Consider the following 114,184-nt stretch of genomic DNA (forward strand, 5'->3'; position numbering starts at 1 on the left):
TGTTATCCGCAGCCATTACAGCACCGCTACCCATGGTCATCGCTGCTGTCAGAAAGATCATTGCAAACTTATTCATCATTATGCTCCAGTAATTAATGGATAGTTGCCGTCTAACACCCGCTGGTGTTGAGTGACGAAAATAGCGTGCCGCGATGGAACAAAATCCACCTTATACGCTTCACTTAAAAATTTAATTTTGCAAACACATCATTCCTTAGTGCTTACATTTAAAAAGCTTAGTGCATGGATATATAAATGCAAATTTGAGATGTACATTTTAAGCGCGGTGCGTAATTTACACCCACCGCGCGAAGGGCTAAAGTGGGCGGGTTGCGCCCGACGGACGTTGGGCCAGAAATTTGAATGGAATTGTGTATGGATTACCAGAACGATGATTTACGCATCAGAGAGATCAAAGAGTTACTGCCTCCTGTTGCTTTGCTTGAAAAATTCCCCGCCACCGATAAAGCGGCTGCAACCGTAGCGCAGTCACGTCAGGCGATTCACCGCATTCTTCATGGCGAAGACGATCGTCTGCTGGTGGTGATCGGTCCGTGCTCAATTCACGATACCCAGGCTGCGCAAGAGTATGCGACGCGCCTGCTGGCACTGCGTGATGAGCTGAAAGACGATCTCGAAGTGGTGATGCGCGTTTACTTTGAAAAACCGCGCACCACGGTGGGCTGGAAAGGGCTGATCAACGACCCGTTTATGGATGGCAGCTTCCAGATCAATGACGGCCTGCGCCTGGCGCGCAAGCTGCTGGTGGATATCAACGATATCGGGTTGCCAGCCGCCGGTGAGTTCCTCGATATGATCACGCCACAATATATGGCCGACCTGATGAGCTGGGGCGCGATTGGCGCACGTACCACCGAATCGCAGGTGCATCGCGAACTCTCTTCCGGCCTCTCTTGCCCGGTGGGCTTCAAAAACGGTACCGACGGCACCATCAAAGTGGCGATTGACGCCATCGGTGCTGCCAGCGCGCCACACTGCTTCCTGTCAGTCACCAAATATGGTCACTCGGCGATTGTCGAAACCAGCGGTAACGAAGACTGCCACATCATCCTGCGCGGCGGCAAAGAGCCGAACTACAGCGCCGAACACGTGGCGGCCGTGAAAACCGGTCTGGAGAAAGCAGGCTTGCGTCCGCAAGTGATGATCGACTTCAGCCATGCTAATAGCAGCAAGCAGTTCCAACGTCAGATGGTGGTTGCCGACGACGTGGCACAGCAAATTGCCGGTGGTGAGCAGGCGATTACTGGCGTGATGATCGAGAGTCATCTGGTGGAAGGTAATCAGAGCCTCGAAAGCGGCAAACCGCTGGTGTACGGCCAGAGCGTGACCGATGCCTGTATCGGCTGGGAAGACACTGAGAAGGCGTTGCGTCAGCTGGCTCAGGCGGTCAAACAGCGCCGCAGCTAAGCCAATGCGGCAATAAAAAAGGCCAGACTTGCGTCTGGCCTTTTTGCGTTTCAGCGTTCGCTTACTTCGCTTTACCCTGGTTTGCTACGGCTGCGGCTTTCGCAGCAATCTCATCAGCATCACCCAGATAGTAACGTTTGAGTGGCTTGAAGTTCTCATCGAACTCATACACCAACGGCACGCCAGTTGGGATGTTCAGTTCGAGGATCTCGTCTTCGCTCAGGTTGTCGAGGTATTTAACCAGCGCACGCAGTGAGTTGCCGTGTGCAGCAACGATCACTTTCTCACCGCTCTTAATGCGCGGCAGAATGCTTTCGTTCCAGTAAGGAATCACGCGTTCGATGGTCAGCGCCAGGCTTTCGGTGGTTGGCAGCTGCGCGTCAGTCAGTGAAGCGTAACGCGGATCGTGGCCTGGGAAACGCTCATCAGCGCGATCCAGTTCTGGTGGCGTGATAGCAAAGCCACGACGCCACTGTTTCACTTGCTCGTCACCGTATTTAGCGGCGGTTTCTGCTTTATCCAGACCTTGCAGCGCACCGTAGTGACGCTCGTTCAGACGCCAGGTTTTTTCAACCGGCAGCCAAGCCTGATCCAACTCATCCAGCACATTCCACAGGGTGTGAATAGCGCGCTTCAGCACTGAGGTGTAAGCGAAATCAAACACGAAACCTTCTTTCTTCAGCAGCTGACCGGCTGCTTTGGCTTCAGTGCGACCTTTGTCAGACAGGTCAACGTCGTACCATCCGGTGAAGCGGTTTTCCTGGTTCCACTGGCTTTCGCCGTGTCGCACCAGTACCAGCTTAGTTACGGCCATAGCTTTACTCCTTAATGCTCGATTTACGATTAGTATTGAAACCGGCTGCGGCCACTGAGAAGCGGCTCACTAATAGCGCCATACCATAGCGGAAAACAACGCACGGCGTAAGCCTGTCGGCAGCGCAGTGCGCGTTTTTCATCCGGTGGCTCAGTGCGGCGTGAAGCGATAACGCGTCACGGACTGCCAGCTGTCGCCGGGTTGCAGCCAGCAATCGGGCTGCGGCCACTCTGCATGGTTAGGCGAATCCGGTAAAAATTCGCTCTCCAGAGCGATGCCCTGGAAAGCAGTATAGCTGTCCTGCTCACGGGCGCGTGTTCCCGCCAGATAGTTGCCGGTGTAGAACTGCAGCGCCGGAGCGGCAGTAAACACGCTCAGCTCCAGCTTGCCATCGGCAGACCATAAATGGGCGGCGGGCTGGCTGCTGTCGCCAGCGGTGTTAAGCAAAAAGGCGTGGTCATAGCCTTTCACCGCTTTTTGATCGTCATCGGCAAGGAACTCATCGGCGACGCGCTTCGGCTGGCGGAAATCAAAACTGTTTCCCGCCACCTCTTTCAGCGGCGCGTTAGGAATGCCTTCGCTGTCCACCGGCAGGTAACGATCGGCGTGCAGTTGTAAGCGATGCTGGCGCGCATCACCATGATGCGCATCAAGATTAAAGTAAGCATGGTTGGTGAGATTGACCGGGCAAGGCTTGTCGGTTTGCGCTTCATAGCGAATCGACAAGCAATTATCGTCATCAAGTTGATAGATGACATTGGCGATCACATTGCCGGGATAACCCTGATCGCCATCGGGCGAATCGAGGCGATAGTGCACCTCGCTTTCGCTCTGACTGAGAATCTGCCAGCGACGTTTATCGAAACCTTGCGGCCCGCCGTGCAGCTGATGTGCGCCCTGATTAGCCGCCAGCTGTAGATTGAGTTGCTTAAGTTCGGCCGAGGCGATGCGGTTCGCGTAGCGGCCAATCGTCGCGCCAAGATAAGCATCCTGATGCAGATAATCGGACGGCGTGGCACAGCCGAGCAGCGCTTCACGCACGCTGTGATCCAACATTGGCACGCGCGCTGACAGCCAGGTCGCGCCCCAATCCATAAAAGTAGCCACCATGCCGTTGCGATTGCGCAGCACAGTGATGCGCCACGGTTGCCCGTCTGGCGCGTGTGAATTCACATCACTTACCATTGGCCTGCTCCTGCGGAGGCTTTGCACACGTAGAAGGTCTCTTTGATGCCGGTTTGCGCTTCATACTTCTCAGCGACCACCGCTTTCACCGCATCGACCAGATCGGTTGGCATCAGCGCCACGATGCAGCCACCGAAACCGCCGCCGGTCATACGCACGCCGCCGCGCGGGCCGATTTCTGCTTTCACAATCTCAACCAGCTGATCGATTTGCGGCACGGTGATTTCGAAATCGTCACGCATTGAGGCGTGCGATTCGGCCATCAGTTCGCCCATGCGTTTCAGATCGCCCGCGCTTAACGCATCGGCGGCTTCCAGCGTGCGCGCATTTTCGCTAATCACGTGACGCACGCGTTTTGCCACCAACGCATCCAGCTCACCAGCAGAGGCTTCAAACTCTTCCAGCGTCACATCGCGCAGCGCCGGTTTATTGAAGAAGCGTGCGCCAGTTTCACACTGTTCACGACGCGTATTGTATTCGCTGCCCACCAGGCTACGACGGAAGTTGGAGTTGATGATCACCACCGCGACATCTTCCGGCATTGATACCGCGCGCGTGCCGAGCGTACGACAATCCAGCAGCATGGCGTGATCCGGCTGACCGAGCGCCGAGATCAGCTGATCCATGATGCCGCAGTTGCAGCCGACAAACTGGTTTTCCGCTTCCTGACCGTTCACCGCAATCGCTGCGCCATCGAGGTTTAATGCATACAGCTGCTGGAATACGGTACCGACCGCCACTTCCAGCGACGCCGAAGAACTCAGGCCCGCGCCTTGTGGCACGTTGCCGCTGATCACCATATCCACGCCGCCAAAGCTGGCATCGCGTTTTTGCAGATGTTTCACCACGCCGCGCACGTAGTTGGCCCACATTGGCTCTTTCAGCGGCTCAATCGGCGCATCCAGCGAGAAGCTGTCCTGCTGATTGTCGTAATCGACGGCAATCACACGCACCTGGCGATCGTCGCGTTTGGCGCAGGCAATCACGGTTTGATAATCGATGGCGCACGGCAGCACAAAGCCATCGTTGTAGTCGGTGTGTTCGCCAATCAGATTGACGCGGCCCGGTGCCTGAATGCTGTGTGTCGCCTGATAGCCGAAAGTGTCAGCGAAAACCTGTTGAGTAATGGATTTTAATGACATTTATTGCGCCTCGCGGAAATGGACATCGCTGACAGAACGCAGACGTTCAGCTGCCTGTTCCGCCGTTAAATCACGTTGGGTTTCGGCCAGCATTTCATAGCCAACCATAAATTTGCGTACCGTGGCTGAACGCAGCAGCGGCGGATAGAAGTGTGCGTGCAGCTGCCAGTGATCGTTGGCTTCGCCGTTGAACGGCGCGCCGTGCCAGCCCATCGAATAGGGGAAAGAGCACTGGAACAGGTTGTCGTAGCGGCTGGTGAGCTGCTTAAGCGCCAGCGCCAGATCGGTGCGCTGCGGCTCGGAGAGATCGGTGATGCGTTTCACATGGGCTTTCGGCAGCAGCAAGGTTTCAAACGGCCACGCCGCCCACCACGGCACCACGGCCAGCCAGTGTTCGGTTTCCACCACCGTACGGCTGCCATCGCTCAACTCGCGCGCAGCGTAATCGACCAGCAGCTGCGTGCCTTTCTCGGCAAAATAGTGACGTTGGTTGTCATCTTCTTTCTGCGCTTCGTTTGGCAGGAAGCTGTTGGCCCAAATCTGGCCATGCGGATGCGGGTTGGAGCAGCCCATCGCCGCACCTTTGTTTTCAAACACCTGTACCCACGGATAGTGCTGACCGAGATCGGCAGTCTGTTCCTGCCAGGTCCGCACGATATCTTCCAGCCCGCTCAGCGGCAGTTCCGGCAGCGTTTTGCTGTGATCCGGCGAGAAGCAGATCACCCGGCTGGTACCGCGTGCGCTTTCGCAGCGCATCAACAGATCGTCGCTTTGCGGTGCGTCTGGCGTGTTAGTCATCAGCGCGGCAAAGTCATTGGTGAACACGTAAGTGCTTTTATAGTTTGGGTTTTTGTCACCGGTAATGCGGGTGTTTCCGGCACAGAGGAAACAGTCAGGATCGTGCGCTGGCAGTTGCTCCAGTGCCGGGGTTTCCTGCGCACCTTGCCACGGGCGCTTAGCGCGATGGGGTGAGACCAGCACCCATTGATCGATCAATGGGTTATAACGGCGATGCGGGTGATCGACCGGGTTAAATTTTTCCATGATGAGTCCTGGTAAACGGCAAACAGATAAAAATGATTTTGATCAAAGTAGCACAAAGACCAGCGTGAAAGCGTGATCCAGTCTGGATAAATGGTATCGTTTACACAAGGTGACGATTCTCATTTTGTGGGGTTGTTGCGTGTGTTTGTTGAATTACCAGGCGATGAAATGGTAACGCTTACATTGCCTTCATACTCCGAACTGCTGCTGCTTGCCGCAGCTCGAATTATTTTGGCAATGGCGCTATGCACGTTAGATGTTTGTAGGATTGCCACTTATGGCAACCGCTATTTAACGCAGCGACTCTTGCAGGAAACCGTAACCCTGTTCCTGCGCGACAAAACTCAGGCGATGGGTGATGCACTGCGGCGCATCTTCGGCGTGGTGGGAGACAAACAGCAGTTGCGTACGGCCTTCGCCAATCAGCACATCAACAAAGCGGCGCACTAGCTGGCGGTTAATCGGATCAAGCCCTTGCAACGGTTCATCGAGAATGAGTAGCGTGGGATGTTTCACCAGCGCGCGCGCAATCAGCACCAGCCGCTGCTGGCCCCACGACAAACTGTGGAACGGCGCATCCGCCAGCTGATTATCCATACCGAGCAGCGCCAGCCACTGACGCGCCAGCGCTTTTTGCCGATCGGACACCGCCTGATACAGACCAATCGAATCGAAGAAGCCGGAGAGCACCACGGTGCGCACATTACAGCTGACGCGATAATCGAGGTGCAGGCTGCTGCTGACGTAACCGATGTGCTGCTTGATGTCCCAGATGGTTTCACCGCTGCCGCGTCGGATGCCAAACAGCGTCAAATCGTTGCTGTAACCCTGCGGATGATCGCCGGTTACCAAACTGAGCAGGGTGGATTTACCCGCGCCGTTCGGCCCCACAATCTGCCAGTGTTCACCGGGATTAACCTGCCAGTTCAGGCCATCAATCACCGCTTTGTCGTTGTACGACACCACGCCGTTGCGCAGTATCACGCGCGGCGCATCTTCGGCCAGCTGCGGCAGTTGATCGGGTTGATCCGCCTCCGGCAGCGCCATACCAGCAAGCTTCTCGCTATGCGCCAGCTGCGCCACCAGCGCTTCGGCCAGAATCGCGCGCCGTTCGCCCACGTGGGTTAACGTGCATTCGGCCAACACGCCGACCTTCCCGACAAAATCGGGAATATCATCAAAGCGATTGAGCACCAGCGCCACGCTATAGCCGCTTTGATGCAGATCGTTGAGGGTTTGCGCCAGGCTGGCGCGTGACGCCACATCCAGCCCATCGAAAGGTTCATCAAGGATCAGCAGATCCGGCTGCGCCATCAGCGCCTGGCACAACAGCGTTTTGCGCGTCTCGCCGGTGGAGAGATATTTGAAGCGACGATCGAGCAGATAAGTGATGCCAAACTGCTGCGCCAGCGCCTGACAGCGCGCCGCATCTTGCACTTCATCCTGAATGATCTGTGCGGCGGTGCGACCGGTATCGTCTTCGCCTTCACTTAGCAAATCGGTGTTGTTGCGTTCCCACTCATCGCTGACCAGTTTCTGTAGCTGCTCCAGCGACAGGCGCGTGCGGCGTTGAAAATCCTGCTGCACGCTGCCTTTACCGGGCTGCAACTCGCCGGAAAGGGCGCGCGCCAGCGATGACTTGCCGCTGCCGTTGGCGCCGACAAATGCCCAGCTTTCGCCGCTGTTGAGGGTTAAATCGTTAAGGGACAGTGCTCGGGTGTCGCTAAGGTGAAACGTGCCTTGCGAAATTTGCAATGAAGACATGATCTATTCCGTTTTATGCATCGTGTTGTCCAGTTTTAGCCAGCGATGCAGGCGAAGTCAAATCATGGCGTGGATTTCAGAGCAGTGTGGCGATGATGGCGTGTTCGGCATTAAAACTGGCGGTGACGCTGGCGCCAACCTGCAGATTCTGCTGTTTCACCGCCTCATTGGTGACGGTCGCGCACAGCGTTTCGCCACTCGGCAACGCCATCAATACTTCGCTAAGCTGATCGCCGGGCTCAATTGCGCTGATCTGCGCAGCCAGTTGATTGTCGCTGCTGGCGGCGGCGTGACTGACGTGAATCCACGGTGCTTTAATCAGCACCAGCACCTCTTTGCCGCTGTCGAGCTGCAAGCGTTCGGCACTGCGTGCGGTGATCGCCACCTGCAGGCGCGTTACGCCATCGGCGAGCAGCACCTCAAGGTGCTGCTGCACCTGCTGATGATCGCTGGCCAGCACCGTACCAAACAGCTGATTGCGCGCGCTGGTTTGCAGCGAGAAACGCGCAATCGCCGCCAGCAAACTGTCGAGCGGCAAGCTGTCGTTTTGCAGCACATCGAAAGCCTTTTGTTGGATCTGCTCCATCAACTGGAACAGCTGAATCAGCCGCTCGCCATAACGCGTCAGCTGCGCGCCGCCGCCGCCTTTACCGCCGGTGGCGCGATCCACCAGCGTTTTGTCGGCCAGCTGATTCATCTCATTGATCGCATCCCAGGCACTTTTGTAACTGATGCCCGCCAGTTTTGCGCCCTGGCTGATGGAGCCGGTTTGCTGCACGCGTTTCAGTAATTCGATGCGACGCGGATCGGCAAACAGCTTTTGCTGAAGACGAATATGGAGAGAAAGTTCTGCCTGCATGTCAGCTCCTTAGGTTAATCCGCTCAGTTTACTGCTTAAAAGTAAAAGCACGAAAAGGGCAGTGCGTTTTTTTCGCTAACCGTTACAATCACTTTTTTATTTTCTGCGTGAGGTTTCCATGCTGGAACTGTTAAAAAGCCTGGCTGTGGCTATCATCATGGTGCCGATTGTGATGGCGATTATGCTCGGTTTGATTTACGGCCTGGGTGAAGTTTTCAACGTCATCTCAAAATTTGGCCGCCGCGACGATCGTCCTGCCAACAGCTCACAACACTAATTTCTCAACGCCCGCTTCCTGCGGGCGTTTTGTTTCTGAACTTCCGTAAAACCCTGCCGATATAAATCTCATGACGCATTTGCGCGTACGTTGTATTATCAAATATATAACGTAACAAGGAGCAACAAATGCGAACCATCAAGTACCGTTGGGCTGCTGCAACCGTTTTAAGCGTTTCATTGGCCGGTCATGCCGCGGCCGCAGAGAAAATCACCGTGTTTGCAGCGGCATCGCTGACCAATGCGCTGCAGGACATTGCGACGCAGTACCAGAAGAAAAGCGGTGTAGAAGTGGTATCCTCTTTTGCCTCTTCTTCGGTGCTGGCGCGCCAGATTGATCAGGGCGCACCGGCTGATCTGTTCATCTCTGCCGATCAGCAGTGGATGGACGATGTGGTGGCAAAAAACAGCGTGGTGAGCAGCACGCGCTATACGCTGCTCGGCAATGATTTAGTGCTGATTGCACCGAAAAGCGACGCGGCTAAAGCGGTCACCCTTGATAGCAAAACCGACTGGAGAAGTCTGCTGAAAGGCGAGCGTCTGGCGGTGGGCGATCCGGATCACGTGCCGGCCGGCATTTATGCCAAAGAAGCATTACAAAAACTCGGCGCGTGGGACGCTTTATCCCCGCAGCTGGCGCCAGCCAACAATGTGCGCGCCGCGCTGGCATTGGTTGAGCGTAACGAAACGCCGTACGGCATCGTGTATGGTTCGGACGCGGTAGCCAGCCAGAAAGTGCAGGTCGTGGGACGATTCCCGGAAGATAGCCACAAGCCAGTGGAATATCCGATGGTGATTGTCAAAGAACATCAGAACGCAACGGTGAAAGCCTTCTACAACTATTTGCAGGGGCCGGATGCCGCTGCCGTGTTTAAACAGTATGGATTCACGCCGAAGAAATGATATTGAGCGATCCCGAATGGCAGGCCGTTTTTCTCAGCCTGAAAGTGTCCTGTGTAGCTGTGATATGCAGCTTGCCGTTTGGCATCCTGATGGCCTGGATTCTGGCGCGCTGCCGCTTTCCGGGCAAAACTCTGTTGGACAGCATCGTCCACCTGCCGCTGGTGCTGCCGCCGGTGGTGGTCGGCTATCTGCTGCTGATCGCCTTAGGCCGGCGCGGTTTTATTGGCGAATGGCTGTATGACTGGTTCGGCTTCACCTTTGCCTTTAGCTGGCGCGGCGCGGTAATCGCTTCGGCGATGATGGCGTTTCCGCTGATGGTGCGTGCAATTCGTCTTGCGTTGGAAGCGGTGGATACCAAACTGGAGCTGGCCGCACGCACGCTGGGTGCCGGGCGCTGGCGCGTATTTTTCACCATCACGCTTCCGCTCACCTTGCCGGGCATCATTGTCGGCACGGTACTGGCCTTTGCCCGTTCGCTGGGTGAATTTGGCGCCACCATCACGTTTGTCTCCAACATTCCCGGCGAGACGCGCACCATTCCGTCGGCGATGTTTACCCTGATTGAAACGCCGGGCGCGGAAGGCACCGCCGCGCGCTTGTGTGCGGTAGCGATTGCGCTGGCGCTGATGTCGTTAGTGGCATCGGAAATGCTGGCGCGCTGGGGCCGTAAACGGCTGGGAGCGGCATAATGCTCAATCTGCAACTTTCTCAGCAGTTGGGCGATCACCTGCTCGACGTTAACGTCAATATTCCCGCCAGCGGCATTACCGCCATTTTCGGCGTGTCGGGTGCGGGCAAAACCTCGTTGATTAATGCGATTGGCGGATTAACCCAGCCGCAGAGCGGACGTATTGAGTTAAACGGTCGCCTGCTGTTCGATTCGGCCACGCGCGTGAATTTGCCGCCGGAAAAGCGCCGTATCGGCTATGTGTTTCAGGACGCGCGGCTGTTTCCGCATTATCGCGTGCGCGGCAATCTGCAATACGGCATGGCGGCCTCAATGAAGCCGCAGTTCAACGCGCTGGTGGCGCTGCTGGGTTTAGAATCGCTGCTGACGCGTTTTCCTGCGTCGCTTTCGGGCGGTGAAAAACAGCGCGTGGCGATAGGCCGCGCGTTGCTGACGGCGCCCGATATTCTGCTGATGGATGAGCCGCTGGCGTCGCTTGATCTGCCGCGCAAACGTGAGCTGATGCCCTATCTGCAAAAGCTGGCGAAGCAGGTCGATATTCCCATTCTTTACGTATCGCACAGCCTCGATGAAATCCTGCAGCTGGCGGATAACGTGCTGGTGCTGGATGCCGGCCAGGTGAAAGCCTTTGGTCCGCTGGAAAAAGTGTGGAGCAGTTCGGCGATGCGTCCGTGGCTGCCGCTCGCCGAGCGCACCAGCGTGCTGCGCGTGCAGGTGCTGGAGCAGCATCCTGATTACCCAATGACCGCGCTGTCGCTTGGCGATCAGCATATTTGGGTGAGCCGGGTGAATCAGCCGCTGAAAACGCCGCTGCGTATTCGCATTGCCTCAGCCGATGTGTCGCTGGCATTGCAGCCGCCGCATAACACCTCGATCCGTAATATACTGCCGGCGCAGGTGGTTGAACTGCTGGAGATTGACGATCAGGTGGAAGTGAAGCTGCGCATTGGCATCAGCGAACTGTGGGCGCGCATTTCGCCGTGGGCGCGCGATGAGCTGGGCATCCGACCGGATCAGTGGCTGTATGCGCAGATCAAGAGCGTGTCGATAGCAGCGTAAATGGATTCATTGCGCGGTGTGAGAAAAATCCGCGCCATGAATTGCGCCGCTACATCTTACGGTTACAGAACCTCTTGATAGATCACTTCGGCGATGCCCGGCTCCAGATTGGTGCCAATCACCTTTTTGGCGCGCGCTTTGATGGCGTCATCGGCATTGCCCATCGCCACGCCTAATCCCACCTGTTCCAGCATGCTGAGATCGTTGTAGTTGTCGCCAAACGCTAGCACGTCTTGCATGCTAAAGCCCTGACTCTCAACCCACTGCGCCAGACGCTTGCCTTTGCTGTTGCCGCCTTTGGCGATATCCACCTGATCGTGCCACGACCATTCACACGCCAGACCAAGTTCGGCTTCGGTGCGTTCGGCAAACTGCTGCAGCGCGCGCGTGTCGGAATGCGACAGCGCGAATTTCCAGATCGAATCAGCCTCAATCGCCGCCTGCGCCAGGTTTGGCACCTGCAGGAACAGCGGACGCTGCGCTTCCGGCAACGATTGCGCCCAGTTAAGCGTACGCGTCACATGGCCGGTTGGCGTTTGGTACAGCATCGCATCATCGACATACAGCAGACCGTGAATGTTCTCTTCATCCAGCATCTCAATCACCCGAGCAGCTTTGCTTTTATCCAGCGGATCGGCGGCCAGCACCTGTTTCGCGGTATAATCATACAAATAGGTGCCATTACAGCAAATTGCGGGTGTATCCAGTTTAAGTGCCTGATAAAAAGGGTGGATAGCGCAGTGGTGGCGACCGGTGACGATCAACACTTTCACGCCCGCCTGTTGCGCGCGGGCCAGCGCTTCAATGGATTCAGGCAAGATGGTTTTGTTCGGGGTCAGCAGGGTGCCGTCGAGGTCAAGGGCGATTACGCGGTAGCTCATTACACTTTCCGTCCGGGAGTTGGCAAAGCATTGAGTCTACACCCGGCAACAGCCCTGAGACAAAAAACAGGGCACAAATGAATCCAGCGCGACAAAATGAAACGCGCTACAGTTATCCCTTTCATCAGGCAGCGAATAAGGAAAACGCATGAAACAAGTCGTGTATACCGCCAGTCCCGAGAGCCAGCAGATTCATGCCTGGCAGTTGCAGGAAGATGGCGCACTGACGTTATTGCAGGTAACGGATGTTGCCGGCCAGGTGCAGCCGATGGTGGTGAGCCCGAAGAAAGATTTTCTCTATGTCGGTGTGCGTCCGAATTTTCGCGTGCTGGCGTTTCGCATTGCGGCCGACGGCACGCTGAGCCTCGCCGGTGAAGCACCGCTGCCGGGCAGCCCAACCCACATCTCCACCGATCGTCAGGGCAATTATCTGTTCTGCGGTTCGTACAACGATGCCTGCGTCAGCATCAGCCCGATTGGCAGCGATGGTTTGCCGCAAGCGCCAGTTCAGGTGTTCAGCGGGTTAGACGGTTGCCACTCCGCCAATATCGATCTTAATAACCAAACGCTGTTTGTACCGGCACTGAAGCAGGACCGCATCTGCCTGTATCAGTTGAACGCAGACGGCACTCTGGCTCCGCGTGAACAAGCGCAGGTCACCACCGTTGAAGGTGCCGGTCCACGTCACATGGCCTTCCATCCGAACGGTGCGTATGGCTACGTGGTGAACGAGCTGGATAGCACCGTGGATGTCTGGGCGCTGAACAATGTGCACGGCCAGGTTGAGCGCGTGCAGAGCCTTGATATGATGCCGAAAGATTTCAGCGACACGCGCTGGGCGGCGGACATCCACATCACGCCGGATGGCCGTTTCCTCTATGCCTGCGACCGTACCAGCAGCACCATTACGGTATTCAGCATCAGTGAAGATGGCTCGGTGCTGGCGATTGAAGGCTACCAGCCAACTGAAACCCAGCCGCGCGGCTTCAATATTGATCACAGCGGTCAATATCTGGTAGCGGCGGGACAGAAATCGCACCACATCGAAGTGTATAAGATTCAGGAACGCGGCCTGCTTAATCCGCTGGCGCGTTACGCGGTAGGACAAGGCCCAATGTGGGTGGTTATCCACCCGTTGGGATAAATAAAATGCCTGCCTGATCAAACAGGCAGGCATATTTCCTAACAGCGCGATTCTGAGCTGTTACGCGTACTTCACCGTAATCGACGCACTGGCCAGCGCATGGAAATGCACATTAAAGCCAACCATCGCGCCGCTCGCGCCTTCATCCACGTCAATTTTATCCGTATCCAGCGCATGCACCGTAAAGATGTAGCGATGGGATTCGCCCTGCGGTGGCGCTGCGCCGCCGTAGCCGGTTTGGCCAAAATCGGTACGCGTCTGAATGGCGCTCTCCGGCAAGTCCGCCACGCCGGAACCGGCACCCTGCGGCAACACGGTAACGTCAGCCGGAATGTTCGCTACCACCCAATGCCACCAGCCGGAACCGGTAGGCGCGTCAGGATCGTAGCAGGTGACAACAAAGCTTTTTGTGCCTGCCGGTACATCATCCCACGCCAGATGCGGTGACAGATTGTCGCCCTGGTAACCCATGCCATTGAAAACGTGTCGCTCTGGCATCTTATCGCCGTCGTTAAAATCCTGGCTAACTACGCGCATGATCGCTCCTTTTATGGTTGTGCAGAACCCTCAATCATGGTGGAAATGCGCCGCAACATCCAGTGCCGCACCGACCGCTTGCGTTAGTTTCGTCAGTTCGGCGGCAGAAATCAGATAAGGTGGCATCAGGTACAGCAAGCGCCCAAATGGACGAATCCACACGCCGCGTTCAACGAAGAAGTGCTGCAGCGCCGCCATGTTCACGGCCTGATGGGTTTCGATCACGCCAATCGCACCCAGTACGCGCGCATCGGCCACTGCGTGATGACGGCGCAGCGGCAGCAGCTCGGTGCGCAGCTGCTGTTGGATGTGCGCCACCTGCGTTATCCAGCCGCCTTCACTGATCATCTTCAGACTTTCCACCGCCACCGCGCAGGCCAGCGGATTGCCCATAAAAGTAGGGCCGTGCATAAAGCAGCCCGCTGCGCTGCGGCTAATGGTGTCGGCGACTTCACGCGTGGTCAGCGTGGCGGAGAGCGTCATGGTGCCGCCGGTCAGCGCTTTGCCGAGGCAGAGAATGTCCGGCGTGATGCCCGCATGGTCGCAGGCAAACAGCTTGCCGCTGCGGCCAAATCCGGTGGCGATCTCATCGGCAATCAGCAGCAAACCGTAGCGATCGCACAGCTCGCGCACCTGCTGCAGATAGCGCGGATGGTAGAAACGCATCCCGCCAGCGCCTTGCACAATCGGCTCCAGAATCACCGCCGCAATCTCCCGATGGTGGATTTCCGCCAGCTGCGCAAAATTGGCAAAATCGGCCTCGTTCCACGCGTCATCGAAAGCGCACTGCGGCGCGTTGGCAAACAGATGTTCCGGCAGATAGCCGCGCCACAGGCTGTGCATCGAATTTTCCGGATCGCACACCGACATCGCGGCAAAAGTATCGCCGTGATAGCCGCGCTTCAGCGTAAGGAATTTCTGTCGCGTTTGGTTGCGTCCCAGCCAGTATTGCAGCGCCATTTTCATCGACACTTCGACGGCGATCGAACCCGAATCGGCGAGGAACACGCACTCCAGCGCGTCAGGCGTCATGGCAACCAGCTGGCGGCTCAGTTCCACCGCCGCCGGATGGGTGATGCCGCCAAACATCACATGCGACATCTGCGTCATTTGCTGCTGCAGCGCCTGATTAAGACGCGGATGGTTGTAGCCGTGGATTGCCGCCCACCACGACGACATGCCGTCCACCAGTTCACGTCCGTCGGCCAACTGCAGCTGGCAGCCGTGCGCCGCCACAACCGGATAACAGGGCAGGGGATCGCGCATCGACGTGTAGGGATGCCAGATATGCTGACGGTCAAAGTTGAGGTCATCCTGAGTGAACATGTGAGTTGTAAACCATTTTAAAAAGATTTAGTTTACAAGTATAACCACGTTAATCGTCGGGATGAACCCCCTTTTTCTGGAGTAAGCAATGGCAAACCGCTGGACACTGACACAAGCTCAGGCACTTTTCGATAAACCTTTCCTTGAGTTGATGTTTGAAGCGCAGCAAGTGCATCGTCAACATTTCGATCCACGCCAGGTGCAGGTCAGCACGCTGCTATCAATCAAAACCGGCGCCTGTCCGGAAGACTGTAAATACTGTCCGCAGAGCGCGCGTTACAAAACCGGGCTGGAATCGGAACGTCTGATGGAAGTGGATGCGGTGCTGGAATCGGCGCGCAAAGCCAAAGCGGCGGGATCGAGCCGTTTCTGCATGGGTGCCGCGTGGAAAAACCCGCACGAGCGCGACATGCCTTACCTTCAGCAGATGGTGCAGGGCGTGAAAGCGATGGGCATGGAAACCTGCATGACGCTTGGCACGCTGGATGGCGACCAGGCGCAGCGCCTCGCCGAAGCGGGACTGGATTTCTACAACCACAACCTCGACACCTCGCCAGAGTTTTACGGCAACATCATCACCACGCGCAGCTATCAGGAACGTCTGGATACGCTGGATAAAGTGCGCGGCGCGGGCATCAAGGTGTGTTCCGGCGGCATTGTGGGTCTGGGTGAAACAGTGAAAGATCGTGCGGGCTTGCTGGTGCAGCTGGCGAATCTGCCGACGCCGCCCGAAAGCGTACCAATCAACATGCTGGTAAAGGTCAAAGGCACGCCGCTGGCCGATAACGACGATGTTGAACCCTTCGACTTTATTCGCACCATCGCGGTGGCGCGCATCATGATGCCCTCGTCGCATGTGCGTCTTTCTGCCGGACGCGAGCAGATGAGCGAGCAAACGCAGGCGATGTGCTTTATGGCCGGCGCTAACTCGATTTTCTACGGCTGCAAACTGCTTACCACGCCAAATCCGGAAGAGGACAAAGATCTGATTCTGTTCCGCAAATTGGGCCTGAATCCGGAGCACACCGCGACAACGGCGGGTGACAATGAGCAGCAGCATCGGCTCAGCGAGCAGCTGCTGCACGCGGATACCGCGCAGTTCTACAACGCGGCGGTGTAAATGGGCTGGTCACAACGTATCGACGAGGCGCTGACGGCGCGGCGCGCCGCGCATGGCTGGCGTTTACGGCGTCGCGTTGAGCACAACAGCGTGCGGGAAATTATGCTGGAGGGGCAGCGTTACCGTCACTTCTCCAGCAACGACTATCTTGGTTTGAGCCAGCATCCGGCGGTGATTGCCGCGTGGCAGCAGGGCGCGGCCGAGACGGGTGCTGGCGCGGGCGCATCCGGGCATGTGACCGGCTACAGCCGCCACCATGCGCAGCTCGAAGCGGAGCTGGCTGACTGGCTGGGCTATTCGCGCGCGCTGCTGTTCATTTCGGGGTTTGCCGCCAATCAGGCGGTGATCCATCTGCTGGCGGAAAAGCAGGATCGCATCTTCGCCGATAAGCTGGCGCACGCTTCACTGCTGGATGCCGCCAGCCACAGCCCGGCGAGCCTGCGCCGTTTTGCCCACAATCAGCCGGAAAGCCTGGCGAAGCTGCTGGCAACGCCGTCGCAAGGCGGCACGCTGGTGGTGACCGAAGGCGTGTTCAGCATGGACGGCGACAGCGCTCCGCTAACACAGATCGCCGCAGAGACGCGGCGCGGCAACGGCTGGCTGCTGGTGGATGATGCGCATGGTATCGGCGTGACCGGCGCGCAAGGGCGCGGCAGCTGCTGGCAGCAGCAGGTCAAACCGGAACTGCTGATCGTTACCTTCGGCAAAGGGTTTGGCGTCAGCGGCGCGGCGCTGCTGTGCGATGACGCCACCGCTGATTACGTCGAGCAGTTTTCCCGCCATCTGATCTACTCCACCGCGATGCCACCGGCGCAGTGCTATGCGCTGCTGGCGGCACTGAGGCAGATTCAACAAGGTGATGCGCTGCGCGAAAAACTGCACAGCCACATTGCGCGTTTCCGCGCCGCTGCGGCGGATTTGCCGTGGCAGCTGGTCGATTCTGCGAGCGCCATCCAGCCGCTGATCGTTGGCGAAAACAGCGCGGCTATGGCGTTATCGCAGCGGCTGGCGCAGGTCGGCTGTTGGGTCAGTGCGATTCGGCCACCAACCGTGCCGCCGGGCACCGCGCGGCTACGCATCACGCTTACCGCTGCACATCACACCGATGACATTGATCGTCTGCTGGAGGCGCTGTATGACGCTGCAGGTTAACAAACAGGCCGTGGCGCAGGCTTTTGGTCGTGCGGCTGCGCATTACGAGCAGCACGCGCACTTACAGCGGCTGAGCGGCGATGCGCTGCTGGCGCTGGCGCCCGCTGGTTTTGGTCCGCATCTGCTGGATGCCGGGTGCGGTACCGGCTGGTATAGCCGCTACTGGCGCGATCGCGGGCGCACGCTGACGGCGCTCGATCTGTCGCCCAACATGCTGCAAACCGCGCGCGATCAGCAATCGGCGCAGCACTATCTGTTGGGCGATATCGATGCGGTGCCGCTGCCGGACGCCAGCGTTGACGGCGTGTGGAGCAATCTGGCGGTGCAGTGGAGCAGCGACTTGCATACTGCGCTGCAGCAGTTTTTGCGCGTCACGCGGCCGGGCGGCACGGTGCTGTTTTCCACGCTGCTCGACGGTTCGCTGCACGAAGTGCATCACGCGTGGGCGCAGCGGGATGGTCGCCGGCACGCCAACCGTTTCCTCAGCGCTGCCCAGTTTCATGCGGCCACCGCGACGCTACCGATCGCTGCGCAGCAGCAGGTTATCACGCTGCATTTTCCCAGCGCGCTCAGCGCTATGCGATCGCTGAAAGGCATTGGGGCCACGCACCTGCACGATGGTCGCGGCGCCAGCGTGCTAACGCGTTCCCAACTGGCACAGCTTGAGCAACGCTGGCCGCAAGACGAGTCCGGTTATCGCCTGAGTTATCACCTGATGTATGGAGTTTTAAGCAAATGACACGCTGGTTTATTACCGGAACCGATACCGAAGTGGGCAAAACCGTGGCCAGCGGCGCGCTGCTGCAGGCGGCAAGCGCCGCCGGTTTACGCACCGCAGGCTATAAGCCGGTGGCATCCGGCTGCGAAATCACGCCGCAAGGCATTCGCAACAGCGACGCGCTGGCGTTGCAGCGCTTCAGCACCTTGTCGTTAAGCTACGAGCAGGTGAACCCGCTGGCGTTTGTCGAGCCGACCTCGCCGCATATCATCAGCGCGGAAGAGGGCAGGCCGATTAGCTTTGCCACGCTGTCAGCGGGCTTGCGCGCGCTGGAGCAGCAGGCAGAATGGGTGTTAGTCGAAGGCGCAGGCGGGTGGTTTACGCCGCTGTCGGAGACGAAAACTTACGCCGATTGGGTGGAAGCCGAGCAGCTGCCGGTGATTCTGGTGGTGGGTGTGAAGTTAGGCTGCATCAATCATGCCATGCTCACCGCCGAAGCGATTAAAGCGCGCGGATTACGCCTTGCGGGCTGGATTGCCAATGATATTCAGCCGCCCGGCAAACGTCATCAGGAGTATATGGATACGCTGCGTCAGCGCATTGATGCGCCGTTCCTCGGTGAGATTCCGCACCTACGCGACCAGGCGCAGCAGGCCGAGTGCGGGCGTTATTTGACGTTGCCGCAATAAATAACCCAGGTCGCCATTCACGGCGACCTGGCTACATCTTCACCTTGCGGTCAGCCACTTATTCACCGTCAAATCATCCAGCTGCGCCACTTTGCCGTGCGCCACATTGCGTCCGCGATGCAGCAGCAGGAAATAATCGGCGACGCGGCGGACAAACGAGACGTGCTGCTCAAGCAGCAAAATGGTTAAACCATACTCACGGTTTAACCGACGAATCAGATTGCCCATCTCCTCTTCCAGCCACGGCGACATCCCCTCTGTCGGCTCATCCAGAATCACCAGCTTGGGTTGCAGCACCAGTGCACGCGCCAGGGCCAAATGTTGTTGCTGTTCCATTGGCAACTCGCCGCTGCGCTGATGGCGCAATGAATAGAGTGCCGGGAACAGGTCGAACACCATTTCCGGAATGGCACGGCTACGATCGTCCTGTGCCGCCATCAGGGCGATCAGCAGGTTATCCTCCACGCTCATTTGCGAGAAAATATGCCGTCCTTGCGGCACATAACCAATGCCGGTGCGCGCGCGCAGTTCGGCCGGTTGCAACAGTAAATCTTCCGGCGGCGCGCCATCTTCCTGCCAGGTCATTGAGCCACTGTTAATTGGCAGGCGGCCCATAATGCAGTTCACCAACGTGGTTTTGCCCATGCCGGGACTGCCCAGCACGCCGGTACAGGTGCCCGGCGGCAGATCGAGATCGACATCCCACAGAATGTGATTTTGACCGTAAAACTGATTCACCGAACGTAAACTCAGCATCTGACATACTCCTTCCAGATTATTAGCCTGAATGCTCCCGCTCTGTGTCGTCTGGCATACAGTCATGCACGATTGATGGACACCGCTGTCGTCGGCAAGCGCCGATATGGACTCGTCACTCCATAGTGCTAACACTGCAATTCCCAGGCCAGGTTAGGAATTCAGGCGCATCTACGGCGGAAACCTGCCAAATCAGCGGCTAAAAGTTGAGAAACGCTTAACAATTGCCAGCGGTGATAAACCGACTGCACTTTGACGGTGCTGACTGCTTAACGTTTCTGGTGCATTTGATCGTTCGTAAGGCAATAACCGGAGAAATAAATGGCCTTAACGCCTGACTTTTCGCCGGGCACGGGAAGGTAAAGCCGGAAAAAGGGGGGTAATGCGACACGCACGGCGGGAAAAATAAATGCGAAAAAATTTTTTTTCACGCTTAAGAATGGGCGGGAGAAAATTATACACAGCTGATGGGCTCGGGGCTGGATTCACTTATCCACCATTACTGTGGATAACCTTGTGCATTAGCGACTGAAAACCGTGTGGAAGCGAGTAAATTCGCGGCCTTCCTACATTATGATGAGAAACTGGGCTTTTGAGTCAAAGTGAATTAAAACAGCAGGTTAGTTAAAATCAAGCATGCGAATTATCTGCCTTGTCATCGGACTGCAATTTAATGACACTCTATTGACAAATGTTAAAAGCATCCTCCGCCTGGGGATAACATTGCGCAACAACAACTTGCCGCCTGCCGCTTAAATTGCACTGAAGAGAATCGCCGTCAGGTGCCATTATCGTGCAAGGTTACTGTGATTATGTCCAGTATTTTTTTCTGGCAAATTCGCCATAGCAGAGTAGAATTAGCAGCCTGCCCGCCGACTTCATCTGCTGGAACCGCTAAAACATGAGCAAAGTCTTTAAACTCAACTCCGCTTTCAAGCCTTCAGGGGATCAACCTGAGGCGATTCGCCGTCTCGAAGAGGGACTGGAAGATGGACTCGCGCATCAAACGCTGTTGGGCGTGACCGGCTCAGGTAAAACCTTTACCGTGGCGAATGTGATTGCCGACCTCAACCGCCCGACGATGGTGCTGGCGCCGAATAAAACTCTGGCGGCGCAGCTCTACGGTGAGATGAAGGAGTTCTTCCCGGATAACGCGGTGGAGTTTTTCGTCTCATATTACGATTACTATCAGCCTGAAGCCTATGTGCCGAGTTCTGACACCTTTATCGAGAAAGATGCCTCGGTGAATGAGCACATTGAGCAGATGCGTCTGTCGGCGACCAAAGCGCTGCTGGAGCGCCGTGATGTCATCGTCGTGGCCTCGGTTTCGGCGATCTACGGTTTGGGCGATCCCGATCTCTACCTGAAAATGATGCTGCATCTGACGCGCGGCATGATTATTGATCAGCGCAGCATTTTGCGTCGTCTGGCGGAGCTGCAGTACAGCCGCAATGATCAGGCCTTCCAGCGCGGCACCTTCCGCGTGCGCGGCGAAGTGATTGATGTGTTCCCGGCGGAATCGGACGACATTGCGCTGCGTATTGAGCTGTTTGATGAAGAAGTTGAGCGGCTGTCGCTGTTTGATCCGCTCACCGGGCAGATTGATTCGGTGATCCCGCGCTTTACCGTCTATCCGAAAACGCACTATGTGACGCCGCGTGAGCGCATTCTTAAGGCGATGGAAGAGATCAAAGATGAGCTGGTGGTGCGCCGCAAAGTGCTGCTGGAGAACAATAAGCTGCTGGAAGAGCAGCGTATTTCCCAGCGGACGCAGTTCGATCTCGAGATGATGAACGAGTTGGGTTACTGCTCCGGCATCGAAAACTACTCGCGCTATCTCTCCGGGCGCGGACCGGGCGAGCCGCCGCCGACCTTGTTCGACTATTTACCGGCGGATGGCTTGCTGGTGGTTGACGAATCGCATGTCACCATTCCGCAGATTGGCGGCATGTATCGTGGTGACCGCGCGCGTAAAGAGACGCTGGTGGAGTACGGTTTCCGCCTGCCGTCGGCGCTGGATAACCGTCCGATGAAGTTTGAAGAGTTTGAAGCAGCCGCTCCGCAAACCATTTACGTGTCGGCCACGCCGGGCAATTACGAGCTGGAAAAATCGGGTGGCGAAGTGATCGATCAGCTGGTGCGTCCAACCGGCCTGCTGGATCCGATTCTGGAAGTACGGCCGGTGGCGACGCAGGTTGACGATTTGCTGTCGGAAATCCGCAAGCGTGTTGAGATTAACGAGCGCGTACTGGTGACTGTGCTGACCAAGCGTATGGCGGAAGATCTTACCGAATACCTGGTGGAGCACGGCGAGAAGGTGCGCTATCTGCACTCGGATATCGATACTGTGGAACGTATGGAGATCATCCGCGATTTACGTCTTGGCGAATTTGATGTGCTGGTTGGCATCAACTTGCTGCGAGAAGGTCTGGATATGCCGGAAGTGTCGCTGGTGGCGATTCTCGATGCCGATAAAGAGGGCTTCCTGCGTTCGGAGCGTTCGCTGATACAGACCATTGGTCGCGCCGCGCGTAACATCAATGGCCGGGCGATTCTCTACGCCGATAAAATCACGCCGTCGATGGAGCGCGCGATGGGCGAAACCGAGCGTCGTCGTGAGAAGCAGCAGAAATACAACGAAGAGAATGGCATTACGCCGCAAGGGCTCAACAAGAAGATCACCGATATTCTTGAGCTCGGCAAAAACGTAGTGAAAACGCGTGGTAAAGGCAAAACCGCCTCACGCACCGCAGCAGAAGCGGAAGCCAACTATATGGCGCTTACGCCGCAGGCGATGCAGAAGAAGATTCACGAGCTGGAAGGGCAGATGCAGCAGCACGCGCAGAATCTGGAGTTTGAAGAGGCTGCCAGCGTGCGCGATCAGTTACATCAACTGCGCGAGCTGTTTATTGCGGCTTCCTGATTGTGGTATCCAGGTCGCCATGAATGACGACCCTACAGGAATCCAGCGTGGTTTTCGTAGGGTGCGCATTCATGCGCACCTGGAAATTAAACGGCCTGAATCGCGTGTTCCAGCGCGATGCGCAGCAGCTGGCGGTCATGGCGATATTTGATGTCGGCGGCCTCCAGCGGTTCGCGAATGATTAAACGCTCTTCCACGCCGCGAATATCGGCGGCCGGACTCACCACCACCGCATCAATCACCCGCTTGCCAATCGCTTTCTCCATGATCGCCAACTTGTCGGCCACATTCAGGCTAGCTGCCGCTGGGCTCAGTTCGCGGCCCAGATTGCCGATAAACACCATGGTGGCAGGCGTACGGCGCAGCGCGCGCGCCATCTCTTCCATCAGCAGAATCGGCATCAGGCTGGTGTAGAAGCTGCCGGGGCCAATCAGAATCAAATCCGCTTCGCCAATCGCCTCGATGGCTTCACGGGTTGGCAACACATTCGGATGTAACATCAACTCTTGGGGCGGCTGCTTCATCTCATCAATTGCCGTTTCGCCGTACACCATATTGCCTTCGCCATCCTGCGCCACCAGATCGACCGGCTGTTCCGACATCGGGATCAGAAACGCATCGACCTTGAGCAGATTGCGGATGATGTTGATGGCTTCCAGCGGGCGCACGCTGAGATGATCAAGCGCCTTCAGCATTAGGTTGCCGAGGTTGTGTCCGGCCAGCTCGCCATTACCGGTGAAGCGATACTCAAACATCGCGGTGGCGACGCTCGGTTCGGTGATCAACTGATTGATGCAGTTACGCATATCGCCCCACGCAATGCCGCCTTCCGAGCGGCGAATGCGGCCGGTGGATCCGCCGTTGTCGGTGGTGGTGACGATGCCGGTCAGGCGCGAACCTAACGGTGCCAGCGCCGACATCACGCGGCCCAAACCGTGTCCGCCACCTAATGCCACTACGCGATCCAAATCTGCCAGGGTTCGATTCATGTTTCTCCTTTGTCACTGACGTCCTCGCGTTGAGGCGTAGTTGAACTGATGTGCATCAATATCTGTGGTGCATTTTACCGTATCCTGTCGCGAAAATGCGGTGAAAAAACGTTATGCATCAAGATATATAGCGAAAATCACTCATGGATGCTAACCGTTAATCGCGCTACCATTCGTTTTAACCGTGTTGTCCATAATGACAACAAACTCCCAAGCCTGGTTTCCTAAGTCGTTATAGATATGGAAGGCAGGCCGCAGCCTTGAGCTGCCAGGGTGCAGAAAGAAATGACTGCATCTCCCGACTTTGGAAAGGTGTTCAGGTGCCACAATTTACAGATGCCTATGCGCGCAGCTTTTACTATCTGCGCCTGTCGGTCACGGATGTGTGTAACTTCCGTTGTACCTACTGTTTGCCGAACGGCTATAAGCCGAACGGTACGCACAATAAAAGTTTTCTCTCGCTGGATGAGATTCGTCGCGTGACGCGTGCCTTTGCGGCGGCGGGCACGGAAAAAGTGCGCCTGACGGGCGGCGAACCCTCCATGCGGCGTGATTTCACCGACATCATCGCTGCAGTGCGTGAAAACGCCGCCATTCGCCAGATCGCGATGACCACCAACGGTTATCGCATGGCGCGTGACGTACATGCCTGGCGCGCTGCCGGTCTCACCCATATCAACGTCAGCGTCGATAGCCTCGACGCACGCCAGTTTCACGCCATTACCGGCCAGGACAAATTTGCCGAGGTGATGGCGGGAATCGACGCCGCCTTTGATGCCGGTTTCGAGAAAGTGAAAGTCAACAGCGTGCTGATGCGCGATGTGAACAGCCACAGCCTCAGCACCTTCCTTGAGTGGCTGCGCCTGCGACCGATTCAACTCCGCTTTATCGAACTGATGGAAACCGGCGAAGGCAGCGATCTGTTCCGCCGTCATCACATCTCTGGTGAAGTGATCCGCGATCAGCTGATCCTGCAAGGCTGGCAACGCCAGCCGCGCGGCCGCAGCGACGGTCCGGCGCAGGTGTTCCGTCATCCCGATTATCAGGGCGAAGTCGGCCTGATCATGCCGTACGAGAAAGATTTCTGTGCCAGCTGCAATCGCCTGCGCGTCTCGGCGCTGGGCAATCTGCATCTGTGCCTGTTTGGTGACGGCGGCGTGTCGCTGCGCGATCTGCTGGCCTCTGACGATCAGCAAGATGAGTTGCAGGCGCGCATTGCGCACAGCCTTGGACAGAAAAAGCAGACGCATTTCCTGCATCAGGGCAACACCGGCATCACGCAAAATCTCTCCTTTATTGGTGGCTAAACACAGGAGTTACGGCCATGGGTAAACCTTCCGGCGAATTTGTCGCCTTAAATGTGGCGGTGATGACCGTCTCGGATAGCCGCGATGCCAGCAATGACACATCGGGCGATTATCTGCGTGAAGCGCTGGCGGAAGCCGGGCATCAGGTGGTTGATCGCGCGATTGTGCCAGATAACCGCTATCGCATTCGCGCCACGGTATCGCGCTGGATTGCCAGCGACGATGTGCAAGTGGTGATCGTTAACGGCGGCACCGGTTTCAATAGCAAAAACAGCACGCCAGAAGCGTTGCTGCCGCTACTGGACCGCGAAATCGAAGGCTTTGGCGAGCTGTTCCGCATGATCTCCTATGAAGAGATCGGCAGCTCAACGCTGCAGTCACGCGCGGTGGCTGGATTAGCCAATCAGACGCTGATTTTTGCCGTGCCGGGATCGACCAACGCCTGCCGCAGCGCCTGGGAGCGCATTATCGAAGATCAGCTGGATGCGCGTACGCGTCCGTGTAATTTCGTCTCACATTTGAAGAAGTTGTAAGCATGTCATCGTTAACTCATATCAATGCCGCTGGCGAAGCCCACATGGTGGATGTCTCTGGCAAAACCGAAACGGTGCGCGAAGCGCAGGCCGAAGCGCTGGTGCTGATGAGCGCCGAAACGCTGCAGATGATTATTGACGGCAGCCATCACAAAGGTGACGTGTTCGCCACCGCGCGCATCGCCGGTATTCAGGCGGCAAAACGCACCTGGGAACTGATTCCGCTCTGTCATCCGCTGATGCTGAGCAAAGTGGAGGTTACCTTGCTGGCGGAACCGCAGCACAATCGCGTGCGCGTCACCTCACTCTGTCGTCTCACCGGCAAAACCGGCGTTGAGATGGAAGCGTTGACGGCGGCATCCGTTGCAGCGCTCACCATCTATGACATGTGCAAAGCGGTGCAAAAAGACATCGTCATCGACCAGCTGCGTTTGCTGACTAAAAGCGGCGGCAAATCCGGCGACTTCAAGGCGGTGAGCCATGATTAAGGTGCTGTTTTTTGCTCAGGTGCGGGAATTAACCGGCACCGCTTCACTGGATTTGCAGCCTGACTACGCCGATGTCGCCACGCTGCGCGCGGCGTTAGCAGAGAAGGGCGATCGCTGGGCGCTGGCGCTGGAATCCGGCAAGCTGCTGGCGGCTGTAAATCAAACGCTGGTGCCGATGAGTCATCCGCTGCGTGCGGGTGATGAAGTGGCCTTTTTCCCGCCGGTCACTGGAGGCTGATGATGGAAACGCGGATTCGTGTGGGTTCAGAGCCGTTCAACGTCGGCGAAGAGTACGAAAAACTCGCCACCCATGACAGCGATGGCGCGGTCGTCACCTTCACCGGCAAAGTGCGCAATCACAATCTCGGTGCCAGCGTGGCGGCCTTGACGCTGGAGCACTATCCCGGCATGACGGAAAAAGCGCTGGGGGAGATCGTAGAAGACGCGCGTCAGCGCTGGGCGCTGCAGCAGGTTACGGTGATCCATCGCGTTGGCGAACTGTTTCCCGGCGATGAGATCGTGTTTGTTGGCGTCAGCAGCGCGCATCGCGGCAGCGCATTCGCCGCCACCGAGTTCATCATGGATTACCTGAAAACCCGCGCGCCGTTCTGGAAGCGTGAAGCCACCGCCGCAGGCGACCGCTGGGTTGATGCCCGAGATAGCGATCATCAGGCCGCTGAACGCTGGAGCTAGCGCGCAAAATCCTCCCGCTCCGATAGCGGCAGGCCACTGAAAACGTTAAGGTACGGTTTTTGTTGGCGTCAGGGAGCAGGATGAACACGAGCAAGATGATGAAAGGCGCAGCTTTGCTGGCTGCGCTGGTGCTGGCCGGTTGTAGCACGAAAAAAGAGCCGCAGGCGCCCGCGCGTCAGCCCGCTGATGTGAAAAGCCAAATCCAGCAGTTGTTGCCCAGCGACGTGAAGCAGAAATCCGCCTGGGCCGACGACATCTATACCGCGTTCCGCGTGCAGCAAATTGATGCCAGCGTCAGCAACCTCTGCGCGGTGATTGCCGTTACCGATCAGGAGTCTAACTTCAGCGCCGATGCGGTGGTGCCGGGCTTACCGAAAATCGCCTGGGGCGAGATTGATCGCCGCGCCGCCAAAGTGCATGTGCCGGCATTTCTGGTGCGCACCGCTCTGCTGATCAAATCACCAAATGGCGAAAGCTATGCTGCGCGTCTGGATAAGGTGCGCAGCGAGAAAGAGCTGAGCGCCATTTTTGATGATTTCATTGATATGGTGCCGATGGGGCAAAAGCTGTTTGGCAACCTCAACCCAATTCATACCGGCGGGCCGATGCAGGTCAGCATTGCGTTTGCGGAAGCGCACGCCAAAGGCTATCCGTATGCGGTTGACGGCTCGATTCGTCGGGAAGTCTTCACCCGTCGCGGTGGTATCTACTTCGGCACGCTGCATCTGCTTGGCTACCCGGCCGATTACAGCCAGCCGCTGTATCGCTTTGCCGACTTCAACGCCGGTTGGTACGCCAGCCGCAACGCCGCATTTCAGGCGGCCATTGCGCGCGCCAGCGGCATCAAGCTGGCACTGGATGGCGACCTGATCGTCTATGGCAGCGATCAGGCCGGTTCCACCGAACTGGCGGTGCGCAGCCTGAGCAAGCAGCTGGATATGAGCAATCGCGAAATCCGCCGCGATCTGGAGAAGGGCGACAGCGAAGATTTTGCTAACAGCACGCTGTGGAAGCAGACCTTTATCCTCGCCGATAAGATGGCCGGAAAACGTCTGCCGCGCGAAATGCTGCCGGGCATCAAGCTGGAGAGCCCGAAAATCACCCGCAATCTCACTACCGCGTGGTTTGCTCAGCGCGTAAATGGCCGCTATCAACAGTGCTTGACGCGCCGTTGACGCAAACGGGTGTACACTCCACACTTACAGAGTTTGTTAACGTAACCGCTAATGAGGCGCTTCATGGATCGATATCCACGTAATGATTCAATTGTGCAGCAGGCATCCACCTCGCTGCAGACCTACATGGCGCAGGTATATGGTTGGATGACCTGCGGCTTGCTGCTCACCGCGTTTGTTTCGTGGTTTGCTGCCCGCACACCTGCAGTAATGGAACTGGTGTTTGCTAACCGCATCACTTTCTTCGGCTTGATCATCGCGCAGTTAGCGCTGGTGTTTGTGTTGTCTGGCATGGTGCATCGCCTGAGCGGCGCGGTCGCCACCGCACTGTTTATGCTCTATTCGGCGCTAACCGGATTAACCATGGCGAGTATTTTCCTCGTTTACACCTACTCATCCATCGCCAGCACCTTCTTCGTGACGGCCGGGATGTTCGGTGCCATGAGCTTCTACGGTTACACCACTAAGCGCGACCTGAGCCGTTTTGGCAGCCTGCTGTTTATGGCGCTGATCGGTATTTTGCTGGCGTCACTGGTGAACTTCTGGCTGAAAAGTCCGGCGCTGATGTGGGCGATTACCTATATCGGCGTGGTGGTGTTTGTTGGCTTAACCGCCTATGACACGCAGAGGCTGAAGGCGATTGGCGAGAATATCAACGTCAATGACAAAGAGAACCTGCGTCGCGCCTCAATCATGGGTGCGTTAACGCTGTATCTCGACTTCATCAACCTGTTCCTGATGCTGCTGCGCATCTTCGGCAACCGCCGCTAAACCACGCACCAAACTGTCCCCTTTCCCGCCTGCGGGAGAGGGGAATACCGCACAAACTCACCGCGATACCGATTTCTCCATCTTCTGCTCATTCTTCTGCCGTAAATGCTTCGCGCGGCTCTCCAGCCACAAATAGAGCACCAGCGCCACCAACAGCGGCAGAATAAAATAGAGCACGCGATAAGCCAGCAGCGCTGCAATAATGGTGCCGTGCGAGGCGTGTTGCCCACTGAGCAGCGCCAAAAATACCGCTTCCAGCACGCCAATCCCGGCCGGGATGTGAATAATCACACCGGCGATACTGCTGATCAGCAACACGCCTAACACAATCGGATAATCCACCTGACGCGCCAGCAGTAGCCAGATAATCATGCCCATCACCATCCAGTTGGCGCAGGAGACCGCAAACTGGAACAGCGCCATGCGCAGCGAAGGCAGCTGCAGATGCTGGCCTTTAACCGTCCAGCGGCGCTTCTTCGCGAAGGCGCAAGCCCACAAGTAGACCGCCACCATCACTAGCAGCACCGCGCCAATGATGCGCAGCGTGGTTTCACCAATGAACCAACCGGAGGGAATCGGCACCATGCCCGCCGCAAACACCACGCCGGCCAGCAGAATATAGCCTAGCCAGTTGGTGGCGATGCTCAGCGAGAAAATGCGCGTAATGGTATTGCCCGGCAAACCGAGTCTTGAGTAGAGCCGATAGCGCATCGCCACGCCGCCAACCCAGGTGCTGAGCGTCAGGTTGAAGGCATAACAGATAAACGACACCAGCATCACCTGGCGCTTCGCCAGCTTATGGCCGCAGTAGGCTCGTCCAATCAGGTCGTACAAGCCATAGGTCAGATAACTAACCACCACCAGTGCAGCAGCGCTTAGCACCACATAGCGGTTATAGCCGACGATCACCGTATAGACGTCTTCCCAGTTCACCTTGCGCGCATACACCACCAGCAGCACAATCACCGCAATAAAAAACAGCCAGGTGAGGATTTTCTTCGCCAGTTGCCAGCGCGGATTCTTTTTCGACATTAGGATTTTGCTCCTGAATTATCGGCTTCAACCCGATCCTGAGTTTCCATTTCGGGTTGTACGGGGGGAGCAACTTGCGACAAGTGTGGCGTGTGCGCAGGCAACCATCCGGCAATAGCCGGGAAGTGACGTAAAAAGTGGAACACAATTACGCCCTTGGTGAGCTGCCACCAGTTGCGCGGCGGCAGCTTGTCATCCTCCACGCGCACGCAGTCCTGCTGAATCAGCAGTTCCAGATTGTCGCGCAGCGTCTGGTTGAAAGCGCGATCGTGCACCATCAAATTGGCTTCCAGATTGAGAGATAAACTCAGCGGATCGAGGTTGCTGGAGCCGACGGTGGACCACTGCTGATCCTGTACCGCTATTTTGCCGTGCAGCGGGCGGCGGCAATATTCATACACTTCCACACCGCCATCGACCAGGTAGTTGTACAGCAGCTCGGCACCGACTTTGACGATCGGCATATCGGGCTCGCCCTGCACAATCAGCCTGACGCGCACGCCGCGCTGTGCCGCGCTGCGCATCTCACGCAGCAGACGATAGCCGGGAAAGAAGTAGGCGTTGGCAATAATCACATCCTTCTGGGCCTTGCGCAGCATGGCGAGATAGTGCTGTTCGATGTCGTCGCGGTGTTCGTCGTTATCGCGGTAGACAAACAACACCTGCGCTTCACCGGGCATGGCGTTGACCGCCGGGCGATGGGAACGCGCACCCCACCAGCGCCGCGTGTGCTGTTCGCTGCCCATTTGTTGTTGCACGTATTGGGCAATATCCAGCACCACCGGGCCTTTCACCTCCACGGCATAATCCTGTTTGGCCTCTGCACCGAAATCGATGTTATGTTCAGCGGAGAAGTTGATGCCGCCGACAAAGGCGATCTGTTCATCGATCACCACAATCTTGCGGTGCAGGCGACGAAACACATTGGTGCGCATGCCGAGCACCAGCGGACGCGGATCGTAATAGATAAAGCGCACGCCCGCGGCCGTCAGGCTATCCACAAATCGGTCGGAGAGATCTGGCGAGCCGTAGCCATCGACCATCACCTCGACTTTGACCCCGCGCCGCGCCGCCTTGAGCAGCTGTTCGTGCAGATCGTTGCCGACTTCGTCCTCAAACAGGATGAAGGTTTCCAGCAGCAGCGTGCGCTCGGCGCGTTGGATCGCGCCTGATACGCGCGGGAAAAACTGGTCACCATTTTCTAACAGACGGAGCTGATTACCGTCGCGCCAATTGAAACTCATAGGAAAATCTCCACCGCTAACGGCGCATGATCGGACAGGTGAGACCAGGGTTTTACCGGCAGCGCCCACGGCTTACTCACCGTAGCGTTGCGGATGTAGATACGATCTAGCCGTAACAGCGGAAAACGCGCCGGGAAGGTGCGGGCAGGGCGGCCGGTTTTGATGCTGAACACTTCCTCTAAGCCCACCGCGCGTTTGAGAAAGCGATTGGCGCTGACCTGCCAGTCATTAAAATCACCGGCCACCACCAAAGGCGCATCGGGCGGCAGCGTATCGATAAAGTCGCACATCATCTTCATCTGCGCCTGGCGATGTTTCTCCTTCAGACCGAGATGTACGCAGAACACATGCAGCGGTTCCGCCCGATCCGGCAGGCGGATTTGGCAGTGCAACATGCCGCGTTTTTCACTTCCGGCGACGGAAATATCGCGGTTTTCATATTCAACGATGGGAAAGCGTGACAATATCGCGTTCCCGTGATGTCCCTCGGGATAAACTGCGTTGCGGCCATAGGCAAAATCGTTCCACATGGTATCGGCCAGAAATTCGTAATGGGAGGTTTCCGGCCAGTTTTCAATGTGCAGCGAATGGATGGCGTGGGTACCCATTACCTCTTGCAGGAAGACGATATCCGCCGACGTGGCGCGAACAGCGTCACGCAATTCCGGCAGGATAAAGCGGCGATTAAAGCTGGTGAAACCCTTGTGGGTATTGATCGTCAGGACTTTAAATGAAAATCCTTGCGTATTTTGTGGCATACTTCGACGCGCTCCTTTTCATCATCAACAGCACAAAGTGTAGTCTTTGTCACAAATGGATGGTGTTAAGGGCAGAAAATTAGGGCGTAATCCGAAATTTGCTTTACATTGAGGACGTTCGTCTGGCCTCCAGCCAGATACACTTGGGCGACCTGTTGGGTCTGCCAGGAGAAGAGAATGAAATGGTCTAATCGTGTTCAGATTGTTACCGGACAAACTTGTTTGCACATTGCAATGCACCTGCTGGTGATTGCCGCACTGGTTTGGGGCTGGAAACATAGGGCGCTGGTTGAAGTGAGCAGTACCCTGGTGGCAGCTTATGCGGTGGTATTCATTACCATGCTGGTCATGCAGCGTAGTGCCCGTTTACGTAGAATGGGTGACTCCCTCGAAGAGGTGACCACCACTTACTACTTTGGCGCAGCGATGTTAACGCTGTTCCTGATCTCCCGCTTTATCCATAACAACCTGCTGATTGGTCTCCTCGGCGTGGTGATGTTGGTGGGACCGGCGCTGGTTTCACTGCTGGCGAAAGAGCCGGTTCAGCGCATTGAGAAAAAGCGCAGTTGATCGATTAGGGACCGCAACCCTGCGGACCTGACAAAAAGGAGCCCAATGCGGCTCCTTTTTTTATGGATGCTGTCTGCGCGGAAAGCTGCTAAACTCGCGCCCTTACGCATGGTAGTTTGTGCCCTTTTCACACGTGAGCCCCGCGCTTGCGTCATATCCCTCCTGAAAACTACATCGCCTACGGCGGTCAGGACGGTTCGGAGTAATACACCTGCATGTCATTTGACTCTCTCGGCTTAAGTGCCGATATTTTGCGTGCGGTAGCAGAACAAGGCTACCAAGAGCCGACGCCGATTCAGCGTCAGGCCATTCCTGTGGTGCTGGCTGGTCGTGACCTGCTGGCGAGCGCCCAAACCGGCACCGGTAAAACCGCCGGCTTTACGCTGCCGTTGCTGCAGCGTCTGACTGCAAAACCGTCCACGGCGCGTGGCCGCCGCCCGGTGCGTGCGTTGATCCTGACCCCGACCCGCGAACTGGCGGCTCAGGTTGGCGAGAACGTGCGTGAGTACAGCCAATATCTCGATATCCGTTCGCTGGTGGTATTTGGCGGCGTGAGCATCAACCCGCAGATGATGAAACTGCGCGGCGGCGTTGACGTGCTGGTGGCGACACCGGGCCGTCTGCTCGATCTGGCGCACCAGAACGCGGTTGATCTGTCACAGGTTGAAATCCTCGTGCTGGATGAAGCGGATCGTATGCTCGATATGGGCTTCATCCACGACATCCGTCGCGTGCTGGCGCGTCTGCCTGCTAAGCGTCAGAACCTGCTGTTCTCTGCCACCTTCTCTGACGAGATCAAAACGCTGGCGGAAAAACTGCTTACCAACCCAGAACAGGTTGAAGTTGCGCGTCGTAACACCGCCTCTGAGCAAGTTTCACAGCAAGTGCATTTCGTGGATAAGAAGCGCAAGCGGGAACTGCTGTCGCTGATGATTGGTCGTGATAACTGGCAGCAAGTGCTGGTGTTCACCCGTACCAAACACGGCGCCAATCATCTGGCTGAGCAGCTGAACAAAGACGGCATTACCGCCGCCGCGATCCACGGCAACAAGAGCCAGGGCGCGCGTACCCGTGCATTGGCTGACTTCAAATCCGGCGGCATTCGCGTGCTGGTCGCGACCGACATCGCGGCGCGTGGTCTGGATATCGAAGAGCTGCCACACGTGGTGAACTACGAGCTGCCAAACGTGGCGGAAGATTACGTGCACCGTATCGGTCGTACCGGCCGTGCGGCTGCTACCGGCGCGGCACTGTCGCTGGTGTGTGTTGATGAACACAAACTGCTGCGTGACATTGAGCGTCTGCTGAAGCGTGAAATCCCGCGCATCGAGCTGCCTGGTTTCGAAGTCGATCCCAGCATCAAAGCCGAGCCAATCCAGAACGGTCGTCAGCAGCAGGGCGGCGGTCGCGGTCAAGGTGGACGTGGTCAAGGCCAGGGTCGCGGTCAGGGCGGCAACGTTTCTCGCCCGCATAGCGGCAATGCGCCACGTCCGCAGGGTGAAGCGCGTTCCGCGCGTCGTCCAGCGCAGGGCGCAAGCCAGGCTGCGCCAGCCGCCAACAGCGGTCGTCGTCGTCCGGCGCCAAAGAAAACCGGGAACGCCTAACGTCATGAGGGTGTTGCTGGCGCCGATGGAGGGCGTGCTTGATTCGCTGGTGCGTGAGCTGCTCTCCGGGGTGAATGATTATGACTTGTGCGTGACCGAGTTTTTGCGCGTGGTCGATCAGCTGCTGCCGGTAAAATCCTTCTATCGTTTGTGTCCTGAGCTACATAACCGCAGCCGCACGCCGTCAGGCACGCGCGTTCGCATGCAGCTGCTCGGGCAATACCCCGAGTGGCTGGCCGAGAACGCCGCGCGCGCGGTAGAACTCGGTTCCTGGGGCGTTGATCTCAACTGCGGCTGTCCGTCGAAGCTGGTCAACGGCAGCGGCGGCGGTGCCACCTTGCTGAAAGATCCCGAACTGATCTATCGCGGCGCGAAAGCGATGCGTGAAGCGGTGCCGGATCATCTGCCGGTGACGGTGAAAGTGCGGTTGGGCTGGGATTCTGGCGATCGTCGTTTTGAGATTGCCGATGCGGTGCAGCAAGCCGGTGCCAGCGAGCTGGTGGTGCACGGTCGTACTAAAGAAGACGGTTATCGCGCCGAAAGCATTAACTGGCAGGCGATTGGCGAAATCCGCCAGCGTATGCGCATTCCGGTGATCGCCAACGGTGAGATCTGGAACTGGCAGGACGCGCAGGATTGCATGCGCATTACCGGCTGCGATGCGGTGATGATAGGGCGCGGCGCGCTCAACGTGCCGAATCTGGCGCGCGTGGTGAAGTACAACGAAGCGCCGATGGCGTGGCCCGACGTGGTTGCCTTGTTGCTTAAGTATACTCAGCTGGAAAAGCAGGGCGATACCGGCATGTATCACGTGGCGCGCATCAAGCAGTGGCTTGGCTACCTGCGCAAGGCGTATCACCAAGCCGACGGCTTGTTCAGCGAAGTGCGCACCTTGCGCGTTTCCGCCGATATTGCTGATGCAATTGACCGACATGCAACACGTATCATCGCATAATCACCAATACGCACATTTCGTAGCAGCGCGATTTATTGCGCCATATGAAAGACCGGATGTGTGCTCATTATTTCCTCCAATCTGTTAGTACTTTATAACTAAAAAAGTCGCGATCTCTTAGCAGGCTAAGGTTATAGTTATTGTCCATTTTCATCACCGTTCCCGACGCCACTTTCCATGTCTGACGCCGCTGTACTGAGTAACGCTCAGTTAAATAAACGTATTCTCTCCGTCATTGTTTTCACCTTCTTTTGCTACCTTTCGGTGGGTTTGCCGCTCGCGGTGCTGCCGGGATTCGTGCATAACCAGCTTGGATTCAGCTCGTTCATCGCCGGATTAATCATCAGCCTGCAATATTTCGCTACGTTATTAAGCCGCCCGCACTCCGGTCGTCTGGCGGATCGCTTTGGTCCGAAGCGCGTGGTGATGATGGGATTGGTGTTCTGCGGCATGAGCGGCGTGTTGTCGATTATCGCCGCGCTGTGCAGCGACATGCCGCTGCTGAGCCTGGCGCTGCTGGCGGCGGGGCGCTTGTTCCTCGGCGTGGGCGAAAGCTTCAGCAGTACCGGATCGACGCTGTGGGGCATGAACATTGTCGGTCCGCTGCAAACCGCGCGGGTGATCTCGTGGAACGGCGTAGCCACCTATTTCGCCATGGCGATTGGTGCACCGCTCGGCGTGCTGCTGAATCAGTGGTTTGGCATCAGCGGCTTTGCTGGTTTGGTGGCGATCATGGGCGTTGCCGGATTCTGGATGGCGAGTCGCAAAGCGGGCGTCAGCGTCTCCGCCGGCGTGCGCATTCCGTTTCATCGCGTGGTCAGCCGCGTGTGGATGTTTGGGCTGGCGCTTGGCTTTGGCACCATCGGTTTCGGCGTAATTTCCACCTTTATCACGCTCTATTTCGCCAGCCGCGACTGGAGCGGTGCGGCGTTCGCGCTGACGCTGTTCAGCCTCGGCTTTGTGATTGTGCGTCTCGGTTTTGGTCGCTACATCACGCGTTTCGGTGGCCTGAAGGTGTCGCTGGTGTCATTCGTGCTGGAGTGTGCCGGACTGCTGCTGATTTGGCAGGCCGACAGCATCTGGCTGGTGGATTTGGGCGCGTTCCTCACCGGCGGCGGTTTCTCGCTGGTGTTCCCGGCGCTGGGCGTGGAAGCGGTGAAGCGCGTACAGCAGCAGGATCAGGGTTCGGCACTCGGCACCTATTCGGCGTTTCTCGATTTAGGACTGGGATTAACCGGTCCGGTGGCGGGCTTGCTGATAGGGCATTGGGGCATGCAATCGGTCTATCTGGCGGCGGCGCTGATGGTGCTGGGGGCGTTTGCTATCACGCTGCGTCTGCACCAGCAACACGGCCGGCAGACGGCCGCGCAAGCGCTGAGCGAATAACGCTTCATCGGCAAACCCCCGTGCGCCGCCGTTGTTTACCGCAGTTAAAAGTGGATAAACAGGGCGTAAAGCAGTCCCGAAAGTAACACGGACACCGGCAGCGTCAGCACCCACGCCATCGCCAGATTGCGGATGGTGGCAAGTTGCAGACCTGAACGGTTGGCGGCCATCGTACCGGCGACGCCTGATGAGAGCACATGGGTAGTAGAAACCGGCAGGCCAAACGCGTCGGCCGCGCCGATGGTCGCCATCGCTACCAGCTCCGCGCTGGCACCTTGCGCGTAGGTCAGATGGGTTTTGCCGATGCGTTCGCCCACCGTCACCACAATGCGACGCCAGCCAACCAGGGTGCCGAGGCCCAGCGCTATTGCCACCACCACTTTCACCCACATCGGGATAAAGCGCGTGGCGGCATCCAGCTCTTTCTTCACCGCCGCCAGGTTGCGCGCGGTCTCTTCCGGCAGCGCTACTTTGGCGCTTTGCAGATGCTTAATGGTTTCGGAGGCCAGATACATGTCGTTTCGCGTGTTGGTCACCGCCTGCGCCGGGATATTCTCCACTGCGCCATAGCGACGAATCTGGTCGCCGATATCGCCCAGCATCATGCCGAGCGCCGGCAACACCTGTGGACGAGTCTGGCTGGTGCGCACGAATTCGGTCAGCACCTCGCGCGGCGCGGGCATGGCGGCGGGCGCCGGTTGCAGCGTCAGCAGCTGCTGTTCCGTCACCTGGGTTAAGGCGGCGACGCGCGGAATCTGCTCCGGCGGCAGCGAGCGGTTCAACGCATAGGCAATCGGCATGGTGCCGACCAGAATCAGCATGATTAGGCCCATGCCTTTCTGCCCGTCATTCGAGCCGTGTGCGAACGATACGCCGGTACAGGTGAGGATCAGCAAGCCGCGAATCCACACCGGCGGCGGCTGGTTGCCCTTCGGCGCTTCATACAGCTGGCGATTGCGGATAAAGGCTTTCATCGCCAGCAGCAGCAGTGCGGCGCAGACGAAGCCGACAATCGGCGACAGCAGCAGCGCATACCCGACTTTAATTGCCTGATCCCAATCCACGCCGCTGGTGCCGCTGCGGCCATGCAGCAAGGCGTTCGCCACGCCAACGCCGATAATCGAACCGATCAGCGTATGCGAAGAGGAGGCCGGTAAACCAAAATACCAGGTGCCGAGGTTCCAGATAATCGCCGAGAACAGCAGCGCATAGACCATGGCAAAGCCGTGGCCGCTGCCCGCTTGCAGAATTAACTCCACCGGCAGCAGCGAGATGATGCCGAACGCCACCACGCCGCTGGAGAGCAGCACGCCCAAAAAGTTACAGAAACCGGACCACATCACCGCCACGCCCGGCGACAGTGAATGGGTGTAGATCACCGTGGCGACGGCGTTGGCGGTATCGTGGAAACCGTTCACAAATTCAAAACCGAGCGCAATGATCAGCGCCACGCCGAGCAGCAGGAACGGTATGTAGCTGGTGACCGGCGCGCCGGTCTCTTCAACGTCATTAAACAGGTTGATGCCGGCATACAGCAGGCCAGCAATCAGCAACAGCACGAAGATCAGGCGTGAGGCAGGGCCGTTGCCGCGGTTAAGGTTCGGGCGTCCGCTGTGGGACGAGGAGGTCGATGCAGGTAAACTGTTTTCAGCCATAAAACACCTCAGTGTTAACTCACGATGCTCGAACGGCACCCGTTAATGGCAGTGTGATACGTGGTTTGTATGACAGAATGATGATGGCGCACGCCCGGTGTCATCTTGCTGCAACATCCCTGTCGCACGCTGTGGATCTGACCGCTCGGGAATGACCTGCTAATGCTCCAGCCCGTACTACCGCTCGCCTCGCTGCCGGACTTCAATAACGACGTCGCCGGACTGATTCATGGTTATCTGTTTACGCCCGCGTCGCTGCCACAGCGGCTCAATGCACGCGAAGCGGCACAGCTGGCGCAGCAGCAGCTGCCGGAGTCGACCTTTATCTGGCTGCACATCAACCTTAATCACGCGCGTGCTGAACGCTGGGTTCAGGACCACTTTGGCGTAGACCACGATTTTTTCGACGAGATACATTCTGCTTCGCCGCGCACCCGTTTAGCCCAGCAAAACGATGCGCTGCTGGCGGTACTCAATGACGTCACCTTCAGTAAAGAGGAGCGCAGCACGCAGAACGCCACGTTGTGGATGTGGTGCTGCCCGCGTGTGGTGGTCACCGCGCGTTTTCGCCCGGTTGGCATGATCGAACGCATGCATCAGCAGATGAATGAACTGAAGTTCGCCGAGCCGGATGCGATGCTGCTGTGGCTGCTTGGCGAGCAGGAAGCGCAGCTGGAGCAAGTGGTGCGGCGTTCCAGTCAGGCGGTGGATGCGATTGAAGAGCGCTTGCTGAGTGCGGCGATCAAAACCAATCGCAGTGAGCTGGGACAACTGCGTCGTATGCTGCTGCGCGTGCAGCGTTTGCTGGCACCGGAACCAGCGGCGCTGTTCCGCTTGCTGAATCGTCCGCCCAAATGGCTAAAGCGTGAACCCCTGGGCGAGCTGCGAATTTTCACCGAAGAGTTCAGCGTGGCGCTGAATGATTTGGCGAGTTTGATGGAGCGGATTCGTTTGCTGCAGGAAGAGATTGCCGCACGATTGATGGAGCAGAGCAACCGCACGCTGTTTTTGCTGACGGTGATTACCGTGCTGGCGTTACCGATCAATATCGTGGCGGGATTTTTTGGCATGAACGTGGGCGGAATTCCGCTGGCGAATAATCCGCACGGCTTTTTGCTGCTGGTGTTGGTAGTGCTGGCGTTTACCCTGGTGGCGGGTTGGCTGGCGTTTCGACGACCGCGTGATTGATTAACGTTGCGCAATGAATCGCGCCGCTACGGTAGGTGCATTTATCTGTAGCGGCGCAATTTATTGCGCTTATTAACTCGCGATTACAGGCTGGTGGCCGGCTGCGCTGCTGGCGCTGCGCCGTTGATACCTTGCGGCGTCATTGGCTCTTCTTTCGGCAATGCGTCAGAAGACTCCTGAACCGGCACCGGTGCTGGCTGCACTTCGCCAGTTGGACCGTTGATTTTGATCGGCATACCGTTACGCGCCTGGATAGCGTTGTTGACCGCATCCTGGTTGGTGCTGGCATCGGCAATCACTTTGGTCACAGCGGAAGTCAGGTTGATCGGCACCACTTCGCGTGAATTGAACTGCTCTTCGGTGGTCGATAGCGGATTGTGTACTTCCACGTAGCGCGAACCATCTGGCTCAACGGTGGCTTTCACCGGCTGATCGATGAACTGTACGCGGGTGCCAACCGGCACGTTGTCGAACAGCCATTTGATGTCGTCAGCACGCAGACGCACACAGCCGTGGCTTACGCGCAGGCCGATACCGAAGTTGGCGTTAGTGCCGTGAATCGCATACAGGCGGCCGATATAGAGCGCGTGCAGGCCCATCGGGTTATCCGGACCCGCTGGGAACACCGCAGGAATGCTCTCGCCGCGTGCCGCATATTCTGCGTGCATCGCTTTGGTTGGCGTCCAGGTTGGGCCATCTTTCTTACGCTCAACCTTGGTCGTCCAGTTGACCGGCGTATCTTTACCCAGCTCGCCGATACCGATTGGCAGTACGACCACGGTCTTGGTGCCTTTCGGGTAGTAGTAAAGACGCATCTCAGCGCTGTTGATCACGATGCCTTCACGCGGCGCGTCAGGCAGAATCAGCTGCTGTGGGATGATCATTTTAGTGCCAGCTTTTGGCAGATAAACGTCAACGCCCGGATTGGCTTCCAGCATATTGCTGAGGCCCATCTGATACTGTGCAGCAAAGGCTTCCAGCGGAAGTTTGCTGTCATCAGGGACAGTGATTTCAATGTTTTCGCCGATCAGACGGCTGTTAGCCGGCGGCAGCGGATAGACTACTGCAAATGCCGACTGGCTGAACGCCGCCAGTGCGAGGGCGAGTGAAGCGAACGCGCGAATGCTCATTTTCATGTTTTTCAAGTCGTTATGGCCATGTTTCAGGCTTGTCAGTGTGTCGAATCCATCGTGGTCAGTATGACCCGCTGCGCATTATATGTGCATTGGCGCATTGATGGAAATCAGGATTTTTACTGGCTGCATATACTTTACGCAATTCCTTGTCTTTACCCGACAATTCCCTTCGATCCGCAGCCCAAAATGTGAATTTTTACGGCTGCCACAGCGTCACTTCATTACTCAGTTTACGATTGAGGAAAAAAGCGGCACTGATTAACGCCAGATGCGTCAACGCCTGCGGCATGTTACCTAACGCTTCGCCGTGTGAGGTGAACTCTTCGGCGTACAAACCAAGCGGATTGGCGTAACTCAGCAGCTTTTCAAACTCAAAATGCGCCTCATGTACGCGACCCGCTCGCGCCAGACACTCCACATACCAGAATGAGCAGGCACCGAAAGATCCTTCTCCGCCGGTTAAAGCATCGGCAGGCGTCTCGTGAATGTTATAGCGTCGGACTAAACCGTCGCTCACCAGATGCGTTTTAATCGCGTCCAGCGTCGAAATCCAGTCGGGATCGGTGGAGCTGACAAAGCGCACCAGCGGCATCAGCAGCATCGAAGCATCCAGGAAATTGCCGCCGCGCGTCGCGGTGAAATGGCCCAGCTCCGGGTTCCAGAAGTTCTGCCAGATATCGTCGCGGATCTCGCTGCGCACCTTATCCCAGCGGTCGTACGGCATCGGCAGCGAACGTTTCAGGCCAAGGCGCAGTGCGCGATCGAGCGCGACCCAACACATCAGGCGTGAATGCAGGAAATGTTCCGGCTCGCCGCGCATTTCCCAGATCCCGGCATCGGGCTGGTTCCAGTTCACGCAGACGTAATCGATCATATCGGACACATACTTCCAGCCGCGATGCGAAATTGCCTCGCCATATTTATTGGCGAGGTAGATGGCATCCATCAACTCGCCGTAAATATCGAGCTGCGTCTGGCGCCAGGCATCATTGCCGATGCGCACCGGACGTGAATTGGCGTAGCCGGAAAGATTGAGCAGCTCGGTTTCGTGTAGCTCGGTGCCGCTGTCGAGGCGATACATCACTTGCAGATGCGGCGTGTCGTCGTGGCTGTGCTCGACGCAGCGGCCGACCCATTTGGTAAAGTCGCGCGCTTCTTCGGTGTAGCCGAGGCGCATCAGCGCGTACATGCTGAATGAGGCATCGCGGATCCACGAGGCGCGATAATCCCAGTTGCGCTCGCCGCCCAACTCTTCGGGTAAGCCGAAAGTAGCGGCGGCGGCGATGGAACCGTGCTGATGCGAAGTGAGTAACTTCAGCGCCAGCGCTGAACGCGTCACCATCTCCTGCCAGCGGCCGCGGTAGGAACTGTGGCTGCTCCAGCGTCGCCAGTACTCCAGCGTGTCGTGGAAACAGTGCTCGGTGGCGATGGTGGCCACGTTAGGATCGTCATCGTTACCAAAGACAAACTCAGCGGTTTCCCCGGCTTTCAGGGTAAATTCCGCCACCGCGCTGTGGTTCTCGCGCGTCATCACCACCGAAGCGCTGAGGCGCAACGCCGGTTGCCCCGACGCAAGGAAGGCGATACCGCCGGGCCGCAGTTCGGTGGTGGTTTCGGCGCGCGCGTAGTCGTGGCGTGGCGCACACAGCAGATGAAAGGTGGCGGTGCCGCGTACCATCTTTACGCGGCGCACGATACGCGGCACTTTGCTCTGCTCATCGCAGATCGGCATGTAATCGGTGATCTCTGCCACGCCAGCGTCATCCAGCCAGCGGGTTTGCAGAATATTGGTATCCGGTAAATAGAGCTGTTGCTGGCGGGCATTTTTCCAGTCCGGCGCGAGGGAGAACAGGCCGGCCTCATCGCTGTCCAGTAGCGCGGCGAAAACCGACGGGCTATCGAGCGCCGGCCAGCAGAGATAATCGATGGTGCCATCGTTAGCAATCAGTGCGCAGGTGCGTAAATCACCAATCACGCCATGGTCGTCTATTCTGCGTTTAATCTCGCTCATCGTGCCCCCTTTGCCGTAGGTAATTGTTAACTATAGACGAAACGGCAGATTCGGCGGCCCCGAGGCACAGAAGGATAACTTCTATACTGTAAAGACACCCTCAATCAGGAGAATGTTATGAGCTTAGGAAAACAGAAAGTCGCTGTGGTTACCGGATCCAGTTCAGGCATTGGTCGCAGCTGTGCGGTGATGCTGGCCGAAGCGGGTTATACGCTGGGCATCACCTGGAGTTCGGATGAAGAGGGCGCCCAGGAAACCGCGCGCATGGTGGAGAGCCGTGGACAGCAGGCGCAGGTGCGGCAGGTTGATCTCTCCGATCCACAAGCCGGCGCACAGCAACTGACGCAGCTGATCAACTCGCTGGGGCGCATTGACGTATTGGTGTGTAATGCCGGCGTGATGACCAAAGCCGACTTTCTCGATGTCACCTTTGAGGATTGGCGCAAAGTGTTCAACGTGGATGTCGATGGCGCGTTTCTTTGCGGGCAGATTGCCGCGCGTCATATGGTTGATCAGGGCGACGGCGGACGCATCATCAACATTACGTCGGTGCATGAACATACGCCGCTGCCGGATGCCACCGCCTATACCGCTGCCAAACATGCGCTCGGCGGCTTGACCAAATCGATGGCGCTGAGTCTCTTACCGCACCATATTCTGGTGAACGCGGTCGCACCGGGCGCAATTGCCACGGCGATGAACGATATGAAAGATGACCAGCAAGGACGACGTATGCCGGAAATCCCGATTGGGCGTCCCGGCGATACGCGTGAAGTGGCAAGTTTAGTGGCATGGCTCTGTTCGGAGTGGGCAACTTATACCACCGGACAATCGTTTATTGTCGACGGTGGTTTTATGTTGGCCAATCCGCAGTTTAAGGGGTACCACTCGTAATCAACCGGCGCGGCGGTGATTCCAGTGGCGAATGATGTAACGCAAGACGATGCCAAAAATCACCGCCGCCGCCAGCCACAACAGCGGCTTGAGGTGCTGATCGATCTTGTGCAGCCACGGCGCGACAATCTGTCCGGCAAAGTAGCCAAGCGAGACAAAGATCAGCGCCCACAGCGCCGCACCAATCACGTTCAGAATGAAGAAACGCAGCGGCTTGAGGCGGCTGGTGCCAATAATGATCGGCCCGACAATGCGGAAGCCGTACATAAAGCGCACGCCAATCACGAACAGGCTCGGGTGTTTTTGAATTAGCCGCTTAGCCTTGCCAATTGTTTCCTGATGTTTACTGAAACGGCGCAAAATGCGCGTGCCATAACGGCGTCCCAGCCAGAACAGCAGCTGATCGCCAATAATGCCGCCGATCATCGCCGCCAGCACCACGCCGCTAAAGTGCAATAAGCCTTCATGCGCCGCCACACCGCCCAACAACGTGAACGTTTCCCCTTCGGCAATACAACCAATCAGCAGCGCCAGATAACCGTATTGGGTGATTAATCCATTGATATCGAGATGCAAATTATCCTCCCTGCAAAGTGTGAAATCGCTATTAGTGTATACCAGCGGCTTAATTTGTGTGGCGCCCCGCAAAAACGGCGCCGACGATTATACTTGAGCTAACGCTGCCTCCGTTGATCAGGCCGTTGGCTGTAAGGGCAGCCCATCGCAGCAAAGGAGTAAATGTATGAATCATGTCTGGGGTTTACTGGCGCATCCAGGTCAGGAAATGCGCGATATTAAACAGGAAAATGAGAGCGTTTCGCACCATTACACCCATCATGTTCTGCTAATGGCGGCGATCCCGGTGATCTGCGCCTTTATCGGTACCACGCAGCTGGGCTGGAATCTGGGCGAAGGGCAGTTCGTACAACTCAATCTACTGACCGGTATCGGTCTCGGCATTCTGTTCTATTTGATTATCCTCGGCGGCGTGGCGGTAATGGGCCGCGTGATCCACTGGATGGCGCGTAACTATCCGCAGCGTCCCAGCTTGCAGCGCTGTACGGTGTTTGCCGGCTATGTGGCCACGCCGCTGTTCCTCAGCGGGCTGGTGGCGCTCTATCCGCTGGTGTGGCTGTGCGTGCTGGTGGGCGCGATGGCGCTGGTTTACACCGGTTATCTGCTTTACGTCGGCATCCCGGTGTTCCTGAGCATCGACCGTGATGAGAGCTTGCGCTTCTCCGGATCAACATTGGCGATTGGTGTGCTGGTGTTTGAAGTGCTGCTGGCGCTGACAGTGGTTCTGTGGGGTTACGGGCCACGGTTGTTCTGAGGAAAGCCTGGTCGGCATCTAAGGCGTAGTGCCGATCAGGTAAGCGCCGTATCAAATCACCGCACCTTCCGTAGCGGCGCGATTTATCGCGCAATGAATTGCGCCGCTACAAGCTGTGCTTTCGTTAATCAGGGATTTTCATATCTTAATTGACGAGCATCACGTCATTCATGGCGACCTTTTTAACGCCCGGAAACAATCTCAATAAGAAATTTCTCAGGTAAGTGCGTATGATACTGCTGCCAGCCCGCATCCCGTCTGGATTGTTGCGGGCGGCCTGTGTCTCAACACAGCGCAAAACTCCTGACCGGATTTTTTTGACACGATGTCTGCAAAAATGCGTATTTCCTTGCTGTCGCTGGCGCTGTTTGTCGCCGCGCCAGCCGCTATAACGCCCGCGCTCGCTGCGCCGGCGGCACTCGCAAACCTGGCGCCGATTGCCCAACCGCAAATCGCCTCCGGCAGTGCCATGATTGTCGATCTGGAAAACAACAAAGTGCTGTTTTCCAGCCATCCTAACCGCGTACGTCCGATCGCCTCACTCACCAAAGTGATGACGGCGATGGTGGTGTTGGATGCCAAACTGCCGATGGATGAAATGCTGTCGGTGGATATCAGCCATACCGCTGAGATGCGCGGCGTGTTCTCCCGCGTCAAACTGAACAGCGAAATCAGCCGCCGCAACATGCTGCTACTGGCGCTGATGTCCTCGGAAAACCGCGCTGCCGCCAGCCTGGCGCATCACTATCCGGGCGGTTACGATGCGTTTATTCGCGCCATGAACGCCAAAGCACGCTCACTTGGCATGACGCACACGCGCTATGTCGAGCCGACGGGCCTGTCGGTTCAGAACGTTTCCAGCGCGGAAGATCTGGTCAAGCTGTTGAAAGCCACGCGACAGTACCCGCTGATTGGCGAACTGAGCACCACTAAAGAAGACACCGCCGTATTCAAACATCCGAGCTACGCGCTGCCGTTCCGTAACACCAATCATCTGGTGTACAAAAACGACTGGCGCATCCAGCTGACCAAAACCGGTTATACCGATGAAGCCGGGCACTGTCTGGTGATGCGCACGGTGATCAACAACCGTCCGGTGGCGCTGGTGGTGCTGGATGCCTTTGGTAAATACACCCATTTCGCCGATGCTAACCGTCTGCGCGACTGGCTGGAAACCGGCAAAGCCGCACCGGTTCCGGCCGCTGCGCTGGCGTACAAAAAGCAGAAGTCAGGTTTGACCGCGAATAATGAATAACTGGATTTAAAGTACGCACATACCGTAGCGGCGCAATCTATTGCCCATTGCAGATTCTGCAGGATGCGCAATAGATTGCGCCGCTACAGATTGAGCGTTGTGTTGTTACGCTCATCTGCAAAAACGCTTATCGTTAGCGCCAAAGTTTTACACCTTCATTCCTATAGTTTCAGTGTCGGCAACGTCTTAAACTAGCCGCCATTCACGATCGCACTTGCGTTTATCGGCTGTTATTACGCTGGAATCTCATTCATATGTTCAAGTTTCGTCATCTGTTTACCCCGTTTTTACTGCTGCTTGTGCTGTTAGCTCCCACGCTGAGCGTGGCTGCGGATACGCCGCCCAACGATCAGGCAGAGGACGCCGCACCCAAGGTGAATGCCTCGGTCGAGCTGCCTAAGATGCAGAAAATTCTCGACAAAATTAAAGGCCAGGTCTCGGGCGATACCAATGAAAGCCAGCTCAACCAGCTTAATGAGATGGCGCTGGAGCTTTCCGGTAATGCCGAAACCCTCGGCCAGGCGTTGATCCCGCAGGGCCAGCAATTGGATGCACAATTGGCGGTTCTTGGCCCGGCACCGAAAGCCGATAGCGGCGTGAAAGAGACGCCTGAAGTGACGCGCAAACGTGCGGCGCTGGAGAGCCAGAAAGCCAAGCTGGACGATCAGATCAAACAAGCCGATGGCATCAAAAACGGTGCGCTGGTGCTGTCATCGCAGATCGTCAACCTGCGTCGTGACCAGCTGAAAAGCCAGCTGGCGCTGAACTCTGGCAGTATCCTTGGCCCGCGCTTCTGGGCGCCGCTGGTTAGCAGTCAGGATCTTGATGGCGAGAAGATCAGCGAGTTCATTACTGAATTGCAGGACACCGCCGCGCTGTCGTGGGAATCTGGCTGGCGTTTCGGCACCGTGGCCTGGCTGTTTGCCGCGATGCTGGTGATGACGCTGGGCCGTCGCTACAGCGAAGAGTTCTTTGCCTGGGTCAGCATTCATCAGATGCCGGAAGGGCGCTTACGTCGTAGCTTCCTCGCCGCCACCACCGCGCTCACCACGCTGGCCGCGGTGGTGATCACCTTTAACTTCATCGCGCTGGCCTTTACGCGCCGTGATGAAGTCTCGGGTGATGTGCAGGATTTTGTTGATCGGCTGGTGCAGCTCAGCGTCTATTGCGGCTTGATTGCCGGTTTAGGCCGCGCGTTTCTCTCCACACGTCGCCCAAGCTGGCGTTTGCCGGCCATCTCCAACGAAGTCGCGCAAGCCCTGAAGCCGTTCCCGCCGTTCACTGCGGCGCTGGTGTTTATTTTCCAGACGGTGGAAGCCTTCAACTACAGCGTCGGCACCAGCCTGAATACCACCATTTTTGCTAACGGCTTGACCGCGCTGCTGATTGGCAGCACCGGACTGGCGATCGGCATGCGCATCAACCGCGTACGCCGCCGCATGGTGCAGGAAGGTCAGCAGCCTGAAGCACGTTCAACGTTGGTGGGATTGGTGCAGCTGGCGCTGATGCTGACGGCGCTCGGCATTCTGATTTCACTGATCATCGGTTACGTCACGCTGGCGCGCTTCCTTAGCTATGAAGTGATTTGGTGCGGCATTTTGTTTGGTTCGTTCTACTTCCTCAGCCATCTGGTGAATGACGGCTGCGAAAGCCTGTTCTCCACCAGCAATGCCACCGGCAAGCGCCTGCAAACCACTCTGAATATTGATGAGCGTTACCTGCAACAGGCGGCGACGCTGCTCAGCGCGCTGGGTAAAACCGTGCTGATTGCCATTCTGGCGCTGGCACTGCTGAACGGCACCTTTGCCTCATCAACGCCGATTGAGCTGATCCAGAAGGTGATTGAGTTCTGGGGCGGCAAAGGGCTGGAGTCGCTGAACATTGTGCCGGCACACATGGTGAACGCGATTCTCTGTCTGGTGGTGGGCATTTACGTGCTGCGTTCGGTGCGTCGCTGGCTGGATAAAGATTTCCTGCCCAAAACCACCATGGACGTCGGCATGCGCGTGTCGCTGGTGACGCTGTTTAGCAATATCGGTTACGTGCTGATTATCCTGCTGACGCTGTCGATTATGGGCCTGCAGTGGAACAAACTGGCGTGGATTGTGAGCGCATTGTCGGTCGGTATCGGTTTCGGCTTACAGGAGATTGTGAAGAACTTTATTTCCGGCCTGATTCTGTTAACCGAGCGTCCGGTGAAAGTGGGCGATTTGGTGAGCATCAGCGGTATTGAAGGGGATATTCGTCGTATTAACGTGCGCGCCACCGAAATTCAGCTCGGCGACAAATCAACGGTGATTGTGCCGAATTCGCAATTTATTTCGCAGAACGTGCGTAACGCCACCATGGGTAACGCGCAGGGCGTGGTCACCATCTTGCTGACGTTCCCGCTGGATATCGATCCGGTGCGGGTGCGTGAAATTCTGCTGGAAGTGTATCAGGAGAACGAACGTATTCTGGAGACGCCGGAGCCGTCCGTGTCGTTCAAAGATTTGACGCCGGCGGGTATCGTGTTGAGCGTCACCGGCAACGTTGCCGGCCAACGCCAGATTTCCGGTGCCAAGAGCGATCTGCTGTTCGATATTCTGACGCGTCTGCGTAAAGAGGGCATTATGCTGTCGACGCCGCAGACCATGATCATCGAGCGCCGCGCCGTGGCCGCAGCACAAGATCAGCAAAGCGATCCGTTGCCATAATGACGTGATTGCACCTACTGTAGCGGCGCGATTTATCGCGCAATTTGACTGCGATGAAAAGGTCAAAACAACGCAATTAATTGCGCCGCTACGGATCGGAAAAGATGGGGCCTAAGACACGGCCACATCGTTGTTTATTTTATGACCGCCCAACCCTTCTGCTTACTGGTTTTCCCAATTCCTGGATTAAAACTGTTGGTGGGATCGAGCTGCTGATAAAACGCCTGCAGCTGCGGTTTCGCCTGATACAGATGGCCCACGTTATGCTCGGCCGGATACTCGGCGCCGCGCGCGGCTAAAATCGCCAGCATCTTCTCTTTTAACGCATGCGCATCCACGCCTTTTTTCACGATGTAATCCTGATGGAACACGTGGCAGAAGAAGTGGCCGTAGTAGAGACGGTGGATCAGATCGTTATCGAACTCGGGCGGCAGTCGTTCAAACCACGCTTCATCATTACGACGCAGCGCGATATCCAGCGCCAGAATGTCTTCCACTTCATCGGCATGCACCGCGTGATAGCGCACCGCAGCACCGGCGGCGGCAAAGCGATGCAGGAACGCGTGCGCGCCCTCTTTGGCGTCACAGGCGAAGAACGCGCCGCCGCCTTCGCGGAAATATTCGGTCAGATAGGCCTGCGCTTCGGCGACGCCGTCGCCGGACATCTTCAGCATCAGGTGATGCTCATATTTGTCGCGATACTGCTTCAGGCGTTTAGGCAGATGCGCCGGTAGCCAGCTGCTGATGCGCTGCAATAAACGATCGGTGAGATGCGGTTTCACCCAGCTCAGCTTGCCCAGCCAGGCATCCACGCGGCCTTTCAGGGTGAAAAACAGCGGCATTTTGTCGGTGCCGAGTTTATCAATCATCACGAAGGTATCTTTGCCGTACACCTCGGCGATGTCGAAAATGTCGCGGTGCATATATTCGCCCGCCACCGGCAGATGGGTAAATTCCGCCAGTATATGGCGGCGAATATCGCCCAGTTCCGCCGGATTATTGGTGCCGATGTAGAACACCTGCTGCTGCGGTTCGGTGGGGAAAGTATCCAGACGCACGGCAAACACCGCCAGCTTACCGGCGCAGCCGGAGGCTTCAAACAGGCGACGCTCATCGGCGTTAAAGCGCGCTGGCGTCTCTGCATGGATATCGCGCACGCGGTCGGCGTATTCATGATCCGAGGCGTGACGTTCATCCCAGCGCACATCGCTCTGCTGCCAGCGATCGTCATCCAGCCGACCCAACATCTCTTCCGGCGAATGGCCGAGATCGATGCCGAGATGGTTCACCAGCTTGAGTTTGCCGCGGGCATCAATCTGCGCAAACAGCGCCATTTCGCTGTAGGCCGGACCGCGTTTGATCAGCGATCCGCCCGAGTTATTGCAAATCCCGCCCATTACCGAGGCGCCAATGCAGGAGGAACCGATCACCGAATGCGGCTCGCGGCCAAGCGGCTTCAGCGCTTTTTCCAGCTGATACAGCGTGCTGCCGGGGAAGGCGAGGATCTGTTTGCCGTTGTCGATCAGCTGCAACTTATCCAGACGCAAGGTGCTGATGATCACCACCGGACGATCGTAATCGTTGCCGTTTGGCGTGGAACCTTCGGTCAGGCCGGTGTTGGCGGCCTGCATCAAAATGATCGCATCGGCGCTCACCAGCGCCTGCAACGCACGCCACAGCTCAAGCAGCGATCCGGGAAAAATCACCGCCAGCGCTTCGCCTTCGCCCGAGCGGAAACCTTTACGGTAGCGCGCGGTCTGTTCCGCGTCGGTTAACAGGTTCGACGATCCGACCAGACGACGCAGTTCGGCGAGCAGAGTAGGGTGCGAAGTGTTGTTATTCATTGGCCTATCCTTGTCTTTAACATGGCGCTTTTACTGTAGCATGCGCCAGCGACAGGAGCGCGGTGTGACATGGCGGCTACCTGCTATCCTCATCTTGTGGCAAACTGCCCCGGTTATTTCGATATTGCGCAGTCACTTAAGAGAACCCGACCTGATGAAATGGATTTACTCTGTTAGCCTCGCTGTCTCCTTAGCCATGCAACCCGCTTTCGCGGACGATCTGTTTGGCCCACATCCGATGACTGAACAGGCGCGCGACGCCTTTGTGAATCAGCTGCTCAGCAAAATGACCCTTGATGAAAAAATCGGGCAGATGCGTTTGATCAGCGTAGGACCGGATACGCCAAAATCGGCGATTCGCGACATGATTCAGCACGGTCAGGTCGGGGCAATTTTTAACACCGTGACGCGTCAGGATATTCGCGCCATGCAGGATCAGGTGATGCAGCTCAGCCGCCTGAAAATTCCGCTGTTCTTCGCCTATGACGTGGTGCACGGTCAGCGCACCATTTTCCCGATTCCACTTGGCCTGGCGGCAAGCTGGGATCTGGATGCCATCGCTGAGGTGGGACGCGTCTCTGCTTATGAAGCCGCGGATGACGGCCTCAACATGACGTGGGCGCCGATGGTTGATGTGTCCCGCGAACCTCGTTGGGGACGCGGCTCGGAAGGATTTGGTGAAGACACCTTCCTCAGCGCGCAAATGGGCAGCAGCATGGTGAAAGCCATGCAGGGCAAAAGCGCGGCGGATCGCTACTCGATCATGACCAGCGTGAAGCACTTCGCGGCCTACGGCGCAGTGGAAGGTGGACGAGATTACAACACCGTCGACATGAGCCCGCAGCGCCTGTTCCAGGATTATCTGCCGCCGTATAAAGCCTCATTGGATGCGGGCAGCGGTGGCGTAATGGTGGCGCTTAACTCATTGAATGGCACACCGGCCACGGCAGACAGTTGGCTGCTGAAAGACATCCTGCGCGGCGACTGGAAGTTCAAAGGCATCACCATTAGCGATCACGGTGCGATTAAAGAACTGATTAAACACGGCGTAGCCAGCGATCCACAGGATGCGGTGCGCATTGCGATGAAATCAGGCATCGACATGAGCATGAGCGACGAGTACTACAGCAAATATCTGCCGGGCCTGGTGAAGAGCGGCGCGGTGAGCATGGCGGAAGTGGACGATGCCGCGCGCCATGTGCTGAACGTCAAATATGACATGGGCTTGTTTAACGATCCTTACAGTCATTTAGGGCCGAAAGAGAGTGATCCGCAGGACACCAATGCGGAAAGCCGTTTGCATCGCGCCGAAGCGCGTGACGTGGCGCGTAAAAGCATTGTGCTGCTGAAAAACTGGCGCGAAACGCTGCCGCTGAAAAAAGACGCCACCATTGCGTTGGTGGGTCCGCTAGCGGATAGCCAGCGCGACATCATGGGCAGCTGGTCGGCCGCCGGCGTGGCGAAACAGTCGATTCCGCTGCTGCAAGGCGTGCGCAATGCGATGGCGGGCAAAGGCACGGTGCTGTACGCCAAAGGCGCTAACATCATCGACAACAAAGGCATTCAGGACTTCCTCAATCTGTATGAGCAGGCGGTCAGCGTGGACAAGCGTTCACCGCAGGAGCTGATTGACGAAGCGGTAGCGCAGGCGAAAAAAGCTGATGTGGTGGTGGCTGCCGTGGGTGAAGCGCAGGGCATGGCGCACGAAGCCTCCAGCCGCAGCGATTTGGTGATCCCGGAAAGTCAGCAGAAGCTGCTGGCCGCACTGAAGGCCACCGGCAAACCGCTGGTGATCGTGCTGATGAACGGCCGTCCGCTGACGGTGGTGAAGGAAGATCAGCAAGCCGATGCGATGCTGGAAACCTGGTTTAGCGGTACTGAAGGCGGCAACGCGATCGCCGATGTGCTGTTCGGCGATTACAACCCGTCGGGCAAGCTGCCGGTCTCCTTCCCGCGTTCGGTGGGCCAGATTCCGATTTATTACAACCACTTGCCAACCGGTCGTCCCTACAACTTCGTCAAGCCGAACAAGTACACCTCGCACTACTACGATGCGGTGAACGGTCCGCTTTATCCGTTTGGTTACGGCCTGAGCTACACCAGCTTCACGGTGTCGCCAGTGAAGATGTCGTCACGCACTATGCCGCGTAACGGCTCGGTGGAAGCGTCAGTGACCGTGACCAATAGCGGTAAACGCGATGGTGCAACCGTGGTGCAGCTCTATCTCAACGATCCGGTCGCCAGCATTAGCCGTCCGGTGCAGGAGCTGCGCGGCTTCCAGCGCATCATGCTGAAAGCCGGTGAATCGCAGACCGTGAAGTTTAAGATCGACGTTGATGCGCTGAAATTCTGGAACCAGAAGATGCAGCAGGTTGCCGAGCCAGGCAAATTCAACGTGATGATTGGACTGGATTCAGTGCGGACGCAGGATGCGCAGTTTGATTATCTGTAATCGCTGATGCCCCTCACCCTAACCCTCTCCCGCACGCGGGAGAGGGAACCGATGGGTGCGGTATTCAATCCCGGCTCGATCCTCTCCCTCTCCCGCGTGCGGGAGAGCGCCGGGGTGAGGGCAACAACCGCACAAGCACAACCCCATGAACATCCGCGAACGCATCCAACAGCAAGTCTTCCGCCTCAACGGCCTGTCACTCAATGAATTCGACATCTCGCAACCGCCTGGCGATCCCGGTTTATTTGGCCCGGACCACGTTATCTGGCGCGTCCATGGCGACTTCCCCTCGATGCTGTGCGGCGGTATCAGCGCCTTAATGCTGCAGATGCTGCATCCGGCGGCGCTGGCGGGCGTGTGGGATCACTCCAATTTCCGGCAGGACATGATGGGCCGCCTGCGGCGCACCAGCCAGTTTATCGCCGTCACCACCTTCGGTAACACCGCCGATGCCAACATCCTCATCGACCGCGTCAAACGGATTCATCTGCGCGTCACCGGTGTCGATAACGCGGGCAAGCCGTATGCCGCCAGCGATCCGCATCTGCTCACCTGGGTACACGTCGCGGAAACCAGCCGTTTTCTGGCGGCGCATCTGCGCTACAAAAATCCGCAGCTCAGCCTGGCCGATCAGGATCGTTACTATCAGGAAGCGGCATTAGTTGCCGAGGCGCTTGGCGCACAGCGGGTGCCGAAAAGCGTGCAGGCGGTTGAGGCGTATCTACAACTGATGCGGCCCGAGTTGCTCTGTGATGCGCGCACGCTGGAGGTGATGCAATTGCTGATTAACGCGCCTGCACCCAGCTGGCAGGCGAGACCGGCAATGCGCGTGATGCTGAAAGCGGGGATGGGATTGTTGCCTGACTGGGCACAACAGCAGATTCAGCAGCCGGTTGGGCCGCTGACGCAGTGGCGTGTGGATCGGGAAATGGCGGTGATTGCCGGGCTGCTGCGCTGGTCGATTCAGCGCGGCGCTTATACCCGCGCCATGCAGCGCATGGGCCGCTAAGCGTTACAAATGCAGCTCATCCTCTTTCTGCGTGTAGGTGCGCGGTGTGCGCGCTTCACGTTTTAGTGCCTGCTGACGTTGCTGATAATGGTGCAGCATCATGCCAAGTCCGAGGCCAATCAGCGCCAGCGGCAGCAGGCTGTAATAGATATCAAGCGGTAATAACACCAGCAACGCCACGCCGCCTAGCAATAGCGTCAGCGACGTCATCACCCATGTATAACGGATAAACAGCCACACCAACATCGCGAAAATAACCACGTCACGCAGGTTCAGATCGAGGTTTTGCAGCACCATGATGGCAGCTCCAAAGAGGTGAATGCGCAAACCATATCACGCGAAATGGTAAAAGAATCGCAAATTAATCTGAAGCTTGTCAGCGTGTTAAGCGGCAATTGATAAGCCGCACTCATCTTTCCCGTCTGGCACTTTGAGAGTTTTACCCTTGTGTCACATGGCACGAGTGCCGATCCTGCTCTATTCTCGGGGAAAATGGATTCCTCCAGGTAATATCGAGGCGTTATGACCCACCAACCTCTGATTGCTGAGGTGCCGAATCAGCAACACACACTAACCGCGATCGTCGAGCAGGATGCGCGTACGGCCTATTTTTATATCTGGCCGAATGACCTGTTTCGCAGCCAATACGCGGTGCGCGGCTGCTGGCTGCGTAACCTGCTGCCTGCGCCCGCGCAGGAAGATCGTGAAGCGATGGAGCAGGGCATCGCGCCGCTGCTGAGTGCCGAGTATTGCCGCACGCTGGAAGCCGAGCCGATGCTCGATCCCGCCGGCTTACAGGTGCTGTGGGAGCCCAGCGACGACGGCGCCGCGCTGTGGTATTACGGCCAGCTGCTGGCGGTGATCCCTGGCTGGAGCCTGTATCAGGATAAGCAGGTGAGTTTTTCTGCTGCCTGCATCAAAGAGAATCGCCTGACCGCACCGCTGGGATCGGCCTCCACCAACGATTACTACGCGCGCGCTGAACAGCAGCGTCACTTCTGGCGTGACTGGCACGACGGACACTTGTGGGATGTGGTGCAGCGCGAGCTGATGCAGTGTTATCAGGCGCAGTTTGGCGAATCGGTAAAATATTACTCCATCGATCAAGGCAACTGGCCGCCAATGGCGATTTCACAGCACTTGCACAATGGCGTTTGGTATTTCCTGACGCTTGGCATGGGGATCCGTCCGATGCCGCAGGTGGATCACCTGTTTGACGAGCTGGCGCCGCAGTATCGCCGCGTCGAGCTGGCGATGGCGGTGGACGGTGAAGTGATGACCGAAGCCAATGCGGTGCAGATGGCGAGCGCGCTGGCTGAGTTTGCCCATCTGCCGTGGGCGCGCCTGACCTGGATTGGCGAAGGGCATACGCTGGCGTCGGAAGTGGCGCCGGTTGGCTTTGAAAGCTTCCTGCTGGCCAACGATCTCGCTCCCGAAGCGGCGCAATTCCGACTGCCGAAACGCGATGGCTACCGCGTGAATCTGCTGTGGTCCACGCCAATTACCGAAGCCGAACGCCAGTTTGCGCAGGCTGACGATCGCGGTGGGCAGCAGCTGCTGCAACGTTTGCTGGCGGACGGCAATAATCATGTGTTCCGGCCGCGCCAGGAAGTGGTTGAAACTCCCGCTCCGTAAATCAGGTCGGCATCGATGCCGACCCTACGATTTTAAATTATCACCCAAATCAACTATTTCACTGCTTTGTGATCGTGCTCACCTCAAGTTCCCCATTAACACGCCGTTAACCTCGATCAGGCAACTCGCCAACCAGGGTAAGGGCACACATAATGTTCAAAACAACACAATCCAGTTTCACCGCGACGCTGGTCGCCTTTTTTGCCGGTCTGATGCTGGTTACCGTGCTGGTAATTAATCAGTTTATCGCTCCGCAACTCTCCGAAAATGAAAGTCGTCTGGTACGTTACGAAGTGGACGGCCTGGCCGGACGCATCGTCGAGCAGATGAACCGCGTACAGGCACAGCAGCGCGCCATTACCGAAGCCGCAGGTGTGATGGATAGCGCAGCCATTGATACCTTGCTGCCCGCCTTAGTTAACCAATATCAGGACAGCAACGTGTTCGGCGGTGGCATCTGGCCGTTACCGAACCGTCGCGATCCGGCCAAAGAGAAAGACAGTTCGTTCTTTGCGCGCAACGCCAGTAACCAGCTGCAGGTCAACACTTACTGGAACTCGGACGCCGCCGACAAATACTGGGAGCAATCCTGGTACAAAGATGGTTTGAGCGCGCCGAAGGGCCAGTGCGCATGGGCAAAAGCCTATCAGGATGCTGCCAGCCCGCAGCCACGTACCAACTGCGCAATGGCGATCTATCGCGATGGCACCGTATGGGGCGTAGCGACCATCGACGTGACGCTCGGCTTCTTCAACCAACTGGCAAAACAGATGGGTGAGGCGATTCAGGGCCGCGTACTGATCGTTGAAGCCGATGGCAAAGTGGTCGGTAACGCCGCGCTGGTGGATGGTGCGCCGAAGCTGGAAAACCTCGCCGATACCCAGCTGCCGATGGCGTCCGCGTTAAAAGGTCTGTTAGCGCAGGCGGGCAGCCAGCCCGCGCAAACCACCTTCGCAGGTGAAGATGGCGAACACACGCTGTTCGTGCAGGCGATTGCCGGCAGCCCGTGGTATCTCGCCAGCGATGTGCCGTCGAGCTTGCTGGATGCGCAAACTCATAGCATGTTGACGCGTCTGGGTCTGGTGCAGATTCCGCTGGCGGTGATCCTGCTGCTGGTGCTGCTGGGCTTTGTGCGCGCCATGATGAAACGGCTCGCGGTGCTGAACAGCAACATTGAAGCCTTATCGACCGGCGGTGCCGATTTGACGCAGCGTCTGCCCGCCAGTAATAGCCCGGAATTCAACGCCGTGGCGCAGAGCTTCAACCAGTTCATCGCCTATCTGCAAGGCCTGATGCGTCAGGTGGGCGATAGCGCGCTGGCGATTACGGCGGCTTCGCGTGAAATTGCCAGCGGCAACGCCGATCTCTCGGCGCGTACCGAATCGCAGGCCAGTTCGATTGTTGAAACGGCAGCATCGATGGAAGAGCTGACCGGCACGGTACGTCAGAACGCCGATAACGCCACGCATGCGAATCAGCTGGCGGATGGCGCGTCGCAGGTTGCGGCACGCGGTACCGAAGTGGTGCGTCAGGTGGTCACCACCATGGGCGCGATTAATCACTCTTCGCGCAAAGTGGTTGATATCATCAGCGTCATCGACAGCATCGCCTTCCAGACCAACATCCTGGCGCTGAACGCCGCGGTAGAGGCGGCGCGCGCAGGTGAACAGGGGCGCGGTTTTGCCGTGGTGGCCTCGGAAGTGCGCAACCTGGCACAGCGCTCGGCTAACTCGGCGCGTGAAATTAAGAAGCTGATTGAGGAGTCGGTGGCGAATATTGATACCGGCAGCCAACTGGTGGAGCAGGCCGGGCAAACCATGGATGAGCTGATGCAGGGCGTCAGCAGCGTGACCACGCTGATGAGCGAAATCATGTCAGCGAGCCGCGAGCAGAGCATGGGCATCGATCAGGTTAACGTGGCGATTACCCAGCTGGACGGCAGCACTCAGCAGAACGCCGCGCTGGTCGAGCAGGTTTCAGCCGCCGCGCAGTCGATGCAGCAGCAAAGCGTGCAGCTGGAGCAGGTGGTACAAAGCTTTAAGCTGTAAGTTTTGTGGAGAAGGTCGCCATGCATGGCGGCCTTCTCACACACCGCACACATCTTCTCTATTAACGCCATTCCCCGCTTTTTTATGCTGAATTCTCCGCAGGCTGCTACGCTTTAATGTGCCCACGTTAACGCACGGAATGTGCGCTATTTCCTCCATCAACCCTTTGGAGGTTGTGTACAATAGCTGCGAATTTTCCGAAGGAGTTGTCATGCCCGCCATTGAAGTTATTCTCGTTGACCACCTCGATCGCCCTATCGGCAAAATGGAAAAGCTGGAAGTGCATGAAAAAGGATTGCTGCATCGCGCGGTGACGGTTTACGTGTTCAATTCGCGCCATGAAGTGCTGCTGCAACGCCGTGCCAGCACTAAATATCACTGTGGTGGATTGTGGAGTAACACCTGCTGCAGTCATCCCTATCCGCAGGAATCCACGCGCGATGCCGCCGAGCGCCGTTTGCGTGAAGAGATGGGCATGAATGTTGCGTTAACGCCGGTGTTTGAGCTGAGCTACAACCTGCCGCTGAGTAACGGCTTGACCGAGCATGAATATGGCCACGTGTTCTTCGCCATCAGCGATGAGCAGCCGGTCCTCAACCCGGAAGAGGCGGATGCATGGTGCTATCGCTCGATTGCGCAGATTCAGCAGGAGATGCAGGAGAATCCGGCGCAGTTCACGCCGTGGTTTTTGCATACCTTCCCGCGCATTCCCAATACGCTGGGCGAGTTTCGCCTGACGGCTTAAAGACGAAGGTCGCCATTTATGGCGACCTCTGTTAATCCATCACTGAAAATCTTCCGCATCCACGTCGTAACCCGACGGCTCCCAGCGAATCGCCAGTAGCGCCAGTAAGCCAATCAGCGGCGCAAGGAAAATCACCCAGAACACGCCGGTACCAAACGCCGCCACCAGCAGCGGGAAGGTGAACAGCGACACGGTGGAACTGCCGCGCATCAGCGTCTGGTTGAAGCCAACGCCTACGCCGCGCAGCGAAGCCGGATAGCTTAGCGAGGCAAATGTCATGGTGTGCGAGCCGGGACCAAACCCCTGACCAAACAGGAACAGCGCCAGCATGGCAATCGCCACCGCCGCCTGTTCGCCGCCTTCCGGACGACCAATCAACGCCAATCCCAGCAGCGCCACGCACTGACAAGCGTAACCGGCCACCGACATCTTCCACGCGCCGAGACGCGGCACCAGCCGCACCGCCAGCAAGCCGCCGACAAAGGCAAACAGCAGATTCAGCGCCAGCGATACCAGAATGGTGGTCAGCATCGATTGCGCAAAGAAGCTGGAGATAATCACCGGCAGGCCAAACGCCACCGCGTTATAGGCAAACGACGAGGCGATGGAGGTGACGGTTGCCAGAATGGTACGACGACGATAGACGCCCTGCAGCAGCGCGCCGTAGTTGCGCCAGCTGGCTTTCCGTACCGCTTTCTGCGGCGTCAGATCGGCGTCATCCGCCACCTGCGCGTTGATGTTGTAAGAGTTGCGCAGAATCTCCGCCGCGCCTGTGAGGTTGCCCTGATTGGCTGCCCAAATCGGCGATTCACTCATGTAACGGCTGCGAATAGCGATGATCAGCAGCGCAGGCACCGCACCAAAACCCAGAATCAAACGCCACAGCCAATCGGTGTGGCTTTCGGGCAACACCGCATACAGCAGCAGGACCAGCAGGTAGGAAATACTGATCGCCGCGTACCATGTCGGACACCACATCGCCACGCTGGCGGCCTTATTGCCTTGCCCGCGCAGCTTCGAAAACTCGGCGAGAAACGCCATCGCCACCGGTAAGTCGATCCCGACGCCGAGGCCCATCACAAAGCGCGCACCGGCCAGCACATATTCGTTTGGCGCGAACGCACAGGCTAACGCTGCCACCACGAAGAAAAACATGTCGGCCATAAACACGCGATAGCGACCTATTTTGTCGGTGAGGTAGCCGCCAATCAGCGCCCCGACAATCGCACCAAAGGTAATCGCCGATGCCACCATGCCGGTGCCTGCGGGCGTCAGCTGGAACTCGCGCGTCACGTCTTTGATGCCAAACGCCAATGCGCCGAGATCGTAGGCGTCAAGGAACACGCCGCCCAACGCAATGGCGATCACGATGCGCGCGTTGCTGCGTGATTCGTTGCTGTTGTTCACCAGCCCGGAGACATCGGCCGCGCTGCGGATCCATTTGGTCTCACCGGTGGGGACATTCCCTGCCTGCGCGGCATGCGCTGGAGAAGCTAAGTCGGTCATGATGTTTTGTAATTTATTGTAATGAGTGGGACTGTGAGCATAAGCCGCCGTCTTAACATCGAAAATTCCAATTGGTTATATGTGCTGCGTTTTGGTTATAACCGATAGGCAATTGATAGCAAAAAAAGCACGAAGTAAGCCGCTTGACCGCGCCTATCCCCATTCGCCAGGCTACGCTTGATAGTCACACAATGAAAACAAATGAGGGAAGCGGGATGATAAAGCAGGGTTTATTGGGAATGATGGCATTGGCAATGAGCATGGGTGCAGCGCAGGCGGCGGATTCGGTGAAAGTCGGTTCCAAAATTGATACCGAAGGCTCGCTACTCGGCAACATTATTCTGCAGGTGCTGGACAAACATGGGGTAAAAACCGTCAATAAAATCCAGCTCGGTACCACGCAAGTGGTGCGCGGCGCGATCACCGCCGGTGAGCTGGATATCTACCCGGAATACACCGGCAATGGCGCATTCTTCTTCAACGATGAAAAAGACACGGCGTGGAAGAACGCTCAGCAGGGCTACGAGAAGGTGAAAAAACTCGACGCCGAGAAAAATCATCTGGTGTGGCTGACGCCCGCGCCAGCTAACAATACCTGGACGATTGCGGTGCGCGGCGACGTGGCGCAGAAGAACAACCTCAACACGCTGGACGATCTCAGCGCTTACCTGAAAAAAGGCGGCACTTTCAAACTGGCTGCCTCGGCGGAATTTATTGAACGCAGCGATGCGTTACCGGCGTTTGAAAAAGCCTACAACTTCAAACTGGAGCAGGCGCAGCTGCTGTCGCTGGCCGGTGGCGACACCGCCGTGACCATCAAAGCGGCGGCGCAGCAAACCTCTGGCGTGAACGCGGCGATGGCGTACGGCACCGACGGTCCGGTAGCGGCGCTGGGCCTGCAAACGCTGAGCGATCCGAAAGGCGTGCAGCCGATTTATGCCCCTGCGCCGGTGATCCGCGAAAGCGTGCTCAAACAATATCCGGACATCGGCAACTGGCTGCAGCCGGTCTTCAGCAAGCTGGATGAGAAAACCCTGCAGCAGCTGAATGCGCAGATCGCGGTGGATGGTCAGGATGCCAGCCAGGTCGCGAAACAGTGGCTACAGACCAATAAGTTGCTGTAAGCAGTGTCGTCGTTGTTATTCCGACCGCGCCAGCAGCCGGTGCTGCTGGTGTTAATCGCGCTTATCACGCTGGCGCTGTTTGCCTTGCCGCTATTGAGCTTTGCCGCCAATCGGCTGGTCTCTGGCCTGCCGCTGACGTTATGGCAGGTGACCAACAGCATACTGCTGTTCATCCCGTTGCTGTGGCTGTGGCAGAGCTTGTGGTGGCCGCCGCGCCGCATTCACGCGATATCGGTGCTGCTGGCGGCGGAAGTGCTGCTGGCCTTACTCATCTGGCTGGCCGGACAACAGGCCACGCAACTGGCGAACAGCGGGAGCCCGCTGGCGCGCACCGCGTTTGGCAGCGGCTTGTGGTGTGCGGCGGCGCTGGCGCTGCTGCTGGCGGCGGAAGCGGTCCGGCAAATCACCCGCAGTACCCCGTGGCGCATTGTGCTCAACCTGCAAATCTGGCTGCCGCCGCTGGCGCTGTTACTCAGCGGTCATCTTGATCGTCTCTCGCTTTTGAAAGAGTACGCCAACCGCACGGCGGTGTTTGATGCGGCCTTCACGCAGCATTTGTGGCTGCTGGGCGGCACGCTGCTGCAGACGGTAATCATCGGATTGCCGCTCGGGCTGGCGATTGCGCGGCGTCCGCGCTGGCAGAATGCCGCATTTAGCGTGCTTAACCTGATTCAAACGGTGCCGTCGGTGGCGCTGTTCGGTTTACTGATTGCGCCGCTGGCGGGATTGGTGGCGCATTTTCCGCTGCTGGCCCGTTGGGGCATCAGCGGCATCGGTATTGCGCCGGCCTTGATTGCGCTGGTGCTCTACGCGCTGCTGCCGCTGGTGCGCAGCGTGGTGGCCGGTTTGCAGCAGGTGCCGCAGGAAGTGCGTGAAACCGCGCGCGGCATGGGCATGAGCGCGTGGCAACAGTTCTGGCACGCCGAACTGCCGCTGGCGCTGCCGGTGTGGCTCTCCGGGCTACGCGTGGTAGTGGTGCAAACCGTGGGCCTGGCGGTGGTCGCGGCGCTGATTGGGGCGGGCGGATTCGGCGCCATTGTTTTTCAGGGATTGCTCAGCAGCGCGCTGGATCTGGTGCTGCTGGGCGTGATTCCGGTGGTGGCGCTGGCGGTGATTTTTGATGCGCTGCTGCGTTTACTGTCGGCACTGCTGGAGAGACGTCATGATTGAATTTCACCAGGTGAGCAAAGTGTTCGCTGGCAAAGAGGCGATACGTAACCTGTCGCTGAAGATTGAGAAGGGCAGTTTTACCGTGCTGATTGGCACCTCCGGTTCGGGCAAATCGACCACGCTGAAGATGATCAACCGGCTGGTGGAGCACGACAGCGGCGAAATCCGTTTTGCCGGAGAAGCCATCGAAACCATGGATGCGCGCGCGTTGCGCCGCCGCATCGGTTATGCCATTCAGTCGATTGGCCTGTTTCCGCACTGGAACGTGGCGAAGAACATCGGCACCGTGCCCTCGCTGCTCGGCTGGCCGCAGGCGAAGATCACTCAACGCGTCGATGAGCTGCTGGCGCTGCTCAATCTCGACAGCCATCTGGCGACGCGCATGCCGCATCAGCTGTCGGGCGGACAGCAGCAGCGCGTCGGCGTGGCGCGTGCGCTGGCGGCCGATCCCGAGTTGCTGCTGATGGATGAACCTTTCGGCGCGCTCGATCCGGTTAACCGTCTGGCGTTGCAACACGAGATGCTGCGCATTCAGAAAATGTCCGGTCGCACCGTGGTGCTTGTGACGCACGACATCGACGAAGCGCTGACGCTGGCCGATCAGCTGGTGCTGATGGACGGCGGCGAAATCGTGCAGCAGGGCAGGCCAATCGATCTGCTGACGCAGCCGGTGAACGACTTTGCCCGCGAGTTCTTTGGTCGCAGCGAGCTCGGCGTGCGTTTGCTGGCGCTGGGACGTGCGGGCAGCGCGGCGCGACGCGGTGAATGGCTGGACGCCGAACCGATTGCCGAATCGCTGACGCTGCGTGAAGCGCTGTCGCAATTTATTGCGCGCCGTACCGATAAATTGCCGGTGATCGATCAGCAGCAACAGCCGCTGGGCGTGCTGCACTTCAGCGATCTGCTGCGCCAGCGGGAGGCGAGCTGATGCGGCTGTTACGCGATCCGCTCTACTGGCTGCTGGCGGCCTTTCTGCTGCTGCTGTGGGGCTTGCCGCACAGCGGTCCGCTGTTTGCTCACTGGTTTCCACAGCTCGAGCGTCCGCTGTATCAGCAGGAGAGTTTCTGGCGGCTGGCGCTGGCGCATCTGGCGTTGGTGGTCAGCGGCAGCCTGCTGGCGTTGCTGGTCGGCGTTGCCTGTGCGGTGTTTGCTACGCGTCACGCCGGGCGCGCCTTTCGTCCGCTGCTGGAAACCGTGGCGGCGGCCGGGCAAACCTTTCCGCCGGTTGCGGTGTTAGCGATTGCGGTGCCAGTGATGGGGTTTGGTGCCACGCCCGCGGTAATGGCGCTGTTTCTCTACGGCTTGCTACCGATTTTGCAGGGCACGCTGGCAGGTTTAGATAGCGTACCGGCCAGCAATCGTGAAATCGCGGTCGGCCTCGGCATGGGGCCGTGGCGACGCTTGTGGCAGATTGAGCTGGCGCTGGCGGCACCGGTGATCATGGCGGGCGTGCGAACCTCGGTGATGATCAACATCGGCACGGCAACTATCGCCTCCACGGTGGGCGCGGAGAGTCTGGGATCGCCGGTGATTATCGGTCTTAGCGGCTTTAACACCGCCTATGTGATTCAGGGCGCGCTGCTGGTGGCGCTGCTGGCGTTGATTTGCGATCGCCTGCTAGAGCGCGTGCAGCGCAAACTTAGTGGGTATGCACAATGAGGCTGTAGCCGACCAGCATCATGCCACCCATGCCGCCAAGCGCCATGATGGCAAACAGGGAACCGATAAGGAGTTTATTCCAGTTCATGAGGAGACCTGAGAAAAGAAATTTAGGGCGGCATGATAACGCGCACACCACGCCAGGCAAAGGCCGTGTGTGCGATTTTACTTATGCGGGATCGTGCAGGTGAATGGCAAAACCCTGCGCCTGCCAGTGTTCAAACTGCTCGACCTGACGACGCGTCGGCTTTTTACCGGTCCAGATAAACAGGTTTTGTCCGGGGAATAACTCAGGGCGCGGCATGTCCAGCGGCTCCGCCAACACATCCATGCGCCAGCCTTGCTGCGACAAACGCCAGGCTTCCAGCCAGATGCGGGTACGATCTTCCACCGCCCAACCCAGCATCAAGGCATCTTTACCGGCTTTTTTACGTCCACAGGCCAGACAAAACGCCACATAATCAATCAGCGCGCCATCAAGCAGACTGCACATGGTGCGCGCGGTGTTCTGATCTAAACCAAGACGCTGGCGAACCGGCACGAACACGTGATCGATTAACGCATCCACCGGATGTTCCCGGCCAATATTGGCAATTTTAACGCGCAATTTCGCCGGGCGAACGTGGCGCAGTACGCTCATCAACTCTTCCTGCAGCGCCGACCAACCGTCATCCACATTGACCGTCGCGCCTTCCAGCAACGCTTTCACTTTGCCAACGGGCACACCACTCTCTATCCAGCGTTTTATCTCTTCGATACGCTGAACATCTTCATCATCAAACTGCCGATGACCACCTTCGGTACGCTGGGGTTTTAACAGACCGTAACGTCGCTGCCAGGCGCGAAGCGTTACCGGGTTGATTCCACAGCGTTCGGCCACATCCCCGATACTGTATAAGGCCATAAAGTCCTCAAAAATTCTGACCTGCATAACAACACCTTAACCCCCACGACTGGGTTGTACAATGATTTTTTAATTGTACAACTTGACCGCTTTATTTATTTAAGGTCATATCTCATATGTGAGATTTATTTCCCGTATATGAGAGGTGAAGATGTCTGCTTCGGATACCGACGATCGACTGGCGGCGCGACTGGCTGAATTACGCGTACAACGCGGTTGGTCATTAGATGAATTGGCGATGGCGACCGGCATCAGTCGGGCGTCGTTGTCGCGCATTGAACGCGCCGAAACGAGCCCCACAGCCGCTTTGCTTAACCGCCTTTGCGTGGCCTACGGCTTGACCATGTCGCGCCTGCTGAGCGAGGTGGAAGAGGAGGCCGCGCTGCTGCTGAAAGCGGCGCAACAGCCGGTATGGCGCGATGACGCCAGCGGCTTCCAGCGCCGCAACGTATCACCGCCCGCCAGCCACTTTAAAGCGGAAGTGGTGGAAGGTGTGCTGCGTCCTGGCGCGCGCATTGATTACGATGCGCCGCCGATTCAGGGACTGGAGCAGCACATCTGGCTGCAATCAGGCGAGCTGACCATCAGCATGGACAATCAGCACTGGACGCTGCAGGCAGGCGACTGTCTGCGCTTTAATCTCACCGGCAAATCCGCGTTTGCCGCCCATGCCGAAGGCGGCGCGCGCTACATTTTGGTGGTATGCAAACCATGATTGACATCGAACCTCTCAGCGCCACCCAGGCGCAGCCGCTGCTGGCGGCATTGTGTGATGTGCTGCAGGGCTGCGTCGCCGATGGCGCCAGCGTGGGCTTTATTGATGCAGACGATCGCGCGGCCATTGAGCGCTTCTGGCAGGACAAAATTTACAGCCTGGCGAGCGGCGACAATCAGCTGCTGGTGGCGTATCAGCAGGGCGTGATTGTGGCGACGGTGATGGTGGGATTCAGCGCAATGCCGAACGGTCGCCATCGGGCGGAGATCAGTAAGCTGCTGGTGCATCCCCGCGCCAGACGTCAGGGCATCGCGCGCCGCCTGATGCAGCAAGCCGAACAGCTGGCGGCACAGCAGGGAAAAACCCTGCTGGTGCTGGATACGCGCAGCGGCGACGTGGCAACGGATCTCTATTTGTCGATGGATTGGCAGATTGCTGGGTCGATTCCGTTCTATGCGGAGTCAACCGAAGGTGTGCTGGATGCGACTACGGTGATGTTTAAGGTGTTGGGGTGATTGTGATTGTGATTGTGATTGTGCCTGCTGTCCCCCATCCCGGCCTTCCCCCACAAGTGGGGGAAGGAGACGCTGCCACATGCAGCTTCATCACTGACATATGGCAGCATCTTCCTCCCCCATTTATGGGGGAGGACCGAGGAGGGGGACAGCGAGCACAGACCGGGGAAAGCGAGCACAAACCTGGACGGACAGCGAGCACAGACCGGGGACAGCAAGCACAATCCCAAAATGCACCAACTCAGTGCGGTCCTTCCGCCTCGCCAATCCCCAGCGCCTGCATAAACAGCCGGATAATCGGGTTTATTTTGCGGCCCTTCTTCATCATCAAACAAAACGGGTTTTCACGGCGAGTCGAATCATCACCCAACTCACACAGCTGCCCACGCGCAATAAACGCGGCGGCATAATGTTCCGGTAAATAACCAATAAAATGGCCGGTTAAAATTAGCATGGCGACAGATTCAACCTGAACCGCCTGCGCGCCGCTGTCCTGTAAGGGAATGATGCGACGATCGTCGCGCGGCGTCACATATAAATGATTAATAATTTTCTGCTCACGTAATATGTCCAGCGATATATTTTTATCGCACGATCCAGAATATAAAGGATGTGACATGGAGCAATATAATTTTGAATATTCCTTATAAAGCGGGAAGTAATCAAAATCACTTTTCATTTCATAAACCGGTGCAATACCACAATGAAAACGGCCTTCGCTGATGCCGCGCTCAATATCATCTAATTGCGCGGTTTGCAGTCGAATTTGTACCTTTGGCGCTTTCTGGTGCAGCTGTTGCACCGCTGCGGTGACCGGAGATTGCGGATCGGAGATGGTGTTATCCACCACGCAAATGGCAATGTCGCCCAGCAGTTCGTTGCGGCTGTTGTGCAGCCGCTCGCGAAACAGATTCAGCGAGACGAACAGCTCCAGCGTGGCCTGGTAGACGTTGATGCCGTACTGCGTCAGCTCAAAACCTTCGCGTCCGCGGCTGCATAACGTCATACCGAGACGAATTTCCAGATCGGAAACCTGTTTACTGATCGCCGCCAGACCAATATTCAATTCGTGGCTGGCAGCGGTTAATCCGCCCGCTTCTACCACGCATTTAAATACCCGCAGTAATTTTAAATCGATATTACTCAGTGCCAGAACCGCATTATCGCTGCGATTATTTGCATTGTTTCCGGACTGGGAAACTTTACTTTCCATTTTTGCTATTCAACTCCGGAATAATTGCGGTGAAAGTACAGTGAACCTGAAATAGGCCCTATTTACCAGTGTAGCCATAAAATAAGTTTTTATTATTTCAACTGGCTCATCCATATCTTTTTCATATCGCTGATGATTATCTGTAAGGGGAAATAGCATGTCTGATAATGCCGAACTGTTATGGGGCGCGCGTTTTAAAGCGGCACCGGCGGCGAGTTTAACCGCGCTGTCTCGTAGCCCGGATTATTACTTTGCATTGGCACCTTACGATCTGGCGGGCTGCCGGGCGCATGCCCGTGAACTGGCGCGCGGCGAGTTGCTGAGCGCCGAAGAGCTCAGCACCATGCTGGCGGCCATTGACGCGTTAGACGCCGATTATCGCGCCGGTCAGCTGCATCCGATTGCCGCCGACGAAGATGTGCACACCTTTATCGAACGCGCGCTGACCGAGCGTTTAGGTCCGCTGGGCGGCAAGCTGCGCGCCGGGCGTTCGCGTAACGATCAAACCGTTAACGACCTGCGTCTTTACCTGCGCGACAACGGTCGCAAGGTGGTGAGCGCGCTGCTGGCCTTGCAGCAGGCGCTGGTCGAGCAGGCGGCACAGCACACCGAAAGCGTCGCGCCCGGTTTCACGCATCTGCAGCAGGCGCAGCCGATTGTTTTTGGTCATCAACTTTTGGCTCACGCGCAATCCTTTGCCCGCGATATTGAACGTATGCAAGATTGGGATCGCCGCAGCGCACGCTGTCCGCTCGGTGCCGCTGCGATGGCCGGTTCCGCCATTGCGCGCCAGCCGGAGCAGGCCGCCGCCGATCTTTCCTATCTCGCGCCGTGCGAAAACTCCATTGATGCCGTTGCCAGCCGCGACTATGCCGCTGAATTCCTGTTTGTCACCAGCATGATCGGCATCAACCTGTCACGCCTGTGCGAAGAAGTGTGCATGTGGGCATCGCGCCAGTTCCGCTGGGTCGAGCTGCACGACAGCTACGCCACCGGCAGCTCCATCATGCCGCAGAAGAAAAACCCGGACATCGCCGAACTGACGCGCGGCCGCGCTGGCCGCCTGGTCGGCAATCTGATGGCGCTGCTCACCACCATGAAAGCGATGCCGCTCTCCTACAACCGCGATCTCAGCGACGACAAACGCAACGTGATTGATGCGGTGGATACGCTGCTGCTGGTGCTACCGGCGATGGCAGGCATGATGGCGACGCTGAAATTCAACACCGACGTGATGCGCGAGCAGGCACCGGACGGCTTCACGCTGGCGACCGAAGTGGCCGACTGGCTTGCGATGCGCGGTGTGCCGTTCCGCGAAGCGCATGAGATCACCGGCCAGCTGGTGCAATTGTGCGAGCGCGAAAACTGCGGTCTGTCGGATCTCAGCGATGCGCAACTGCAGGCGGTGGATGTCCGCTTAACGCCGGAGGTGCGCAGTGCGCTGACGCTGGAAGCCGCGCTGGCGGCCCGTAGCGGCTACGGCGGTACCGCACCGGCACGCGTACGTGAGCAGCTGGCACGTCTGCAAACCTTGATGCAGGATCAGCAGCGCTGGACCGAAGATTACGCTGGCCCACGCGCCTGAGGAGAACTTATGTCGCAATCAACGCCGATTGAGCCGGGTTTGAACAACAGCCGCGAGCAGACGCATTACGATCTCGATCGTTACCAAGTGGTGCCGCGCCGTTACTACGGCCGTATCACCGCGTCGGCGGTGATTCTGCTGCTGCTGGCGCTGCTGGTAAACGCCTTTGCGCACGGCAATATCGAATGGTCGTTTGTCGGCCAGTTCTTTACCGCCCAGGCGATTCTTAACGGCGTGGTCAACACGCTGATCATGTCGGTGCTGGCGATGGGGCTCGGCGTACTGTTTGGCGTCATCACCGCCATCATGTACATGTCGCCGAATCCGGTGCTGCACTACATCGCCGTGGGCTACGCGTGGATTTTTCGCGGCACGCCGCTGATTCTGCAGCTGCTGCTGTGGTTCAACCTCGCGCTGGTGTTTCCCACCATCAGCATTCCCGGCGTGTTCAGCGTGCAAACCGTCACCATCATGACGCCGTTCCTCGCCGCGCTGCTCGGTTTGAGCATCAATCAGGGCGCGTACACCTCGGAAGTGGTGCGCGCGGGCCTGCTGTCGGTGGATACCGGGCAATACGAAGCGGCGAAAGCCATCGGCATGCCGCGTCTGCAGGCGCTGCAGCGCATCATTCTGCCGCAGGCGATGCGCGTGATTCTGCCGCCGGTCGGCAACGAATTTATCAGCATGATCAAAACCACCAGCCTCGCCAGCATGATTCAGTACTCCGAACTGCTCTACAACACGCAAACCATCTACTTCGCCAACGCGCGCGTCATGGAACTACTGTTCGTGGCAGGCATTTGGTACCTGATTGTGGTCACGGTGTTGTCGTTTGGACAGAGCCGACTGGAACGTTATTTCTCACGCGGCCATCGTCAGCGTCAGTAATCAGGAGCCCAACATGAGAAACATCGTGCGCGCCGTTAAGGTGAACAAATATTTCGACCAGTTCCACGCCCTGAAGGATGTCAGCCTCGAAGTGAACTACGGCGAGGTGATGTGCATCCTCGGCCCATCCGGTTCCGGCAAAAGCACCTTTTTGCGCTGCATTAACCAGCTGGAAAAGGTCGATAAAGGCGGGATTTGGGTTGACAACGAGCTGGCGGGCTATCGCATCGCCGGTAACAAACTCCATGCGCTGAGCGACAAACAGATTGCGCGCCAGCGCCTGCAAACCGGCATGGTATTCCAGCGTTTTAACCTGTTCCCACACAAAACCGCGCTGGAGAACATCATCGAAGGGCCGTGTCGCGTGCTGCTGCGCCCAAGGCGCGAAGCCAGCGAAGAGGCGATGGCGCTGCTCGATCGCGTTGGTCTGGCGCACAAAGCGCACGACTATCCGCAGTCGCTCTCCGGCGGCCAGCAGCAGCGCGTGGCGATTGCTCGTGCGCTGGCGATGAAACCCAAACTGATGCTGTTTGACGAACCCACCTCGGCGCTGGATCCGGAGATGGTGGGCGAAGTGCTGGCGGTGATGCGTCAGCTGGCAAAAGAGGGCACCACCATGCTGGTGGTCACCCACGAAATGGGCTTTGCCCGTGAGGTGGCCAATCAGGTGGTGTTTATGGACGAGGGACGGATTATCGAGCAGGGCGCACCGGAAGACATTCTGCTGAACCCGCAAAATCCACGGATGAAAAACTTTATTAACGCGATTCTTCTTTAAACATTACCGGGGTGAATATGAAAAAGCTGTTATTGAGTGCCATCAGTGCCGCCGTATTGCTTCAATCCTCTGCCTGGGCAGACATCGCCGTACCCGCGGCGATCAAAGAGAAAGGGCTGACGGTAGCGATCATGCCGAACTATCCGCCAATGGATTTTAAAGATCCGGCGACCAACCAGCTGACCGGCGTGGATTACGACCTCGGCCAGGCGATTGGTGAAAAACTCGGCGTGAAGATCAACTGGCAGGAGATCGCCTTCGAACAGATGGTGAACGCGGTGGTGACCAGGCGCGTCGATCTGGTGATGTCCGGCATGACGGACACCAAAGAGCGTCAGCAGGTGGTGAACTTTATCGACTACTTCAAAACCGGCCCGCAGTTCTACACCCAATCCGCGCGCAGCGACATCAACAGCGCGATGGATCTGTGCGGTAAGAAAGTCGGTACCAGCCGTCGCACCACCTTCCCGCAGGAGATTGCCAACTGGTCAAAAGCGCACTGTGAAGCGGCCGGTAAGCCGGCGATCATTGTGGTAGGTGCTGAAGGCACCGCCGATGCGCGCACCCAGCTGCGTCAGAACCGTCTGGATGGCGTGGTGCAGGGCAGTGAAACGCTGCCGTACATCATGGATCTGGAAAAGGGCAAATATAAGGCGCTGGATAAAGCCTTCTCCTTCCAGTACACCGGCATGGCGATTGGTAAAGATGCGGGCGAGCTGACCACCGCGATTCAGGCGGCTATCGACGCGATGATTGCCGATGGCACTTACCAGAAAATCCTCGGCAAATGGGGTCTGGCAGACAACGGCGTGGCGAAGGCGACCGTCAACCAGGGCTAAGGAGCGCGCAGATGCAACAACCGGGCGCAGTGCGCTGGCCGCAGGGTAAACGCGGCTGTATGGCGCTGGCGTTTGACCTCGACGGTCCCACCGGCGATGCCATGCTGAATGGCAGCCTGTGGTCAACGCCAGAGTATTTTACTTTTGGGGCTTACGGGCCGTACCGCGCGCTCGGGCGTCTGCTTGACCTGCTGCGCGCCTTCCACCTTCCCGCCACCTTCTTTGTGCCGGCGTGGGTGGTGGAGCAGTGGCCGCAGCAGTGTCAGGCAATTATCGAACAGGGCCACGAAGTGGCCTATCACGGCTATCGCCACGAATCCTTTTGGGCGATTTCACCGGATGAACAGCGCGCAGTCATGGCGAAATCCGCTGAAATCTTTCACCAACATCTGGGCATTACCGCCTGCGGTTTTCGTACGCCGTCGGGCGACTGGCATGCCGAAACGCCACAAATCCTGCGTGACGCGGGCGTGATCTACTCCAGCAGCATGCGCGGCGACGATCGTCCTTACAGCATTCCGGTGGCGGGCCATACGCCGCTGGTGGAGATCCCCGGCAAGTGGGAGATGGATGATTACGCCTCGCTGGCCTACACGCGCCAGCCCGACTTCCCCAAAGGTGGCGATCGCATCGCCAGCTATGCGCACACGCGTGATAACTGGCAGCGCGAGTTTGATGGCGCGATGGATGAAGGCTTGTGCCTCACCACGCTGTTCCACCCGAAAATCTCCGGCCAGCCGGGACGCTTGCTGCTGCTGGAACAGCTGTTTGCACATATGACGGCGCGCGATGACGTTTGGTTTGCGCGCTGCGACGCGGTGGCGCAGTGGTATTTGCAGGAGCAACAGCATGACTGAACCTTCACGCTGGCCGCTGGGTTTCCAGTCGGCGGCGATCCTCACCATCGATTTCAACGATATTCACGGCATTCTCACTCAGGCACCGGCGGTGGCGGGGCGCGATAAAACGCTGTCGGTGTGGCGCTACGGCACGCTGCGCGGCGTCGATCGCCTGCTGGCACTGCTGGCAGAAAAGCAGCTCAAAGCCAGCTGGTGTATGCCCGCGATTGTTGCCGAACAGCAGCCGGAACTGGTGCAGCGTATCGTGACCGGCGGCCATGAAATCGCCTGCAGTGGCGATATCCACGAAGATTTCTCGCTGCTGACGCTGGAGCAGCAGATCGCCAGCGTGACGCGCGGCTGCGACAAACTGGCGCAGATAACCGGGCGCAAAATCACGGGGTTCCGCACGCCCGCCGGGCAGTGGAAACCGGGACTGGCGCAGGCGTTGATCGCACGCGGTATTCAATGGTCCTCCAGCTGGCGCGGCGACGATTTGCCGTACTTCCATCCCGGTACGCGCCTGGTGGAATTACCGATGCACTACACGCTGGAAGATGAGCCGTACTTCGCCTTCAACCTCAGCCCGGCTATTCCGCCGGGACAATCGCGCATCGCGCCGTATGGCGAAACCCTGGCGAATATGACGCAGGATTTCCACGGCTTCCACCGCTTTGGCCTGTGCTACTTGCTGCGCCTGCATCCGGAAATCATCGGCACCGCCGGACGTATTGGCCTGCTGCGGGCGCTGCTCGACATGCTGCAACAGCACAATGTGTGGATTGCCACCGCTGAGCAGGCGGCGGCGCACTGGCAGACGCAGCCGGATAACGATGTCTGCCATCCGGCGGAGGTGTTTACCCGCATCACTGGAGGTGCGCATGGCGAACTCGCTTAATCAACTGGCGGCCTTTATCGCCGGGACGCGTTTTGCACAACTGCCTGAACCGCTGGTGGAGCAGGCGAAACGCCATCAGCTCGATACGCTCGGTGCTTCGCTGGCGGGCTGCGACAGCCCGATCTGGCGCGAGTGTCTGGCGCTGGTGCAGGCCGAAGGTGGCCGCGAACAGGCGCAGATTTGGGGCAGCGCGCAGCAGGCCAGTCCGCGTCAGGCGGCGTGGCTGAACGGCGTGGCGGCGCACATGTATGAACTCGACGATACCGGCGGCTGCGATCACTCCGGTGCGGTGGTGATCCCGGCGCTGCTGGCGGCTTTGCCGCTGGCGACGCAGCCGGTGGACGGGCAAGCGCTGCTGGTGGCGATGGTGATCGGCTATGACGTCGGCCGCCGCGTGCTAGAAGCCTGCGGCGGTTACTCGGCGCACAACGGCGCAGGCTGGCACTCTACCGCCAGTTGCGGGGTGTTTGGTGCGGCGGCGGCGGTCTGTTCGCTGCTGCAGCTCGACCGCGCGCAGTGTGCGTCCGCGCTGGGCATTGCCGCCAGCTTCAGCGGCGGTTTGTGGGGCTTTATTCACGACGGATCGCACACCAAAAAACTGCATGCCGCGCGCGCAGCAGAAGGCGGCGTGCAGGCCGCGCTGCTGGCACAACGCGGTATCAGCGGCCCTTCAGCGGTGTTTGAACCACGCTGGGGCGGCTTCCTGCAAACCTTAGCGGCGGAAACACAGCAGCCGCAGGCCTTGACGGCCGATCTCGGCGAGGTGTGGAAACTGGCGCGCTGCTCGATCAAACCTTACGCTTCGTGCCGTGGCACCCACGCGGCTATTGATGCGCTGGGAATCCTGCTGCAACAGCATAATGTGCGGGTTGAGCAGATTGCGCGCATCGTGGTGGGCGTTAATCCGTTCCTGCTGGAGATGTGCGGCGGACGCGAGTTACACAGCCTGGCGGCGGCGCAGATGAGCCTGCCGTATGCGCTGGCGGCGCGCGCACTGTACGGCTCGGCGGATCTGGCCAGTTATGACGACGCCAAGCGCCTGCATCCTGATGTGGAAGCGTTGCTGGCACGTATTGAGCTGGTGATCGATGAGCAGCAGAGCCGCGACGACGAGCCGTGGGTGCGGCTGGAAACCGGGCAGGGCGCGCAGTGGCAGCAGCATGTGCCGGTGCCGTCAGGCGCGCCAACCAATCCGCTCACGCTGGATGCCTTGCTGGCGAAATACCGCAGTTTGGCCGCGCGCGTATTGCCGCTGGAGCAGGTCGAACAGCTCGAGGCGGTGTGTCTGGAGCTGGATGAAGTGGCGGATGTGCGGGAAGTGGTGGGGTTGTTGGGGATTGGGTGATTTTTTTTCTTTTTGGTGTGTGCTCGCTGTCCCGTTGGTAGGTGCACGCTGTCCCCCTCCTCGGTCCTCCCCCATAAATGGGGGAGGAAGATGCTGCCATATGTTCGTTCTGAAGCTGCATGTGGCAGCGTCTCCTTCCCCCATTCATGGGGGAAGGCCGGGATGGGGGACAGCGTGCACATCCAAACCACAGCGAGCACATTCAAGCCACAGCGAGCACAAACTAAACCCTGCCTGCTAACCCCTCAATCCGCGCTATCGCTGCCAGCAAGCGCGCTTCGGTCACCGTTTCGGCCATGTTCTCCATATCCGGCGCATGCACCGATTCGCTCACAATCAGCGCCAGCTCACTCTCATCCAGCGCGGCAATCTCGCTCAGCGTCAGCGGCACGCCGCAATCGCGCGCCAGGCGCATCTCATCCAGCACTTCCTCATCGGCGCGGTTCTCCAGCGCCAGCAAACAGAGATTGCCAAAGCCGACCAGCAAGCCGTGCCCAAACTCGCGGGTTTTATCGCAGAAGGTAAAGCCTTCATAAATCGCGTGCGAAGCCGCCGCGTGTGCGCCGTTGCTCATCAGCGAGGTTAATCCTGCCCAGGTGAAGATCGCATCCAGCACCTGATCGAGCGACGCGCTGCTCTCACCACGCAGCACTGCGGCATAGGCTGCTGGTCCATGTTCACCAATCACGTCATAACAGATCTGGCTGTGCGCCAGTGACGAGAGCGCATTGCCCTCGCGTGCCGGATGACGTGCACTGACCGCGCGGAACTCGTACCACTTCGCCAGCGTATCGCCCAATCCGGCGGCCAGCCAGCGGGCGGGCGCTTTAGCCAGCAGCTCGCTGTCAATGATCACCGCCGCCGGTGCCTGCGGCAGCGGGAAGATGTCGAAGAAATTGCCGTTATCGTCATAGCGAATACTCAGCGGCGTCACCGCGGAACAGGTGGCGGCGATGGTTGGCAGCGTGATCACCGGCACGCCAATCTGTGCGCCTACCGCTTTCACCGTATCCAGCGATTTACCGCCGCCCACGCCAATCAGCACCTCGGCGTGCAGTTCGCTGGCCATCGCCGCCAGACGATTGATCTGATTGATCGAGGTTTCGCCGCCAAACCACTCCTGCGCCAGCAGCGTGACGTTGGCCGCCAGCAGCTGCGCGCGAACCTGCGCTTCTACTGCCTGCAACGCCTGATGGCCGCCAATCAGCAGCGCACGCTGTCCCAGTCCGGCGCAGATCGCGCCTAATTGGTTGATCACGCCCGCACCGCGCAGCACGCGCGCCGGGAAAACCAGATTCTGTTGTGTCATCACTTGTTCTCTGTGTAACGGACGCCGGGCAACACGCACAGCATCTCATAAAGGATATTGGCCGCCAGCTGCGAGGTCATACCGCTGATGTCGTACGGCGGCGAGACTTCCACCAGATCGCCGCCCACCAGATTGAGTCCACGACAGCCGCGCACGATCTCCAGCCCTTGCATCGAGGTTAAACCGCCCACTTCCGGCGTGCCGGTGCCGGGTGCCCACGCGGGATCGAAACTGTCGATGTCGTAAGAGAGATAGACCGGGCCGTCGCCGATACGCGCGCGCACCTCGGCCATCAGCGGCGTCATGGAGCGATACCAGCACTGCTCGGCGGGCACCAGATGGAAGCCCTGATCGACGCCCCACTGAAAATCATCGGCGGCATAGCCTTGCGCACGTTGCCCGATTTGCACCACGCGCTGGCAGTCGAGCAGGCCCTCTTCCACCGCGCGGCGGAACGTGGTGCCATGCGCGATCTTCTCGCCAAACATCTCGTCGTTGGTGTCGGTGTGGGCATCAATGTGAATCAGCCCCATCGGCCCATGCTTCTTCGCCAGCGCGCGCAAAATCGGCAGCGTCAGCGTGTGATCGCCGCCCAGCGTTAACGGGATAATCGGCCAGTTATTCAGCTCGGTATAATAGTTTTCAATGATATCGACTGATTTCAGCAGGCTGTAAGTGTTGATCGGCACATCACCGAGATCGCCGACGCGCAGCGAATCAAAGGGCGCGGCGCCGGTGGCCATGTTGTAGGGTCGGATCATGACTGAATCGGCGCGGATGGCGCGTGGGCCATAGCGCGTACCGCTGCGCTGCGAGGTGCCGATATCCAGCGGAATGCCGACGAACGCCACATCCAAATCGGCTGGTGATTCAGCGGCGGGTAAACGCATCATGGTGCCGCGTCCGGCGAAACGGGGCATTTCGTTGCCGCCTTGCGGCTGGGGGAAATCGGTCATCACACACTCCTTCAGTCAGGTGAAACCCATCATTACCCAGCCCGCGCGCCGGAAAAATCCTTGACAGCCGATAATCACTTCAGAGATTACTTAACTTTAGTCAGCAATCTCTGAAGGAAAATCGGTGCAGACGCTTCCCAATCTTAAACTGCTGCAGGTGTTCGCCAGCGTGGTGGAAAATCAGGGCTATTCGCGCGCGCAGCAGGCGCTGAACATGACCACGCCGGCCATCAGCGCCTACATGAGCGAGCTCGAGAGCCAGCTCGGTTTTATCCTCTGTCAGCGCGGGCGCGGCGGCTTTACCCTGACCAGCAAAGGCGAGCAGTTCTATCGCTACAGTCAGGAGATGCTGGCGACGCTGGCGGGTTGGCAGGAGCAGGTTGAGACGCTGAAAAGCGCGCAGGGCGGCACTTTCTCGCTTGGCGTGGTGGACGCCACCGTCACCGATAGCACGCTGGATCTGCCTGCCGCTATCGCCCGCTTTAACCAGCGCTTTCCGGCGGTGTTCTTTAATCTGAGCGTGCGCGATCCCAATGAGTTGCAGCAGCAGTTGCTGGAGGATCGGCTCGATTTGGCGATTGGGCACTTTCCGCTGCGCGCCAGCAATCTGGTGACCATTCCGCTTTACGAAGAACAGCATTGGCTCTATTGCAGCCCGCAACATCCGCTGGCTGAGGGCCATCCGGATGTGCGCACCGTGCAGCAAACCGGCATGGTGACGCGGCGTTACTGGAATCAGCAGGAGCTGAACAAGCGCGGCTTCCGCCAGAGCAACGCTTCAGTGGAGAGCATCGAAGCGCAGCTGACGCTGATTCTCTCTGGCCGCTTCATTGGCTATTTGCCCGAACACTACGCGCGCAGCGGGGAACTGCAGGGCACGTTGCGTCGCCTGCTGCCGCACCATTTCCACTTCCGCGCGCCTTTCTCTTTTGCGTTCCGCCGTGGGCGCGCGCGTGAAACCTTAATCCGCGCGATGCGTGAAATTCTGAATCCAGCGCGAAAAAATAGCAGCGAAAGCTGACGCTGCGCCAATACTGTGTAAAAATACAGGCCAATTCAGCAAACAGTAACGAAAATGGCCCTGACAGCAGCGATAAAAAGCCAGATTGCGCAATGGTATAAGGCGCTGCAGCAGCAGGTTCCTGACTTTATCCCGCGCGCGCCGCAGCGCCAGATGATTGCCGAAGTGGCGAAAAGTCTGGCCGGTGACGAAGGTCGTCATCTGGCGATTGAAGCGCCCACCGGCGTCGGCAAAACTCTCTCTTATTTGATTCCCGGTATTGCGGTGAGCCGCGCCGAGGAGAAGCGGCTGGTGATCAGCACCGCCAACGTGGCGTTGCAGGACCAGATCTTCAGCAAGGATCTGCCGCTGCTGAAGAAAATCATCCCCGATCTCACTTTTACTGCCGCCTTTGGCCGTGGACGCTATGTTTGTCCGCGCAACCTTGCGGCGCTGGCGGCGACCGAAGATCAGCAGGGCGATTTGCTGCTCTATCTGGATGAAGAGGCAGTCACCGGCTCGAAAGAGGAGCAGAAATTCTGCGCCAAGCTAGAGAAGCAGCTCAGTAGCTACCGCTGGGATGGCTTGCGCGATCACACCGATGTCAACATTGAGGACAGCTTGTGGCAACGCCTCTCCACCGACAAAGCCAACTGCCTTGGCCATCACTGCCGCTGGTATCGTGAATGCCCGTTCTTTGTCGCGCGTCGCGAAATTGAGCAGGCGGATGTGGTGGTCGCCAACCATGCGTTGGTGATGGCGGCGATGGAGAATGAATCGGTGCTGCCACCGGCGAAAAACCTGATGCTGGTGCTGGACGAAGGCCATCATCTGCCGGAAGTGGCGCGCGATGCGCTGGAGATGAGCGCGGAGATCACGCCCGGCTGGAGCAGTTTGCAGCTCGATCTGTTTGTGCGGCTGGTGGAAACCATCATGGCGCAGTTCCGCCCAAAATCGCCGCCGCCGCTCACCAACCCGGAGCGCCTGAAAGGTCACTGCGATGAAATGCGCGAGCTGCTGCAGATCCTGTGCGATGCGCTCAATCCACTGCTGCCGGGCCATAATCAGCCGGGCGAGTTCCGCTTTGTTCTGGGTGAATTGCCGGAAGAGCTACTGAGCCTGTGCGCGCGGCTGTTCAAGCTGAGTGACGCGCTGCGCGGCTTAAGCGAAGGCCTGCTCAACGAGTTGGGCGAGCAAACCGGGAAAGCCGATATCATGCGGCTGCATAAAGCTATCATTCAGCTCAATCGCCACTTCGGCTGGTTCGAGTCGATTAGCAAATTGTGGCGGCTGGCGGCGATGGAGAAAGCTTCCAATGCGCCGGTGTCGAAGTGGATTACGCGTGAGATCCGTGAAGGCCAGGCGCATCTGCTGTTCCACTGCGCGGGCATTCGCGTGAGTGATCAGCTGGAAAAAATCCTGTGGCGCAAAATCCCGCATGTGGTGGTGACCTCGGCCACTTTGCGCTCGCTCAACAGCTTCAACCGTTTGCAGGAAATGTCCGGCCTGAGTGAGAAAGCCGGCGACCGCTTTGTGGCACTGGATTCACCGTTTAACCATATCGACCAGGGCAAGCTGGTGATTCCGCAGATGCAGTTTGAGCCGCAGATGGCGCAGGAAGCGGAGCACATTGCCGAGATGGCGCGCTTTTTCCGCCAGCAGATCGCCGAAGAGAAGCACAAAGGGGTGCTGGTGCTGTTCGCCAGCGGCCGCGCGATGCAGCAGTTTGTCGCACATATTCCTGATCTGCGCCTGTCGATGCTGGTGCAGGGCGATCAGCCGCGTTCGCGCCTGGTGGCGCTGCATCGTGAACGCGTCGAAGCCGGTAAAATCAGTATTCTGGTCGGGCTGCAATCGTTCGCCGAAGGGCTGGATTTGAAAGGCGATCTGCTGTCGCAGGTGCATATCCATAAAATCGCTTTTCCACCGGTGGACAGTCCGGTAATTTTGACCGAGGGCGAATGGCTGAAGAGCCTGAAACGCTATCCGTTCGAAGTGCAGAGCTTGCCGAGCGCCTCCTTTACCTTGATTCAGCAGGTAGGACGTTTGATTCGCAGCCACAGCTGCTTTGGCGAAATCGTGATTTACGATCGCCGCCTGCTCAACAAAGCCTATGGCAGCCGACTGCTGGCCGCGCTACCGGTGTTCCCGATTGAGCAACCGCCGATGCCGGAAGCCAGCAGTGACAAGACGAAAAAACGTCGCAGTAAGAAAATCTAACGATCAATTTTTGGCAGCCGCACGACGGCGCGCCCTGGAAGCGGGAATGCCTGATGGAACTGAATAAAATTATTAAAGAGATTGGGCGCGGTAAAAATCACGCGCGCGATATCGATTTCGCCACCGCGCAGGCGCTCTACAGCGCGATGCTGGCCGGTGACGTGCCGGAGCTGGAGCTGGGTGGCGTGCTGATTGCGCTGCGCATCAAGGGCGAAGGCGAAGAGGAGATGCGCGGTTTTTATCACGCGATGCAGCAGCAGATGATGCAGTTGCAGGGACCCGCTCATCGTCCCATGCCGATTGTCATTCCCAGCTACAACGGCGCGCGTCGTCAGGGCAATCTGACGCCGCTGCTGGCGCTGCTGCTGGTGAAGCTGGGCTTCCCGGTGCTGCTGCACGGCGTCAGCGACGATCCTACGCGCATCACCACCGAAGCGGTGCTGGCAGCGCTGGACATCGCGCCTGTCACCTCCGCCGCACAGGCGCAGGCGAAGCTGGATAACGGCGAACTGGCGTTTATCACCATCGACCATCTGTGTGCGCCAATGGCGCAGCAGCTGTCGCTGCGCTGGCGCATGGGCGTGCGTAACAGCGCACATACGCTGGCGAAACTGGCGACGCCGTTTGCCGAACGTGCTGCGCTGCGCCTGGCCAGCGTCTCGCATCCGGAATATGTGCCGCGCGTGGGGAAATTCTTCCAGGATATCGATGCACCGGCGATTCTGCTGAACGGGACCGAAGGCGAGGTGTATGCCAATCCGCAGCGCTGCCCGGCGATTAACTACATTCGTGGCGCGGGTGCAGAAGCGGAAGTGTGGGTTGAGCGCCAGCCGGAAGTCAGTGTGGAACTGCCGGAAAGCAAAAGCGCACAGGACACCGCCGCGTGGATCAATCAGGTATTAGCCGGGGAACGCGCGGTGCCGCAGGCGCTGCGTTTGCAGCTGGCGTGTTGTTTGATGGCGACCGGTGAATCGGCTAGCCTGGCGGATGCAGAAGTGAAGTTACAGTTGGCGGGGATATGAAGAATAAAGCCATTGAATTAAGCGCCTCATTTACAGCGCACACAAGCTGTAGCGGCGCGATTAATCGCGCTGTTCAATGGCGGCAATGTCGCCATCCAGCGATTGCGCAATAAATTGCGCCGCGACGGCACGAGCAAGCATCCGCCATTCCTGGCGACCGCCCTCACGCTTTCGCCAGCACGCGCTCTACCAACTGCTGCCAGAAGGTAATACCAATCGGCAGCAGCTCATCATTAAAGTCGTAATTGGCGTTATGCAGCGGTGCGGACGGCGTTGCGCCATCGGCACCCAGCCAGAAATAGGCGCCGGGGCAGGCTTGCAGCATGCATGCAAAATCTTCCGAAGCCATTGAAGGGTTCACCTGCCAGTGAACCTGCGCCTCGCCAAGCACATCAACCGCCACCGCACGTACCTGTTCGGCTTGATCTGCATGGTTGGCGGTGACCGGATAACCGGGATACCAGTGAATCTCCCCGCTGACGCCAAACGGGCGCGGCAACGTCGTGACAAAATCCTCAATCAGACCGCGCACGCGATTACGCACGTCGGTCTGCAAACATCGCACCGTGCCGCGCAACACAATCTGCTCAGGAATGACGTTAATCGCTTCGCCGCCGTGAATCTGCGTCACGCTCACCACCGCCGAAGCCAGTGGCGACAGACGACGCGACGGAATGGTTTGCAGCGCCAGAATCAGCTCAGCAGCAACCACCATGGGATCGGCCCCGCTTTCCGGCATCGCCGCATGGCAGCTTTTACCGTGCAGCGTAATTTCGAACGAGTCGAGTGATGCCATCATCGCATCCGGATTCACCGCCAGCGTGCCCACCGGCATGCCCGGCCAGTTGTGCATGGCGTAAACCGCATCCATCGGGAAGCGCTGGAACAGACCTTCTTCCACCATCTTGCGTGCGCCACCGAGATTCTCTTCGGCGGGCTGGAAGATGAAGTGAATAGTGCCGCTGAAGTTACGCGTAGCCGCCAGCTGACAAGCCGCCGCCAGCAGAATCGAAGTGTGACCATCGTGACCGCAGGCATGCATAACGCCGGCTGTTTGCGACTTCCACTGCGGCGCGCCTTTTTCGGTGATCGGCAGCGCATCCATATCGGCGCGCAGACCAATAACCGGTCCGGGACCGTTCTCTAAGGTGCCGATTACGCCGGTGCCCGCTAAGCCACGAAACACCTGTAATCCGGCCTCGGTGAGGACCTGTGCGACGAGCTCGCTGGTCTGCTGCTCCTGGTAACCCAGCTCAGGATGTTGGTGTAACTGACGACGCCAGTTGAGGGCGTTTTCCAGCAGTGCAGCAGGCAGGCTCATAAGGTAAGACTCTCCATTAGCAGCGTGAGCTGCAAAATAATGTATTTACTGTAGTGGCAAGCGTATGGCGGCGTCTATCGCGGAACGGAATAATTTGGCTATAGGGTATAGCGGAATGGAATATAGTAAACGGGCTGGTAAGCGCCTTCCCCCGCTTGCGGAAGAAGGTTGGGATGAGGGGAAAGCTGCACAATGTTGAAAGGTGCGCGCTGTCCCTCACCCTAACCCTCTCCCGCAGGCGGGAGAGGGGATTGATAGGCGGGCGCGGGTTGGACGTTATTTCTGCATCGGCAGGTTGAGACCGTGCTCCTGCGCGCAGCTTTGCGCTAATTCGTAACCCGCATCCGCGTGACGCATTACGCCGGTGGCCGGATCGTTCCACAGCACGCGGCCCAGACGCGCATCGGCTTCTTTGCTGCCGTCACACACAATCACCACGCCGGAGTGCTGCGAGAAGCCCATGCCGACGCCGCCGCCATGATGCAGACTCACCCAGGTCGCGCCGCCTGCGGTGTTCAGCAGGGCATTGAGCAGCGGCCAATCGGATACCGCATCCGAGCCGTCTTTCATCGCTTCGGTTTCACGGTTCGGTGACGCCACGGAACCGCAATCCAGATGGTCGCGACCGATGACGATCGGCGCTTTCAGCTCGCCGTTACGCACCATTTCGTTGAACGCCAGCGCCGCTTTGTGGCGCTCGCCGAGACCCAGCCAGCAGATACGCGCCGGTAAGCCCTGGAAGGCGATACGCTCCTGCGCCATGTCGAGCCAGCGGTGCAGATTCTGGTGATCCGGGAACAGCTCTTTCAGCTTGGCATCGGTTTTGTAGATATCTTCCGCATCACCTGACAGCGCCACCCAGCGGAACGGGCCTTTGCCTTCGCAGAACAGCGGACGAATATAGGCCGGCACAAAACCCGGGAAATCGAAGGCATTTTTCACGCCCTCATCCAGCGCCACCTGACGGATGTTATTGCCGTAATCCACGGTCGGCACGCCCATGTGATGGAAATCCAGCATCGCCTGCACATGTACCGCCATTGAGGCGCGCGCGGCTTTCTCCACCGCTTTCGGGTTGCTGACACGCTCGGCTTCCCAGCGCGCCAGATCCCAACCGACCGGCAGATACCCGTTAATCGGATCGTGTGCTGAGGTCTGATCGGTGACGATGTCCGGCTTCATGCCGCCCGCTTTGGCACGTTTCACCAGCTCCGGCACGATTTCAGCGGCGTTGCCCAGCAGACCAACAGAAATGGCACGCTTCTCTTTGTTGGCCTGATCAATCAGCGCCAGTGCTTCGTCCAGCGTATAGGCTTTGTGGTCGACGTAGCGGGTGCGGATACGGAAATCAATGCGAGATTCCTGGCACTCAATCGCCAGCACGCTGGCACCGGCCAACACACCCGCCAGCGGTTGTGCGCCGCCCATGCCGCCCAAACCGGCGGTGAGGATCCAGCGGCCGCTGAGATCGCTGTCGTAATGCTGACGACCCGCTTCAGCGAAGGTTTCGAAGGTACCTTGCACGATGCCCTGCGCACCGATGTAGATCCACGAACCGGCGGTCATCTGGCCGTACATCATCAGGCCTTTTTGATCCAGCTCGTGGAAGTGATCCCAGTTGGCCCAATGCGGCACCAGATTCGAGTTAGCCAGCAGCACGCGCGGCGCATCGGCATGCGTACGGAACACGCCCACCGGTTTACCGGACTGGATGAGCAGCGTCTCTTCCGGCTGCAGGGCGCGCAGCGAACGCAGGATCTGCTCAAAGCACTCCCAGTTACGCGCGGCTTTACCGATGCCGCCGTACACCACCAGATCTTCCGGGCGCTCTGCCACGTCAGGATCGAGGTTGTTCTGGATCATGCGGTAAGCCGCCTCAATCAACCAGTTGGCGCAGTGCAATTCATTACCGCGCGGCGCACGGATTTCACGGGCTACAGCCTGAGTCAAAGTTTCGCTCATCATCGATTCCTTAATTAACAGTCTTACGCTGGCTTGGCAGCAGCGCGGTAAGGGATTCAGGCCATGCAGGTGCGCTGGCCCACAGACGCATGGATTCGATATCCGGCGCCAGTAAACGGTCGTGATCGAGGAAGGCCACCTTCTCGCGAATGCGGCTCATCTCTTGTTCCAGCGTCGGCGAGCTTTGCAGCGGACGATGGAAATCAATGCCTTGTGCCGCAGCCATCGCCTCAATGCCGACCACAGCGGCGGTGTTGAAGCACATGCTGCCGAGGCGGCGGGCCGCGTAGGTCGCCATCGAGACGTGATCTTCCTGGTTAGCGGAGGTTGGCAGGCTGTCAACGCTGCCCGGATGCGCCAGCGATTTGTTCTCAGACGCCAGCGCTGCAGCAGTGACCTGCGCAATCATAAAGCCGGAGTTAACGCCGCCATCATTGACGAGGAACGGCGGTAAACCGGAAAGGCCGGTATCCAGCAGCAGCGCCAGACGACGCTCGGAGATCGCGCCGATTTCGGCAATCGCCAGCGCCAGAATATCGGCGGCGAAGGCCACTGGCTCGGCGTGGAAGTTACCGCCGGAAATCACATCGCCACTGTCGCTGAACACCAGCGGATTATCGGAGGCGGCGTTGGCTTCAATCTGCAACACGCGCGCGGCGTGCGACAGGTTATCGAGGCAGGCGCCCATCACCTGTGGCACGCAGCGAATCGAGTAGGGATCCTGCACGCGGCCGCAGTTAGTATGCGAGCCGAGGATTTCACTGCCTGATAATAAAGAGGAGACGGCGGCGGCAACGTTGATCTGTCCCACCTGGCCGCGCGCTTCGTGGATCCGCGCATCGTAAGGTTTCACCGAGCCTTTAATCGCTTCCAGCGACAGTGCGCCGGCCATCAGGCCCGCCGCGAACAGGTTTTCCGCTTCGAACAGCCCGCGCAGCGCCAGCGCATTCGAAACCTGCGTGCCGTTGAGCAGCGCCAGACCTTCTTTGGGGCCCAGCACAATCGGCTGCAGGCCAACGCGCGCTAAGCCTTCGGTCGCGGGGATTAACTCGCCATCGACGCGTACCTGACCTTCGCCCAGCAGCATCAGGGAAAGATGTGCCAGCGGGGCCAGATCGCCTGACGCGCCCACCGAACCTTTCTCCGGGATGCACGGCATTACACCGGCGTTGAACAGCGCCAGCAGCGCTTCAATCAGTTCGATACGCACGCCAGAGTGACCGCGCGCCAGGCTGATAATTTTGGTCGCGACCACCAGACGCGCCACGTTGTCTGGCAGCAAATCGCCGAGGCCAACGCTGTGCGACAGCACCAGATTGCGCTGCAGCTCGGCCAGCCGCGCCGAAGGGATCTGCGTCTGCGCCAGCTTGCCGAAACCGGTGTTGATGCCGTACACCACGTTGCCGGATGCGACGATGGCATCGACGGTTTCATGGGCACGCGCAATCGCTGCGCGCGCGTCATCGGCCAACGTGAGCGTTACCTTGCTTTGATAGATGGTGCGCAAGGTAGCGAGGTCCACTTCACCGGGAACGAGGCGAATTTCCTGAACCGAACCTGACATAGTCTACTCCTGTCTATACAAGTGATCTGGCATGAATGGGACGCCGGTATTTTGCGATGTGGCTGTCCGATTTGCCGTGGATTGCGATGAGTGAAGCATAAGTGTCTAATCTTGTCTATACAAGTAGCAAGCGCTATGCCAGATTGTTCTTGTTCTGTGAAATACGACGCAATGCGCGTTATGCAGTGTAAACGCAGCGTGATTGCACCGGAGCAGGGCGTAAGCTGCACCAATGCTGGGCACCTTGCACAATTAGATGTATATACATTTACGGGCTGAGACAGTAAACTTTGGGCATTATTCTTTAAAGGAACAGGAAATGGCGGAGCAAACAGCAGTAGCACAGCTGGCTGCGGCGATGGGCGATGAGCCTGCGCCGATTTACCAGCGGGTGAAGCAGGCGATCGTCAGCCAAATCCGCGAAGGTCACTGGAAAGCCAACCAGCGCGTGCCGTCTGAGAGTGAACTGGTGAACGAGCTGGGCGTCAGTCGTATGACCATTAACCGCGCGCTGCGTGAACTCACCAGCGAGGGTTTTCTGGTGCGCATGCAGGGCGTGGGCACCTTTGTCGCGGAGATGAAGGGCTACACCGCGATGCTGGAAGTGCACAACATCGCCGATGAGATCGCGCAGCGTGGCCATCGTCACAGCTGCAAGATTTTGTCGATTGGGCAGATGAAGGCCGATCCGGAACAGGCGGCGGTGCTGGGATTATCCACCGGGCAAACGCTGTTCCATTCGCTGATTGTGCATTACGAAAACGATCTGCCGGTACAGCTGGAGGATCGCTTGGTCAATCCGCTGGTGGCACCGGATTATCTCAGCCAGGATTATCATCAGCTGACGCCGTACACCTATTTGATGCGCGTTGCGCCGCTGACCGCCGGTGAGCATATTGTGGAAGCGGTGCTGCCGGATCTGCGCCAGCGTAAGCATCTGGCGCTGGATGAACATGAGCCGTGCCTGCTGATTCGTCGTCAGACGTGGAGCGACAACAAGATTGTGACCTACGCGCGCCTGTTGTATCCGGGATCGCGCTATAAGTTGCTGGGGCGCTTTAGAGGTCACGGCTAAGTGTGACAAATAACAGTCTGGCATCCGACGTTTGCGGTGCCAGATGTAGCTTTTCATCCAGCCACCAGATCCCCTGATTCACTTCCAGCATCTCCCCAGCCGATGTTTGCCATTCTCCCGCCAACACCCACGCCACGCCGTTTTCACTGCTGGCCGTTTTTTGCTCAACGGTAACCTGAGAACGCCAGTTGTCGCGGCGCGTCATGATATTAAAATCCTCACAGCTGCCGCGAATGCGGGCCTCAATCGCCCATTCACCGGGAAACGGCCAAGGTCGATGCGGCTGTAAAAAGTGTTCCCCGTGATCGCCGCGCAACAGCACGCTATCGCCGTGCAGCAGGGTAATCACGCGATCGATGCCGGGAAAAGGTGAAAACGGCCCGTCGGCGGAGATGGTAGCGATGCTGGCGCGCCAGGCAAACTGCGCGTCGCCCGGCGGATAGCTGACGATTTCTCGTGTTTCACCGCCGCCGTTGCGCCAGCGGCTGACCGGAAGCTGGTCGTAGGCAAAACGGGTGCTCATTGTAACGCCCTCATCGCCCCGGCAACGTTCGCTGCTGCACGCTCTTCTGCCGCATGATGGCCTTCGCTGATTACCTGCTTGCCCGCCACAAACACGTCGCGGATCTGTTCGCGCTGGCCGCCAAACAGCCAGCGGTTCAACAGCGCTGTGCTGCTAACGCTGCTGAGGAACGCGTCTTCTGCCAGCACCAGCCAGTCGCCACGTTTGCCTATCGCCAGTTCACCCGCCGGCAAACCACACGCCTGCGCGCCGCCCTGTGCGGCTTGCTGCCACAGCAGATCGCCTACGGAAGGTTGATTGGGCAAGGTGATGCGGTTGCGACGACGATCGCGCAGTCGCTGGCCGTACTCCAGCCAGCGCAGCTCTTCCAATGCGCTAAGCGACACGTGGCTGTCGGAGCCAATGCCCCAGCGGCCGCCGCGCGCGATGTACTCCACCGCTGGGAAAATGCCGTCGCCGAGGTTGGCTTCCGTGGTCGGACACAATCCCGCTACCGCGCCGCTTGCCGCCATGCGCTGAATTTCGTCGTCATCAAGATGAGTGGCGTGAATCAAGCACCAGCGCTGATCGACCGCGAAGCGGTTGAGCAGCCACGCCACCGGACGCTCACCGCTCCACGCCAGGCTGTCGTTAACCTCTTTCTCCTGCTCGGCGACGTGAATGTGCACCGGCACATCCTGCGGGCAGGCGGCTAATACTTCGTGCATCTGCGCTTCATTTACCGCGCGCAGCGAATGGAAGCAGATGCCATGATTAAGCAGCGGCTTATCCGCGCTCCAGCTCGCCACGCGCTGCTGCTGTTGCAGATAGGCGTCGGTTTGCTGAATGAAACGGCGCTGGCCGTCGCTGGCCGGTTGCGAACCAAAACCGCTGTAGCTGTAGAGCACCGGCAGCAAGGTTTGACCGATGCCGGCGGTCTCCGCTGCCGCCATCAGTGCCAGCTGCATGGCATCATCGGCGTAGGGTTTGCCGTGCGCATCGTGGTGCAAATAGTGGAATTCCGCCACCTGGCTGTAGCCGCCTTTCAGCATGTCGATGTAGAGATGCGTGGCGATAGCGCCAACCTGCTCGGGCGACAGGCGCTGCACCATGCGATACATCAGATCGCGCCATGTCCAGAAGCTGTCCTGCGGATCGCCCGCCACTTCAGCCAATCCCGCCATCGCGCGCTGGAAGGCGTGTGAATGCAGATTCGCTATCGCCGGAATCACCGGTCCGGCAAGACGCGTGGCATCGCCGGGCTCGCTGTTGGGCGCGAGTTGGGTGATCTGTCCGGCTGCGTTGGTGGTAATCAGCACGCGCTCATGCCAGCCGTCGGCCAGCAGTGCGCGTGGGGCAAAATAGGTTGTCATGGTTGATCCTGCATGGCGGAAAGTTGTATATACATATACATACTTTGAAGCGCAGTGTAAATCGCCGAACGCGAAGGGGAGTGGGATGGCAGAAACAGAGCAGATCGACAGCCTGTGGCTGGGGGCCGACATCGTTACGATGCGTGACGGGCACTACAATCTGATTGCCGACGGTGCGCTGGCGGTCGATCAGGGAAAACTGATTTGGGTGGGGCCACGCAGCGAATGCCCGGCTTTTGCCGCGCGCGAACAGCACCAATTTTCCGGCGGCATCATCACGCCCGGTCTGGTGGATTGCCATACGCATCTGGTGTTTGGCGGCGATCGCAGCCAGGAGTTTGAGCAGCGCCTTAATGGTGTGAGCTATGCAAAAATCGCTGCACAGGGCGGCGGCATTCTCTCCACGGTGCGCGCCACCCGCGCGGCCTCGCAGCAAGAGCTGGTGGCAAGTGCGCGCTGGCGGCTGGATCGTCTGCTGGCGGAAGGCGTCACCACGGTAGAGATTAAATCCGGTTACGGTCTCGATGAAGCCAGCGAACTGACCATGCTGCGCGCCATTCGTGAGTTGGCGGAAACGGTGCCTGCCGATGTGCAGGCCACTTGCTTAGCCGCGCACGGTTTCCCGCCGGAGTTTAAAGACAATCCGCAAGGCTGGATCGATATCATCTGCCAGCGCCTGTTACCGCAGGTGAAAGCAGAAGGGTTGGCGGATGCGGTGGATGCGTTTTGCGAGCATTTGGCCTTTTCTCCTGAGCAAGTTCGCACGGTCTTTGATGCCGCCAAAGCATTGGGCATGCCGGTGAAACTGCACGCCGAGCAGCTTTCGGCGCTGGGCGGCGCGGCGCTGGCGGCCAGTTACGGTGCGCTCTCCGCCGATCATCTGGAGTACGCCACCGCAGCGGATGCGCAAGCGATGGCGCAGCACGGCACCGTGGCGGTGTTGCTGCCAGGCGCGTTTTATCTGTTGCGTGAAACCCAGCGTCCGCCGGTAGCACTGTTCCGTGAACACGGCGTAGCGATGGCGCTGGCCAGCGATGCCAATCCGGGCACCTCACCGGCGCTTTCGCTGCGACTGATGTTGAACATGGGCTGCACGCTGTTTGGTTTGACGCCGGAAGAGGCGTTAGCGGGCGTGACCTTGTGGGGCGCCAAAGCGCTGGGATTACAGCACTCGCACGGTTCGCTGGAAGCGGGCAAGGTGGCGAATTTTGTTCACTGGCCGCTGGCGCGTCCGGCTGAGCTGGTTTACTGGCTGGGCGGCGAGTTGCCGTGCCAGGTTATTTATCGTGGAGAAGCGCAATGACACCTTTTCATTTCACCGCCGGTAAGATTCCGCTGCTGGTCAGCATTCCTCACGCTGGCACGCAGTTAACGCCGGAAGTGGACGCCGGCCTGAGTGACGCAGCGCGCGGCCTGCCGGATACCGATTGGCACTTGCCGCTGCTGTACGATTTTGTGCGCGATCTCGGCGCCAGCGTGTTAATTGGTCACTATTCACGTTTTGTTATTGACCTTAATCGCCCGGCGGATAATCAGCCGCTCTACACCACGGCGACCACCGGCTTGTATCCGGAAACCCTGTTCGACGGCAGCCCCACCTTTGCACCGGGTAAAACGCCGAGCGCCGAGGTGCGCCAGGGTTATCTGGACACGATTTGGCAGCCTTATCATCAGCAGCTGCAGCAGGAGCTGGCGCGCCTGAAAGCTGAACATGGTTACGCATTGCTGTTTGATGCGCACTCGATCGCCTCGGTGATCCCGCGGCTGTTTGAGGGGCGTTTACCGGATCTCAACATCGGTACCAATGATGGCGCCAGCTGTTCAACGGCGGTGATCAACGCGATCAAACAGGTGTGTCATGCGCAAAATGATTACAGCTGGATCGCGAACGGACGCTTTAAAGGCGGCTATATTACCCGCGCCTACGGCCAACCGGATCAAGGCGTGCAGGCGGTGCAGCTGGAGCTGGCGCAGCTCAATTATATGGATGAAACCCCGCCGTTTGCCTGGCAGCAGGATCGCGCAGCGCAGCTGCAGAAGGTACTGAAACCGCTGATGCAGGCGTTTCTAGACGCCGGTAAATCGAACTAAATCCCCGCACCTATTCGTAGCGGCGCAATTTATTGCACGTTATTCAGATTGGCAATGTGGTCGCCATTCATACGCGCGATTAATCGCGCCGCTACGATTCGTGATCCTGCACCACCACAATGCACACCTTGCCTCCTCGCGGTGCAATATTACGTCCATCGCGTGACCATCTCCCTGAATTTGCGGCTTTGCCGATTTGGCATAGTGCTTGCTAGGTTGTATGTACAAGTAAAGACCGCGCAGCGATTATTAATTTTTATACTGGCTGGCTCACAAAAAGCTTATGCCGACAATGATCTGCCGCACGCTAACTTGTATATACATGAAAGGTCATCTGCAAATATTGCATAAGCAGAGACTGCCAAATTCGATTAATAGCCAGGAGATGCCGCATGACGCACCGCGCCCCGATTCGCCGTTTTTGCCTCACGACCCTGTTTGCCAGCCTGATGATCAGCGGCATTGCCGTCCAGGCGAAAGAGTGGAAATCGATCACCATCGCTACCGAAGGCAGCTATGAACCCTGGAACCTGACACTGCCGGGCGGCAAGTTGGGCGGCTTTGAACCGGAACTGATGGAAGACCTGTGCAAGCGCATGGGCATTCAGTGCAAGCTGGTGGTGCAGAACTGGGACGGCATGATCGCCGGCCTCAACGCCGGAAAATATGACGTGATCATGGATGCGATTGTCATCACGCCAGAGCGCAAAAAAGTGGTTAACTTCACCACGCCATACGCTTCAACGCCCGCCACCTTTATTACCACTAAAGACAATCCGCTGCTGGCGGCCGATCACAACATCATCAAGCTGCATGACGACGAGAAAGCGATCAACGCGGCAATTGCCCCACTGAAAGCGGCGCTGAAGGGCAAAACCATTGGTATCGCCTCCGGCACGGTTTACACGCCCTTTATCGACAAGTACTTCAAAGGCGATACCGAGGTACGCGAATACACCTCTTCGGCGGATGCGATGCTCGATCTGCAATCCGGTCGTATCGATGCGGTGTTCGATGACGTGACCTTTGCGCAATCAATGCTGGCGCGCAAAGAGAACAACAATCTGGTCTTCAGCGGCCCACAGCTCGGCGGTCCAATTTGGGGCGAGGGCGAAGCAATGGGCGTGCGCATGGCGGATAACGATCTGAAAGCCAGGCTGGATGAGGCGATCCATGCCGCGCTGGCTGACGGCACGGTGAAAAAGCTCAGTGAGAAGTGGTTTAAAACTGACGTAACTCCGTAAGTGAGGTGAAAGATGATGAGCCTGCTGAGTTTTGGTGCTGATGGTTGGGGCCGCCTGATCCTGAGCGCCGCCTGCACCACGCTGCTGCTGTCGCTGGTGGCGCTGATGATTGGTGCGGTGGTCGGTTCCGGTGTGGCGGCCGCCAAATTATCGCCTCAGCGCTGGCTGCGCTGGTTGGGTGAAGGCTATTCGGTGGTGTTTCGCGGCATCCCGGAACTGCTGGTGATCTACCTGTTCTATTTTGGTGGATCCGGCCTGATTACGCTGGTTGGGCAGATGTTCGGCGCAGATGGCTTTATCGAAGCGCCGCCGTTCCTGATTGGGGCGCTGGCCATCGGGCTCATCTCGGGTTCGTATCAGGGTGAAGTGTATCGCGCGGCGCGTCTGGCGCTGGCCAAAGGCGAAGTGGAAGCGGCGGTGGCGATTGGCATGCCGCGCTGGCGCATCGCGCAACGCATTCTGCTGCCGCAGGTGGTGCGTTACGCGCTGCCGGGCATGTCGAACGTGTGGCAGATGAGCCTGAAAGACTCGGCGCTGGTGTCGGTCACTGGCATCGTCGAGCTGATGCGCGCCAGCCAGGTCGCGGCGGGATCCACGCGCGATTACTTCACGTTTTATCTGGTTGGCGCTGCCTGTTATCTGGTGCTGACGCTGGTGTCTAATCATGCGTTTCGTCGGGCAGAGTCGCGCCTTGGTCGCGCGTGGCAAAGTCGCACTGCGGCGCAGCATTAAGGAGCAGCAGCATGATCGACTTCGCTTTTCTCTCGGATACCTTCCTCAAACTGAGCGCCGCGCTGCCGGTGACGCTTGGCCTGTTTATCAGCGCCTTTCTCTGCGGCGGCATATTGGCGATTGGCATTTTGTCACTGCGCATGAGCCGCTGGCGGGTGCTGAGCGGCTTCGCACGCGGCTACATTCTGGTGTTTCGCGGCTCGCCGCTGATGATTCAGCTGTTTCTCATCTATTACGGTCTTGGCCAGTTTGGCGTCATCCGCCACAGCTTCGTCTGGCCGTTCCTGCGCGAGCCATTTATCTGCGCGGTACTGGCGCTGTCACTCTGTACGGCAGCTTACACCGCTGAGATTTTGCGTGGAGCGCTGCTCGCCGTGCCGGCTGGACAAGTGGAAGCCGGTCTCGCCTGCGGCATGTCACGCTGGCTGCTGCTGCGCCGCATTATCGTGCCGATCATGCTGCGCTATGCGTTGCCGGCGTACTCCACCGAAGCGATTTTGCTGGTGAAATCCACCGCGCTCGCCAGCCTCGTCACCGTGTGGGACGTGACTGGCGTGGCGCAGCAGATCATTCAGCGTACCTATCGCACCATGGAAGTGTTTGTCTGTGCGGCGGCGATCTACCTGATTCTCAACTTTATTATCGTCCAGCTGTACGCGCTGTTAGAGCGCCGTCTGACCCCGGCGCATCGTGTCGCAAAAAAGCCGATGCCCGCCGTTAAACCGCTTGCCGGAGAGTAATATGCATTCCACATCACCCGTTACCTTATCCGCCACTGATATCCATAAATCCTTTGGCGCGATGGAAGTTCTGAAAGGCATTTCGCTACAGGCGCATCAAGGCGATGTCATCTCGATTCTTGGCGCCAGCGGCTCGGGCAAAAGTACCTTGCTGCGCTGCATCAACCTGCTGGAAACGCCGGATGCTGGCGTGGTGAGTGTCGGCGGCGAAACCATTGAGATGAAACGCCATGCGCGCGGCCATCAGCTGGCGGCCAATCCGAAACAGATTGAGCGTTTGCGCTCACGCCTTGGCATGGTGTTCCAGAGCTTTAATCTTTGGTCGCACATGACGGTGCTGCAAAACGTCATTGAAGGGCCGCACTATGTGCTGAAGCGCGACAAGAAAAGCTGCATCGCCCAGGCGGAGCAACTGCTGGATCGCGTTGGCTTACTCAATCGCAAGGATTTCTACCCGGCGCAACTCTCGGGCGGCCAGCAGCAGCGCGTGGCGATTGCCCGCGCGCTGGCGATGGATCCGGAAGTGATGCTGTTTGATGAACCCACCTCGGCGCTCGATCCGGAACTGGTGGGCGAAGTGCTGAAAGTGATGCGCAGCCTGGCGGAAGAGGGGCGCACCATGCTGGTGGTGACGCACGAAATGGGCTTTGCGCGTAACGTCTCCAACCGCGTGGTGTTTATGCATCAGGGCACCATTGATTGTCAGGGCGCGCCGGAAGAGATGTTTGGCGCCCAGGGATCGCAGCGCTTTAAGCAGTTTATCTCCAGCCATCACGGCGCGGAGCAGCCAGCATGACCATCGTATGGGGCGACAGCTCATTAACCTGGCAAGAGCTGGTGCAGGTGGCGCGGCACAACGCGGAACTCAGTTTGAGCGTCAGCGCCTGGCAGCGCATTGCGCAGGGGCGCGCGATTGTCGATGAGATTGTCGCCAGCGGCCAGATCGCTTACGGCATCAATACCGGCCTCGGCGCGCTGTGCAACATCACGCTGCCGGAAGATCAGCTCAGCCAGCTGTCGCGCAATACGCTGCTGAGTCACGCCTGTGGCGTGGGGCCGCTACTGACGCGTGAGCAGGCGCGCGCCATTCTGTGCGCGGCGATTGCCAATTACAGCCACGGCAAATCGGGCGTGTCGGTGGCGCTGGTGCAGCATCTGCTGGCGCTGCTCAATCAGCAGATTACGCCGCAGGTGCCGTCGCAGGGTTCGGTCGGCTACCTCAGCCATATGGCGCATATCGGTCTGGCGCTGATTGGTGTCGGCGACGTGGAGTATCAAAACCAGATCATGCCCGCGGCGCAGGCGTTAACGCTGGCGGGATTACAGCCTTATCGTCCGGGGGCCAAAGAGGGTTTGAGCCTGGTCAACGGCACGCCGTGCATGACCGGCTTGTCCTGCCTGGCGCTGGATGATGCGGCGCGTTTGCTGGATTGGGCCGATGTCACTGGTGCGATGAGTTTTGAGGCGCTGCGTGGACAGCGGGTGGCCTTTGATGCCGAAGTGATCGCGCTGAAAGCCAGTCCGGGCATGCAGCTGAGCGGTCAGCGCTTACGCGCATTGCTGAGTGATAGCCCGCTGCTGGCGACCAGCGTTGGCATTCGCACCCAGGATGCGCTCAGCCTGCGATCCATGCCGCAGGTACATGGCGCCAGCCGCGATCAGTTCGATCACGCGGCGCGCCAGATTGAAACCGAACTCAATGCCTGCACCGATAATCCGCTGGTGCTCGGCACGGCGGATAACTGGCGCGTAGTGTCGCAGGCTAACCCGCACGGCGAATCGGTGGCGATGGCGGCGGATCTGCTGGCGATTGCCATGGCGGAAATCGGCAGCATCGCCGAGCGGCGGCTTGATCGTTTGGTCAATCCGCTGGTGAGCGGCTTGCCGGCGTTTCTGGTGGCGCAGCCGGGCGTTAACTCCGGCATGATGATTGCGCAGTATGTGGCGGCGTCACTCTGTGCGGAGAATCGCCAGCTGGCGCAGCCGGCGGTGCTGGATAACTATGTGACCTCGGGTTTGCAGGAGGATCATCTCAGCCTCGGCACCGGCGCGGCGCTGAAGCTGCTGAAGCTGGTGGGCAACGTGTGGCAGATTCTGGCGATCGAGTATCTGCTGGCGGCGCAGGCGCTGGATTTCCACGGCGAAGAGCAGCTGGCGCAGGGAACGGCGCAGGCATTGCGACGCCTGCGCGCGGTGGTTGCCAACTGGCAGGAAGACCGCTGGCTGGCACCGGAGATCGCGCGGGCGGTAGAGGTGTTGAAGAGCGGTTTGTAACATGGTCGCCATTTACGGCGACCTGACCAAGGATCAGCGGCGAGCGTCCGGCCGCACCAAATCGAAACGCAGTTCTTCGCTGATGCCGTAATAGGCCGACGGGCCTCCGGCACGCAGGATCGGCTGCGCTTTGGCCGTTTGATAAATACCCTCTTCCAGCAGGGCTTCATCAATATGAATGGCGACCGCTTCGCCCAGCACCAGCCAGCTATCAATCGGCTGGCCCTGGGCATCCTGCAACTGAATCAACTGCGTCAACTTACACTCAAAATTCACCGGGCTTTCCGCCACCATGCTGACATTGACATGTGACGCTGCAAGCGGCGTTAATCCCGCCAGCGCAAACTCATCCTGTTCTGACGGCACCGATGCGGAGCTCTCATTCATCGCCTCGGCCAGCGGACGCGTGGCCAGATTCCAGACAAACTCTTTGGTCTCTGAAATATTTTGTACGCTGTCTTTCCAGCCGCTGCTGGCAAAACCAATAATCGGCGGATGATAGTTAAAGCAGTTAAAGAAGCTATAGGGCGCTAAATTGCGTACGCCGCGGGCGCTTTGCGAGCTGACCCAGCCGATTGGGCGAGGGCCGACGATGGCGTTCAACGGATCGTGCGGCAAACCGTGTCCCGCGCGGGGCTGATAAGAGTAACGCTGACGAGTCATAACCATCCTTATAAGAGAACCTGAGTGTGGTGCACTAATCTCATCTAATACGGTGAATTCGATTAAGCGCATTGTGCGATGCCGCTAGCCAGAGTATCTTACGCCCGCGCTATTTTCCGGAGAAACTATGAACAAGCCAGCCGCCACGTCACCTTTCCATCCGCGTAACCGCCACCAGGGCCGTTATGATTTTGCTGCTCTGACCGCAGCCCATCCGCCGCTGGCGGTGAAAGTGCGTCCCAACGGCTACGGCGAGTTGTCGGTGGATTTCGCCGATCCTGAAGCGGTGATGCTGCTGAATCAGGCGCTGCTGAAGCTGTTCTATAACCTCAACTGGCAGCTACCTGCAGGTTATCTGACGCCGCCGGTGCCGGGCCGTGCCGATTACGTGCATGCGCTGGCCGATCTGCTGGCGAGCGACAACGGCGGCGTGGTTCCACGCGATCTGGATGTAATGGATATCGGCTGCGGCGCGAACTGCATCTATCCGCTGATTGGCAACGCCGAATATGGCTGGCGCTTCACCGGCACCGATATCACCGCCGAAGCGATTACCGTGGCCGGGCAGATTGTAGCGAGTAATCCGGGCTTGCAGCGCGGCGTGCGTCTGCGTCGGCAAAAAAAGGCCTCGGCGATTTTCGCCGGCGTGGTGCATAAAAATGAACGCTATCATGCGGTGATGTGCAATCCGCCTTTCCATTCATCTGCGGAAGAGGCGGCCAGCGTGGGTCAGCGCAAAACGCGCAACCTTGGCTTAGGCAAAAATGCGCCGCTCAATTTTGGTGGCCATCACAACGAATTGTGGTGTGACGGCGGCGAGCGCAAGTTCGTTGGTCAAATGATCGCTGAAAGCGTGACGCACTCAGACGCCATTATTTGGTTCACCTCGCTGGTCTCACGCAAAGAGAATTTACCGGCGCTGCGCGACCAGCTGCGCGATCTCGATGCTTATGAAGTGCGCATCATTGAAATGGCGCAAGGTCAGAAGCAGAGCCGCTTTATCTCCTGGACGTTCCAGCCGCCGGCGACGCGCGCCAAACGGCTGAAACGCTAACCTCATTGCGCCGGCGGCAACGCCGGTAAGCTGGCAGCGGAGGGAATATCGCTGCCGGTTTGCATCACTGCTACCGTTTGATGCGGCGCTTTAATGCCGGCCGCATCAAAATGCTTCTTCACCTTATCATCCAGCGCAAAACGTACCGTCCACTGCTTCAGCGGCTGGGTGGTGAATGACACGCGCACGGTAAAGGATTGGTTGGTTAATCCCACTAATCCGGCAAAATTCGGCTCGCCAATCACCATGCCGCGAATCTCCGGGTTCTCCAGCAGCTCTTTCACCGCGCCCTGCAGCGTTTGGTTAACGCGTTCGGTATCTTCACTGCGATCCACATCGTAGTTCGCCACGAACGAGCCGATGCCGCGCACAAAGTTGGCGAAGGTGGTGATCGATGACCACGGAATAATGTGATACGCGCCAGTATCCTGACGCACGCCCACCGAGCGAATCGACATGCGCTCTACGGTGCCGGTGATCGGGCCAATCGTGACTAAATCACCGGTGTTCATGCCGTTCTCAAACTGGATAAAAATGCCGGTGATGATGTCTTTCACCAGCGTTTGCGAACCGAATGATACCGCCAGACCGAGCGCACCGGCACCGGCTAGCAGCGGCGCAATATTCACGCCCACTTCCGACAGTAAAATCATAATGGTGATGGTGCTTATTACGACCGCCAGCGCGTTACGAAACAGCGTCAGCAGCGTGCGGGTGCGTGCGCTCGGCATGGGGCGGCCATGCGAATCCGAGGCGAGGCGACTTTCGATCAGGCTTGCCAGCAGCGTCCAGCCGACTGCCGACAGCAGCACAATGATCACGATACGAATCAGCACATCCACCATTTTTTGGCCGGCGCCAATAGTGAGCCAGTGCCAGAGATCAAACAGATTCCATGCATTGAGCAGCAGCAACAGCGTGGCAAACACCGTGACCACGCGCGCCAGTTTCAGCAGCGCTTTCACCCAATCGTTAACGCGCTTTTGCAGCTCGGGATAGTTGCGGCGCATGTCGGGCGACAGCGTGACGGTTTTGCCAATCCAGCGCGTCAGCATGCCGGAAATCAGCGCAGCGATAACCACGATCGCCAGGCTGCGCACCGTGGCGGACATCATAAACTTCAGGCTGTCGCCGGGATTGAAGATCGAGAACAGGAACAGCGCGATAAAGTAGGCGCTGGCCAGCCAGTGCCACACCATGCCAAAGGCGCGGATGAACAGCGCAAAGAAGCTCAAGCTGCGATCGGCAAGACGCGACAGTTCATGATGGATGTTGCTTTTGTTGCGGAAAATCAGCCACAGCGCCCAGCCGGTCATGATCCCCATAATCAGCATGTTGACCAGCGCCGCCACCTGAATATTCACCTGATTGGAGACAATCGGCACCACCACCAGTAAACCGTAACCGATGATGCCGCTTAGCCAGCTCAAACGTGTGTTCCAGTAGCTGGCGCGCGCATCGGTTAAGTGGAAGAAGCGCAGCGAAGGGAAACGCGGGCAGAATATCAGCCGCAGCACCGCTTTAAAGAACTCAATCAGCGCGAAGGCGTTAAGGAAAAGGCCTTGCTGATAGGCGATGGTGCGGTTGTTGTTGTGATAGTTGTCGCTGATGATCTGACCGACAAACAGCGTCAGCGCTAGCAGCACAATATCGAGCACAAAGGCCATCAAGATAGTGGCGGGCAAGTGCAGCCACTTGGTGCGCTCAAGGTTTTGATCGCGTCCCCAGCGGCCCATGCGGCGCCACACCGGCCACATCAGGCGGCGTGTCAGCCAGTAAAACGCAAACACCGCGGCGGAGAGCGCAGCAAAGTATTTCAGCGCGTTGAAGAAGGTTTGCTGGTTAAAGGATTTGTGTGGCGCATTGGTGATGTTGTCATGCAGTTGCACAAACTGCGCGGCCACCGCGCCGCCATATTCACGCGTTACGCTGGTGACGCTCTCCAGTACCGTGAGATCGTCCTGATTGGCCTGCGGCGGCGCCAGCACCGGTTGGTCGCTGGTGGATTGGCTGATGGCAGCCTGACGTAACTGATCGATCAGCTCCTGACGCGAGGCATTGTTATCCAGAATATTCGCCAGCGCGGCATAGGCTGCTTTTTTCTCGTCTAAGCTGGGTTCGCCTTCGGCTTTATCATCCGCTGCCGGGGTTTGCGACTGCTGTGCTGCGACGGCCGCCTGCGGCAGATTAACGGCCTGCGCCGGGGGAATGAGAAATAGAGTGAACAAACTGAAGAGTAACCACACGGCTGAACGCCATGGTGGGCTGGCAGACGGCATCGCTTTTCTCCTTTAGCTTCGCGCAGCGGCACAAGAGAGAAGTATAGTCAGTGATGGAAGGTGAAGATTTTGAAAAGGAAAATTGAATCGTGGTACCTGCCGTAGTGGCGCGATAAATCGCGCCGCTACAAATGGTGCATGTAAAAAACCGCCGCCGAAAATGGGCGACGGTTTAATGGCAGAGCTTAGGATACGTGCTGCAGGAACTCGCGCAGACGGTCGCTCGGCGGGTTGGTGATCAGATCGTCCGGGTTGCCATCTTCTGCGATGGTGCCTTTGTCGATAAAGATCAGACGCGAAGCCACTTTTTGGGCGAAACCGACTTCGTGCGTCACGATGACCATCGTCATGCCTTCTTCCGCCAGATCCTGCATCACTTTCAGTACTTCGTGACGCAACTCGGGATCCAGCGCTGAGGTTGGCTCATCAAACAGCATCATCTTCGGTTTCACTGCCAGCGCACGCGCAATCGCCACGCGCTGCTGCTGACCACCGGAAAGCTCAGACGGGAAGTGGTGTGCACGCTCGGCGAGGCCCACTTTACCCAGCAGCTCACGCGCCAGCTTATGCGCTTCCTCTTTCTTCGTACCACGCACGCGAATCGGACCAAAGGCGACGTTATCCAGCGCGCTCATCTGTGGGAACAGATGGAACTGCTGGAACACCATGCCCGCTTCCTGACGAATCAGTCGCTCATCCACTTTCGGATCATTGACCTTCATGCCATCGACAACCAGCTCGCCGGTGGTGATCTCTTCCAGCTTGTTGATGCAGCGCAGCAGCGTGGATTTACCGGAACCGGAAGGTCCGATAATCACCACCACTTCGCCTTGATTAATCTTCAGGTTGATGTTGTGCAGAACCTGAGTCTGGCCGAAATTCTTCGAGACGTTTTTAAATTCAATCACAGAATTTTCATCCTTTTCTCAATACGGCGCAGCACAAAGCTCAACACCAACGTAATAACCAAATAGATAATGGCAACGGCGCTCCAGATCTCCAGCGCGCGGAAGTTACCGGCAATGATCTCCTGACCCTGACGCGTCAGTTCGGCCACGCCAATCACGATAAACAGCGACGTATCTTTGATGCTGACAATCCACTGATTACCCAGCGGTGGCAGCATACGGCGCAGGGCCAGCGGCATGATCACATAACGCAGGGTCTCGCGGCGCGACAGACCCAGCGCCAGACCCGCTTCACGGAAGCCTTTATTAATCGACAGTACCGCACCGCGCGTGATTTCCGCGATATAAGCGCCGGAGTTGATCATGATGGTGACCACCGCCGCGCTGAACGGATCGATACGCAGATCCGGGAAAGCCATCGGCAGGGCGAAGTAGATAAACATCACCTGAACCACGATTGGCGTACCGCGAATCAGTTCGATGAAGACTAAGGCGATGTTGTTGGTGATCCAGCCGCCGTAGGCGCGGGCAAAACCGGCAACTAAACCGATAATTAAACCGCCGACCAGGCCGAGGACCGAGATCAGCAGGGTCATTTTGGCGCCTTCGATTAAAATCGGCAGGGCAGGCCAAATGACGCTCCAGTCAAACTCCATGGTGTGACTCCAAAATCTGTTGCGTGGAAATGTAAAAAGCAGGGAGTGTCAGGCTCCCTGCTGGAAAAATCGGCTCAGGCCGCAATTATTTTGGTTCAGTACCGAACCATTTTTTATAGATGGTGTTGTAAGTGCCGTTGTCGCGCAGAGTTTTCAGGGCGCCGTTCACTTTTTCACGCAGGTCGTCGCTGCCTTTCGGGAACGCGATGCCATACTGCTGCGCTTCAATTGACTCGCCTACCGCTTTGAAGCGGCCTTTACCGGCGGTGTTGATAAAGTACAGGATGTTCGGCGTATCGTGCAGTACGGCGTCAGCACGGTTAGTGCCTAACTCCATGTACGCGTTGTCGATGTTAGGGAACTGGCGCAGGTCTTTAGACTTGATGTGCGCTTTAGCGTAATCCACCGAACCGGTGCCGCTCTTCACCGCCACCACTTTGCCGTTCAGATCGTCAATGCTTTTAACGTCTTTTTCATTCTCGCGCACCATCACCAGCAGGCCGCTTTTGTAGTAGCCGTCAGAGAACTCGATGGCTTTTTTACGTTCTTCGGTGATGGTGATACCCGCCAGCGCCAGGTCAATATTTTTGGTTTGCAGCGCAGGAATGATGCCGCTGAAATCCATTGGCTTGAAGGCGTAATCGAGTTTCAGTTCTTTCGCGATGGCATCCCACAGATCGATGTCAAAACCGACGTATTTATCGCCTTGTTTGAACTCAAAGGGAACAAATGCGGTGTCAGTTGCGACGATCAGTTTTTTGTCTGCTGCGGTGGAGGAAAGCGAGAAGGCCAGCGCCAGCGCGGCCACGGAGACTTTAATCAATGACTTCATCATTTTTTTCCTTATTACCCCTCAGGCCTGGTGGCCCGATGTACGGCCTATCATATGAAAAAATTATGCCAACTTTTCATTTTGCTCGAAATCAGTAGTTTTAAGCACTTGCTGACACGATTTTGCGCAGAAGAAAAGTTTTGCACCTTATTGGTGCTTCATTTTGGTGCGTGGTGCTGTTGTGGTGCAGGCACAGTGTGCACCAAGGGCGGGGAGAGCGAAAGAAGGGATTAAGGAAATGTTAACAACGTCAAAAAAAGCACCACAATGTTACAGACGTAAAAAAAGGCGGGATAACCCGCCTTCGTTATAACACTGAAATTTATTCAATATTCGATTCGATAAACCACAGGAATTTATCCAGATCGCGCGATGCCGCAGTGAAGATGTCAGCGGTATCTTCATCGCTGACTTCAGTGATAGCTTTACGCGTGTCATTCGCCACAATCGCATAGCGATCGGCCAGCGCTTTCAGGTGATCCTGCACGCTATGAATGTTCAACGGATAGCTTTTCAGTGGTGTTTTATCGTTAACGATCTGAGTGGTACCCAGCGCCACGCCGCCTAACTGAACTACACGTTCAGCGATAGTGTCCTGGTGATCGGTAATGGCGGTACGGAAACCATCCAGCATCTCATGTACGCCAATAAAGTTGGCGCCACGCATGTTCCAGTGCGCCTGCTTGGTGATCAGCGACAGGTCAATAAACTCCACTACCAGACGGTTGAGCACCTCGATGGTCGCTTTTTTATCGCTGTCAGCGACGTCATTACGGGTGTAAATCAGATCAGACGATTTAGTTTTAACCAGTTTTGCGGTACTCATCATTAATGTCCTCTTATTGATGGTTGTCCTAATCAAGCACGGAGATAAGTATAGCAGCAGTTTTTTAACTTGCAGGGTTGATTAAATCAATGACAGGAATAGATAAACCTTAATATTGCTCAGGGATTGTGCATCTTGATGATTATTTCAGTTAAAACAGATGCTTGTGAGGCATGTTAATTATTTATTAAACGTGTTGCAAAATAATAACGGAAAAATCTTAATACCGCGTTAAAAATGATAATGAGAATGCTTCTATATTTAGCCTGCCGCGCAGCAGGCTGAATTATTGAATATTTATTGCGGATGCGTAATGTCGACTTCGCTTATTTTTGCGCTTTTTTGTTTCATGGTGAGCGTTGAACCAGCCGAGGCGATGATGATCGCTAGCAGCGCAATCCACTGCTTCAGCGTCAATAGCTCGCCCAGGAATAATATGCCTGATAACGCCGCCATCGCCGGTTCCAGACTCATTAAGGTACCAAAAATGCGTGCCGGCAGTCGTGTCAGCGCCATCATCTCTAAAGAATAGGGAATGGCGCTGGAGAGCAGGGCGATCAGCAGTGCCAGCGGCAATACTTCCCAATGCCAGATGCCCGGCGCGGCAAAGGTCAGGCCGAGCGGCACAAAAATCACCGAGGCAATTAGCGAACCCATCGCCACCGTCGCCGGACCATGCTCCGCGCCGGCACGCTGTCCTGCAAGGATGTACACCGCCCAGCAGGCACCCGCGCCTACCGCCAGCAACGCACCGAGCGGATCGATATGACTCATCCCTTCCCCGATGGGCAACAGGAACCACAAACCCGCCACCGCCAGCAGCACCCAAAGAAAATCAAGCGGACGACGCGCGCCGATCAACGCCAAAGTCAGCGGACCCAAAAACTCCAATCCGACGGCAACGCCCAGCGGCACGGTGCGAATCGCTAAATAGAAGAGATAGTTCATGCAGCCCAGCGCTAAACCGTACATCAGCAGCGGTTTGCGCTGCTCGCGCGTGAAGCGCAAACGCCAGGGTTTAAAGATAATGCAGAGAATCAGGGTGCCAAGACCAAGACGCAGCGCGGTAATGCCGGTGGCGCCAACGGTGGAAAACATCGATTTTGCCAGTGAAGCGCCGCCCTGTAGCGAGAGCATGGCAATCAGCAGCACAGCAACAGGGAACAACACCGGGGCCATATTTTTGGTCGTCAGAGGGGCAGACATCCTGTAATCCATTCCTTTTATTTATTAACAGCAGAGCAACAAGCGCTCAGTGTAATGGAATCTCAGGCAAATAAGGAGACGCGAATCGGGGAAATAAAACGCGCTGACAGGTCAGAATTTGGCCATTTTTAGTGCCATTTCCGTAAAGAAACGTCAGGTTAGTTTAGGAATTTACTTAAAGGCATTTTTTGTGATCGTTATTTATGTTGCAGGAATATGATGCTTTTTATAAGTAAAATGAATGACATAGGAAACTTCATTAACTTTCTGTTACACCAAACAATCTGTTAGACAACAAAATGCGGGCAGAGTTTCTTGCTGTTTTTTGTTATATTTAAAGCGTTGTCAGGAGAGAAGTATATTCACATTTGAGGTGGTTATGAAAAAAATTGCATGTCTTTCAGCATTGGCTTGTGTACTTGCAGTTTCTGCAGGTTCTGCCATGGCACAAAGCACCGTTACCGGTGGTTACGCTCAGAGCGATTATCAAGGCGTTGCTAACAAAGCAAACGGCTTCAACCTGAAATATCGTTACGAAGACGGTACTAACCCACTGGGTTGGATCGGTTCTTTCACCTATACCGAAAAAGATCGTACTGATGCTGGCGCTTATAACAAAGCTCAGTACTACGGCATCACCGGTGGTCCTGCTTACCGTCTGAACGACTGGGCGAGCATCTACGGTGTTGTTGGTGTGGGTTACGGTAAATACCAGCAGAACGACAATTCAGTACGTTCTAAGTCTGATTCAAGCGACTACGGTTTCTCTTACGGTGCGGGCATGCAGTTTAACCCAATCGAAAACATCGCTGTTGACGTGGGTTACGAGCAGAGCCGTATCCGCAACGTTGACGTTGGCACCTGGATTGCTGGCGTAGGTTACAGCTTCTAAGTTCTTGCTTAGACCAGTTGCACAATAAACGGTCCTTCGGGACCGTTTTTTTATGGGCGCGATTAACGATTTACCTGCCGCCAGAAACACAAAGCCCGCTACATGAGCGGGCTTTATTGGAATTTGTATGCGTCGGGAACATTAGCCGCGCCAGATCAGTTTTGGGCACGGACGTTCAACCAGCTGTTTGCCGGTGAGCTTTTCAATCAGCATCAAGCGCAGCGCAAACGGCGAGCGGGTCAACAGGCACAGCAGCGATTTCAGCTCAAAAGCCGGTTTGCTCTGTTCAGCCTGGAAACATTTGCCACAGTCGAGGCAGTTTTTCATGGTAGTCATGTTCACCTCCCGAGTGAATGACGACATTTCTTTGTAGCCTTTATAAGCTATTCGCTTACATTATCAACAAAGATAGCACTGGCTATACTCTTTAGCCAACACTATTTAGGAAAAATTTGTGCTTATTTGTGCCTGGTTTACAATGAGCGCAGCCAGCCCGCACCGCAGGTAAAGTGCGGCAGATAATAAAGAGGAAGTTAGATGAGTCGTCGTGCAAAAATCGCCACCAACATGCCCCAGGGCCCGCTAAAAGAGATAGAGGAGCATGTCGAAGGATTTCGTCAGGTGCGCGAGGCGCATCGTCGTGAGCTGATCGATGACTACGTTGAATTAATCTCTGATTTGATTCGTGAATTTGGCGAAGCGCGTCAGGTGGATATGGCTGCACGTTTGGGGGTTTCCCAGCCGACAGTGGCGAAAATGTTAAAGCGTCTTGGCACCACCGGTTTGGTTGAGCAAGTGCCGTATCGCGGTGTATTCCTCACCGCCGAAGGCGAGAAGCTGGCTGAAGCGAGCCGCGTCCGCCATCATATTGTTGAAACTTTCCTATTGGCGCTGGGCGTTAGCCCGGAAACCGCGCGCCGTGATTCAGAAGGCCTGGAGCATCACGTCAGTGATGAAACTCTGGCCGTGTTCCAGAAATTCTACGAGAATCGCTAACTACAAGGCCTTCCGCCATCATGCCCAATCTGCTTCGTTCTTTTATGCGCGATCGTATTTTGCATTTGTTGTTGCTGTTGGGTGTGATCATGTTGCCGCTGGCGAATTTCCGCTGGTCGCAACTGCCTTCCGCTGTGGACTGGCATACCATCATGACGCTCACCGGCTTACTGATGCTGACCAAAGGGCTGGAAAACAGCGGCTATTTTGATGTGCTCGGCGCACGTCTGATTCAGCGTTTCCAGCATGAACGCGCATTGGCGTTATTCATGGTGTGCGCCGCCGCGTTGCTCTCAACTTTTCTCACCAACGATGTTGCGCTGTTTATTCTGGTGCCGCTCACGCTGACACTGCGTAAATTCTCGCGGCTGCCCATTTCGCGCCTGATCATTTTCGAAGCGTTGGCAGTGAACGCGGGTTCCTTACTGACGCCGGTTGGTAACCCGCAAAACATTCTGCTGTGGAGTCACGGCACGCTCAGCGTGCCCGGTTTCATTGCGCAGATGGCGCCGCTGGCGGCATTTTTACTGCTTTCGCTGATGGCGTTAACCTGGTGGAGTTTCCCGGCGCGCGCGATCCAAAAGCATGAGCAGAGTGAAACTCAGGCGTGGCGCAAAGCGTTGTTCACGATTAGCGTGCTGCTGTATATCGTATTTATCGTCGCGCTCGAGCTAAAAATGACCGGCTGGGCGCTGCTGCTGGTGGCGGCCTGTTTCCTGATCATGGCGCGCAGCGTGTTGATCAGCATCGACTGGAGTTTGCTGCTGGTGTTCGTGGCGATGTTTATCGATGTCTTCCTGTTGATGCATTTGTCCTGGCTGCAGCCTCACTTTGCCGCTATCGGTCAGCTAGGCGAGGGCGGAATCTATTTGCTGGCGATTGGCTTGTCGCAATTCATTAGTAACGTTCCCGCCACCATTCTGCTTTTGCAGAAAGTGCCACCGTCGGAGGTGCTGGCGTGGGCGGTGAATATCGGCGGATTTGGCTTATTGCCGGGTTCGCTCGCCAACCTGATTGCCTTGCGGATGGCGCAGGACGCGCGCGTTTGGTGGCGTTTCCACTTGTTTTCCATCCCGATGCTGGCCTGGTCGATGTTAGGCGGATGGCTGCTGTTACACCTCATGCGTTAGCACCGTGCCAATGTCGGCTTGTGTAAAGTTGCATTGGCATTTGTCAATTTCCCATCTAAGGTTATGTTGACCGTTTTTGCCCGGGAATCGGGACAACTGCCTACGATGAAAAATTATGGAAAACCAGAATCAACCGTCTGAACGCGATCAGCAGGATCCGCAAAAAACCGCCAATACCCATCAAGATAACAACGAACCAGAACGTAAACGTCCCGGAAAGAAACCTCTGATTTTTCTCGCCATTGTGGTGGTGATTATGATCGTGGTGGGATTATGGTTTTGGCTCACCACGCGCAATATCGAAAGCACGGATGATGCCTTTACCGAAGGCAATGCGGTGACCATCGCGCCGAAAGCAGCCGGATATGTGGTCAAGCTGCTGGTGCATGATAACCAGCGCGTGAAGCAGGGCGATTTGCTGGTGGAGATCGATGCGCGCGACAGTGAAGCGCAGCGCGATCAGGCCAAAGCCCAGCTTGGCTTGGCGCAGGCGCAGCTGCATCAGGCGCAGGCGCAGTTAGCCTTGTCCCGCGTGCAGTATCCGGCACAGCGCGATCAAGCTCTCGCCGATCAGGCCAAAGCGCAGGCCAATTTGCTTAATGCCCAGGCCGATTATCGTCGCCAGCGCGGTGTTGATCCGCGTGCCACTTCACAGCGCAATATTGATACTGCCGCCGCGCAATTGCGTTCGGCTGAAGCGCAACTGCAAAGCGCTAAGGCGCAGGTTGAAGTGGCTTCTCAGGTGAAGCTGCAAATCCGCCAGCAGGAAACCAATGTGGAAGCGCGTGAGCAGCAGGTTGAGCAGGCGCAGGCACAGCTCAACACCGCCGAATTGAATCTCTCTTATACCCAGGTTCGCGCACCTTACGATGGCTTTGTCACCAAGCGTAACGTGCAACTCGGCACGCTGGTGCAGGCTGGCAGCGCGCTGTTCTCGCTGGTTTCGCCTGAAATCTGGATTAATGCCAATTTCAAAGAGTCACAGCTGGCGCGCATGAAGCCGGGTAATAAAGTGGAAATCAGTGTCGATGCCTGGCCGGATATGAAGCTGGAAGGGCATGTGGATAGCGTGCAGATGGGATCCGGTTCCCGCTTCTCCACCTTCCCGGCGGAAAACGCCACCGGCAACTACGTGAAAATCGTGCAGCGCGTGCCGGTGAAAATCGTTATCGATAAAGGATTGGATCCCAATCATCCGCTGCCGCTGGGCTTGTCGGTTGAGCCGAAGGTCACAGTGGAATGAGTGCGAGCGAAAGCTGGCGTCCGGCCAGCAATCCGTGGCTGGTCGCCATTACGGTGACGCTGGCGGTGTTTATGGAGATCCTCGACACCACCATCGTGAACGTCGCGCTGCCACACATTGCCGGTTCGCTCTCCTCCAGCTACGACGAATCGACCTGGGTTTTAACCTCTTATCTGGTGGCGAACGGCATCGTGTTGCCCATTTCGGCGTTCTTCAGCCGCCTGTTTGGCCGCAAGCAGTTCTTCCTGATTTGCATCGTGATGTTCACCATCTGCTCCTTCCTGTGCGGCATCGCGACGGAGCTGTGGCAGATTATTCTGTTCCGCATCCTGCAGGGCTTTTTTGGCGGCGGATTGCAGCCGGTACAGCAATCGGTGCTGCTCGATTACTTCAAAGCGGAAGATCGCGGCAAAGCCTTTGGTCTATCGTCGATTGCGATTATCGTCGCGCCGGTGATTGGTCCGACTCTGGGCGGCTGGATCACCGACAACTACAGCTGGCGCTGGGTGTTCTTCATTAATATTCCAGTCGGTATTTTGACGGTGATGGCAATTTACCAGCTGCTGGAAGATCCGCCGTGGGAGCGCAAGTGGGATAAAGGCCGCCTGAAGATCGACTACATTGGCATCAGCCTGATCACGCTGGGACTTGGCTGTTTGCAGGTGTTCCTCGATCGTGGCGAAGATGAAGATTGGTTTGCCTCGCACTTCATTCGCCTGTTCGCCATGCTGGCGGTGATAGGCATTATCGGCGCCATTTATTGGCTGCTGTATGCACGCAAACCGGTGGTCGATCTTAGCGTTATGAAGGATCGTAACTTCTGGGTGGCGGGCTTACTGATGGCGGGCATGGCGATGATTTTGTACGGCAGTTCGGTGGTACTTCCCCAACTGGCACAACAGGATCTCGGTTACACCGCAACCTGGTCGGGGCTGGTGCTGTCGCCCGGCGCGATATTGATTGTGCTGACGATACCCATCGTGCTGAAGCTGATGCCGATTGTGCAAACGCGCTATATCATCGCGTTCGGCTTCACCTGCCTTGCCAGCGCCTTCTTCTATTCCACCCGGCTTACGCCCAACGTTGATTTCACCACGCTGGTGTTAATGCGCAGCGCGCAGTCGATCGGCCTTGGCTTCCTGTTTGTGCCGCTGACTACCATTGCGTTCATCACCGTGCCGCAGCGATTAAACGCCGATGCGTCGGCGCTGTTCACCATGTTCCGTAATGTCGCGGGTTCGATCGGAATTTCGCTGTCGACGGCGGGCATTACCGAACGCATGCAGACGCGATCGGCCACCATGGTGCACAACATGTCGCCGCTCAATGAGCCTTACAATCTCACGCTGCAGCATTGGGCTGATTCGATCCGTAATTTCACCACCGCAGTGGGCGATCCGCTGGTGCTGGCGAGCGGGCAGCTCTACCAGGAGATGATCGCGCAGGCCCGTATTCTGGCGTACATCGACGTATTTACGGGCCTGAGTATCGTGGCGTTGCTATTGATTCCATTTTGTTGGTTGCTTTCGCCGATCAAGAGCGAAGGCAGTGCAGGAGCACATTAAAATGAGTAAGTTTTCGCGCTCTACGCCGTCACTGACGTTGCTGGCGCTGTCACTGTTGCTGGCCGGATGCGCCGTAGGACCTGATTATCAGCCGCCGCAGGCGCACACACCTGGCGGTTACCATGATTTGCCTTCACAGCAAGCGTCTAAGCCGCTGGCGGCAGCAACCAATCCGCTGTGGTGGAAAAGCTTTAATGATCCGCAGCTTGATAGCCTGATTGAGCGCGCTATTGCCGGCAACTTAACGCTGCAACAATCGGTGCTGCGTATTGCTGGGGCGCGTGAACAGCTGGCGCAGGCGCGCGGTGGGTTATTCCCTTCGCTTAACGGCTCGGCAAAAGTGACCCGTCAGCAGCTCGGTTTAAAAGGCTTGCTGAAATCCAACGGCGTTTATGACCAGGTTGATAGCGATGTCGCCAGCCAGCTGAACGGTTTAGACCATTCTGTCACCCTGTATCAGGGCAGCTTTGACGCCAGCTGGGAGCTGGATCTATGGGGCAAAGTACGCCGCCAGATGGAAGCCGCGGATGCTCAGCAGCAGGCGGCCATTGAGCAACGCAACGATGCGCTGGTCTCGCTGGAAGCCGAAGTGGCGCGCGCCTATCTGCAACTGCGCGGTTCGCAGGCCGTGCTGGCGACCTTGCAGCAGCAAATAGAGGTCGCGCAGCAAACCTGGGAACTGACAAAGAGCCAGCAGCAAAACGGCTTAGCGCCGACCACGGATGTGGAAAATGCGCGCGCGCAATTAGCCTCGCTGAATGCGCAGCTGCCGCAATATCAGGCGCAGCAGTTGCAGGCGATGAACGGTTTGGCGGTGCTGCTGGGTAAAACACCGGGCGCACTGGATAACGAATTGATGAACAAAAAACCGCTGCCTGATTTGCCGAAATTGGTGCCGGTGGGCATTCCGTCAACGCTGGCGCGCCGACGTCCGGATATTCGCCAGGCTGAAGCCACGCTGCATGCGCAGACCGCGAATATTGGCGTATCCGTTGCCGAGCTGTTCCCCAGCTTGTCGCTCACCGGGCAACTGGGCGTGCGAAATACCGATGCCAGCTATCTGGATGACTGGAGCAGCCACTTCTTTAGCGTTGGACCGTCGCTGTCGATTCCAATTTTTCAGGGCGGCCGTTTAGTCTCCAGCGTAAAATTGGCGCGCGCGCAGCAAGCCAGCGCGGCGCTCGATTATCGGCAAACGGTATTAACTGCGCTGCAGGATGTGGAGAACGCGTTGGTCAGTTATCGCGCCGATCAGCAGCAGGTTATAGCGCTGGATGAAACCACCGGCGCACTGCAACGCGCATTTGATTTGGCCAGCGACAGTTATCGTCAGGGTATTTCCACCTTCCTCGATGTATTAGATGCGCAGCGACAACTGGCGCAAGCTAAAGCGCAATCGACACAGGCGCGGATGCAAAGTGCACTTGATTTAGTGGCGTTATATAAAGCGCTGGGCGGTGGCTGGGAACCTTATCAAAACGTCAATTTGCCAGACTATTCTGTGTTTGGTCCCGCAACGGAAGTGCATTAATTTCCCTTAGCAGCCGGTTAAACACCGGCTTTTTTTATCGGCACGATATGAAAAAATGAGATTCTTCTCTCATCCCGGGCAATATAATAATCCGTGATGACATCAGGTTTTACGTTACACCATTAATCCTTGCTTACCTTTATGCTCACTAATGCTGCAGCGCGTAATAGCCGCTAAATGATTGTTTATTACCTGGGAATATTGCTTTGAAATCGATTCCAGTTGCTACATATGGAACACATTACGGTTGTTAATTCAGGGTTAATTAAAGCGGTTATCCGCGTTTTAAACCCTAACGTAAGAAATATGTAAGCAACTTCAGATTAATCCGGGCAATAAAATTAATTTATTTTTTTATTTGAATTAGGTAATCTTGCCACTACAGTTTATTTAAACCCCTTAAGCAAGGACATTGTGATGAGTGACGCATTTAAAGTTCTGAACAACATTCGCACATTACGTGCACAGGCTCGTGAACTGCCATTGAGCGATCTGGAAGAAATTCTGGAAAAATTAACGGTTGTCGTGACTGAACGTCGTGACGAAGTAAACGCTGAAGAAGCGCAGAACCGCGAAAAAGAAGAGAAGCTGTCTAAATATCGCGAAATGCTGCTGGCTGATGGTATTGACCCGAACGAATTACTGGGCGCTCTGGAAGTTGGTAAAAAACGCGCTAAGCGTGCACCACGCCCGGCAAAATATTCCTACACCGACGAAAACGGTGAAGTAAAATCATGGACCGGACAGGGCCGTACACCAGCAGCGATTAAAAAAGCGCTGGATTCAGGTAAAAGCCTCGACACTTTCCTGATCAAATAATCCGCACAATCCTTGTAAGTGGGAGCCGGGGGCAAATGCCCCCGGCTTTTTTGTTGTTTTTATTTCTTTATGAGCAACAACACCTTTAGCCCAACGTAACGTCTGCCTCTGGCGCAGAGGTGGCGTCCGGGTGCCCGCTTCTGGCATAATGCCCGCTGTTTTTTCCTCCACTGCGTAACAAAGGTCAATGCCGTGTTAGTTTCCAGCAATATCACCATGCAGTTCGGCAGTAAGCCGCTGTTCGAAAATATCTCCGTTAAATTTGGCGGCGGTAATCGTTACGGTTTAATCGGTGCGAACGGCAGCGGTAAATCTACCTTTATGAAAATACTGGGCGGCGATTTGGCGCCAACGGGTGGAAATGTTTCCCTCGACCCAAATGAGCGTATCGGTAAGTTACGTCAGGACCAATTTGCCTTCGAGCAATATAGTGTGCTGGACACCGTGATCATGGGCCACAATGAATTGTGGGCAGTGAAGCAAGAGCGTGACCGTATATATGCATTGCCAGAAATGAGCGAAGAGGAAGGCTATAAAGTGGCCGACCTTGAAGTCGAATACGGCGAGATGGACGGTTACAGTTCAGAATCACGTGCCGGTGAATTATTACTGGGCGTTGGCATTCCTGTGGAGCAGCATTACGGTCCGATGAGCGAAATTGCGCCGGGCTGGAAATTGCGTGTCCTTTTAGCGCAGGCATTATTTGCCAATCCTGATATTTTGTTGCTCGATGAACCGACCAACAACCTGGATATCGATACCATTCGTTGGTTGGAGCAAGTGCTCAACGAACGTAACAGCACCATGATCATCATTTCGCATGACCGTCACTTCCTGAATATGGTGTGCACGCACATGGCGGATCTGGATTACGGTGAACTGCGCGTTTATCCGGGTAATTATGACGAATATATGACCGCGGCTACCCAGTCACGCGAACGTTTATTATCGGATAACGCCAAGAAGAAAGCGCAAATTGCCGATCTGCAGTCGTTTGTTAGCCGTTTTAGCGCCAACGCCTCTAAATCGCGTCAGGCGACTTCGCGTGCCAAACAGATTGATAAAATTAAGCTGGAAGAAGTTAAAGCCTCCAGCCGTCAAAACCCGTTTATCCGTTTTGATCAGGACAAGAAGCTGTTCCGTAATGCGCTGGAAGTTGAAGCGCTGACCAAAGGTTTTGATAACGGTCCGCTGTTTAATAAACTCAACCTGATGTTAGAAGTCGGCGAGAAATTGGCGATTCTCGGTGCCAACGGTATCGGTAAAACTACGTTGCTGAAAACGCTGGTCGGTGAACATACGCCGGACAGCGGCACAGTGAAATGGTCTGAGAATGCGCGCATTGGTTATTACGGCCAGGATCACGCGGAAGACTTCGCTGACGATCTGACGGTATTCGACTGGATGAGCCAGTGGAAGCAGGAAGGCGATGACGAGCAGGCGGTGCGCAGTATTCTTGGTCGTCTGCTGTTTGGTCACGACGAGATCAATAAGCCCGCTAAGGTGCTGTCCGGTGGTGAGAAGGGTCGCATGCTGTTTGGCAAGCTGATGATGCAAAAGCCAAACATCCTGATCATGGATGAACCGACTAACCACCTGGATATGGAATCGATCGAGTCGCTCAACATGGCGCTGGAGATGTACGAAGGGACCCTGATTTTCGTCTCGCACGACCGTGAGTTTGTGAGCTCGCTGGCTACCCGCGTGATGGAGATGAAAGCCGATCGTATTATCGACTTCACGGGTAATTATGAAGATTACCTGCGCAGTCAGGGCATTGTTTAAGGTTTGTGAGGTTTCGGCGCCGATCAGGCAAAAATGCCGGGTCGCTGCGTAACGACGGTGTAAATACTTCCCCGTAACCTCGTCCGCCGCATCCCTGCGGCGGAGGCTTTACTCCGGACCCGGCATTCACGTCTTTATGCACGTCAGCTGCCAGCGTTATACCTCGCGTAAGGTCGTCATTCATGGCGACCTTATTAACCACACACTTCACAATGCGCATCCTGCGCCACTTTCATGCTGCGGAACTCCGCGCTCATCGCGTCGTACATCAATAAGCGTGCGCTAGCAGGTTGACCGAACGCCGTCAGCACTTTTAAGGTTTCCATCGCCTGCATTGCACCGACCACACCCACCAACGGCGCCATCACGCCGGCTTCAACGCAACTTAATACCTGATCGCCAAACAAGCGGCTGATGCAGCGATAACACGGCTCGCCGGGCTGCCAGGTAAACACGCTGAGCTGGCCTTCCATGCGAATCGCTGCGCCGGAAATCAGCGGCACCTTGTGCTGAAAACAGAGGCGGTTGATCTGCTCGCGGGTATCGACGTTATCGGTGCAATCCACCACCGCATCATGGCGCGCAATTAATGTGCTGAGCTGCGCGTCATCCAGCTGCGCATCAA

At 57.4% G+C, this 114,184-nt stretch carries 105 protein-coding genes and 1 riboswitch (2 of these 106 running past the window's edge); of the genes, 65 read left to right on the forward strand and 40 right to left on the reverse strand.

The features are described from left to right. Positions 1-76 carry the 5' end (the start) of a YbgS-like family protein gene (locus DEU53_RS00865; RefSeq protein WP_192236776.1) on the reverse strand. It extends 281 nt beyond the left edge of the window, so the window shows 76 of its 357 coding nt (coding positions 1-76); it begins with the start codon at positions 74-76; its stop codon lies off the left edge, out of view. Between the two features lie 299 nt (positions 77-375). Here DEU53_RS00865 and aroG point away from each other — a divergent pair, with 299 nt between their 5' ends. After that, positions 376-1,428 (forward strand): 3-deoxy-7-phosphoheptulonate synthase AroG, encoded by a 1,053-nt coding sequence (gene aroG / locus DEU53_RS00870; RefSeq protein ID WP_110865751.1) that lies wholly within the window; start codon positions 376-378, stop codon positions 1,426-1,428. A 61-nt stretch (positions 1,429-1,489) separates the two neighbouring features. Here the strand turns inward: aroG and gpmA are convergent, their stop codons facing one another. The 6 genes from gpmA to modE all read right to left on the reverse strand — a co-directional run bounded on the left by gpmA (position 1,490) and on the right by modE (position 8,236). Then, positions 1,490-2,242 (reverse strand): 2,3-diphosphoglycerate-dependent phosphoglycerate mutase, encoded by a 753-nt coding sequence (gpmA, locus tag DEU53_RS00875; protein ID WP_008109047.1) that lies wholly within the window; start codon positions 2,240-2,242, stop codon positions 1,490-1,492. 150 nt (positions 2,243-2,392) lie between these two features. Then, the gene (gene galM, locus DEU53_RS00880; RefSeq protein WP_101763197.1) at positions 2,393-3,427 is read right to left on the reverse strand and encodes a galactose-1-epimerase; all 1,035 of its coding nucleotides are present in this window, start codon (positions 3,425-3,427) and stop codon (positions 2,393-2,395) included. Further along, positions 3,421-4,569, reverse strand: coding sequence for a galactokinase (galK, locus tag DEU53_RS00885; RefSeq protein ID WP_110865752.1), 1,149 nt, complete (start codon positions 4,567-4,569; stop codon positions 3,421-3,423). Before galK ends, galM begins: the two co-directional genes overlap by 7 nt. Continuing rightward, positions 4,570-5,613: a galactose-1-phosphate uridylyltransferase gene (gene galT / locus DEU53_RS00890; RefSeq protein WP_110865753.1), complete on the reverse strand. Its 1,044-nt coding sequence runs from the start codon at positions 5,611-5,613 to the stop codon at positions 4,570-4,572. Between the two features lie 291 nt (positions 5,614-5,904). Then, positions 5,905-7,377 (reverse strand): molybdate ABC transporter ATP-binding protein ModF, encoded by a 1,473-nt coding sequence (gene modF, locus DEU53_RS00895; protein WP_110865754.1) that lies wholly within the window; start codon positions 7,375-7,377, stop codon positions 5,905-5,907. 76 nt (positions 7,378-7,453) lie between these two features. Beyond that, on the reverse strand, positions 7,454-8,236 hold the full coding sequence (gene modE, locus DEU53_RS00900) for a molybdenum-dependent transcriptional regulator (RefSeq protein WP_101763193.1): 783 nt from the start codon (positions 8,234-8,236) through the stop codon (positions 7,454-7,456). Between the two features lie 118 nt (positions 8,237-8,354). Between modE and DEU53_RS00905 the strand changes: the two genes are divergently transcribed. The 4 genes from DEU53_RS00905 (at position 8,355) to modC (ending at position 11,162) form a co-directional block, all read left to right on the forward strand. After that, a complete protein-coding gene (locus tag DEU53_RS00905; RefSeq protein WP_007890616.1) occupies positions 8,355-8,513 on the forward strand; it encodes an AcrZ family multidrug efflux pump-associated protein in 159 nt (52 codons plus the stop codon). A 128-nt stretch (positions 8,514-8,641) separates the two neighbouring features. Further along, positions 8,642-9,415, forward strand: a complete 774-nt coding sequence (gene modA / locus DEU53_RS00910) for a molybdate ABC transporter substrate-binding protein (RefSeq protein ID WP_110865755.1) — start codon at positions 8,642-8,644, stop codon at positions 9,413-9,415. After that, on the forward strand, positions 9,412-10,104 hold the full coding sequence (gene modB, locus DEU53_RS00915; RefSeq protein ID WP_110865756.1) for a molybdate ABC transporter permease subunit: 693 nt from the start codon (positions 9,412-9,414) through the stop codon (positions 10,102-10,104). Before modA ends, modB begins: the two co-directional genes overlap by 4 nt. Then, a complete protein-coding gene (modC, locus tag DEU53_RS00920; RefSeq protein WP_110865757.1) occupies positions 10,104-11,162 on the forward strand; it encodes a molybdenum ABC transporter ATP-binding protein ModC in 1,059 nt (352 codons plus the stop codon). The genes modB and modC overlap by 1 nt, the downstream gene beginning before the upstream one ends. A 62-nt stretch (positions 11,163-11,224) precedes the next feature. On the opposite strand, the gene DEU53_RS00925 is transcribed toward modC, so the two are convergent. Then, the gene (locus tag DEU53_RS00925; protein ID WP_110865758.1) at positions 11,225-12,043 is read right to left on the reverse strand and encodes a pyridoxal phosphatase; all 819 of its coding nucleotides are present in this window, start codon (positions 12,041-12,043) and stop codon (positions 11,225-11,227) included. Between the two features lie 148 nt (positions 12,044-12,191). Between DEU53_RS00925 and pgl the strand changes: the two genes are divergently transcribed. Beyond that, complete coding sequence (gene pgl / locus DEU53_RS00930) at positions 12,192-13,187, forward strand: 6-phosphogluconolactonase (RefSeq protein WP_110865759.1); 996 nt, start codon at positions 12,192-12,194, stop codon at positions 13,185-13,187. A 60-nt stretch (positions 13,188-13,247) separates the two neighbouring features. Here pgl and DEU53_RS00935 read toward each other — a convergent pair whose 3' ends face one another. Together DEU53_RS00935 and bioA are read right to left on the reverse strand one after the other, a co-directional pair. Then, on the reverse strand, positions 13,248-13,724 hold the full coding sequence (locus DEU53_RS00935) for a kinase inhibitor (RefSeq protein ID WP_101763187.1): 477 nt from the start codon (positions 13,722-13,724) through the stop codon (positions 13,248-13,250). A gap of 30 nt (positions 13,725-13,754) precedes the next feature. Beyond that, complete coding sequence (gene bioA, locus DEU53_RS00940; protein ID WP_110865760.1) at positions 13,755-15,050, reverse strand: adenosylmethionine--8-amino-7-oxononanoate transaminase; 1,296 nt, start codon at positions 15,048-15,050, stop codon at positions 13,755-13,757. An 88-nt stretch (positions 15,051-15,138) separates the two neighbouring features. Here bioA and bioB point away from each other — a divergent pair, with 88 nt between their 5' ends. From bioB to bioD, 4 genes are read left to right on the forward strand one after another with little or no spacing between them, the layout of a single operon-like run. Further along, positions 15,139-16,170 carry a biotin synthase BioB gene (gene bioB, locus DEU53_RS00945; protein WP_110865761.1) on the forward strand — a complete coding sequence of 344 codons (1,032 nt, stop codon included), beginning with the start codon at positions 15,139-15,141 and terminating at the stop codon, positions 16,168-16,170. Next, positions 16,171-17,322 carry an 8-amino-7-oxononanoate synthase gene (gene bioF, locus DEU53_RS00950; RefSeq protein ID WP_110865762.1) on the forward strand — a complete coding sequence of 384 codons (1,152 nt, stop codon included), beginning with the start codon at positions 16,171-16,173 and terminating at the stop codon, positions 17,320-17,322. Beyond that, positions 17,306-18,061 carry a malonyl-ACP O-methyltransferase BioC gene (bioC, locus tag DEU53_RS00955; RefSeq protein WP_110865763.1) on the forward strand — a complete coding sequence of 252 codons (756 nt, stop codon included), beginning with the start codon at positions 17,306-17,308 and terminating at the stop codon, positions 18,059-18,061. The genes bioF and bioC overlap by 17 nt, the downstream gene beginning before the upstream one ends. Next, positions 18,058-18,729, forward strand: a complete 672-nt coding sequence (gene bioD, locus DEU53_RS00960; protein WP_110865764.1) for a dethiobiotin synthase — start codon at positions 18,058-18,060, stop codon at positions 18,727-18,729. Before bioC ends, bioD begins: the two co-directional genes overlap by 4 nt. Before the next feature lie 39 nt (positions 18,730-18,768). On the opposite strand, the gene DEU53_RS00965 is transcribed toward bioD, so the two are convergent. Then, positions 18,769-19,485 carry an ABC transporter ATP-binding protein gene (locus tag DEU53_RS00965; RefSeq protein WP_110865765.1) on the reverse strand — a complete coding sequence of 239 codons (717 nt, stop codon included), beginning with the start codon at positions 19,483-19,485 and terminating at the stop codon, positions 18,769-18,771. A gap of 901 nt (positions 19,486-20,386) precedes the next feature. Here DEU53_RS00965 and uvrB point away from each other — a divergent pair. Next, positions 20,387-22,408 (forward strand): excinuclease ABC subunit UvrB, encoded by a 2,022-nt coding sequence (gene uvrB / locus DEU53_RS00970; RefSeq protein ID WP_101763180.1) that lies wholly within the window; start codon positions 20,387-20,389, stop codon positions 22,406-22,408. Positions 22,409-22,494: 86 nt separating this feature from the next. Here uvrB and yvcK read toward each other — a convergent pair whose 3' ends face one another. Then, complete coding sequence (gene yvcK, locus DEU53_RS00975; RefSeq protein WP_110865766.1) at positions 22,495-23,397, reverse strand: uridine diphosphate-N-acetylglucosamine-binding protein YvcK; 903 nt, start codon at positions 23,395-23,397, stop codon at positions 22,495-22,497. Between the two features lie 195 nt (positions 23,398-23,592). Beyond that, positions 23,593-23,728, forward strand: a riboswitch (molybdenum cofactor riboswitch). Between yvcK and moaA the strand changes: the two genes are divergently transcribed. The 7 genes from moaA to DEU53_RS01010 all read left to right on the forward strand — a co-directional run bounded on the left by moaA (position 23,718) and on the right by DEU53_RS01010 (position 28,364). Next, positions 23,718-24,704 carry a GTP 3',8-cyclase MoaA gene (moaA, locus tag DEU53_RS00980; protein WP_110865767.1) on the forward strand — a complete coding sequence of 329 codons (987 nt, stop codon included), beginning with the start codon at positions 23,718-23,720 and terminating at the stop codon, positions 24,702-24,704. It overlaps the preceding riboswitch by 11 nt. Before the next feature lie 17 nt (positions 24,705-24,721). Next, the gene (moaB, locus tag DEU53_RS00985) at positions 24,722-25,237 is read left to right on the forward strand and encodes a molybdenum cofactor biosynthesis protein B (RefSeq protein ID WP_101763177.1); all 516 of its coding nucleotides are present in this window, start codon (positions 24,722-24,724) and stop codon (positions 25,235-25,237) included. Between the two features lie 2 nt (positions 25,238-25,239). Then, positions 25,240-25,725: a cyclic pyranopterin monophosphate synthase MoaC gene (moaC, locus tag DEU53_RS00990; protein WP_110865768.1), complete on the forward strand. Its 486-nt coding sequence runs from the start codon at positions 25,240-25,242 to the stop codon at positions 25,723-25,725. Then, the gene (gene moaD, locus DEU53_RS00995) at positions 25,718-25,963 is read left to right on the forward strand and encodes a molybdopterin synthase sulfur carrier subunit (RefSeq protein ID WP_101763175.1); all 246 of its coding nucleotides are present in this window, start codon (positions 25,718-25,720) and stop codon (positions 25,961-25,963) included. Before moaC ends, moaD begins: the two co-directional genes overlap by 8 nt. A gap of 2 nt (positions 25,964-25,965) precedes the next feature. Next, a complete protein-coding gene (moaE, locus tag DEU53_RS01000) occupies positions 25,966-26,418 on the forward strand; it encodes a molybdopterin synthase catalytic subunit MoaE (RefSeq protein WP_110865769.1) in 453 nt (150 codons plus the stop codon). Between the two features lie 80 nt (positions 26,419-26,498). Beyond that, the gene (locus tag DEU53_RS01005) at positions 26,499-27,593 is read left to right on the forward strand and encodes a DUF1615 domain-containing protein (protein WP_101763173.1); all 1,095 of its coding nucleotides are present in this window, start codon (positions 26,499-26,501) and stop codon (positions 27,591-27,593) included. Between the two features lie 63 nt (positions 27,594-27,656). Beyond that, positions 27,657-28,364, forward strand: a complete 708-nt coding sequence (locus DEU53_RS01010) for a Bax inhibitor-1/YccA family protein (protein WP_101763172.1) — start codon at positions 27,657-27,659, stop codon at positions 28,362-28,364. 57 nt (positions 28,365-28,421) lie between these two features. On the opposite strand, the gene DEU53_RS01015 is transcribed toward DEU53_RS01010, so the two are convergent. Genes DEU53_RS01015 through DEU53_RS01025 form a run of 3 tightly spaced genes read right to left on the reverse strand, consistent with a single transcriptional unit; the run spans position 28,422 to position 31,398 of the window. Further along, positions 28,422-29,396, reverse strand: coding sequence for a lysylphosphatidylglycerol synthase domain-containing protein (locus DEU53_RS01015; RefSeq protein ID WP_101763171.1), 975 nt, complete (start codon positions 29,394-29,396; stop codon positions 28,422-28,424). Next, on the reverse strand, positions 29,396-30,640 hold the full coding sequence (gene clsB, locus DEU53_RS01020) for a cardiolipin synthase ClsB (protein ID WP_101763170.1): 1,245 nt from the start codon (positions 30,638-30,640) through the stop codon (positions 29,396-29,398). Before clsB ends, DEU53_RS01015 begins: the two co-directional genes overlap by 1 nt. Further along, a complete protein-coding gene (locus DEU53_RS01025) occupies positions 30,637-31,398 on the reverse strand; it encodes an endonuclease/exonuclease/phosphatase family protein (protein ID WP_101763169.1) in 762 nt (253 codons plus the stop codon). The genes clsB and DEU53_RS01025 overlap by 4 nt, the downstream gene beginning before the upstream one ends. Before the next feature lie 177 nt (positions 31,399-31,575). On the opposite strand from DEU53_RS01025, the gene DEU53_RS01030 reads away from it, so the two are divergent. The 4 genes from DEU53_RS01030 to DEU53_RS01045 all read left to right on the forward strand — a co-directional run bounded on the left by DEU53_RS01030 (position 31,576) and on the right by DEU53_RS01045 (position 35,913). Beyond that, positions 31,576-31,968: a YbhQ family protein gene (locus DEU53_RS01030; protein ID WP_101763168.1), complete on the forward strand. Its 393-nt coding sequence runs from the start codon at positions 31,576-31,578 to the stop codon at positions 31,966-31,968. A gap of 215 nt (positions 31,969-32,183) precedes the next feature. After that, complete coding sequence (gene rhlE / locus DEU53_RS01035; protein WP_008102680.1) at positions 32,184-33,572, forward strand: ATP-dependent RNA helicase RhlE; 1,389 nt, start codon at positions 32,184-32,186, stop codon at positions 33,570-33,572. 4 nt (positions 33,573-33,576) lie between these two features. After that, positions 33,577-34,527, forward strand: a complete 951-nt coding sequence (dusC, locus tag DEU53_RS01040; RefSeq protein ID WP_110865770.1) for a tRNA dihydrouridine(16) synthase DusC — start codon at positions 33,577-33,579, stop codon at positions 34,525-34,527. A gap of 177 nt (positions 34,528-34,704) precedes the next feature. Then, complete coding sequence (locus DEU53_RS01045; protein WP_101763166.1) at positions 34,705-35,913, forward strand: MFS transporter; 1,209 nt, start codon at positions 34,705-34,707, stop codon at positions 35,911-35,913. 44 nt (positions 35,914-35,957) lie between these two features. On the opposite strand, the gene DEU53_RS01050 is transcribed toward DEU53_RS01045, so the two are convergent. Next, entirely contained in the window at positions 35,958-37,568 is a 1,611-nt protein-coding gene (locus DEU53_RS01050) for an inorganic phosphate transporter (RefSeq protein ID WP_110865771.1), read from the reverse strand. Between the two features lie 162 nt (positions 37,569-37,730). On the opposite strand from DEU53_RS01050, the gene DEU53_RS01055 reads away from it, so the two are divergent. After that, a complete protein-coding gene (locus DEU53_RS01055) occupies positions 37,731-38,756 on the forward strand; it encodes a transporter (RefSeq protein ID WP_110865772.1) in 1,026 nt (341 codons plus the stop codon). 83 nt (positions 38,757-38,839) lie between these two features. Here DEU53_RS01055 and DEU53_RS01060 read toward each other — a convergent pair whose 3' ends face one another. Next, a complete protein-coding gene (locus DEU53_RS01060) occupies positions 38,840-39,892 on the reverse strand; it encodes a L,D-transpeptidase family protein (protein ID WP_110865773.1) in 1,053 nt (350 codons plus the stop codon). A 196-nt stretch (positions 39,893-40,088) separates the two neighbouring features. Then, complete coding sequence (locus DEU53_RS01065) at positions 40,089-41,903, reverse strand: glycoside hydrolase family 15 protein (RefSeq protein WP_101763162.1); 1,815 nt, start codon at positions 41,901-41,903, stop codon at positions 40,089-40,091. Positions 41,904-42,020: 117 nt separating this feature from the next. Here DEU53_RS01065 and DEU53_RS01070 point away from each other — a divergent pair, with 117 nt between their 5' ends. Further along, positions 42,021-42,797 (forward strand): SDR family oxidoreductase, encoded by a 777-nt coding sequence (locus DEU53_RS01070; protein WP_110865774.1) that lies wholly within the window; start codon positions 42,021-42,023, stop codon positions 42,795-42,797. Here DEU53_RS01070 and DEU53_RS01075 read toward each other — a convergent pair whose 3' ends face one another. Beyond that, positions 42,798-43,373 (reverse strand): DedA family protein, encoded by a 576-nt coding sequence (locus tag DEU53_RS01075; RefSeq protein ID WP_110865775.1) that lies wholly within the window; start codon positions 43,371-43,373, stop codon positions 42,798-42,800. Positions 43,374-43,539: 166 nt separating this feature from the next. Here DEU53_RS01075 and DEU53_RS01080 point away from each other — a divergent pair, with 166 nt between their 5' ends. The 3 genes from DEU53_RS01080 to DEU53_RS01090 all read left to right on the forward strand — a co-directional run bounded on the left by DEU53_RS01080 (position 43,540) and on the right by DEU53_RS01090 (position 48,078). Next, positions 43,540-44,127: a Yip1 family protein gene (locus DEU53_RS01080; protein ID WP_101763159.1), complete on the forward strand. Its 588-nt coding sequence runs from the start codon at positions 43,540-43,542 to the stop codon at positions 44,125-44,127. Positions 44,128-44,452: 325 nt separating this feature from the next. After that, complete coding sequence (gene pbpG, locus DEU53_RS01085) at positions 44,453-45,382, forward strand: D-alanyl-D-alanine endopeptidase (RefSeq protein WP_110865776.1); 930 nt, start codon at positions 44,453-44,455, stop codon at positions 45,380-45,382. A 254-nt stretch (positions 45,383-45,636) separates the two neighbouring features. Next, positions 45,637-48,078, forward strand: a complete 2,442-nt coding sequence (locus tag DEU53_RS01090) for a DUF3772 domain-containing protein (protein ID WP_110865777.1) — start codon at positions 45,637-45,639, stop codon at positions 48,076-48,078. A gap of 134 nt (positions 48,079-48,212) precedes the next feature. Here DEU53_RS01090 and dld read toward each other — a convergent pair whose 3' ends face one another. Continuing rightward, the gene (dld, locus tag DEU53_RS01095) at positions 48,213-49,922 is read right to left on the reverse strand and encodes a D-lactate dehydrogenase (RefSeq protein WP_110865778.1); all 1,710 of its coding nucleotides are present in this window, start codon (positions 49,920-49,922) and stop codon (positions 48,213-48,215) included. A 154-nt stretch (positions 49,923-50,076) separates the two neighbouring features. Here dld and bglX point away from each other — a divergent pair, with 154 nt between their 5' ends. Beyond that, a complete protein-coding gene (bglX, locus tag DEU53_RS01100; RefSeq protein WP_110865779.1) occupies positions 50,077-52,374 on the forward strand; it encodes a beta-glucosidase BglX in 2,298 nt (765 codons plus the stop codon). Between the two features lie 145 nt (positions 52,375-52,519). Continuing rightward, positions 52,520-53,383, forward strand: a complete 864-nt coding sequence (locus DEU53_RS01105) for an oxygenase MpaB family protein (protein ID WP_101763154.1) — start codon at positions 52,520-52,522, stop codon at positions 53,381-53,383. 3 nt (positions 53,384-53,386) lie between these two features. Here the strand turns inward: DEU53_RS01105 and DEU53_RS01110 are convergent, their stop codons facing one another. Continuing rightward, a complete protein-coding gene (locus tag DEU53_RS01110; protein ID WP_110865780.1) occupies positions 53,387-53,680 on the reverse strand; it encodes a hypothetical protein in 294 nt (97 codons plus the stop codon). A 225-nt stretch (positions 53,681-53,905) separates the two neighbouring features. Between DEU53_RS01110 and DEU53_RS01115 the strand changes: the two genes are divergently transcribed. The 3 genes from DEU53_RS01115 (at position 53,906) to idi (ending at position 57,811) form a co-directional block, all read left to right on the forward strand. Then, positions 53,906-55,018, forward strand: a complete 1,113-nt coding sequence (locus DEU53_RS01115; protein ID WP_110865781.1) for a suppressor of fused domain protein — start codon at positions 53,906-53,908, stop codon at positions 55,016-55,018. A 152-nt stretch (positions 55,019-55,170) separates the two neighbouring features. Further along, positions 55,171-57,066: a methyl-accepting chemotaxis protein gene (locus tag DEU53_RS01120; RefSeq protein WP_110865782.1), complete on the forward strand. Its 1,896-nt coding sequence runs from the start codon at positions 55,171-55,173 to the stop codon at positions 57,064-57,066. Between the two features lie 211 nt (positions 57,067-57,277). Beyond that, positions 57,278-57,811: an isopentenyl-diphosphate Delta-isomerase gene (gene idi, locus DEU53_RS01125; RefSeq protein WP_101763150.1), complete on the forward strand. Its 534-nt coding sequence runs from the start codon at positions 57,278-57,280 to the stop codon at positions 57,809-57,811. A 39-nt stretch (positions 57,812-57,850) separates the two neighbouring features. Here the strand turns inward: idi and DEU53_RS01130 are convergent, their stop codons facing one another. Further along, positions 57,851-59,317 carry an MFS transporter gene (locus DEU53_RS01130; protein WP_110865783.1) on the reverse strand — a complete coding sequence of 489 codons (1,467 nt, stop codon included), beginning with the start codon at positions 59,315-59,317 and terminating at the stop codon, positions 57,851-57,853. Positions 59,318-59,532: 215 nt separating this feature from the next. Here DEU53_RS01130 and DEU53_RS01135 point away from each other — a divergent pair, with 215 nt between their 5' ends. The 4 genes from DEU53_RS01135 to DEU53_RS01150 are packed head-to-tail and all read left to right on the forward strand — an operon-like array spanning position 59,533 to position 63,270. Continuing rightward, positions 59,533-60,441, forward strand: a complete 909-nt coding sequence (locus tag DEU53_RS01135) for an ABC transporter substrate-binding protein (RefSeq protein ID WP_110865784.1) — start codon at positions 59,533-59,535, stop codon at positions 60,439-60,441. Positions 60,442-60,444: 3 nt separating this feature from the next. Then, a complete protein-coding gene (locus tag DEU53_RS01140) occupies positions 60,445-61,611 on the forward strand; it encodes an ABC transporter permease (protein ID WP_110865785.1) in 1,167 nt (388 codons plus the stop codon). Beyond that, positions 61,604-62,539 carry an ABC transporter ATP-binding protein gene (locus DEU53_RS01145; protein ID WP_110865786.1) on the forward strand — a complete coding sequence of 312 codons (936 nt, stop codon included), beginning with the start codon at positions 61,604-61,606 and terminating at the stop codon, positions 62,537-62,539. Before DEU53_RS01140 ends, DEU53_RS01145 begins: the two co-directional genes overlap by 8 nt. Continuing rightward, positions 62,539-63,270, forward strand: coding sequence for an ABC transporter permease (locus tag DEU53_RS01150; RefSeq protein ID WP_110865787.1), 732 nt, complete (start codon positions 62,539-62,541; stop codon positions 63,268-63,270). The genes DEU53_RS01145 and DEU53_RS01150 overlap by 1 nt, the downstream gene beginning before the upstream one ends. A gap of 169 nt (positions 63,271-63,439) precedes the next feature. Here the strand turns inward: DEU53_RS01150 and DEU53_RS01155 are convergent, their stop codons facing one another. After that, complete coding sequence (locus DEU53_RS01155; RefSeq protein ID WP_101763312.1) at positions 63,440-64,174, reverse strand: MerR family transcriptional regulator; 735 nt, start codon at positions 64,172-64,174, stop codon at positions 63,440-63,442. Between the two features lie 151 nt (positions 64,175-64,325). Here DEU53_RS01155 and DEU53_RS01160 point away from each other — a divergent pair, with 151 nt between their 5' ends. Both DEU53_RS01160 and DEU53_RS01165 read left to right on the forward strand, forming a co-directional pair. Then, on the forward strand, positions 64,326-64,889 hold the full coding sequence (locus tag DEU53_RS01160) for a helix-turn-helix domain-containing protein (RefSeq protein WP_110865788.1): 564 nt from the start codon (positions 64,326-64,328) through the stop codon (positions 64,887-64,889). Next, entirely contained in the window at positions 64,886-65,404 is a 519-nt protein-coding gene (locus DEU53_RS01165; protein ID WP_110866429.1) for a GNAT family N-acetyltransferase, read from the forward strand. The genes DEU53_RS01160 and DEU53_RS01165 overlap by 4 nt, the downstream gene beginning before the upstream one ends. A gap of 241 nt (positions 65,405-65,645) precedes the next feature. Here DEU53_RS01165 and DEU53_RS01175 read toward each other — a convergent pair whose 3' ends face one another. After that, positions 65,646-66,617 carry a LysR family transcriptional regulator gene (locus DEU53_RS01175; RefSeq protein WP_110865789.1) on the reverse strand — a complete coding sequence of 324 codons (972 nt, stop codon included), beginning with the start codon at positions 66,615-66,617 and terminating at the stop codon, positions 65,646-65,648. A 157-nt stretch (positions 66,618-66,774) separates the two neighbouring features. Between DEU53_RS01175 and argH the strand changes: the two genes are divergently transcribed. From argH to DEU53_RS01210, 7 genes are read left to right on the forward strand one after another with little or no spacing between them, the layout of a single operon-like run. After that, positions 66,775-68,202 carry an argininosuccinate lyase gene (gene argH, locus DEU53_RS01180; protein ID WP_110865790.1) on the forward strand — a complete coding sequence of 476 codons (1,428 nt, stop codon included), beginning with the start codon at positions 66,775-66,777 and terminating at the stop codon, positions 68,200-68,202. A gap of 9 nt (positions 68,203-68,211) precedes the next feature. Continuing rightward, the gene (locus tag DEU53_RS01185; RefSeq protein ID WP_101763141.1) at positions 68,212-69,090 is read left to right on the forward strand and encodes an amino acid ABC transporter permease; all 879 of its coding nucleotides are present in this window, start codon (positions 68,212-68,214) and stop codon (positions 69,088-69,090) included. A 13-nt stretch (positions 69,091-69,103) separates the two neighbouring features. Beyond that, a complete protein-coding gene (locus DEU53_RS01190) occupies positions 69,104-69,868 on the forward strand; it encodes an amino acid ABC transporter ATP-binding protein (protein WP_008102604.1) in 765 nt (254 codons plus the stop codon). A gap of 17 nt (positions 69,869-69,885) precedes the next feature. Then, the gene (locus DEU53_RS01195) at positions 69,886-70,707 is read left to right on the forward strand and encodes an ABC transporter substrate-binding protein (protein ID WP_110865791.1); all 822 of its coding nucleotides are present in this window, start codon (positions 69,886-69,888) and stop codon (positions 70,705-70,707) included. A gap of 11 nt (positions 70,708-70,718) precedes the next feature. Further along, entirely contained in the window at positions 70,719-71,564 is an 846-nt protein-coding gene (locus DEU53_RS01200) for a polysaccharide deacetylase (protein WP_110865792.1), read from the forward strand. Next, positions 71,557-72,444 carry a polysaccharide deacetylase gene (locus DEU53_RS01205; protein WP_110865793.1) on the forward strand — a complete coding sequence of 296 codons (888 nt, stop codon included), beginning with the start codon at positions 71,557-71,559 and terminating at the stop codon, positions 72,442-72,444. The genes DEU53_RS01200 and DEU53_RS01205 overlap by 8 nt, the downstream gene beginning before the upstream one ends. Next, the gene (locus DEU53_RS01210) at positions 72,428-73,789 is read left to right on the forward strand and encodes an MmgE/PrpD family protein (RefSeq protein ID WP_110865794.1); all 1,362 of its coding nucleotides are present in this window, start codon (positions 72,428-72,430) and stop codon (positions 73,787-73,789) included. Before DEU53_RS01205 ends, DEU53_RS01210 begins: the two co-directional genes overlap by 17 nt. Positions 73,790-74,012: 223 nt before the next feature. Here the strand turns inward: DEU53_RS01210 and DEU53_RS01220 are convergent, their stop codons facing one another. Together DEU53_RS01220 and speB are read right to left on the reverse strand one after the other, a co-directional pair. Next, complete coding sequence (locus tag DEU53_RS01220; protein ID WP_110865795.1) at positions 74,013-75,098, reverse strand: iron-containing alcohol dehydrogenase family protein; 1,086 nt, start codon at positions 75,096-75,098, stop codon at positions 74,013-74,015. Continuing rightward, a complete protein-coding gene (speB, locus tag DEU53_RS01225) occupies positions 75,098-76,054 on the reverse strand; it encodes an agmatinase (protein WP_101763135.1) in 957 nt (318 codons plus the stop codon). Before speB ends, DEU53_RS01220 begins: the two co-directional genes overlap by 1 nt. 124 nt (positions 76,055-76,178) lie before the next feature. Between speB and DEU53_RS01230 the strand changes: the two genes are divergently transcribed. From DEU53_RS01230 to ybiB, 3 genes are read left to right on the forward strand one after another with little or no spacing between them, the layout of a single operon-like run. Beyond that, the gene (locus tag DEU53_RS01230; protein ID WP_101763134.1) at positions 76,179-77,075 is read left to right on the forward strand and encodes a LysR family transcriptional regulator; all 897 of its coding nucleotides are present in this window, start codon (positions 76,179-76,181) and stop codon (positions 77,073-77,075) included. 54 nt (positions 77,076-77,129) lie between these two features. After that, positions 77,130-79,274 (forward strand): ATP-dependent DNA helicase DinG, encoded by a 2,145-nt coding sequence (dinG, locus tag DEU53_RS01235; protein ID WP_101763133.1) that lies wholly within the window; start codon positions 77,130-77,132, stop codon positions 79,272-79,274. 53 nt (positions 79,275-79,327) lie between these two features. After that, positions 79,328-80,296 (forward strand): DNA-binding protein YbiB, encoded by a 969-nt coding sequence (ybiB, locus tag DEU53_RS01240; protein ID WP_110865796.1) that lies wholly within the window; start codon positions 79,328-79,330, stop codon positions 80,294-80,296. Between the two features lie 163 nt (positions 80,297-80,459). On the opposite strand, the gene DEU53_RS01245 is transcribed toward ybiB, so the two are convergent. From DEU53_RS01245 to hutH (DEU53_RS01255), 3 genes are all read right to left on the reverse strand, one after another. Continuing rightward, positions 80,460-81,617: a M20 aminoacylase family protein gene (locus tag DEU53_RS01245; protein ID WP_110865797.1), complete on the reverse strand. Its 1,158-nt coding sequence runs from the start codon at positions 81,615-81,617 to the stop codon at positions 80,460-80,462. Between the two features lie 276 nt (positions 81,618-81,893). After that, positions 81,894-83,579, reverse strand: a complete 1,686-nt coding sequence (gene hutU / locus DEU53_RS01250; protein ID WP_110865798.1) for a urocanate hydratase — start codon at positions 83,577-83,579, stop codon at positions 81,894-81,896. A 10-nt stretch (positions 83,580-83,589) separates the two neighbouring features. Next, a complete protein-coding gene (gene hutH, locus DEU53_RS01255) occupies positions 83,590-85,143 on the reverse strand; it encodes a histidine ammonia-lyase (protein WP_110865799.1) in 1,554 nt (517 codons plus the stop codon). A 319-nt stretch (positions 85,144-85,462) separates the two neighbouring features. Between hutH (DEU53_RS01255) and hutC the strand changes: the two genes are divergently transcribed. Then, a complete protein-coding gene (hutC, locus tag DEU53_RS01260) occupies positions 85,463-86,218 on the forward strand; it encodes a histidine utilization repressor (RefSeq protein WP_008102577.1) in 756 nt (251 codons plus the stop codon). Here hutC and DEU53_RS01265 read toward each other — a convergent pair. Both DEU53_RS01265 and DEU53_RS01270 read right to left on the reverse strand, forming a co-directional pair. Next, positions 86,202-86,741, reverse strand: coding sequence for a HutD family protein (locus DEU53_RS01265; protein ID WP_110865800.1), 540 nt, complete (start codon positions 86,739-86,741; stop codon positions 86,202-86,204). The genes hutC and DEU53_RS01265 overlap by 17 nt on opposite strands. Continuing rightward, a complete protein-coding gene (locus DEU53_RS01270; protein ID WP_110865801.1) occupies positions 86,738-88,093 on the reverse strand; it encodes a formimidoylglutamate deiminase in 1,356 nt (451 codons plus the stop codon). The genes DEU53_RS01265 and DEU53_RS01270 overlap by 4 nt, the downstream gene beginning before the upstream one ends. A gap of 85 nt (positions 88,094-88,178) precedes the next feature. On the opposite strand from DEU53_RS01270, the gene hutI reads away from it, so the two are divergent. From hutI to hutH (DEU53_RS01305), 7 genes are all read left to right on the forward strand, one after another. Further along, on the forward strand, positions 88,179-89,396 hold the full coding sequence (gene hutI, locus DEU53_RS01275; RefSeq protein WP_110865802.1) for an imidazolonepropionase: 1,218 nt from the start codon (positions 88,179-88,181) through the stop codon (positions 89,394-89,396). After that, on the forward strand, positions 89,393-90,184 hold the full coding sequence (gene hutG, locus DEU53_RS01280; RefSeq protein WP_110865803.1) for an N-formylglutamate deformylase: 792 nt from the start codon (positions 89,393-89,395) through the stop codon (positions 90,182-90,184). The genes hutI and hutG overlap by 4 nt, the downstream gene beginning before the upstream one ends. A 392-nt stretch (positions 90,185-90,576) precedes the next feature. Next, entirely contained in the window at positions 90,577-91,428 is an 852-nt protein-coding gene (locus DEU53_RS01285) for a transporter substrate-binding domain-containing protein (RefSeq protein WP_110865804.1), read from the forward strand. Between the two features lie 12 nt (positions 91,429-91,440). After that, positions 91,441-92,160, forward strand: coding sequence for an ABC transporter permease (locus tag DEU53_RS01290; RefSeq protein WP_101761023.1), 720 nt, complete (start codon positions 91,441-91,443; stop codon positions 92,158-92,160). An 11-nt stretch (positions 92,161-92,171) separates the two neighbouring features. After that, the gene (locus DEU53_RS01295) at positions 92,172-92,900 is read left to right on the forward strand and encodes an ABC transporter permease (RefSeq protein ID WP_110865805.1); all 729 of its coding nucleotides are present in this window, start codon (positions 92,172-92,174) and stop codon (positions 92,898-92,900) included. Position 92,901: 1 nt separating this feature from the next. Continuing rightward, positions 92,902-93,696, forward strand: a complete 795-nt coding sequence (locus DEU53_RS01300) for an ABC transporter ATP-binding protein (protein ID WP_101761021.1) — start codon at positions 92,902-92,904, stop codon at positions 93,694-93,696. Further along, positions 93,693-95,174: a histidine ammonia-lyase gene (gene hutH, locus DEU53_RS01305; protein WP_110865806.1), complete on the forward strand. Its 1,482-nt coding sequence runs from the start codon at positions 93,693-93,695 to the stop codon at positions 95,172-95,174. The genes DEU53_RS01300 and hutH (DEU53_RS01305) overlap by 4 nt, the downstream gene beginning before the upstream one ends. A gap of 33 nt (positions 95,175-95,207) precedes the next feature. Here hutH (DEU53_RS01305) and DEU53_RS01310 read toward each other — a convergent pair whose 3' ends face one another. Next, positions 95,208-95,837, reverse strand: a complete 630-nt coding sequence (locus tag DEU53_RS01310; protein ID WP_110865807.1) for a flavin reductase family protein — start codon at positions 95,835-95,837, stop codon at positions 95,208-95,210. Positions 95,838-95,964: 127 nt separating this feature from the next. Here DEU53_RS01310 and rlmF point away from each other — a divergent pair, with 127 nt between their 5' ends. After that, a complete protein-coding gene (gene rlmF / locus DEU53_RS01315; protein WP_110865808.1) occupies positions 95,965-96,891 on the forward strand; it encodes a 23S rRNA (adenine(1618)-N(6))-methyltransferase RlmF in 927 nt (308 codons plus the stop codon). Between the two features lie 2 nt (positions 96,892-96,893). Here rlmF and ybiO read toward each other — a convergent pair whose 3' ends face one another. From ybiO to rhtA, 6 genes are all read right to left on the reverse strand, one after another. Then, the gene (ybiO, locus tag DEU53_RS01320; protein ID WP_110865809.1) at positions 96,894-99,170 is read right to left on the reverse strand and encodes a mechanosensitive channel protein; all 2,277 of its coding nucleotides are present in this window, start codon (positions 99,168-99,170) and stop codon (positions 96,894-96,896) included. 185 nt (positions 99,171-99,355) lie between these two features. Beyond that, positions 99,356-100,078 (reverse strand): glutamine ABC transporter ATP-binding protein GlnQ, encoded by a 723-nt coding sequence (gene glnQ, locus DEU53_RS01325; protein WP_110865810.1) that lies wholly within the window; start codon positions 100,076-100,078, stop codon positions 99,356-99,358. Continuing rightward, positions 100,075-100,734 (reverse strand): glutamine ABC transporter permease GlnP, encoded by a 660-nt coding sequence (gene glnP / locus DEU53_RS01330; RefSeq protein WP_007887744.1) that lies wholly within the window; start codon positions 100,732-100,734, stop codon positions 100,075-100,077. The genes glnQ and glnP overlap by 4 nt, the downstream gene beginning before the upstream one ends. A gap of 85 nt (positions 100,735-100,819) precedes the next feature. Continuing rightward, positions 100,820-101,566 carry a glutamine ABC transporter substrate-binding protein GlnH gene (gene glnH, locus DEU53_RS01335; protein ID WP_036647919.1) on the reverse strand — a complete coding sequence of 249 codons (747 nt, stop codon included), beginning with the start codon at positions 101,564-101,566 and terminating at the stop codon, positions 100,820-100,822. A gap of 322 nt (positions 101,567-101,888) precedes the next feature. Continuing rightward, complete coding sequence (dps, locus tag DEU53_RS01340) at positions 101,889-102,392, reverse strand: DNA starvation/stationary phase protection protein Dps (protein ID WP_036620516.1); 504 nt, start codon at positions 102,390-102,392, stop codon at positions 101,889-101,891. Positions 102,393-102,689: 297 nt separating this feature from the next. After that, on the reverse strand, positions 102,690-103,598 hold the full coding sequence (gene rhtA, locus DEU53_RS01345; protein ID WP_110865811.1) for a threonine/homoserine exporter RhtA: 909 nt from the start codon (positions 103,596-103,598) through the stop codon (positions 102,690-102,692). 379 nt (positions 103,599-103,977) lie between these two features. Here rhtA and ompX point away from each other — a divergent pair, with 379 nt between their 5' ends. Further along, positions 103,978-104,490: an outer membrane protein OmpX gene (gene ompX / locus DEU53_RS01350; RefSeq protein WP_101761014.1), complete on the forward strand. Its 513-nt coding sequence runs from the start codon at positions 103,978-103,980 to the stop codon at positions 104,488-104,490. A 141-nt stretch (positions 104,491-104,631) separates the two neighbouring features. Here ompX and DEU53_RS01355 read toward each other — a convergent pair whose 3' ends face one another. Next, positions 104,632-104,826, reverse strand: a complete 195-nt coding sequence (locus DEU53_RS01355) for a hypothetical protein (RefSeq protein ID WP_101761013.1) — start codon at positions 104,824-104,826, stop codon at positions 104,632-104,634. 201 nt (positions 104,827-105,027) lie between these two features. On the opposite strand from DEU53_RS01355, the gene mntR reads away from it, so the two are divergent. From mntR to DEU53_RS01390, 7 genes are all read left to right on the forward strand, one after another. Beyond that, complete coding sequence (gene mntR, locus DEU53_RS01360) at positions 105,028-105,486, forward strand: manganese-binding transcriptional regulator MntR (protein ID WP_101761012.1); 459 nt, start codon at positions 105,028-105,030, stop codon at positions 105,484-105,486. Between the two features lie 20 nt (positions 105,487-105,506). Continuing rightward, the gene (locus DEU53_RS01365; protein WP_110865812.1) at positions 105,507-106,616 is read left to right on the forward strand and encodes an SLC13 family permease; all 1,110 of its coding nucleotides are present in this window, start codon (positions 105,507-105,509) and stop codon (positions 106,614-106,616) included. Positions 106,617-106,731: 115 nt separating this feature from the next. Next, complete coding sequence (locus DEU53_RS01370; RefSeq protein WP_101761010.1) at positions 106,732-107,859, forward strand: HlyD family secretion protein; 1,128 nt, start codon at positions 106,732-106,734, stop codon at positions 107,857-107,859. Continuing rightward, positions 107,856-109,424: a DHA2 family efflux MFS transporter permease subunit gene (locus DEU53_RS01375; RefSeq protein WP_110865813.1), complete on the forward strand. Its 1,569-nt coding sequence runs from the start codon at positions 107,856-107,858 to the stop codon at positions 109,422-109,424. The genes DEU53_RS01370 and DEU53_RS01375 overlap by 4 nt, the downstream gene beginning before the upstream one ends. 1 nt (position 109,425) lies before the next feature. Then, entirely contained in the window at positions 109,426-110,955 is a 1,530-nt protein-coding gene (locus DEU53_RS01380; RefSeq protein WP_101761008.1) for an efflux transporter outer membrane subunit, read from the forward strand. Positions 110,956-111,372: 417 nt separating this feature from the next. After that, positions 111,373-111,774, forward strand: coding sequence for an H-NS family nucleoid-associated regulatory protein (locus tag DEU53_RS01385; protein WP_101761007.1), 402 nt, complete (start codon positions 111,373-111,375; stop codon positions 111,772-111,774). Positions 111,775-111,966: 192 nt separating this feature from the next. Continuing rightward, positions 111,967-113,559 carry an ABC-F family ATPase gene (locus tag DEU53_RS01390; RefSeq protein WP_064741202.1) on the forward strand — a complete coding sequence of 531 codons (1,593 nt, stop codon included), beginning with the start codon at positions 111,967-111,969 and terminating at the stop codon, positions 113,557-113,559. A gap of 194 nt (positions 113,560-113,753) precedes the next feature. Here DEU53_RS01390 and moeB read toward each other — a convergent pair whose 3' ends face one another. After that, positions 113,754-114,184 carry the 3' portion of a molybdopterin-synthase adenylyltransferase MoeB gene (gene moeB, locus DEU53_RS01395; RefSeq protein WP_110865814.1) on the reverse strand. It continues 319 nt past the right edge of the window, so only the last 431 of its 750 coding nucleotides appear in the window; its start codon lies beyond the right edge, outside the window; its stop codon occupies positions 113,754-113,756.

Origin of the sequence: Pantoea sp. AG1095 (assembly GCF_003208415.1) — a bacterium.
GTDB lineage: Bacteria > Pseudomonadota > Gammaproteobacteria > Enterobacterales > Enterobacteriaceae > Pantoea > Pantoea leporis.

What these genes read in the sequence shown, in the direction of transcription:
- DEU53_RS01355 (WP_101761013.1), bottom strand. Translation starts at nt 104,826, where the DNA reads ATGACTACCATGAAAAACTGCCTCGACTGTGGCAAATGTTTCCAGGCT.
- bioB (WP_110865761.1), top strand. Translation starts at nt 15,139, where the DNA reads ATGGCAAACCGCTGGACACTGACACAAGCTCAGGCACTTTTCGATAAA.
- modB (WP_110865756.1), top strand. Translation starts at nt 9,412, where the DNA reads ATGATATTGAGCGATCCCGAATGGCAGGCCGTTTTTCTCAGCCTGAAA.
- modE (WP_101763193.1), bottom strand. Translation starts at nt 8,236, where the DNA reads ATGCAGGCAGAACTTTCTCTCCATATTCGTCTTCAGCAAAAGCTGTTT.
- speB (WP_101763135.1), bottom strand. Translation starts at nt 76,054, where the DNA reads ATGACCGATTTCCCCCAGCCGCAAGGCGGCAACGAAATGCCCCGTTTC.
- DEU53_RS01175 (WP_110865789.1), bottom strand. Translation starts at nt 66,617, where the DNA reads ATGGAAAGTAAAGTTTCCCAGTCCGGAAACAATGCAAATAATCGCAGC.
- hutG (WP_110865803.1), top strand. Translation starts at nt 89,393, where the DNA reads ATGACACCTTTTCATTTCACCGCCGGTAAGATTCCGCTGCTGGTCAGC.
- DEU53_RS01295 (WP_110865805.1), top strand. Translation starts at nt 92,172, where the DNA reads ATGATCGACTTCGCTTTTCTCTCGGATACCTTCCTCAAACTGAGCGCC.
- DEU53_RS01065 (WP_101763162.1), bottom strand. Translation starts at nt 41,903, where the DNA reads ATGAGCGAGATTAAACGCAGAATAGACGACCATGGCGTGATTGGTGAT.
- DEU53_RS01265 (WP_110865800.1), bottom strand. Translation starts at nt 86,741, where the DNA reads ATGAGCACCCGTTTTGCCTACGACCAGCTTCCGGTCAGCCGCTGGCGC.
- dinG (WP_101763133.1), top strand. Translation starts at nt 77,130, where the DNA reads ATGGCCCTGACAGCAGCGATAAAAAGCCAGATTGCGCAATGGTATAAG.
- DEU53_RS00965 (WP_110865765.1), bottom strand. Translation starts at nt 19,485, where the DNA reads ATGCTGAGTTTACGTTCGGTGAATCAGTTTTACGGTCAAAATCACATT.
- ompX (WP_101761014.1), top strand. Translation starts at nt 103,978, where the DNA reads ATGAAAAAAATTGCATGTCTTTCAGCATTGGCTTGTGTACTTGCAGTT.
- pgl (WP_110865759.1), top strand. Translation starts at nt 12,192, where the DNA reads ATGAAACAAGTCGTGTATACCGCCAGTCCCGAGAGCCAGCAGATTCAT.
- DEU53_RS01245 (WP_110865797.1), bottom strand. Translation starts at nt 81,617, where the DNA reads ATGAGCCTGCCTGCTGCACTGCTGGAAAACGCCCTCAACTGGCGTCGT.
- DEU53_RS01130 (WP_110865783.1), bottom strand. Translation starts at nt 59,317, where the DNA reads ATGACCGACTTAGCTTCTCCAGCGCATGCCGCGCAGGCAGGGAATGTC.
- DEU53_RS01025 (WP_101763169.1), bottom strand. Translation starts at nt 31,398, where the DNA reads ATGCCACAAAATACGCAAGGATTTTCATTTAAAGTCCTGACGATCAAT.
- bglX (WP_110865779.1), top strand. Translation starts at nt 50,077, where the DNA reads ATGAAATGGATTTACTCTGTTAGCCTCGCTGTCTCCTTAGCCATGCAA.
- moaE (WP_110865769.1), top strand. Translation starts at nt 25,966, where the DNA reads ATGGAAACGCGGATTCGTGTGGGTTCAGAGCCGTTCAACGTCGGCGAA.
- DEU53_RS01145 (WP_110865786.1), top strand. Translation starts at nt 61,604, where the DNA reads ATGATTGAATTTCACCAGGTGAGCAAAGTGTTCGCTGGCAAAGAGGCG.
- clsB (WP_101763170.1), bottom strand. Translation starts at nt 30,640, where the DNA reads ATGAGTTTCAATTGGCGCGACGGTAATCAGCTCCGTCTGTTAGAAAAT.
- dld (WP_110865778.1), bottom strand. Translation starts at nt 49,922, where the DNA reads ATGAATAACAACACTTCGCACCCTACTCTGCTCGCCGAACTGCGTCGT.
- DEU53_RS01155 (WP_101763312.1), bottom strand. Translation starts at nt 64,174, where the DNA reads ATGGCCTTATACAGTATCGGGGATGTGGCCGAACGCTGTGGAATCAAC.
- DEU53_RS01270 (WP_110865801.1), bottom strand. Translation starts at nt 88,093, where the DNA reads ATGACAACCTATTTTGCCCCACGCGCACTGCTGGCCGACGGCTGGCAT.
- modA (WP_110865755.1), top strand. Translation starts at nt 8,642, where the DNA reads ATGCGAACCATCAAGTACCGTTGGGCTGCTGCAACCGTTTTAAGCGTT.
- DEU53_RS01310 (WP_110865807.1), bottom strand. Translation starts at nt 95,837, where the DNA reads ATGACTCGTCAGCGTTACTCTTATCAGCCCCGCGCGGGACACGGTTTG.
- DEU53_RS01290 (WP_101761023.1), top strand. Translation starts at nt 91,441, where the DNA reads ATGATGAGCCTGCTGAGTTTTGGTGCTGATGGTTGGGGCCGCCTGATC.
- bioF (WP_110865762.1), top strand. Translation starts at nt 16,171, where the DNA reads ATGGGCTGGTCACAACGTATCGACGAGGCGCTGACGGCGCGGCGCGCC.
- argH (WP_110865790.1), top strand. Translation starts at nt 66,775, where the DNA reads ATGTCTGATAATGCCGAACTGTTATGGGGCGCGCGTTTTAAAGCGGCA.
- ybiB (WP_110865796.1), top strand. Translation starts at nt 79,328, where the DNA reads ATGGAACTGAATAAAATTATTAAAGAGATTGGGCGCGGTAAAAATCAC.
- DEU53_RS00935 (WP_101763187.1), bottom strand. Translation starts at nt 13,724, where the DNA reads ATGCGCGTAGTTAGCCAGGATTTTAACGACGGCGATAAGATGCCAGAG.
- DEU53_RS01115 (WP_110865781.1), top strand. Translation starts at nt 53,906, where the DNA reads ATGACCCACCAACCTCTGATTGCTGAGGTGCCGAATCAGCAACACACA.
- DEU53_RS01365 (WP_110865812.1), top strand. Translation starts at nt 105,507, where the DNA reads ATGCCCAATCTGCTTCGTTCTTTTATGCGCGATCGTATTTTGCATTTG.
- DEU53_RS01150 (WP_110865787.1), top strand. Translation starts at nt 62,539, where the DNA reads ATGCGGCTGTTACGCGATCCGCTCTACTGGCTGCTGGCGGCCTTTCTG.
- DEU53_RS01370 (WP_101761010.1), top strand. Translation starts at nt 106,732, where the DNA reads ATGGAAAACCAGAATCAACCGTCTGAACGCGATCAGCAGGATCCGCAA.
- DEU53_RS01205 (WP_110865793.1), top strand. Translation starts at nt 71,557, where the DNA reads ATGACTGAACCTTCACGCTGGCCGCTGGGTTTCCAGTCGGCGGCGATC.
- dusC (WP_110865770.1), top strand. Translation starts at nt 33,577, where the DNA reads ATGAGGGTGTTGCTGGCGCCGATGGAGGGCGTGCTTGATTCGCTGGTG.
- moaB (WP_101763177.1), top strand. Translation starts at nt 24,722, where the DNA reads ATGGGTAAACCTTCCGGCGAATTTGTCGCCTTAAATGTGGCGGTGATG.
- modF (WP_110865754.1), bottom strand. Translation starts at nt 7,377, where the DNA reads ATGTCTTCATTGCAAATTTCGCAAGGCACGTTTCACCTTAGCGACACC.
- glnH (WP_036647919.1), bottom strand. Translation starts at nt 101,566, where the DNA reads ATGAAGTCATTGATTAAAGTCTCCGTGGCCGCGCTGGCGCTGGCCTTC.
- DEU53_RS01045 (WP_101763166.1), top strand. Translation starts at nt 34,705, where the DNA reads ATGTCTGACGCCGCTGTACTGAGTAACGCTCAGTTAAATAAACGTATT.
- DEU53_RS01285 (WP_110865804.1), top strand. Translation starts at nt 90,577, where the DNA reads ATGACGCACCGCGCCCCGATTCGCCGTTTTTGCCTCACGACCCTGTTT.
- DEU53_RS01200 (WP_110865792.1), top strand. Translation starts at nt 70,719, where the DNA reads ATGCAACAACCGGGCGCAGTGCGCTGGCCGCAGGGTAAACGCGGCTGT.
- hutI (WP_110865802.1), top strand. Translation starts at nt 88,179, where the DNA reads ATGGCAGAAACAGAGCAGATCGACAGCCTGTGGCTGGGGGCCGACATC.
- DEU53_RS00905 (WP_007890616.1), top strand. Translation starts at nt 8,355, where the DNA reads ATGCTGGAACTGTTAAAAAGCCTGGCTGTGGCTATCATCATGGTGCCG.
- DEU53_RS01380 (WP_101761008.1), top strand. Translation starts at nt 109,426, where the DNA reads ATGAGTAAGTTTTCGCGCTCTACGCCGTCACTGACGTTGCTGGCGCTG.
- DEU53_RS01195 (WP_110865791.1), top strand. Translation starts at nt 69,886, where the DNA reads ATGAAAAAGCTGTTATTGAGTGCCATCAGTGCCGCCGTATTGCTTCAA.
- moaC (WP_110865768.1), top strand. Translation starts at nt 25,240, where the DNA reads ATGTCATCGTTAACTCATATCAATGCCGCTGGCGAAGCCCACATGGTG.
- yvcK (WP_110865766.1), bottom strand. Translation starts at nt 23,397, where the DNA reads ATGAATCGAACCCTGGCAGATTTGGATCGCGTAGTGGCATTAGGTGGC.
- bioA (WP_110865760.1), bottom strand. Translation starts at nt 15,050, where the DNA reads ATGTTCACTCAGGATGACCTCAACTTTGACCGTCAGCATATCTGGCAT.
- DEU53_RS00925 (WP_110865758.1), bottom strand. Translation starts at nt 12,043, where the DNA reads ATGAGCTACCGCGTAATCGCCCTTGACCTCGACGGCACCCTGCTGACC.
- DEU53_RS01070 (WP_110865774.1), top strand. Translation starts at nt 42,021, where the DNA reads ATGAGCTTAGGAAAACAGAAAGTCGCTGTGGTTACCGGATCCAGTTCA.
- galT (WP_110865753.1), bottom strand. Translation starts at nt 5,613, where the DNA reads ATGGAAAAATTTAACCCGGTCGATCACCCGCATCGCCGTTATAACCCA.
- modC (WP_110865757.1), top strand. Translation starts at nt 10,104, where the DNA reads ATGCTCAATCTGCAACTTTCTCAGCAGTTGGGCGATCACCTGCTCGAC.
- DEU53_RS01185 (WP_101763141.1), top strand. Translation starts at nt 68,212, where the DNA reads ATGTCGCAATCAACGCCGATTGAGCCGGGTTTGAACAACAGCCGCGAG.
- DEU53_RS01120 (WP_110865782.1), top strand. Translation starts at nt 55,171, where the DNA reads ATGTTCAAAACAACACAATCCAGTTTCACCGCGACGCTGGTCGCCTTT.
- rlmF (WP_110865808.1), top strand. Translation starts at nt 95,965, where the DNA reads ATGAACAAGCCAGCCGCCACGTCACCTTTCCATCCGCGTAACCGCCAC.
- rhtA (WP_110865811.1), bottom strand. Translation starts at nt 103,598, where the DNA reads ATGTCTGCCCCTCTGACGACCAAAAATATGGCCCCGGTGTTGTTCCCT.
- hutH (WP_110865799.1), bottom strand. Translation starts at nt 85,143, where the DNA reads ATGTCAGGTTCGGTTCAGGAAATTCGCCTCGTTCCCGGTGAAGTGGAC.
- mntR (WP_101761012.1), top strand. Translation starts at nt 105,028, where the DNA reads ATGAGTCGTCGTGCAAAAATCGCCACCAACATGCCCCAGGGCCCGCTA.
- DEU53_RS01105 (WP_101763154.1), top strand. Translation starts at nt 52,520, where the DNA reads ATGAACATCCGCGAACGCATCCAACAGCAAGTCTTCCGCCTCAACGGC.
- bioD (WP_110865764.1), top strand. Translation starts at nt 18,058, where the DNA reads ATGACACGCTGGTTTATTACCGGAACCGATACCGAAGTGGGCAAAACC.
- DEU53_RS01110 (WP_110865780.1), bottom strand. Translation starts at nt 53,680, where the DNA reads ATGGTGCTGCAAAACCTCGATCTGAACCTGCGTGACGTGGTTATTTTC.
- uvrB (WP_101763180.1), top strand. Translation starts at nt 20,387, where the DNA reads ATGAGCAAAGTCTTTAAACTCAACTCCGCTTTCAAGCCTTCAGGGGAT.
- hutC (WP_008102577.1), top strand. Translation starts at nt 85,463, where the DNA reads ATGGCGGAGCAAACAGCAGTAGCACAGCTGGCTGCGGCGATGGGCGAT.
- DEU53_RS01165 (WP_110866429.1), top strand. Translation starts at nt 64,886, where the DNA reads ATGATTGACATCGAACCTCTCAGCGCCACCCAGGCGCAGCCGCTGCTG.
- glnP (WP_007887744.1), bottom strand. Translation starts at nt 100,734, where the DNA reads ATGGAGTTTGACTGGAGCGTCATTTGGCCTGCCCTGCCGATTTTAATC.
- DEU53_RS01220 (WP_110865795.1), bottom strand. Translation starts at nt 75,098, where the DNA reads ATGACACAACAGAATCTGGTTTTCCCGGCGCGCGTGCTGCGCGGTGCG.
- hutU (WP_110865798.1), bottom strand. Translation starts at nt 83,579, where the DNA reads ATGAGCGAAACTTTGACTCAGGCTGTAGCCCGTGAAATCCGTGCGCCG.
- DEU53_RS01190 (WP_008102604.1), top strand. Translation starts at nt 69,104, where the DNA reads ATGAGAAACATCGTGCGCGCCGTTAAGGTGAACAAATATTTCGACCAG.
- DEU53_RS01300 (WP_101761021.1), top strand. Translation starts at nt 92,902, where the DNA reads ATGCATTCCACATCACCCGTTACCTTATCCGCCACTGATATCCATAAA.
- rhlE (WP_008102680.1), top strand. Translation starts at nt 32,184, where the DNA reads ATGTCATTTGACTCTCTCGGCTTAAGTGCCGATATTTTGCGTGCGGTA.
- gpmA (WP_008109047.1), bottom strand. Translation starts at nt 2,242, where the DNA reads ATGGCCGTAACTAAGCTGGTACTGGTGCGACACGGCGAAAGCCAGTGG.
- DEU53_RS01055 (WP_110865772.1), top strand. Translation starts at nt 37,731, where the DNA reads ATGCTCCAGCCCGTACTACCGCTCGCCTCGCTGCCGGACTTCAATAAC.
- DEU53_RS01375 (WP_110865813.1), top strand. Translation starts at nt 107,856, where the DNA reads ATGAGTGCGAGCGAAAGCTGGCGTCCGGCCAGCAATCCGTGGCTGGTC.
- DEU53_RS01005 (WP_101763173.1), top strand. Translation starts at nt 26,499, where the DNA reads ATGAACACGAGCAAGATGATGAAAGGCGCAGCTTTGCTGGCTGCGCTG.
- galM (WP_101763197.1), bottom strand. Translation starts at nt 3,427, where the DNA reads ATGGTAAGTGATGTGAATTCACACGCGCCAGACGGGCAACCGTGGCGC.
- bioC (WP_110865763.1), top strand. Translation starts at nt 17,306, where the DNA reads ATGACGCTGCAGGTTAACAAACAGGCCGTGGCGCAGGCTTTTGGTCGT.
- DEU53_RS01135 (WP_110865784.1), top strand. Translation starts at nt 59,533, where the DNA reads ATGATAAAGCAGGGTTTATTGGGAATGATGGCATTGGCAATGAGCATG.
- DEU53_RS01030 (WP_101763168.1), top strand. Translation starts at nt 31,576, where the DNA reads ATGAAATGGTCTAATCGTGTTCAGATTGTTACCGGACAAACTTGTTTG.
- ybiO (WP_110865809.1), bottom strand. Translation starts at nt 99,170, where the DNA reads ATGCCGTCTGCCAGCCCACCATGGCGTTCAGCCGTGTGGTTACTCTTC.
- hutH (WP_110865806.1), top strand. Translation starts at nt 93,693, where the DNA reads ATGACCATCGTATGGGGCGACAGCTCATTAACCTGGCAAGAGCTGGTG.
- DEU53_RS01090 (WP_110865777.1), top strand. Translation starts at nt 45,637, where the DNA reads ATGTTCAAGTTTCGTCATCTGTTTACCCCGTTTTTACTGCTGCTTGTG.
- DEU53_RS01210 (WP_110865794.1), top strand. Translation starts at nt 72,428, where the DNA reads ATGGCGAACTCGCTTAATCAACTGGCGGCCTTTATCGCCGGGACGCGT.
- DEU53_RS01050 (WP_110865771.1), bottom strand. Translation starts at nt 37,568, where the DNA reads ATGGCTGAAAACAGTTTACCTGCATCGACCTCCTCGTCCCACAGCGGA.
- galK (WP_110865752.1), bottom strand. Translation starts at nt 4,569, where the DNA reads ATGTCATTAAAATCCATTACTCAACAGGTTTTCGCTGACACTTTCGGC.
- aroG (WP_110865751.1), top strand. Translation starts at nt 376, where the DNA reads ATGGATTACCAGAACGATGATTTACGCATCAGAGAGATCAAAGAGTTA.
- DEU53_RS01015 (WP_101763171.1), bottom strand. Translation starts at nt 29,396, where the DNA reads ATGTCGAAAAAGAATCCGCGCTGGCAACTGGCGAAGAAAATCCTCACC.
- DEU53_RS01060 (WP_110865773.1), bottom strand. Translation starts at nt 39,892, where the DNA reads ATGAAAATGAGCATTCGCGCGTTCGCTTCACTCGCCCTCGCACTGGCG.
- dps (WP_036620516.1), bottom strand. Translation starts at nt 102,392, where the DNA reads ATGAGTACCGCAAAACTGGTTAAAACTAAATCGTCTGATCTGATTTAC.
- moaD (WP_101763175.1), top strand. Translation starts at nt 25,718, where the DNA reads ATGATTAAGGTGCTGTTTTTTGCTCAGGTGCGGGAATTAACCGGCACC.
- pbpG (WP_110865776.1), top strand. Translation starts at nt 44,453, where the DNA reads ATGTCTGCAAAAATGCGTATTTCCTTGCTGTCGCTGGCGCTGTTTGTC.
- DEU53_RS01160 (WP_110865788.1), top strand. Translation starts at nt 64,326, where the DNA reads ATGTCTGCTTCGGATACCGACGATCGACTGGCGGCGCGACTGGCTGAA.
- idi (WP_101763150.1), top strand. Translation starts at nt 57,278, where the DNA reads ATGCCCGCCATTGAAGTTATTCTCGTTGACCACCTCGATCGCCCTATC.
- DEU53_RS01010 (WP_101763172.1), top strand. Translation starts at nt 27,657, where the DNA reads ATGGATCGATATCCACGTAATGATTCAATTGTGCAGCAGGCATCCACC.
- DEU53_RS01080 (WP_101763159.1), top strand. Translation starts at nt 43,540, where the DNA reads ATGAATCATGTCTGGGGTTTACTGGCGCATCCAGGTCAGGAAATGCGC.
- DEU53_RS01385 (WP_101761007.1), top strand. Translation starts at nt 111,373, where the DNA reads ATGAGTGACGCATTTAAAGTTCTGAACAACATTCGCACATTACGTGCA.